The organism is Ktedonobacteraceae bacterium, assembly GCA_035653615.1.
Lineage (GTDB): Bacteria > Chloroflexota > Ktedonobacteria > Ktedonobacterales > Ktedonobacteraceae > DASRBN01.
This window is the reverse complement of record DASRBN010000032.1, coordinates 1-115,343: the sequence shown is the minus strand read 5'-3', so window position 1 is coordinate 115,343 and position 115,343 is coordinate 1. Positions and strand designations below refer to the sequence as shown.

The 115,343-nt window shown below is 56.0% G+C and carries 99 protein-coding genes (1 of these 99 running past the window's edge); 48 read left to right on the top strand and 51 right to left on the bottom strand.

Annotated features, from left to right (window positions below; translation table 11 throughout):
* The 3 genes from VFA09_17960 to cax all read left to right on the top strand — a co-directional run.
* A protein-coding gene (locus VFA09_17960) for an AMP-binding protein (GenBank protein HZU69167.1) crosses the window boundary here: on the top strand, window positions 1–1,596 show its 3' portion. The gene continues 150 nt to the left of window position 1, outside the view; 1,596 of the gene's 1,746 nt are visible here — the last part of the coding sequence; its start codon lies beyond the left edge, outside the window; its stop codon occupies window positions 1,594–1,596.
* A gap of 97 nt (window positions 1,597–1,693) precedes the next feature.
* Complete coding sequence (locus VFA09_17955; protein HZU69166.1) at window positions 1,694–3,061, top strand: glycoside hydrolase family 3 protein; 1,368 nt, start codon at window positions 1,694–1,696, stop codon at window positions 3,059–3,061.
* Window positions 3,062–3,334: 273 nt separating this feature from the next.
* On the top strand, window positions 3,335–4,429 hold the full coding sequence (gene cax / locus VFA09_17950; GenBank protein ID HZU69165.1) for a calcium/proton exchanger: 1,095 nt from the start codon (window positions 3,335–3,337) through the stop codon (window positions 4,427–4,429).
* Here cax and VFA09_17945 read toward each other — a convergent pair whose 3' ends face one another.
* The 4 genes from VFA09_17945 to VFA09_17930 all read right to left on the bottom strand — a co-directional run bounded on the left by VFA09_17945 (window position 4,430) and on the right by VFA09_17930 (window position 9,008).
* The gene (locus tag VFA09_17945; GenBank protein HZU69164.1) at window positions 4,430–5,884 is read right to left on the bottom strand and encodes a glycoside hydrolase family 57 protein; all 1,455 of its coding nucleotides are present in this window, start codon (window positions 5,882–5,884) and stop codon (window positions 4,430–4,432) included.
* A gap of 208 nt (window positions 5,885–6,092) precedes the next feature.
* Window positions 6,093–7,406 carry a glycosyltransferase gene (locus VFA09_17940; protein HZU69163.1) on the bottom strand — a complete coding sequence of 438 codons (1,314 nt, stop codon included), beginning with the start codon at window positions 7,404–7,406 and terminating at the stop codon, window positions 6,093–6,095.
* 599 nt (window positions 7,407–8,005) lie between these two features.
* Window positions 8,006–8,251: a tyrosine-type recombinase/integrase gene (locus tag VFA09_17935; protein ID HZU69162.1), complete on the bottom strand. Its 246-nt coding sequence runs from the start codon at window positions 8,249–8,251 to the stop codon at window positions 8,006–8,008.
* Window positions 8,211–9,008, bottom strand: coding sequence for a tyrosine-type recombinase/integrase (locus tag VFA09_17930; protein HZU69161.1), 798 nt, complete (start codon window positions 9,006–9,008; stop codon window positions 8,211–8,213). The genes VFA09_17935 and VFA09_17930 overlap by 41 nt, the downstream gene beginning before the upstream one ends.
* A gap of 278 nt (window positions 9,009–9,286) precedes the next feature.
* On the opposite strand from VFA09_17930, the gene VFA09_17925 reads away from it, so the two are divergent.
* The 12 genes from VFA09_17925 to VFA09_17870 all read left to right on the top strand — a co-directional run bounded on the left by VFA09_17925 (window position 9,287) and on the right by VFA09_17870 (window position 20,964).
* Complete coding sequence (locus tag VFA09_17925) at window positions 9,287–12,379, top strand: LuxR C-terminal-related transcriptional regulator (protein ID HZU69160.1); 3,093 nt, start codon at window positions 9,287–9,289, stop codon at window positions 12,377–12,379.
* Between the two features lie 158 nt (window positions 12,380–12,537).
* A complete protein-coding gene (locus tag VFA09_17920) occupies window positions 12,538–12,969 on the top strand; it encodes an ester cyclase (GenBank protein HZU69159.1) in 432 nt (143 codons plus the stop codon).
* A gap of 202 nt (window positions 12,970–13,171) precedes the next feature.
* Window positions 13,172–13,399 (top strand): hypothetical protein, encoded by a 228-nt coding sequence (locus VFA09_17915; protein HZU69158.1) that lies wholly within the window; start codon window positions 13,172–13,174, stop codon window positions 13,397–13,399.
* Window positions 13,400–13,524: 125 nt separating this feature from the next.
* Entirely contained in the window at window positions 13,525–14,136 is a 612-nt protein-coding gene (locus VFA09_17910; GenBank protein ID HZU69157.1) for a hypothetical protein, read from the top strand.
* A gap of 240 nt (window positions 14,137–14,376) precedes the next feature.
* Window positions 14,377–15,261, top strand: coding sequence for a hypothetical protein (locus VFA09_17905; GenBank protein ID HZU69156.1), 885 nt, complete (start codon window positions 14,377–14,379; stop codon window positions 15,259–15,261).
* Window positions 15,203–16,342, top strand: a complete 1,140-nt coding sequence (locus tag VFA09_17900) for a Mu transposase C-terminal domain-containing protein (GenBank protein HZU69155.1) — start codon at window positions 15,203–15,205, stop codon at window positions 16,340–16,342. Before VFA09_17905 ends, VFA09_17900 begins: the two co-directional genes overlap by 59 nt.
* On the top strand, window positions 16,332–17,225 hold the full coding sequence (locus VFA09_17895) for an ATP-binding protein (protein ID HZU69154.1): 894 nt from the start codon (window positions 16,332–16,334) through the stop codon (window positions 17,223–17,225). Before VFA09_17900 ends, VFA09_17895 begins: the two co-directional genes overlap by 11 nt.
* Window positions 17,222–18,124, top strand: coding sequence for a hypothetical protein (locus VFA09_17890; GenBank protein HZU69153.1), 903 nt, complete (start codon window positions 17,222–17,224; stop codon window positions 18,122–18,124). The genes VFA09_17895 and VFA09_17890 overlap by 4 nt, the downstream gene beginning before the upstream one ends.
* Before the next feature lie 15 nt (window positions 18,125–18,139).
* The gene (locus VFA09_17885; GenBank protein HZU69152.1) at window positions 18,140–18,448 is read left to right on the top strand and encodes a Mu transposase C-terminal domain-containing protein; all 309 of its coding nucleotides are present in this window, start codon (window positions 18,140–18,142) and stop codon (window positions 18,446–18,448) included.
* A 175-nt stretch (window positions 18,449–18,623) separates the two neighbouring features.
* Window positions 18,624–19,097, top strand: coding sequence for a hypothetical protein (locus tag VFA09_17880; GenBank protein ID HZU69151.1), 474 nt, complete (start codon window positions 18,624–18,626; stop codon window positions 19,095–19,097).
* 156 nt (window positions 19,098–19,253) lie between these two features.
* Window positions 19,254–20,102: an RHS repeat-associated core domain-containing protein gene (locus VFA09_17875; protein ID HZU69150.1), complete on the top strand. Its 849-nt coding sequence runs from the start codon at window positions 19,254–19,256 to the stop codon at window positions 20,100–20,102.
* A 499-nt stretch (window positions 20,103–20,601) separates the two neighbouring features.
* Complete coding sequence (locus VFA09_17870; GenBank protein ID HZU69149.1) at window positions 20,602–20,964, top strand: hypothetical protein; 363 nt, start codon at window positions 20,602–20,604, stop codon at window positions 20,962–20,964.
* 21 nt (window positions 20,965–20,985) lie between these two features.
* Here VFA09_17870 and VFA09_17865 read toward each other — a convergent pair whose 3' ends face one another.
* Window positions 20,986–21,807 carry an SDR family oxidoreductase gene (locus VFA09_17865; GenBank protein ID HZU69148.1) on the bottom strand — a complete coding sequence of 274 codons (822 nt, stop codon included), beginning with the start codon at window positions 21,805–21,807 and terminating at the stop codon, window positions 20,986–20,988.
* 162 nt (window positions 21,808–21,969) lie between these two features.
* Here VFA09_17865 and VFA09_17860 point away from each other — a divergent pair, with 162 nt between their 5' ends.
* Entirely contained in the window at window positions 21,970–22,557 is a 588-nt protein-coding gene (locus VFA09_17860; protein ID HZU69147.1) for a helix-turn-helix domain-containing protein, read from the top strand.
* A 176-nt stretch (window positions 22,558–22,733) separates the two neighbouring features.
* Here VFA09_17860 and VFA09_17855 read toward each other — a convergent pair whose 3' ends face one another.
* Complete coding sequence (locus VFA09_17855; GenBank protein ID HZU69146.1) at window positions 22,734–25,127, bottom strand: protease pro-enzyme activation domain-containing protein; 2,394 nt, start codon at window positions 25,125–25,127, stop codon at window positions 22,734–22,736.
* A 257-nt stretch (window positions 25,128–25,384) separates the two neighbouring features.
* Between VFA09_17855 and VFA09_17850 the strand changes: the two genes are divergently transcribed.
* A complete protein-coding gene (locus VFA09_17850) occupies window positions 25,385–25,516 on the top strand; it encodes a hypothetical protein (GenBank protein ID HZU69145.1) in 132 nt (43 codons plus the stop codon).
* Between the two features lie 80 nt (window positions 25,517–25,596).
* Here the strand turns inward: VFA09_17850 and eno are convergent, their stop codons facing one another.
* The gene (gene eno / locus VFA09_17845; protein ID HZU69144.1) at window positions 25,597–26,898 is read right to left on the bottom strand and encodes a phosphopyruvate hydratase; all 1,302 of its coding nucleotides are present in this window, start codon (window positions 26,896–26,898) and stop codon (window positions 25,597–25,599) included.
* A gap of 464 nt (window positions 26,899–27,362) precedes the next feature.
* Between eno and VFA09_17840 the strand changes: the two genes are divergently transcribed.
* Genes VFA09_17840 through VFA09_17830 form a run of 3 tightly spaced genes read left to right on the top strand, consistent with a single transcriptional unit; the run spans window position 27,363 to window position 32,997 of the window.
* Window positions 27,363–27,716 carry a hypothetical protein gene (locus VFA09_17840; protein ID HZU69143.1) on the top strand — a complete coding sequence of 118 codons (354 nt, stop codon included), beginning with the start codon at window positions 27,363–27,365 and terminating at the stop codon, window positions 27,714–27,716.
* Window positions 27,713–28,111, top strand: coding sequence for a hypothetical protein (locus tag VFA09_17835; protein ID HZU69142.1), 399 nt, complete (start codon window positions 27,713–27,715; stop codon window positions 28,109–28,111). Before VFA09_17840 ends, VFA09_17835 begins: the two co-directional genes overlap by 4 nt.
* A gap of 26 nt (window positions 28,112–28,137) precedes the next feature.
* Window positions 28,138–32,997, top strand: a complete 4,860-nt coding sequence (locus VFA09_17830; protein HZU69141.1) for an HAD-IC family P-type ATPase — start codon at window positions 28,138–28,140, stop codon at window positions 32,995–32,997.
* Between the two features lie 81 nt (window positions 32,998–33,078).
* On the opposite strand, the gene VFA09_17825 is transcribed toward VFA09_17830, so the two are convergent.
* Window positions 33,079–34,224: a hypothetical protein gene (locus VFA09_17825; GenBank protein HZU69140.1), complete on the bottom strand. Its 1,146-nt coding sequence runs from the start codon at window positions 34,222–34,224 to the stop codon at window positions 33,079–33,081.
* A 263-nt stretch (window positions 34,225–34,487) separates the two neighbouring features.
* Window positions 34,488–35,198, bottom strand: a complete 711-nt coding sequence (gene rph, locus VFA09_17820; GenBank protein ID HZU69139.1) for a ribonuclease PH — start codon at window positions 35,196–35,198, stop codon at window positions 34,488–34,490.
* 749 nt (window positions 35,199–35,947) lie between these two features.
* On the opposite strand from rph, the gene VFA09_17815 reads away from it, so the two are divergent.
* Entirely contained in the window at window positions 35,948–37,519 is a 1,572-nt protein-coding gene (locus VFA09_17815; protein ID HZU69138.1) for a trehalose-6-phosphate synthase, read from the top strand.
* A 69-nt stretch (window positions 37,520–37,588) separates the two neighbouring features.
* Here the strand turns inward: VFA09_17815 and otsB are convergent, their stop codons facing one another.
* The gene (otsB, locus tag VFA09_17810; protein ID HZU69137.1) at window positions 37,589–38,380 is read right to left on the bottom strand and encodes a trehalose-phosphatase; all 792 of its coding nucleotides are present in this window, start codon (window positions 38,378–38,380) and stop codon (window positions 37,589–37,591) included.
* A 431-nt stretch (window positions 38,381–38,811) separates the two neighbouring features.
* On the opposite strand from otsB, the gene VFA09_17805 reads away from it, so the two are divergent.
* The 4 genes from VFA09_17805 (at window position 38,812) to VFA09_17790 (ending at window position 43,477) form a co-directional block, all read left to right on the top strand.
* Window positions 38,812–40,563: a hypothetical protein gene (locus VFA09_17805; protein HZU69136.1), complete on the top strand. Its 1,752-nt coding sequence runs from the start codon at window positions 38,812–38,814 to the stop codon at window positions 40,561–40,563.
* 278 nt (window positions 40,564–40,841) lie between these two features.
* Window positions 40,842–41,621: an enoyl-CoA hydratase-related protein gene (locus VFA09_17800; GenBank protein ID HZU69135.1), complete on the top strand. Its 780-nt coding sequence runs from the start codon at window positions 40,842–40,844 to the stop codon at window positions 41,619–41,621.
* A 6-nt stretch (window positions 41,622–41,627) separates the two neighbouring features.
* A complete protein-coding gene (pcaF, locus tag VFA09_17795; GenBank protein HZU69134.1) occupies window positions 41,628–42,842 on the top strand; it encodes a 3-oxoadipyl-CoA thiolase in 1,215 nt (404 codons plus the stop codon).
* 119 nt (window positions 42,843–42,961) lie between these two features.
* Window positions 42,962–43,477 carry a PRC-barrel domain-containing protein gene (locus VFA09_17790; GenBank protein HZU69133.1) on the top strand — a complete coding sequence of 172 codons (516 nt, stop codon included), beginning with the start codon at window positions 42,962–42,964 and terminating at the stop codon, window positions 43,475–43,477.
* 75 nt (window positions 43,478–43,552) lie between these two features.
* On the opposite strand, the gene VFA09_17785 is transcribed toward VFA09_17790, so the two are convergent.
* On the bottom strand, window positions 43,553–44,035 hold the full coding sequence (locus VFA09_17785; protein ID HZU69132.1) for an NUDIX domain-containing protein: 483 nt from the start codon (window positions 44,033–44,035) through the stop codon (window positions 43,553–43,555).
* A 180-nt stretch (window positions 44,036–44,215) separates the two neighbouring features.
* Between VFA09_17785 and rny the strand changes: the two genes are divergently transcribed.
* Both rny and VFA09_17775 read left to right on the top strand, forming a co-directional pair.
* On the top strand, window positions 44,216–45,778 hold the full coding sequence (gene rny, locus VFA09_17780) for a ribonuclease Y (protein ID HZU69131.1): 1,563 nt from the start codon (window positions 44,216–44,218) through the stop codon (window positions 45,776–45,778).
* A 257-nt stretch (window positions 45,779–46,035) separates the two neighbouring features.
* Entirely contained in the window at window positions 46,036–46,920 is an 885-nt protein-coding gene (locus VFA09_17775; GenBank protein ID HZU69130.1) for a PHP domain-containing protein, read from the top strand.
* Window positions 46,921–46,986: 66 nt separating this feature from the next.
* On the opposite strand, the gene VFA09_17770 is transcribed toward VFA09_17775, so the two are convergent.
* Window positions 46,987–47,124, bottom strand: a complete 138-nt coding sequence (locus VFA09_17770; GenBank protein HZU69129.1) for a hypothetical protein — start codon at window positions 47,122–47,124, stop codon at window positions 46,987–46,989.
* Between the two features lie 91 nt (window positions 47,125–47,215).
* On the opposite strand from VFA09_17770, the gene VFA09_17765 reads away from it, so the two are divergent.
* Both VFA09_17765 and lepB read left to right on the top strand, forming a co-directional pair.
* Window positions 47,216–47,926, top strand: a complete 711-nt coding sequence (locus tag VFA09_17765; protein HZU69128.1) for a histidine phosphatase family protein — start codon at window positions 47,216–47,218, stop codon at window positions 47,924–47,926.
* A 93-nt stretch (window positions 47,927–48,019) separates the two neighbouring features.
* Entirely contained in the window at window positions 48,020–48,601 is a 582-nt protein-coding gene (gene lepB / locus VFA09_17760) for a signal peptidase I (protein HZU69127.1), read from the top strand.
* A 153-nt stretch (window positions 48,602–48,754) separates the two neighbouring features.
* Here the strand turns inward: lepB and VFA09_17755 are convergent, their stop codons facing one another.
* Window positions 48,755–50,341, bottom strand: coding sequence for an acetyl-CoA carboxylase biotin carboxylase subunit (locus tag VFA09_17755; protein ID HZU69126.1), 1,587 nt, complete (start codon window positions 50,339–50,341; stop codon window positions 48,755–48,757).
* A 268-nt stretch (window positions 50,342–50,609) separates the two neighbouring features.
* Here VFA09_17755 and VFA09_17750 point away from each other — a divergent pair, with 268 nt between their 5' ends.
* Both VFA09_17750 and VFA09_17745 read left to right on the top strand, forming a co-directional pair.
* A complete protein-coding gene (locus VFA09_17750) occupies window positions 50,610–51,908 on the top strand; it encodes an amino acid ABC transporter substrate-binding protein (protein HZU69125.1) in 1,299 nt (432 codons plus the stop codon).
* 337 nt (window positions 51,909–52,245) lie between these two features.
* Complete coding sequence (locus tag VFA09_17745; GenBank protein HZU69124.1) at window positions 52,246–53,568, top strand: ABC transporter substrate-binding protein; 1,323 nt, start codon at window positions 52,246–52,248, stop codon at window positions 53,566–53,568.
* 99 nt (window positions 53,569–53,667) lie between these two features.
* Here the strand turns inward: VFA09_17745 and VFA09_17740 are convergent, their stop codons facing one another.
* The 15 genes from VFA09_17740 to VFA09_17670 all read right to left on the bottom strand — a co-directional run bounded on the left by VFA09_17740 (window position 53,668) and on the right by VFA09_17670 (window position 70,253).
* Window positions 53,668–55,248, bottom strand: a complete 1,581-nt coding sequence (locus VFA09_17740; GenBank protein ID HZU69123.1) for an NAD(P)/FAD-dependent oxidoreductase — start codon at window positions 55,246–55,248, stop codon at window positions 53,668–53,670.
* Between the two features lie 36 nt (window positions 55,249–55,284).
* Complete coding sequence (locus VFA09_17735) at window positions 55,285–56,268, bottom strand: dihydrodipicolinate synthase family protein (GenBank protein HZU69122.1); 984 nt, start codon at window positions 56,266–56,268, stop codon at window positions 55,285–55,287.
* A 42-nt stretch (window positions 56,269–56,310) separates the two neighbouring features.
* A complete protein-coding gene (locus VFA09_17730; GenBank protein ID HZU69121.1) occupies window positions 56,311–57,378 on the bottom strand; it encodes an alpha/beta fold hydrolase in 1,068 nt (355 codons plus the stop codon).
* 4 nt (window positions 57,379–57,382) lie between these two features.
* A complete protein-coding gene (locus VFA09_17725; GenBank protein HZU69120.1) occupies window positions 57,383–58,453 on the bottom strand; it encodes an alpha/beta fold hydrolase in 1,071 nt (356 codons plus the stop codon).
* A 28-nt stretch (window positions 58,454–58,481) separates the two neighbouring features.
* The gene (locus VFA09_17720; protein HZU69119.1) at window positions 58,482–59,204 is read right to left on the bottom strand and encodes an ABC transporter ATP-binding protein; all 723 of its coding nucleotides are present in this window, start codon (window positions 59,202–59,204) and stop codon (window positions 58,482–58,484) included.
* A 4-nt stretch (window positions 59,205–59,208) separates the two neighbouring features.
* Complete coding sequence (locus tag VFA09_17715; GenBank protein ID HZU69118.1) at window positions 59,209–59,940, bottom strand: ABC transporter ATP-binding protein; 732 nt, start codon at window positions 59,938–59,940, stop codon at window positions 59,209–59,211.
* Window positions 59,937–61,046, bottom strand: coding sequence for a branched-chain amino acid ABC transporter permease (locus tag VFA09_17710; GenBank protein HZU69117.1), 1,110 nt, complete (start codon window positions 61,044–61,046; stop codon window positions 59,937–59,939). The genes VFA09_17715 and VFA09_17710 overlap by 4 nt, the downstream gene beginning before the upstream one ends.
* Window positions 61,043–61,918 carry a branched-chain amino acid ABC transporter permease gene (locus VFA09_17705; protein ID HZU69116.1) on the bottom strand — a complete coding sequence of 292 codons (876 nt, stop codon included), beginning with the start codon at window positions 61,916–61,918 and terminating at the stop codon, window positions 61,043–61,045. The genes VFA09_17710 and VFA09_17705 overlap by 4 nt, the downstream gene beginning before the upstream one ends.
* A 99-nt stretch (window positions 61,919–62,017) precedes the next feature.
* Window positions 62,018–63,277: an amino acid ABC transporter substrate-binding protein gene (locus tag VFA09_17700; GenBank protein ID HZU69115.1), complete on the bottom strand. Its 1,260-nt coding sequence runs from the start codon at window positions 63,275–63,277 to the stop codon at window positions 62,018–62,020.
* Between the two features lie 388 nt (window positions 63,278–63,665).
* Window positions 63,666–65,009, bottom strand: coding sequence for a 2-oxo acid dehydrogenase subunit E2 (locus VFA09_17695; GenBank protein ID HZU69114.1), 1,344 nt, complete (start codon window positions 65,007–65,009; stop codon window positions 63,666–63,668).
* A gap of 69 nt (window positions 65,010–65,078) precedes the next feature.
* A complete protein-coding gene (locus VFA09_17690; GenBank protein HZU69113.1) occupies window positions 65,079–66,413 on the bottom strand; it encodes a Xaa-Pro peptidase family protein in 1,335 nt (444 codons plus the stop codon).
* 46 nt (window positions 66,414–66,459) lie between these two features.
* A complete protein-coding gene (locus tag VFA09_17685; GenBank protein ID HZU69112.1) occupies window positions 66,460–67,584 on the bottom strand; it encodes an alpha-ketoacid dehydrogenase subunit beta in 1,125 nt (374 codons plus the stop codon).
* Window positions 67,571–68,605, bottom strand: coding sequence for a thiamine pyrophosphate-dependent dehydrogenase E1 component subunit alpha (locus VFA09_17680; GenBank protein ID HZU69111.1), 1,035 nt, complete (start codon window positions 68,603–68,605; stop codon window positions 67,571–67,573). The genes VFA09_17685 and VFA09_17680 overlap by 14 nt, the downstream gene beginning before the upstream one ends.
* Before the next feature lie 3 nt (window positions 68,606–68,608).
* Window positions 68,609–69,493, bottom strand: coding sequence for an NAD(P)-dependent oxidoreductase (locus VFA09_17675; GenBank protein HZU69110.1), 885 nt, complete (start codon window positions 69,491–69,493; stop codon window positions 68,609–68,611).
* 28 nt (window positions 69,494–69,521) lie between these two features.
* Window positions 69,522–70,253 carry a FadR/GntR family transcriptional regulator gene (locus VFA09_17670; GenBank protein ID HZU69109.1) on the bottom strand — a complete coding sequence of 244 codons (732 nt, stop codon included), beginning with the start codon at window positions 70,251–70,253 and terminating at the stop codon, window positions 69,522–69,524.
* 380 nt (window positions 70,254–70,633) lie between these two features.
* Between VFA09_17670 and VFA09_17665 the strand changes: the two genes are divergently transcribed.
* Together VFA09_17665 and VFA09_17660 are read left to right on the top strand one after the other, a co-directional pair.
* Window positions 70,634–72,910 carry a methyl-accepting chemotaxis protein gene (locus VFA09_17665; GenBank protein HZU69108.1) on the top strand — a complete coding sequence of 759 codons (2,277 nt, stop codon included), beginning with the start codon at window positions 70,634–70,636 and terminating at the stop codon, window positions 72,908–72,910.
* Between the two features lie 217 nt (window positions 72,911–73,127).
* A complete protein-coding gene (locus tag VFA09_17660; protein ID HZU69107.1) occupies window positions 73,128–73,367 on the top strand; it encodes a hypothetical protein in 240 nt (79 codons plus the stop codon).
* Between the two features lie 119 nt (window positions 73,368–73,486).
* On the opposite strand, the gene VFA09_17655 is transcribed toward VFA09_17660, so the two are convergent.
* On the bottom strand, window positions 73,487–74,455 hold the full coding sequence (locus VFA09_17655; protein ID HZU69106.1) for a VOC family protein: 969 nt from the start codon (window positions 74,453–74,455) through the stop codon (window positions 73,487–73,489).
* 714 nt (window positions 74,456–75,169) lie between these two features.
* Between VFA09_17655 and VFA09_17650 the strand changes: the two genes are divergently transcribed.
* Window positions 75,170–75,412 carry a hypothetical protein gene (locus VFA09_17650; protein HZU69105.1) on the top strand — a complete coding sequence of 81 codons (243 nt, stop codon included), beginning with the start codon at window positions 75,170–75,172 and terminating at the stop codon, window positions 75,410–75,412.
* Window positions 75,413–75,553: 141 nt separating this feature from the next.
* Here the strand turns inward: VFA09_17650 and minE are convergent, their stop codons facing one another.
* The 3 genes from minE to minC form a co-directional block, all read right to left on the bottom strand.
* On the bottom strand, window positions 75,554–75,904 hold the full coding sequence (minE, locus tag VFA09_17645) for a cell division topological specificity factor MinE (GenBank protein ID HZU69104.1): 351 nt from the start codon (window positions 75,902–75,904) through the stop codon (window positions 75,554–75,556).
* Between the two features lie 26 nt (window positions 75,905–75,930).
* Window positions 75,931–76,755: a septum site-determining protein MinD gene (minD, locus tag VFA09_17640; GenBank protein HZU69103.1), complete on the bottom strand. Its 825-nt coding sequence runs from the start codon at window positions 76,753–76,755 to the stop codon at window positions 75,931–75,933.
* Between the two features lie 106 nt (window positions 76,756–76,861).
* Window positions 76,862–77,635, bottom strand: a complete 774-nt coding sequence (gene minC / locus VFA09_17635) for a septum site-determining protein MinC (protein ID HZU69102.1) — start codon at window positions 77,633–77,635, stop codon at window positions 76,862–76,864.
* 228 nt (window positions 77,636–77,863) lie between these two features.
* On the opposite strand from minC, the gene VFA09_17630 reads away from it, so the two are divergent.
* The 3 genes from VFA09_17630 to VFA09_17620 all read left to right on the top strand — a co-directional run bounded on the left by VFA09_17630 (window position 77,864) and on the right by VFA09_17620 (window position 82,302).
* A complete protein-coding gene (locus tag VFA09_17630) occupies window positions 77,864–78,685 on the top strand; it encodes a hypothetical protein (protein ID HZU69101.1) in 822 nt (273 codons plus the stop codon).
* 164 nt (window positions 78,686–78,849) lie between these two features.
* Window positions 78,850–80,931, top strand: a complete 2,082-nt coding sequence (ftsH, locus tag VFA09_17625) for an ATP-dependent zinc metalloprotease FtsH (protein ID HZU69100.1) — start codon at window positions 78,850–78,852, stop codon at window positions 80,929–80,931.
* Between the two features lie 603 nt (window positions 80,932–81,534).
* On the top strand, window positions 81,535–82,302 hold the full coding sequence (locus VFA09_17620) for a hypothetical protein (protein HZU69099.1): 768 nt from the start codon (window positions 81,535–81,537) through the stop codon (window positions 82,300–82,302).
* A 412-nt stretch (window positions 82,303–82,714) separates the two neighbouring features.
* Here VFA09_17620 and VFA09_17615 read toward each other — a convergent pair whose 3' ends face one another.
* Complete coding sequence (locus tag VFA09_17615; protein ID HZU69098.1) at window positions 82,715–83,545, bottom strand: phosphatase PAP2 family protein; 831 nt, start codon at window positions 83,543–83,545, stop codon at window positions 82,715–82,717.
* 152 nt (window positions 83,546–83,697) lie between these two features.
* Between VFA09_17615 and VFA09_17610 the strand changes: the two genes are divergently transcribed.
* Entirely contained in the window at window positions 83,698–84,582 is an 885-nt protein-coding gene (locus tag VFA09_17610; GenBank protein ID HZU69097.1) for a GNAT family N-acetyltransferase, read from the top strand.
* A 32-nt stretch (window positions 84,583–84,614) separates the two neighbouring features.
* Here the strand turns inward: VFA09_17610 and VFA09_17605 are convergent, their stop codons facing one another.
* Together VFA09_17605 and VFA09_17600 are read right to left on the bottom strand one after the other, a co-directional pair.
* Complete coding sequence (locus VFA09_17605) at window positions 84,615–85,952, bottom strand: MFS transporter (protein ID HZU69096.1); 1,338 nt, start codon at window positions 85,950–85,952, stop codon at window positions 84,615–84,617.
* An 18-nt stretch (window positions 85,953–85,970) separates the two neighbouring features.
* Window positions 85,971–86,639, bottom strand: a complete 669-nt coding sequence (locus VFA09_17600) for a winged helix-turn-helix domain-containing protein (protein ID HZU69095.1) — start codon at window positions 86,637–86,639, stop codon at window positions 85,971–85,973.
* A gap of 263 nt (window positions 86,640–86,902) precedes the next feature.
* Here VFA09_17600 and VFA09_17595 point away from each other — a divergent pair, with 263 nt between their 5' ends.
* A complete protein-coding gene (locus tag VFA09_17595; GenBank protein ID HZU69094.1) occupies window positions 86,903–87,502 on the top strand; it encodes an ester cyclase in 600 nt (199 codons plus the stop codon).
* A gap of 164 nt (window positions 87,503–87,666) precedes the next feature.
* On the opposite strand, the gene VFA09_17590 is transcribed toward VFA09_17595, so the two are convergent.
* Both VFA09_17590 and VFA09_17585 read right to left on the bottom strand, forming a co-directional pair.
* Complete coding sequence (locus VFA09_17590; protein HZU69093.1) at window positions 87,667–87,990, bottom strand: hypothetical protein; 324 nt, start codon at window positions 87,988–87,990, stop codon at window positions 87,667–87,669.
* Window positions 87,991–88,181: 191 nt separating this feature from the next.
* Window positions 88,182–89,351, bottom strand: a complete 1,170-nt coding sequence (locus VFA09_17585) for an acyl-CoA dehydrogenase family protein (GenBank protein HZU69092.1) — start codon at window positions 89,349–89,351, stop codon at window positions 88,182–88,184.
* Between the two features lie 110 nt (window positions 89,352–89,461).
* On the opposite strand from VFA09_17585, the gene VFA09_17580 reads away from it, so the two are divergent.
* Window positions 89,462–89,935, top strand: coding sequence for a DUF983 domain-containing protein (locus VFA09_17580; GenBank protein HZU69091.1), 474 nt, complete (start codon window positions 89,462–89,464; stop codon window positions 89,933–89,935).
* A gap of 36 nt (window positions 89,936–89,971) precedes the next feature.
* Here VFA09_17580 and VFA09_17575 read toward each other — a convergent pair whose 3' ends face one another.
* Both VFA09_17575 and VFA09_17570 read right to left on the bottom strand, forming a co-directional pair.
* Window positions 89,972–90,148 carry a helix-turn-helix domain-containing protein gene (locus tag VFA09_17575; protein HZU69090.1) on the bottom strand — a complete coding sequence of 59 codons (177 nt, stop codon included), beginning with the start codon at window positions 90,146–90,148 and terminating at the stop codon, window positions 89,972–89,974.
* A 219-nt stretch (window positions 90,149–90,367) separates the two neighbouring features.
* On the bottom strand, window positions 90,368–91,678 hold the full coding sequence (locus VFA09_17570) for an MFS transporter (GenBank protein ID HZU69089.1): 1,311 nt from the start codon (window positions 91,676–91,678) through the stop codon (window positions 90,368–90,370).
* An 84-nt stretch (window positions 91,679–91,762) separates the two neighbouring features.
* Here VFA09_17570 and VFA09_17565 point away from each other — a divergent pair, with 84 nt between their 5' ends.
* Window positions 91,763–93,040: a pitrilysin family protein gene (locus VFA09_17565; protein ID HZU69088.1), complete on the top strand. Its 1,278-nt coding sequence runs from the start codon at window positions 91,763–91,765 to the stop codon at window positions 93,038–93,040.
* A gap of 121 nt (window positions 93,041–93,161) precedes the next feature.
* Entirely contained in the window at window positions 93,162–94,568 is a 1,407-nt protein-coding gene (gene glnA, locus VFA09_17560) for a type I glutamate--ammonia ligase (protein ID HZU69087.1), read from the top strand.
* 43 nt (window positions 94,569–94,611) lie between these two features.
* Here the strand turns inward: glnA and VFA09_17555 are convergent, their stop codons facing one another.
* The 4 genes from VFA09_17555 to VFA09_17540 form a co-directional block, all read right to left on the bottom strand.
* Complete coding sequence (locus VFA09_17555; GenBank protein ID HZU69086.1) at window positions 94,612–95,235, bottom strand: metalloregulator ArsR/SmtB family transcription factor; 624 nt, start codon at window positions 95,233–95,235, stop codon at window positions 94,612–94,614.
* A gap of 113 nt (window positions 95,236–95,348) precedes the next feature.
* Complete coding sequence (locus tag VFA09_17550; GenBank protein ID HZU69085.1) at window positions 95,349–96,458, bottom strand: glycosyltransferase; 1,110 nt, start codon at window positions 96,456–96,458, stop codon at window positions 95,349–95,351.
* The gene (locus VFA09_17545; protein HZU69084.1) at window positions 96,455–96,865 is read right to left on the bottom strand and encodes a 6-carboxytetrahydropterin synthase; all 411 of its coding nucleotides are present in this window, start codon (window positions 96,863–96,865) and stop codon (window positions 96,455–96,457) included. The genes VFA09_17550 and VFA09_17545 overlap by 4 nt, the downstream gene beginning before the upstream one ends.
* A 29-nt stretch (window positions 96,866–96,894) precedes the next feature.
* Entirely contained in the window at window positions 96,895–97,608 is a 714-nt protein-coding gene (locus VFA09_17540) for an SDR family oxidoreductase (protein ID HZU69083.1), read from the bottom strand.
* Between the two features lie 651 nt (window positions 97,609–98,259).
* Between VFA09_17540 and VFA09_17535 the strand changes: the two genes are divergently transcribed.
* Together VFA09_17535 and VFA09_17530 are read left to right on the top strand one after the other, a co-directional pair.
* Complete coding sequence (locus VFA09_17535) at window positions 98,260–99,534, top strand: DUF4388 domain-containing protein (GenBank protein ID HZU69082.1); 1,275 nt, start codon at window positions 98,260–98,262, stop codon at window positions 99,532–99,534.
* Window positions 99,535–99,609: 75 nt separating this feature from the next.
* On the top strand, window positions 99,610–100,749 hold the full coding sequence (locus tag VFA09_17530; protein ID HZU69081.1) for a hypothetical protein: 1,140 nt from the start codon (window positions 99,610–99,612) through the stop codon (window positions 100,747–100,749).
* 173 nt (window positions 100,750–100,922) lie between these two features.
* Here the strand turns inward: VFA09_17530 and VFA09_17525 are convergent, their stop codons facing one another.
* The 6 genes from VFA09_17525 to uvrC form a co-directional block, all read right to left on the bottom strand.
* Window positions 100,923–102,416 (bottom strand): aldehyde dehydrogenase family protein, encoded by a 1,494-nt coding sequence (locus tag VFA09_17525; GenBank protein ID HZU69080.1) that lies wholly within the window; start codon window positions 102,414–102,416, stop codon window positions 100,923–100,925.
* Between the two features lie 202 nt (window positions 102,417–102,618).
* Window positions 102,619–102,912: a hypothetical protein gene (locus tag VFA09_17520; protein ID HZU69079.1), complete on the bottom strand. Its 294-nt coding sequence runs from the start codon at window positions 102,910–102,912 to the stop codon at window positions 102,619–102,621.
* A 967-nt stretch (window positions 102,913–103,879) separates the two neighbouring features.
* On the bottom strand, window positions 103,880–104,656 hold the full coding sequence (locus VFA09_17515) for a HAMP domain-containing sensor histidine kinase (protein ID HZU69078.1): 777 nt from the start codon (window positions 104,654–104,656) through the stop codon (window positions 103,880–103,882).
* A gap of 257 nt (window positions 104,657–104,913) precedes the next feature.
* Window positions 104,914–105,126 carry a hypothetical protein gene (locus VFA09_17510; protein ID HZU69077.1) on the bottom strand — a complete coding sequence of 71 codons (213 nt, stop codon included), beginning with the start codon at window positions 105,124–105,126 and terminating at the stop codon, window positions 104,914–104,916.
* A gap of 6 nt (window positions 105,127–105,132) precedes the next feature.
* The gene (locus VFA09_17505) at window positions 105,133–105,474 is read right to left on the bottom strand and encodes an FmdB family zinc ribbon protein (GenBank protein ID HZU69076.1); all 342 of its coding nucleotides are present in this window, start codon (window positions 105,472–105,474) and stop codon (window positions 105,133–105,135) included.
* A 386-nt stretch (window positions 105,475–105,860) separates the two neighbouring features.
* Window positions 105,861–107,789 (bottom strand): excinuclease ABC subunit UvrC, encoded by a 1,929-nt coding sequence (gene uvrC, locus VFA09_17500; protein HZU69075.1) that lies wholly within the window; start codon window positions 107,787–107,789, stop codon window positions 105,861–105,863.
* Between the two features lie 421 nt (window positions 107,790–108,210).
* On the opposite strand from uvrC, the gene VFA09_17495 reads away from it, so the two are divergent.
* Window positions 108,211–108,681, top strand: a complete 471-nt coding sequence (locus VFA09_17495; protein HZU69074.1) for a GNAT family N-acetyltransferase — start codon at window positions 108,211–108,213, stop codon at window positions 108,679–108,681.
* A gap of 192 nt (window positions 108,682–108,873) precedes the next feature.
* Here VFA09_17495 and VFA09_17490 read toward each other — a convergent pair whose 3' ends face one another.
* Window positions 108,874–109,146 carry a WXG100 family type VII secretion target gene (locus VFA09_17490; protein HZU69073.1) on the bottom strand — a complete coding sequence of 91 codons (273 nt, stop codon included), beginning with the start codon at window positions 109,144–109,146 and terminating at the stop codon, window positions 108,874–108,876.
* Between the two features lie 278 nt (window positions 109,147–109,424).
* Here VFA09_17490 and selB point away from each other — a divergent pair, with 278 nt between their 5' ends.
* From selB to VFA09_17475, 3 genes are all read left to right on the top strand, one after another.
* Window positions 109,425–111,431, top strand: coding sequence for a selenocysteine-specific translation elongation factor (selB, locus tag VFA09_17485; GenBank protein ID HZU69072.1), 2,007 nt, complete (start codon window positions 109,425–109,427; stop codon window positions 111,429–111,431).
* Between the two features lie 329 nt (window positions 111,432–111,760).
* A complete protein-coding gene (locus tag VFA09_17480) occupies window positions 111,761–113,818 on the top strand; it encodes a protein kinase (protein HZU69071.1) in 2,058 nt (685 codons plus the stop codon).
* 174 nt (window positions 113,819–113,992) lie between these two features.
* A complete protein-coding gene (locus tag VFA09_17475) occupies window positions 113,993–114,874 on the top strand; it encodes an alpha/beta hydrolase (GenBank protein HZU69070.1) in 882 nt (293 codons plus the stop codon).
* A 71-nt stretch (window positions 114,875–114,945) separates the two neighbouring features.
* Here VFA09_17475 and VFA09_17470 read toward each other — a convergent pair whose 3' ends face one another.
* Window positions 114,946–115,176: a hypothetical protein gene (locus VFA09_17470; GenBank protein HZU69069.1), complete on the bottom strand. Its 231-nt coding sequence runs from the start codon at window positions 115,174–115,176 to the stop codon at window positions 114,946–114,948.
* Between the last annotated feature and the right edge of the window lie 167 nt (window positions 115,177–115,343).

The window sequence follows — 115,343 nt, the reverse complement described above, 5'->3', positions numbered from 1 at the left end:
GGTGGCGCGCTCGACATTCGCTGGACCTACCAGGAGTATCGCGAGCAGGCCGACAAAGTAGCGCGCGGCCTGATGGCCCTGGGATTGCAAAAGGGAGATCACGTCGCGGCCTGGGCTATCAATCTGCCCGACTGGATATTGCTGGAAATGGGCGCTGCCAGGGCGGGCCTGGTGCTGGTCACGGTCAATCCCGCCCTGCGTGCTTCCGAAGTCGAATACATCCTGAAGCAGGGCGATGTCGTAGCCCTCTTCTTCATGGCAAAGATACGCGACCATGATTGCATCGCCACCGTCTCCTCATTCGTCACTCCCGGAGTAAAGAACGGCGAAGTGAGCAGCGAGCGTTTCCCCATGCTGCGCTACGTCTCGCTGCTGGGCGCTCCTCCTGCCGGATTGTTAGAGCAGGCGAACTGGCGGCCAACACTGTTTCGCGAAATGGTCGCGGGTGGCTCGGAGATCAGCCAGCAGGCGTTGCGCGAGCGACAGGCTACAGTGCTGCCCTCGGACCCGGCGCAGATGCTCTATACCTCCGGCACCACCGGCTTTCCCAAGGGCGCATTGCAGCCGCATCATGCCATTGTGGACGATGCGCTGGTATTCGCACACCGTTGGGGTATTCGCCAGGACGATCATACCTGTACTTGCATGCCATTCTTTCACGCCGGCGGCTGCGTGCTGGCCATCCTCGCCTCTCTCACCATGGGCGCGACACTGCATCCACTCATGGCTTTCGATCCCTTAAAGGCTCTACAGGTCATCAGCAGCGAACGCTGCACTATGCTTGGCGGCGTGCCTACCATGCTGCTGGCAATCATGCAGCATCCGCGGTTCAAAGAGTATGATCTTTCCTCGCTGCGAACGGTCATCAGCGGCGGTTCGCCGGTGCCGGTCTATTTGATGGAGCAGGTCAAGGAACTCATGGGAGCGGACGTAGCCATCGTCTTCGGCCAGACCGAGGCGAGCGCCGCCATTACGCTGACGCGCTCAGACGACAGCTTCGAATTAAAATCGGCAACGGTTGGCACACCTCTGCCGCATGTCGAGGTCAAGATTATCGACCCGGTTACGAAGCAGGTTGTTTCCTGTGGCGAGCGCGGCGAGCTCTGCTGCCGTGGTTTCCTGGCGATGCAGGGCTACTACAAGATGCCCGAAAAGACTGCCGAAGCGATCGATAGCGAGGGCTGGCTGCATACCGGCGATCTCGCCACCATGAATGCCCAGGGCTATGTCAACATTGTTGGGCGCCTGAAAGATATGGTCATTCGCGGCGGCGAAAACATCTTCCCCGCCGAGATCGAAGAGTTTCTCATCCGGCATCCCAAAGTTGCCGATGTGCAGGTATTCGGCGTCCCCGATAAATTTTTTGGCGAGGAATTGGTAGCCGCGGTGCGCCCGCGCGACGGCGAGGAATTGACCGAGCAGGAATTGCGGGACTTCTGCAAGGGACGCATCAGCCACCAGAAAACGCCCCGCTATTTCCTGTTCGTCGATACATATCCTCTCACCGCCAGTGGCAAGGTGCAGAAGTTTATCCTGCGCGAGAAGGCCATCAAAGACCTGGGCCTGGAGGAACTGGCAAACATTCAAACCGCTTGACGTGCATGGAAAAGATGATGTATTGTTGCTCTTGTAGGGACAGGTACAAGGCGCTGCCCCTACAGGAGCAACGGGCAGGAAAAGGTAGGACGCGACAATGCATCGATTCCACGCTGATAGGTTTTTCCAGGGAGGCCGCACGGGTTCTTTCGTCCTTGCTCTTATTTGCCTGTTGATTACGCTGAGCGGGTGTTCTCCCCTGTTTTCGGGTGTGAGCGGTTCCAACGGGGCAAAGCCAACGGTTGTAATTTTGCAGCCATCCCCGACGCCTACGACCGTTTCCACAACGTCGCCCACGCTGCTATCTGATAGTGGCGTGGCACAAGAACTCGTACAAAACATGAGCCTGGATGAGAAGCTGGGCCAGATGACCATTGTCGAGTTTTATGGCTCCACGCTCACCGCCGATGATATTCAGATGGTGCATGCCGATCACGTTAGCGGCGTTTTAATTGAGAATAAGAACGGCAATGCTCAGACGAGCAACCAGTTGTTCGAGCTTAACCAGGCATTGCAGGGCCAGGCCCAGATTCCACTATTCATCAGCACCGATTTCGAGGGTGGCATCGTCAATGAACTGCGCCAGATCACCGGCGAGCGCCCGTCCGAACAGCAAATTGGCGCGACCGGCAATCCACAGGTTGCTTTTAATGCGGGCCTCGGCGCCGCGCAAGACCTGAAGGCTCTGGGGTTGAATGTCAACTTCATGCCCATCGTCGATGTGCTGACCAATCCCAATAATCCCGGCCTGCCGATGCGTACCTTCGGCTCCAACCCGACGCTGGTCACAAATATGGGCCGTGCCTACCTGCAAGGGTTGACACAGGGCGGCGTAATAGGCTGCCTCAAACACTTCCCCGGCCTGGGCAGCGCTACGGTCGATCCCCATTATTCCTTGCCCTATATGAACCGCAGCCTGGCAACCATGAACGCCGTCGATTTCGTACCCTACCGCACAATGATCAACGAGGGCATTGTGCCGATGGTGATGGTCACGCACATCCTCAATCCACAACTTGATCCGAAGCTGCCCACCTCGCTTTCGCCCAAAGTTGTCACCGGCCTGCTACGTGACCAACTGCACTTCAACGGCGTCATCATTAGCGACACATTATGGATGGGCGGCATCAGCAACACCTACAGCCTGGCCCAGGCAGCAGTGCTGGCGGTGAAGGCCGGTGAAGATCTCATTCTGGGGCCGCGCGGTCTATCGGACACACAATCGATGCTGACCGGTCTGAAACAGGCGGTGGAGAGCGGGCAGATATCCATGAACCAGGTCAACGCCTCGGTGCAGCGCATTCTAGAATTGAAGCTGAAATATAACATACTCTCGCGCGATAGGGCCTCGCAATTGCTCGAGAACGCGGGCGCATTTACTTCGTATCCCAACACTACCGGTACCTGGGAGCGTATCGCGGTAAATGGCACAAGGGTTGGAGATGTGAAGAGACCAGCCGCTTAGCCGGGGCGCGATCAATCGACCTCTACGGCCCGTAGGGGCCGATTGATCGCGCCCACCGCCGATTGATCGGCCCCGGCGGAGTCCTCTCTGGCCGTGTCATTCTGAGCGCAGCGAAGAATCCGGGTGGGATAGGGTGCGGATTCTTCGCTGCGCTCAGAATGACATGGTCGAGGCTGCTCAGAATGACCCGGTCGAGGCCACTTAGCATGACATGGTCGAGGCTGCTCAGAATGACCTGTTAGAAAAATATCCTGGTGAGGAGTTCAAATCCAAATGCTATCTAAAAATAGGGGCGGTTTTGTGAGCCGGAGAGAGCAGCTGACAATCGGCGGCGCGCTTATCCTCAGCATCTTATCCGGTGTTCTGACGGCATTTTCAGTGAATGCCGTACTTATTTTTATTGTCGCAGGGATAGCGCTTGCCCTGCTGGCCGATCTCGTCGGGCAGGCTACCGATCAACTCGGTTCGCGACTCGGTCCGGGGGCAACCGGCGTCTTGCAATCCGCGCTTGGCAACCTGCCCGAACTCTTTGTAGGCATCTTTGCCCTGCGCGCCGGGCTGGTCGATGTAGTGCAGGCGGCGCTGGTCGGCTCGATCCTGGGGAACAGCCTGTTCGTGCTGGGCCTGGCCTTCTTCGTGGGTGGGCTGCGCAATGGCACACAGCGATTTGCATCGCAGGCCCCACGTACTATCGCCGTTCTCACTATGCTGGCCGTTGCTGCGCTGGCCGTGCCAACGCTCGTCAATGGGCTGCATACTCCGGCGGCAGGACATAAGGAAGGACTGAGCATCGCTTGCGCAATTATCCTGCTGGTAGTATTCATCGCCAGCATCCCCGTCTCTTTGCAAGGTGGCCCAACCAGTCTGCCTGAAGACGCGCAGAAGAGAAACACGGCCTCGCTCCATCTATGGCCGCTCTGGTTTACCGTCGCCATGTTAGTAGGCGCGGGCGTCGGCGCGGCCTTCGTCTCGGACTGGTTCGTGGGCGCGTTGACACCGGCGATCACCATCCTGCACATCTCGCCGGCCTTTACCGGCCTGGTCATCGTCGCGCTGGCAGGCAACGCCGTAGAAAATGTGGTCGGCATCCAGTTCGCGCTACGCAATAAGGCGGACTACGCCATCAGCGTGATCCTCAATAGCTCGTTGCAGGTGGCATTGGGCCTGATTCCGGTGCTTGTACTGTTAAGCTTTGTGATAGGCGGCGCGCACCTGACGCTGGTGCTGGCCCCCTTGCTGGTCGTCTCGCTGGCGCTGACAGCCATATTAAGCACGATCATCACCTACGATGGTGAGTCAACCTGGCTCGAGGGCCTGACATTGATCGGATTGTATGGCATTATTGCCGTCTCGTTCTGGTGGGGGTAGTCAGCTCACATTGCGCGCTAACCTGGTTACGTCCGCCGTCGACGGTATGCTTTTCCTGCGTGGTATCTTGTTGCCGTTCTTTTGCCTGGCCCGGCGTATCAGGCGCGGCGGAAGATATGGTTCCATCGCGTACAGCGCGTTCAGGTAGACCCGCTGCTGCTCGGAAATGATGCCGTCGTTGCCCAGAGACCACCATTCCTGCGGCGTGAAATGGGCCGAAACCTCGCTCTCCGAACCGCTACGTCCAAACCACTGGATCATGTGCAGGTTGTCGGACTGTGTTAACCAACCGGCAAGGTCAAGCAGATCGGGATTTTCAGTCAGTTGTGCTACTTCATAGACGTAGCGCATGAGATCGAACAGCGTGCGCTGGGCGCTGTTGCCCAGAAAAAAGTCGAGGCCACCGCTGCCGGCCCACGTACTCGGATACACTGGCAGCGGCAGGTGATAGATCTTCCCGGCATTGCCGTAGCGGTCAATCAATGCGCAGGGCGTCGCAAAGCTCACTCCCCGCTTCAGCAGCTCACGCGGGAGCGCGCGCATGAAATCAAAGATGCCGCTTTCCGCGTGATGATGCTCGCCAAAGGTTTCAAAATCCCAGCCCAGCAAGACGAAGTCGCCCGGCGTGCTGGCAATCCACTGCGCGTATGTGTCGGCGTAGAGCGGGTAGCCTGCCCAGCCGCGATCTGAGAAGCGGAAACCCACATCGTCGCTCAACTCCACGTGACGAGCGAGCAGGTAAGGATCGCTCTCCACTTCGCTGTTATTGTTGGGAGACGTTTTGCCTCGCCTGCGCGGTGTAGCAGGTTGAGGGGCAAATAGTTGTTTCTGTGCGTCCCCATTGCGGCGTTTCGTCTCGATAGGGCGTGGATAGGGTTTTTCGTCGCCGTAACGATAGAGATGCGTACTCTCCCGCCATTGCAGCACCCACGGACGGCCATCCATCAGCGCGCCACGAAAACCCGCGCTATCAAGCGCATCATAGATGGACGCCGACATGCTCATTTCGGTCGTATCGGTAACCACCGGTCGTTTGCCAAAAATACGCTCCAGCTCGTCAGCCATCCAGCGCATACGCGTCACAAAAGCAGGGCAATCGAGCAGGAACTGGAAACTATGATATGGCTCAACGCCGATGATCTCCACATCTTCCTCTGTCACCAGTTCGCGGAACAACTCCAGCAGGCCCTCATCCCACAGCATCGCCTGGCGCAAAAAAGAGAGCGAAAACCCTATCGCCAGCTTCATGCCCTTGCGCACCAGGTCCAGGAACATGCGCCCGGCAGGGTAGTAACTATTTTTCGCCACCTGGTGAAAGTAGCGTTCGTTCAGGCGTTCATCGAAAAGGCAACGCGCAATATCTTCAATCGAAGCTCCCCGTGGAATAGGCTGCGCCGGCAGTTTCAAGCGGCGCGGCTGGTGTACCACGGTATAGATTGCCAGTTCCGCAACCATACAAGCGTCTCCATTTTCATCGGCTCTATCGACTCTCCATCCCCTGGGGAGGTACAGGGGCCAGATAATGTTGTTTAACAAAATAATCAGGTATTGACGCGGAGGCCGATAAATCGGCCCCTACGCCCATTACTAAAGTATTTCGTTAAGGTGCATCATCGCTTCCGGGGTGGGCCATTTCCCAAACCCCATAAGAATGGAGAAAGCTTTATACGAATCGTATATCCTGTTTACGCGCGAGAAATTCCAATTTACTGACAAGGTTCTCGATGACCTTATCCCATAAGAACTGCTCGGCGGTGTTGCGCCCGGCGCAGCGAATGCGCTCCTGCTCCTCTGGATGCCGGCGCAAATAGATCAGGTAACCGACGATTTCTTCGGGGTCATCGGTCTCGGTAACGATGGCATTTTCGAAAGAGATGGCGTAATCCTCGCCCGTGCTGCCTGTAACGGCGATGCCCTGGGCCGCCATCACTTCGAGCGCCACCAGGCCAAACGGCTCGTGCCCGCTATTAGCGAGCGTCGAATCGGCTGCGCGGTAGATCGTGCGCACAAACTCTTCCGGCAGGAAGAAGCGCAGGTTATAAATATCGGCGGGCGCCGCGTTCGCCATTGCATCCAGGCATTGCTCCAACGTCGGGCGCTGTGCTACCACATCGGTAATCGTCAGCCCCAGGTTGTAGGCATAGCGCAGCACATCGGCTCCATGCGGCTCAATGCCCCCGCGTACATAAAACGTCACCGGGTAACCGCTATATTTCAGACGCGCCACGGCCTCGACTGCCATGATCCAGCGCTTATCAGGATCGAAGCGCCCGATCTTGAACAGGAAAAGGCGACGTGGATCGCCCCCGCGCGCGATTTCACGCAACCGCGTCACATCATCCTCGTTCACCGGGTTCAAATGGCGCGTCGGAATACCGTTCGGAATCACCAGCGGGTTCACCCCATAGCTCCACATCCGGTGCTTCATATATTTACTGACCGTGCAGATCGTCGTAACAAAATTGAGGCGGCCCCAATTGATGCGATGCAGCGACATCAGGCTATTGAGATTCCACAGCATCAAAACCCTCTGCCGCACGCCAAACCAGTGCAACAGGTCGGAAGTGCGGCACATCACCTCGGCGGTATGCCAGTCTTCGCCCATAATGACGACCGTCTTGCCCTCGGCCACCGCCTGGCGCACAATCTCGCTATAGACATAATACGGAATGCTCTCATTGAAATCATAGAGCTTGGCCTCTTCGCCGTCATAGACCCCATTCAGATAATACTTGCTCACCCACTGCGACCAGCGTTTGAGGATCAGCCGTCCATCGACGCGCGCTTCCGTCGCCGGCTTGGTTGGATCGCCGATGAAAAAGAGATAGGTCGTATAGCCCTGTATTGCCAGAGCCTCGCTCAACTCCGTCACCCGCGTACCAAGCCCCCCGGCCGTCGAATAGACATCCGGCCCCTCGAAACAGAGCATCACAAAAAGCGTATTAGCAGGCGAAATAGCCCCCTCTGAATCAATCATACTGTGATCATCCTTGTACGAAAATAACATACTGGTTATAGGACAGCGCCTGGTGCCTGCCCTCTAGAACACATCCCGCTGGACAACCTGTAGGGACAGCACCTGGTGCCTGTCCTCTAGAACCTATCCCGCCGGACGTATAGGAAGTCTTCCTGCCTATAGTATAGCACGTTGGATGGCAATGCTATGATTTCCAGGCACCAGACCTTCCAGAGGAGCAATCAGGACAATGCTTGTCATCGTCTACATGCTATCTATTGCCACCCGGTCACTGGCCGGAAAGTTATGCCTGAGGTCAGCTTTAGTAGTGCAGCAACGGGTCAAATAGAGCCGCAAGCAGTTGATCAGGCCGTCGAGATCATAAACAGGGTGAACCAACTCATGGATAATGGGCTAGATTTTACCGTCAAGGTATTAACGCAGTCGAACCTTGAGGCGGTCCGGAAGGATGTGATTTTATGATAAATAATGCTGTTTAGCAGGATTAGCAACTATTGACTGGCTCTGGTGGAAAGCTTTGATCATGTCACTTGTAACTTTCGTCTGCACTGGATTGTGGTTTTCGTCTGCACTGGCAAACGAGTGTCTTCCCTTGCCTCTCATCCCGAATAGGCATTCAGTGAGAGTCGTTCAACGCGAGTCGAAAGGGTCGAGACCGACGGCTCACTATAGAGTCGGGTGGTATCGAGCGAGCGATGCCCCAACAGCGCTGCCAGCCCGACCAGGTCTCCTGGATATTGCGCCAGGTAACTGCGGGCAAAGGTGTGGCGCAGGTGGTGAGCGCTGGTCTCCTCGGGGACCAGTTCACCTGCAGCCTCCACCAGCTCGGCAATCATCTGTCCCATCGGTGAGGGCTCCACCTTTCTGACTGAGCCACACTGACTCAAAGGAGCGTGGCGATAGTGGTTTGGGCCACTTCGCCGCCACCGTCTTGAGTGACACCCTTTCCACCTCCAGGCGTGGCGCCACATAGGCGGCCAGGGCCTCGCGCGCCGAGGCATTGAGCGGCACCGAACGGACCTTATTGCCTTTGCCGGCGCGGATCAGCAGCAGACCACTGCGTTCTCCGAAGGTGATATCACCCAGGGTGAGACCGCTGCACTCGCTCAAGCGGATGCCCGTTTGCAACAAGACCTGCACAATGGCGTAATTGCGTGCCGGGTCGCGGGAGGCCTGCGCCTGGCGAAGCAGCGCATTGACCTGAGACGAGGAAAGTCCTTCGCGCTTGGAGCCGACTGCTCCACTGACCAGCTTGACACGTGCTGCTGGATCAAGCGGCAGATAGCCCTGGTCGACGAGCCAGGCGCACCAGGCGCACAAGGCGCTCACGCGCAGGTTGATGGTGCTGACAGATTTGTGCTGCTCGTGTTGGAGTTCGTTGCGGTAGCCAATCAGTGCGATCGGCGTAAGGGTTGTCAGTTGCAGGGGAATGCGTTCTTCCTGCTCATACCAGGCCAGGAAATGCGCAACGGCCTGGGTATACTTTTTGACCGTCCCTGCTGCATGATCATGCTCCTGTAAAAATCGCCGCCAGTTCTCCAGGAACTCATGAGGCGACTGATCAGAACGATCCGTTTTCAAGGAGGTCACGTGTTGCATCATGTTCTCCAAACTCCGCAAAAATATTTCTCGCTGTAATTTTTCCCGCTTAGCAAGGCTTTCGGGAATCGCTGCTGAGCGTGAAGCCTGCCCCGAGTATATCACACTACAGCGGGAAACTCTGTTCTCGCATGTGGCTATCAGCAGATGTGGGAAATGTTCTATACGAAGTGCTCAACCTTCGCGCAAGTTCCCCCTTCTTGTACTGCTGCTACCCAACAGGTATACTATGACAGAGAACCCTGTTGGGTAGCAGCAGTACAAGAAAGGGGAACCATGCGATGGCGGCGTCCCATCCCCGCCTGCGTTGGCACACTGATCGCCAAGCCTATGAACTGGAGGAAGAGGGTCGTAGCGTCTCCCCTCCTTTCCCATTCGATGATAACGGATGGTTCGCCTGGCTAGAAGGCGTTTCCTCCTTCTCATTTCAAGGGCAACAGGGGCAGTTGACGGTGCGCAAAGAGGCCAGGCCCAGGGGAGCTCAGTATTGGTATGCCTACCGGCGCATTGGCCCGAAGATGGCGAAGAAGTACCTGGGGCGCAGCGCCGATCTCACCCTCGCTCGCTTAGAGGAGGTTGCCGCTGCCTTCCCTTCAGCGGCAGGCTCTACCGCTGAACCTGCTGAACCCTCTCACGCCATACCCATGGATGAGCAGCGCCTGCCGCATGATCCACTGCTTGCGACCAAACTCCACCCACCTCGCCCGCGTAGCCGCCTGGTCTCCCGTGCCCACCTCGTCGAGCGCCTGCAGCAGGGCATGGAGTCTGCCCTGACCCTTATCTCAGCCCCAGCCGGCTTCGGCAAAACCACATTGTTAGCTCAATGGCTGGCCGAAAGTGGGACGCCGGTCGCCTGGCTCTCGCTTGAACCCGGGGAGAACGAGCCAATCCGTTTCTTCTCCTACTTCCTTGCCTCCTTGCAAACCCTGCATCCGCAACTGGGGACGACGGCACGAGCACTGCTCGAAACGTCACCAGGTATTGCCCTGGAGCGCGTCCTCGCCTTGCTTATCAACGACGTGCTTGAGTCGGTGACCGATCCGTTTGCGCTCGTTTTGGACGACTATCATGTGATTGAGACCGAGACCATTCACGGTGGAGTAGCTTTCTTGTTGGAGCATCTGCCACCGCAGATGCACCTGGTCATGGCTACTCGCGCCGACCCGCCACTGCCATTGATGCGACTGCGGGCGCGTGGACAGCTGACCGAGGTCCGGGCCGCCGATCTGCGGTTTGATCTCGATGAGGCGCGTGAGTTTTTACATACCGTGATGCGGCTTGACCTGCCGGCTGAAGCCCTGGCTGCGCTCGACCAGCGGACAGAAGGATGGATTGCCGGACTGCAGCTCGCAGCCCTTTCCTTGTCCGGCAGGAGTGATGTTGCCGCCTTTCTCCGCGCCTTCACCGGCAGTCATCGCTTCATCCTTGATTATCTCACTGCAGAGGTCTTCTCGCGCCAACCACGCGAGGTGCAGTCGTTTCTGCTCGCCACCTCCATCCTCGAGCGGCTCAGTGGCCCTCTCTGCGATGCCGTGACCGGACAACCAGAGAGCCAGTCACGGCTGGCTGCACTCGAGCAGGCCAACCTCTTTGTGGTGGCGCTGGATGATGAGCAGCGCTGGTATCGCTATCACCACCTGTTTGCCGAAGTGCTGCGCACACGCTTGCAGCAGAACGATCCGTCATTGGTCCCTCACCTGCACGTACGCGCCAGCCGCTGGTATGAGCAGCAGAGATTGTTCGCCGAAGCGGTCCAGCACGCCTTCGCTGCTGCAGATATCGAGCGCGCCGCCGATCTGATCGAGCGCATCGATGTGAACAGTTGGGCAGGACTTGGCATGGAGGTGCAGCGCGTGCTTGGTTGGCTTGCTCGCCTGCCTGAATCGTTCGTCTGCACGCGCCCCTTGCTCTGCATCATTCACGCCATCGCCCTGATGTTTACCAATCGGTTAGAGGAGGCCGAGGCACGCCTGCAGATGGCGGAGCGCTGCCTCGACGGGCAGCCACCTTCCGAACAGACGGCTTTTCTTCGGGGCCATATCGCTGCGACGCGCGGGGTGATGGCTCGCTTCTCGGGCGATCTTGCTCGCTCGGTGGCGCAGGCCCAGCAAGCGCTCGTCTTGCTGCCGCATCCAGAGAGGACACCGGGGCCGATTTCCCGCTTGAACGTTGCCCAGGCATTCCTTGCAGATGGGGACGTGACCGCGCCGCAGGAGCGGCTGGCCCTGGAGATGGTGACAGTGCTCAAGACCTCCGAGAATCAGTCCATGACCATGCGAAGCCTTACCAATCTGGCCCAGCTTCAGGCTATGCAGGGGAGGCTGCGCCAGGCAGCAGCGACGTTCGAGCAAGCGGCGCAGGTTGCACCGCGGCCCGAGGACTTGCAGGCTATCACCGGAAGCCTGGTCTACTTCTTCGGGCTGGCTGATATTCTGCGGGAGTGGAACGAGTTGGACCAGGCTGCCCATCTCCTGGAACAGGGTATGGAACTGGTCGAGGGCGGTCTGACGGCGGAAGGCCACGTCCTCATGCTCGGTTACACCACGCTCGCGCGCCTGTATCTGGCACGCGGCCAGTATCCGCAGGCGCTCGCAGCATTGGACACGTTCACGCACCTGGCTGGCGCCCGTCACCTCGCTCCCTCCCTGATGGCGAGCGCGAGCGCCTGGCGTGCCCACATGGAACTGATGCAGGGCAACCTTCTGGCAGCGAAGGGCTGGGCGGAACACTGCGGCCTCACGGTCACAGATGACGATCTCAGGTACCAGAACGAACGAGCCTATCTGACCTTGCTGCGCATAGGCATTGTAGAGGGGCGTGAGAACCCATCTGCTTCCCGCTGGCAGGAGATCTCTCACAGGTTGGAGCGACGGCTGCGGGACGCTGAGGCGAAAGCGCGCAGAAGGAGTGTGCTGGAACTCCTGCTCCTGGAGGCGCTGGCGTGGGCTGCACAACGTGAGCGGAACGCGGCCTGCTCTGCGCTCTCCCGTGCCCTGTCCCTCGCCGAACCGCAGGGGTACGTCCGCCTCTTTGTCGATGAGGGGACACCGGTGCGGGACCTGTTGCGCCACTTGCTCGCACGCGGGGTCAGCCCGCACTCTGCCGCTACACTGCTCGCAGCTTTTGGGGAGCCGGCAGGCGAAGACACGGCTCGTTTCCTCTCTCACCCCGATGGACTCATCGAACCCCTCACGAAGCGCGAACAGGAGGTGTTGCAGTTACTGGCCGAAGGGGCTTCCAATCGCGAAATTGCCCAACGCCTGATCGTGAGTACGGGTACCGTCAAGAAGTACGTGTATAACATCTGCGGCAAGCTAGGGGTACAGAGCCGCACACAGGCCCTCGCTCGTGCGCGATCCCTGCACCTCCTCTAATGTTTTTTTTCTTCTACCCAAAAGTCGCGCAAAAAATAAACCTCCAGTATCCACCTTGGTTCATTGTCTTCCAACCCTCTACTCACATACACTGTGGTCAGAGGCAATGATGAAATACCTCACGACATGCATCATTATTTCGAGAAGGAGAACAACCAATGTCAGCAGAAGAGAACAAAGCGCTTATGCGGCGCTTTGTTGACGAGGTCATGAACAAAGGAAATATAGCGGTTGCTCATGAACTGGTGGCACTCGACTATATCGAGCATGATCCACTTCCCGGGCAACAGCAGGGGCGCCAGGGGCTGATAGATACGCTCACCATGGTGCATACAGCGTTTCCCGACTTTGAATGGACCATTGAAGAACTGGTGGCTGAAGGGGAGAAGGTGGCAAGCTACAATACCTGGCGCGGTACCCACCAGGGGGTGTTTCTGGGTATTCCTCCCACGGGAAAGGGGGTGACGGTCCCTGCGATGGTGTTTGATATCTGGGTTGATGGGAAACTCAAAGAAAGTCGGCTGTTGATGAATGTCATGAGCCTCATGCAACAGTTGGGTGTGGTTCCATTACCCGGGCAGTCCAGCTAGCATCTCTTCATATACGACAATCAACCCCTCAATAGCACTTTGGAGGGATGCATCTCACCCACTGCTGCGGTTACACTTCAGGCAGACACAACGCAAGATCGATGGGACGGCACATGGTTGCTCCGTGAACCGGTTGCTCATCGATCCGTGTCTCTCCAAACGATGGTAAATAGATCTTGCTCAGCAGGAGAAAGTCAGCGCTATGAGTATGTACGAAATTCGTGTGCAAGCACATCTCGATCACCATTGGTCGACCTGGTTCGAGGGGTTGGCGATCACCCATGAGGAAGGCGGCACGACCCTGCTGCGCGGGAAACTGGTCGATGAGGCGGCGTTGCATGGCGTGCTGATGAAGGTGCGCGACCTGTCCATCCCGCTGTTGTCCGTGAATCGCATCTCCGGTTCCACGGAGGAGCAGGAGCATCAATGAGTTCAGAGCAATCGATACTCGCTCTGCCAAAAAAAGGAAGCCAGGATCGTTTATCCGTGGAATGATTTTCACCGCGCGAATGTGAATCATGAGCAACTGGTTATTGACGAAAGGAGCTGAACACTATGGATTGGTATCATCTCGTCCTCTTTGTCCACATTCTCGGCGTCCTGGGCCTCTTTATGGCGTTCGCCGTTGAGGTGGCGATTATGGTGGGGGTCCGCAACGCACATACTGTCGAGACGGTGCGCGCGTGGAGCAGCGCCAGCAAGCTGCTGGATGTGGTGTTGCCCATCACGTCCTTGCTCATCCTCGGTGCAGGGCTGGCGATGACGATTGGCTTCTGGGGATGGAGTCACGCCTGGATCGATCTGTCACTGGGCTTGCTGGTTCTCTTGAGTATTATAGGTGCGGCCTTCAATGGGACACATGCCCGGCGCATCGCCCAGCGGGCGACGGCGCTGGGACAAGGACCGATTCCCCCCGATTTCAGACGCGAGCTGAACCATCCGCTGCACTGGACATCCGTGATCAGCATGACGACGCTGGGGCTGGGTATCGTCTTTCTGATGGTGGAGAAGCCGGATTGGCTCTGGTCCATCATCACCCTGGTCATGGCACTGCTGGTAGGTGTGATCCTGGCGCAGATGCTGGTGCGTTCAGGCCAGGCGCGCGTCTCCTCCCAGGAGGCAGGGTACACAGAAGAGCAGGCGCCTGGCCTGTCTACCAGGACGTAGCCAGCAATCGTTCCTTGTGTTGGCGGCCTAAGCCTCGCTCAGGCCGCGGCCTCGCCAGCTTGTGGATTGAGCACTCCTCTGGGAGGCGCAACGCGATGGTGAACTGAGGAAGAGGCACAGAACACCTCCGCCGGGGTGCCAGGCCTTTTGGGTGAGACGCTTCTTGCGACTTGCTGTTCCAACCGTGAGCAATCCTCTCTACACCATCGGCGAGGAGAGCTCTTCTCAGGAGGGATAGAGATGCTACCGCTGGCACAGCTCAAGGCGGCGGAAGCCCGTCGCCGCTCGCAGCTGCTCGGAACGACGGTCGAGGACCTCAGCGGGACGAGGCTCGCCGCGCGAGCTCGCCAGGTAGGCGTCCCGGTGGCTCTGCTGCGCAGGTGGCACACCTGCTATTTGCGTGGAGGACTGGACGCGCTGGTCCCGACTGAGTGGCCTGAACTTCCTGAAGCGACCTTGGCGCTCATCGAGAGGCGCTACGCAGTCTTAGGGGAGCTTGCAGAAGCGGAAACCATCACCGGTGAGGATCTCCGCGCTCTGGCTGAAAGGGCTGGCTGGACCATCCTTCAGGCACGGCGGTGGCTCCGTCGCTATCGTCTGGGTGGGATGGTAGGTCTCGCTCCTGCCAGACGTGTGGTTGTGCCCCGCGTACCGTCTGATCTAGGCGCGCTTACAGAAGCACAACGTGACGGACTCTTCCGCCGCCGCGCCTTGCTTGGGGAGTTGGCCGAGCAGGCACACGTCTCCAATACCGTTCTGGCGCAACGCGCGGAGATGGTCGGGGTCAGCTTGCGTACCTTGCGGGACTACCACACGCGCTTCCGGCGTGACGGATTGGTCGGGCTGGCACCACGTGGACGCGGGGACAAGGGCAAGCATCATGGCGTGAGTCCGCAGATGGTGCAGATCGTCGAAGACCTGCGCCTCACGCACCTGGATGCTCCCGTGCGCTTTGTGTATGAGCTGGCCTGCCAGCACGCGACCTCGACGGGGGAAGCAGCCCCCAGCCTCTGGCAGGTGCGCTCCATCTGCGCGCAGATCCCAGCCCCGGTGCGTCTGCTGGCCGATGGACGGGAGGAGGAGTTCCGCAATCGCTATCGCCTTGACGTACCCCATTCCGCATGATGCCCACCGCATCGTCTGGCAGATTGATCACAAGGCTCCCTTGCATGTGCTGGTCCGCGATCTCCGCGCGCCTTCCCATCGCACGCTTTCGGGGGAAGTGCGCCCGTATTTGACCCTGGTGATCGACAGCGTCTCGCGCCTGGTGATGGCTGGACGCTTCAGCTATGATCCCCCGGATCGCTTCATGGTGGCGGCTGCGATCCGCGACGCCATACGGACGTCCGAACAGAAGCCGTTTGGGGGCGTTCCCGATGAAATCTGGGTGGACAACGGAAAAGACCTGATTGCCCATCATGTGCAGCAATTAGCGCACGGGTTGGGCATCACACTCTTTCCCGGACCTCCACATGAGCCACAAATACGCGGGATCGTCGAACGCTTTCATGAGACGCTGGACACGCGTCTGTGGGCCACACTTCCCGGCTATGTGGGCAGAAACGTCGTGGAGCGCAACCCCGCTGCCAAGGCCGAACTCTCCCTCGCTGACCTGGAGCAGCGCTTTCGGACCTTCATCGACCAGTATCACCAGGAGATGCACAGCGCGACCGGACAGACGCCCTTCGCCTTCTGGCAGGAGCACGCCACACCGCTACCGGTTGATGAGCGCCTCCTGGATATGCTGCTCAAAGAACTGACCCACCGGCACGTCCTCAAGGAGGGCATCAAGTATGCCGGGGAGCGGTATTGGCATCCCGAACTGGCGGTGCTGGTGGGCGAGGAGGTGCTGGTGCGCGCAGCCCCCTGCTATACCGCTCCCGACGAACTGGAGGTCTTCTTCGGGGAGCAGTGGCGTTGCACCGCCTTCGCGCTGTCCTCGCCGAAAGGGCAGGCGGTCCAGCGAAAGGAGGTCGTCGAGGCACAACGTCGCCAGCGAGGACAGGCATGCCGCCGCATCAACGCCGCGCGGGAGGCCCTCGAAACGCCTCATCCATTGACAACAGAGCAACGCAAGGGACGACAGGCCACGCCACCACACGAGGTCCTGGTTGCTCCTCTTTCCTCCCCTCGCGCCCCAGACCTCTTTGATTTTTTGGTGGCCCGCGCTGCGCAGGCCAGAAAGGACGCCCCCCATGATTCCTGAATACGCCGATGACCTCGATTTTGAAAATCGCTTGCCAACCGGCCAGGTACCCATCATGACGCAGAGTGTCAAACGCTTTCATGCTTGTATGCAGTTTATGATGCAGTCGCGTGAAGAGACTGGCTACGCCACGATGGGTGTGGTCACGGGAGATGCAGGAGTGGGCAAGACCATTGCCGTGCAGACCTATCTGCAAGCGCTGACCCCTCGGGCCTACAGCGGCTTTCCAGCCTGTGTGAGCATCAAAGTCAGCCCACGTTCGACGGCCAAAGCCGTGGCGAAAACGTTGATTACTACGCTCAATGGAGAACACGCGAGTCACAATGTCTATGATATGGAAGCGGTCGCCACCGAAGCCATTCGGCGCACCGATCTTGACCTGGTGCTGGTCGATGAAGGGGACTGGCTGAACATTGAAAGCTTTGAACTGTTGCGTCATATCTTCGACCGCACCGGCTGCCCCATCGTGATCGTGGGACTTCCTCGCATCCTGCGGGTGATCACCCGCCATGAGAAGTTTGTCAGCCGGGTTGGCCTGCATATGGAATTTCTGACGCTCACCCAGGAGGAGGTGTTGACGACGGTGCTGCCTGCTCTGACGTTGCCCTACTGGCAGTATCAGTCCGAAGATGCAGCCGATCGCGAGATGGGCTTCCAACTCTGGCAGCGCGTGTGTCCCTCCTTTCGCAAGCTGCGGGTGGTGCTGCAATATGCCAGCCAGATTGCACATGCCCGTCAGGTCGAACGCATCACGCCGACTATTCTCGCCGAGACGCTGCGCTTAACGCTGATTCCGCAGGTTCCGACCCCGCGCCACCCGCCGCCTCCCTCACCTGCCGGGTCCCATGAGGCTGCCTCAGAACAACGGCCCCCTCGCTCATGAGGCCGAATCCGTTTTGCCAGCCCGAGGCGCCCGCCTGGCTCGCCGAAGATCCGGTCCACCAGATTCCGCGCCTCCTTGAGCAATTAGTAGAAGTGGCAGCCTATGTACCCCAGGTGTACGAGATTCTTCCCTGGATCAAGGGGATGGATACGTGGGGGCTGATCCAGGAGCGGATGTCGCATGTCTTCTTGCCAGATGCATCCCCGTCGACACAAGAAGCGACCCTGACCACCTTTTTCTCCAATGTGACGCAGCCGATGGTGGAGTTGATCGAGGCCCTCTATGTCTCACCCCTCTTCCGGCGCGTTGCAACGGTGGAGGAAATCTTACGCCGCATGGCGCTCAACGTTGGAACTTGCGCGTTACCGTTCGATGTGGTGACTGGGGTTTGCTGTTTCTTCGGGCGTCGCCGCGCCTCCATGCTGTCGAGTGACCCGGTTCAAAGACAAGCGACCACCTGGCGCATTGGCTGGCAACAGACCGCTGTTCGGATGCGGACAGCGCACAGCACGATGATGCCTTTTCTGATCTTGGTGATCGACGAACCCACGCAAAAAGTCCTGGCCTTTCGGAGGACACACGAGCCGCCAGGTGACGCCGATGTGCTCTTCGCGCTCTATGATGCGCTGGTATTTTTCCGCCAGGATCGCTGGTGCTTACATCCGCCAGTCCGCTTACGCGTACAACAGCCATTGCCAGTCGAGATGATCCAGGCTGCCAAAGTCTGGGGAACCGAGGTAGAAGCAGTGACGCCATACGAATTCGCCTTCGTACAGCAATGGGAGCAGGAACTGACCGGTCGGGTGCTTGATCCCGTCCAGTATCTGCGTCTGTTTGATCGAGCGTGTGAGCGTACTTTTGGCTATGCTCCGTTTCTCGCGAAGCAACGGGCGGCCTGACAAGCTGGATGGCGGATGCGTCTGGATGATGATCCCTGCCGGTTTCTCCCCAGTTTGCGAGAAGTGCTGCCAGCCTATGAAGCCTCAGTGGGGAGTGATGGAACGTTGGAGTGGCACGGCTGGCATTATCGTGACGAGCGGGACGATGTACTCCATTACTGGCCAAATGAAGCGGTGACCGTTCGTCCATCACCCATGAGTGAAGCGGTGATCTGGGTCTATTGGGACCAGGATATTCTCTGCCAGGCCACAGCCTCAGAATTATGTCACAAAGATGGCAGCTATCGCCCCTATTGGTTTCCCTACCCACGTCTTGGGGAATGATTCTCCTCCAAGCCCTTCATTTGGTGCTGACCCCTTGTTGTGGAATTCGCCTGCACTGACCGAGTGCAGACGAATTCCACATCAGTGCAGACGAAAGTTGAAAGTGACAGATCAATAGGCATGATCACTGATGACAGAGGAGCCAGTAGGTTGAGAAAAAGCAAGGAGCCACTAGATGGACAACAATGAATCTACGATTAGCTGGCCTGACCATATAGATTATGCCCTCAAAGAATTAGGAGAGGCATATCCCGAAAGAACTGTGAAGATTTTTCTTGATCGTTGGGGAAGCTTCAACCTGGAGACGTTGGTACACATCTTGAGGGAGGCCCAGAACCAAAACGATACCCTGCTTGCTATCTTTGCTCTAGGTTATTGGGATACACCGTGGACCAGAGAATTGCTCTTGCCCTTTATGGTTCATGATGGCTATCGTGGAAAGTTGATGGATACAATTGGCCTGGGATCAACGGTTGCCGATGTCGAAAGGCAAATTGGTCCGGTGGAAGAAGATGAGGAAGATAATCTCGTGATACGAGATCTTCCAGGCCTGTGTTTTGCAATTGAGGGATATTTTCCTGATGTGAAGGACCCGGCATTTCGTCATGCTGCAATTAAAGGGATATGTGTCTTCAAAGCGAACGCGTAGGATGACAACAGTTCGACTCAGTGGCTTCAACCCGAGTTCTAAACGAGTGTGGAATGGGCGGCGCGCTGCTAGCTAGCAGGCCGCTTACTGCGATCATACAGCCGTTATCTCAACGCCGTCGCCTACACGCACCTGGGCCAACTCTGGCAAGGTCCCTTGAATGGCGGCAGCACGCCGTACCAGTATCTCTACTGCAACAGCAGCGCGCCACATCAATTGACCGGCCTCTACAGCCTGGGCGCCACCTGTAGCAATCAAACGGGGCAGGGCTACACCACGAGCTACGACCAGTGGGGCAACGTCACCGGTCGCACCTACAGCAGCACCACCGGCACGCTGACCTATGACATTTTGGATCACCTGACGCAATGGTACGCCAGCAGCAGCAACCAGGAGCAATACCTCTACGACGCCACCGGCAACCGGGTGCTGCGCCGTTCGACCAGCAGCACCGGTACCACCCTCATCGTCTACCCCTTCGGGCTGGAAGAACACCAGTACAGCGGCAGTGGCAGCAACCAGTCCAACACGTATTACTACGTCCTGGGCAGCCGTCTGATCGGAGACGTGGACGCCAACAATACCCCCTTTTTGCTGACCGACGCGCTGGGCAGCATCCTCTCGGAGATCAGTTGGTCGGCAGGCGGCGCCTCGGTGCAGGGCAATCAACTCTTCGGCCCCTATGGCAACGGGCGCTACTCTTCCGGCAGCATCAACACGGCGAAGGGCTTCATTGGACAGTACAATGATAGCTTGACCGGCCTGGACTACTTCCACGCGCGCTATTATGACCCAGTATCCGGGGTGTTTTTGTCGGCGGACAAGGTGCAGGGGAACTGGCAGGGGATGAACCCCTATATGTATGTCGGCGGGAATCCGGAGACCAGGAGTGACCCGTCGGGGCAGATGATTGAGGGACAAAATAATGAGTATGGCAATATTGATTCGCAGGGCAATTTGCATATCTGGGTGCAGTATCCTTCCTATATCTGTCTCTCGTGGTGAGCGAGAATGGTTTCATAGTCACTGCTATGCCATATTCACCCTAAACTAGCAGCTACAACAAGGAGGATCAATGGGAGATTTTATTAAAGGAGTGTTGATTGAGAATGAGGAAGGGGCAACCTACAACGGGAAGGTATACGATCGCTTTTTAAAGCTACGTCTCAGCAATGGCCGGGTACTATCGATTTTTGACCCGTTTGGCCCACTAAGCACTGGATTAGCTAAAGGGGAAGTATATGAAATGATAGTGATACCCCTGGCAACAGCAGTCCAATACTTCGCTACCTCTTCGTCTCCTCCTGTAGAGAATGACGAGTGGCAAGCCACAATTATAGAAACTCATTGGAGAGCAGTTCGGAACCACTATCGATACGCGTGTGAAGCATTATATGCTCATGATTGCCGGCTTCCTTTTTGCTCTTTTCCTACTTGTTGCTCGTTTTGTAAATGACCGGATAACGAGTCCGACTCCTGGGATGAAAGCCCTTGGTCCGTCCTGATGCTTTTCCGCGTGGTTTCGGTGGGCGAGCAGGTGTGTCTAAATGGCACAAAAGGGAGGGCATGGCCCATCGCACCTGTGCCAGCGTTAGGAACTCACGCCGGTTTTCCCATGGACCGTAGCAGCTTTCCACCGGGGGACGAACCAGGACCAGCAGATTGCGCGCACAGGCCACCACTTAAGTCCAGCGTACGGCCCGGCTGTATCGGCCTCTGGGCGATACAGGTTACTGGCGTCCACGCCCAGAAACACGAACTCGCCTGCTTAAGGCAGGGGCGCGAAGCCCACAAACACCTCGCGCAGCCGGGCTGCATCGATCTGACTGTCTTCCAGGTCGTTCCTACTCAAAACCTGTCGTCGTGAGGAGTGACCCTGAGCCTCACATCAGTTGGTGAAGTAGTGCTGTTCGAGGTCCGGGAGAAGTCGCAAATGCACAGGCTGCCATCCCAAGAGTTCCTGGGTCTGTACACTCGATCTCGGGATGTCGAGCGCTGCCAGGGCGCCGAGGAAGCCGAAGTGGGCATCTGCCTCTTCACGGGAAATGCTGACTACCGGTAGGTTCAGGTAGCGACCGATGACGCTGGCAATGTCGCGGAATGGCACACCCTCGTCGCCAACTCCTTGAAGCAGTGACCCCGCCGGGGCGCTTTCCAGTGCCAGACGGTACAGGCGCGCCGCATCGAGGCGATGGACGGCAGGCCAGCGATTGGATCCATCGCCGATATAGGCAGAGACGCCCTTCGCGCGAGCGATGGTGATCAGCATCGGCACGAAGCCCTTGTCGCCCTGGTCATGCACGGATGGACAGAGAGAGACGACCGATGATCGCACTCCAGTCAGTGCGAGTACCGCGTTATCAGATGCCTCTCCGTTGAGGTGAGCGGTGGTCACGAATGGCTTGCCCGTGCCTTCCAGCGCCGCCCCCATCGTCTTGACGGCACGCAGATCGGTGGTGAGCGAGGCTGCGAAGTCCGAGAAGTTATGCTCAAACGCCAGGTGAATAACGCCATCCACTGCAGCCGCAGCGGTGCGAAGGCTGTCGAGGTCGTCAAGGGTACCGCGATGCACCTCGGCCCCAACTTCCTTCAGTGCCTCGGCACCCTTGTCTGAACGGGTAAGACCGACGACCTGATGACCGGCACCGATGAGTTCATGGACGACAGCGGTACCGATGTAACCTGTTGCTCCTGTGACGAAAACATGCATAAGAAAGTTCTCCTTCTCCTGGTAATATCGATCGTGAATATGATAAAATGAGGCACCTCCCTCTATTAAACGGAGGAACCCTCATGTTACTTCTCATATAGTAACGGAGGCATCCTCACTTTGTCAAGGACCACTAGCTCAAGGAGAAAGGAGGAGCATGAAATGCACAAGTCAACACCAGCCAACCGCCCAATGCGAGCTGATGCCCAGCGCAACTATGCCAGTTTGCTGAAGACAGCGCGAGTCGCGGTTTCAGAGCGCGGCGCTGACATTGTCCTGGAGGACATTGCTAAATCAGCTGGGGTCGCCATTGGAACGCTGTACCGCCACTTCCCCACGCGTCAGGATCTCCTTGAGGCCGTGTTCCTGGATGAGACCAATGAACTGAGGGCGCGTGCAGAAGAACTTGCCAGCGCTCCGGTTCCTTTCGATGCCCTGGTCAGCTGGCTTCGCCTGCAGATGGACTTCGCGGCTCGAGGGCGGAGTATGGGAGCAGCCATCATGGCTGCCAAGCACGTTCCAGGAACGAGAATCTATGAGGCGAACAAAGCGATGCACGAGGCGGGAGAAGTTCTCTTGCTCCGCGCCCAGGCCGCAGACCAAATCCGAACGGATGTCCATATTCTCGACGTGATACGACTCGTCTACGGAATCGCCCTGGTGAATGAACATGCGTCCGACCCTGATGGGGCTAACCGCATGCTCGATCTCGTCATCGCCGGCATCAGAACGAAGCCGAGTCGGGACTAAAAGATGGCGTGTCACCACTCGGCCAGGAGTCGATCCTCATTCCAACTCAGCAATCCTCTCTCAAGGATTACTGAGTTTATTTTAGTGTACCTAAGTTTCGCCCAAAATGACGACAGTTTAAACATCAATTAGAAAGTGAGATAGGAAAAGCTGAGTCTCTTCATCCTCCACAGCGCCTACTGCACACTAATAACCACATCATCTACGAAGAAATCAGTTGGCTGGTACTGGTTCGGCATGTTGGTGCCGCGGAAGAAGAGCATCACCTGCTTGCCCTTATATGCCGCGAGAGCTGATGAGAGATCGTAGGTTTTCGCTACCCAGTAGTTCGTCACCTGCGTATTGCAACTCGTCTGCATATTCGCAATCGTGGCTCCGCTGGTCGTATGCACCTGGCTATAGAAGTAATCAAAACATTGATTGCCCGTCTTATTCGTATCCGAATACCACCAGTAGGTGATGGTGATCTTTGTATAGCTGGTCGGTACGGTGAAGATCTGCCAGATGCGATCATCGCAACCTGGATAACCACACAGGTAAGCGCTGTTCTGTCCCGTGTGCGCGTTAAAATTACTGACGAGCTGGTAGCCGCCGGATGAGGATTGCTGCCAGGGAGGCAATCCGCTCTCGAATCCGCCGTTCTGGATCAATGGCGGTGGGGGTGTCGGAGACGGCGAAGGGGATGGCGTCGGTGAGGGCGTGCTGGTTGGTGATGGCGAAGGAGATGGAGATGGCGAAGGGGTACTGGTCGGCGAGGGTGTAGGAGTGGGTGTGCCGCCACCATTGAGCAAGGCAAGATCGTGGGCGATATTGTTGATGTCGGGCGACCCTATGCCGCTTCCCATGTCGTAGCCACTTGTTGCCGGATAATAGAGATTGTTGCCGCTGGTAATATCATGGAACGCCGGCAATTGCTGTTGCGCGTTAAACAGGCTATAAAGCGTAGGGTTGGCGTTGCCGATAGGCGGCTTGCCCTGTGCCTGCAAATACTGGTTGATTAAGGCCGCGCTGCCCGCCCATAACGGGGCTGCGCCGCTCGTACCACCAACCGTTAACCAGCCACCGGAAGGACAGCCCGCGTTCACCACCGTGCAGTACATGGCATAGCCCGTCGCCGGATCGCCGTCCGCCGTGATATCCGGCACCTCGCGGCAATACTGGCCATTTGGAGCATGGCAGGGCGTGCCGCTACTGTAACTGCTGATGATACCCGCTCCTGTTTGCCACGAAGGCATCTGGAAGGTATTGCTGACGCCGCCGCCGCTGCCCGCGCCCTTGGGACTGCGATGCGTATCGTTCGGATTTGACCACACCGACTCGCCGCCATACGCGCCCCCATTGACCTGCAAAGTAGTGCCCCCCACACCGGTCACATAGGGATCATCGGCGGGCGAGTCCACAGCCAGGTTACTATCGGCGCAATCGTACGCGCCCGAATCGCCAGAGGCCGCGAAGAACGCCATGCCTTCTGCCGCTCCCTGCTTAAATATGTTGTCCAGCGTCTGCAACTCTGCCGGGCCGGTGCTGGTCTCGCACAATCCCCAGCTGATGCTCACAATCTGCGCCTTGTCGTCATGCACGATCTGGTTATATGTATCGTTCAGTCCCTGTGTCGTATTGGGACCTTCGTAGACAATCTGACTGGCATGCGGTGCCATGGCCGCCGCGACCTCGATATCTAGTTCAACCTCAATCGCGCCCTGTCCCGGGTTGCCACTGAAATTATCGACCAGCACGTTGCTGAGATTCGGCGTGCCGAGATTGTAATACTGGAAATACTGTGCAACGTCGCTGGCCTGGTAGCCATCGAGTTCGAAGAGCGCGATGGTCTGATGATCGCCCAGCATTCCGGCGCTCTGCAAGGGTGCCGCATCATAAGCGTTGGACAAATCCTGCGGACCGTAACCACTTGTAGGTCCGGCTAATAGCGACGTATGAATGCGGCTTTGCCCGGTATGCACACTGGAAGAGGCCAGGCGTGAATAAAGCGGCGAATATTGCACGCTATCGTCAAGACCGCCGATGGAGGCGATGTACTGGCTAATTGAAGAGGGCACGCTGGGTGGAGTCGCATTGGCATAGAAAATCTGGCCGCCCAGCTGGTAATTATTGATCTGCGTATTGAAGGCCTGCTGCACGGCGCTAACCGTGCCTGTGGCATCGATGAGCAGATTGTTGGGCGCGACGCTGTTGACCGTCAAACCCTGGCTCTGTAAATAGGCAACGACCTGCTGCACCTGGTCTGACGTTGGGGCAAATAACTGTTCGAACTCGCCAGGCGTCAGGTAGTGGTGATATTGCGAAGATTGAGGGTTATAAATAGCGCTTAAAAGGGTATCCAGATCTGATGCATCGCGTAATTGCAGACCGATAGAGAGCTTCAACTGCTGATTGGGATCGCTGGCCTGTAAGTATTGAGCCTGCGCAATCATGGGCACGAAATTCCCATTCAAAGACGATGGTGAATTCTGATCTGCGCGTGCTGCCAGGCGCATCGCCAGCAGACCGGCGCAAATGAGTACAACACTGGTAGCGATAAATAGCACATTGCGTACAAGATTACGTTGCATACGATTCTCCAATGGCAGGACAATCGGAAGATCGCCCCCACAATATACAGGACTTTTGGTCTATCCGGCGAGCTACAGGGCAGTATTTCCACTGCCAGTACCCGGCAAAAACAAGATTTCCGCCCGGTTTTACGCTCAAAACGCACGCTTAAAACATTTCATACATCTTTTGCATACCAGATGCGTAGCATGAGAAATCCTGCTGAAATAAACGTAGTCAGGGGAAGAGTTTGTGGAGAGTGGGCAGATGAGGGAATGTGACGAACGAATTAATCAATCGGCCCCTACGGCTGCGGGGCCGATTGATCGTGCCCAGCGCCGATTTATCGGTCCCCACATCCAATAATGAAATTGAACAACTTATTCCGGCAATGGACGCGAGCCGATAAATCGGCGGTGTGTACGGTGAACCGGCCCCTACGGATTCGGCGTGGCGCTCATGAATCGGCTCGCGTCCATCAGCTATTTCCTATCGTCCATACAACGCGGGCACATTATAAAACGCGCTCCAGCCGGCGTAGCGGGCCGTCTTCTCGCCAAGCTCGTCCTCGATGACCAGCAGGCGATTGTACTTGGCGACGCGTTCGCTGCGGGCGGGCGCGCCCGTCTTAATCTGCCCGGCATTCGTCGCCACCACCAGGTCGGCAATCGTCGTATCCTCGGTCTCTCCCGAACGATGCGAGACAACCGCCGTGAAAGAGGCGCGCTTCGCCATCTCGATGGCCGCGAGTGTCTCCGTCAGCGTGCCGATCTGATTGAGCTTGATCAGGATCGAGTTGGCCGAATGCTCCTCAATACCGCGTTTGAGGCGCGCCGTATTCGTCACGAACAGGTCATCGCCCACCAGTTGAACGCGATTTCCCAGCCGCTGGCGCAGCAGCGACCAGCCGTCCCAGTCATCCTGGGCCAGGCCATCTTCAATCGTGATAATCGGGTATTCGCCGATCCATTGCTCATAGAGGTTCACCATCTCACCGGAATTGAGCGTCCGTCCTTCGCGCGCCAGCACATATTTGCCATTGTCGTAGAACTCGCTGGCCGCCGGGTCCATACCCAGGCAAATGTCTATACCGGGCTTATAACCTGCCGACTCAATGGCGGCAACAATTAACTCCAACGCCTCGCGGTTGGAGCCGAGCGATGGCGCAAAGCCCCCTTCATCGCCCACATTGGTATTGTACTTTTTGCCATGCAATACCTTTTTCAGCGACTGGTAGACTTCGGCACCCATGCGCAGCGCCTCGCGGAATGTTGGAGCGCCGACCGGCAAAATCATATACTCCTGCATATCAGTCGAATTATCGGCATGCTTCCCGCCGTTCAAAATATTCATCATCGGCACCGGTAGTGTGCGTGCCCCGACACCGCCCAGATAGCGATATAGCGGCTCTTGCAGCGCATTTGCCGCCGCCTTCGCCACCGCCAGGGAGACTCCAAGGATGGCATTGGCCCCCAGAGCGCCCTTGTTGGGAGTACCATCCAGTTCGATCATCAACTCATCAATCAATACCTGATCCATCGCATCCAGCCCAATAATCGCCTCGCGAATGGTTCCATTGACATTATGTACCGCTTTCAGAACCCCCTTGCCACCGTAGCGACTCCTGTCCCCGTCGCGCAGCTCGACGGCCTCATGTACTCCCGTCGAAGCGCCGGAAGGAACAGCCGCCACGCCTCTCTCGCCACCCATCAGTAGCACCTCAACCTCAATCGTCGGATTTCCGCGCGAGTCAAGGATTTCCCACGCTGCTATATCTTCGATTGTAGTAATCCCATTAACATCAACTGGCATAATAAAACCTCCATTGCTATAGTTCTTCGTGCGAAACCATCGTTCTACTGGCCTCATCTTCGCTACTCTACTTTGCATCCATCTTTCCTGCTTACCTATTATATCTTATCTCCGATGCCTCATCCTGTCACAAGCGTTTTCCCTGCCGGCCAGAGATTCTTCGCTGCGCTCAGAATGACATGCCCTGCGCTCACAATGACATGCCCCGCGCTCAGAATGACATGCCTGGTGGTATGCCATGAAACGAAAGAGGTCTTTTACCCGTATTCCTAAAGGAATAGCAAGGCTTTCATACCTGACCGGGGCTATTGTACTTCACTGCGCTACTTGCATAACTCTACCTGTACATCAATACATGCTTGTACTGTTGCACGCGTTTGCCATAGCTCAGGGGATAGGTAAGCCGTTCATTCACTTGAACACACGTGAAAAGGAGAGCAAGTATGGCACTGGAAGACTTTACCGATCCTGAAGTAGCAATCGTAGCCGCCGTCGCTGCCGCGGTCTTCTCACCTACAGTGAGAGGATGGATACGGCGCGGAGCAGTGTATGCCACGGCAGGCGTTCTTGTCGCCGGCGACGCCATCACTTCAGTGGCGCGTGGTATTGGTCAAAACGTTCAGCAGGCAGGAGCTACCGCATCAAATGCCGCGCAGAACGCCATGAACCAGGCAAAAGCCAGCGCCTCGTCAGCTGAGACCTCAGCTGCCAGCACGGGTCAGAGCAAAACGACAGGGAAGACTACGGCACATCATACAAAATCTTCTACAGAGGATCAGGGGGGAACAGCTTCATGAGCCAGGCGCCGGGCCAAGCTCCCAAACAACCGGCGACGGAGCGGGCCGAGGCCTTGTTAGATAATCTAGGCCAGCGCCTTAACCTGTTCGCTGCCCTTACCACGCAACGCATTCAGCAGGCTGCTTCCTCCATACGCGAAGAGGCAGATCGCTTAGATCAACCCAGCACATCGCCTGGAAAAAAGTCTGAACAGCCGGCTATTGCCCGCGCTGAAGAAGGTGGCAAACTGGCAACGCAGCGAGCCGAGGAAGTGGTGGATCAGCTGGCGCAACGCATCGGTCACTTCACAGCTATCACCAGCCTGCAAGTAAGGCGCATGGCTGCTCGCGCGCGTGAAGAGGTCGAAGATATGTGGGCCGAGGCACAAAACATACGACAAGAGCGGAAAAGATAGGCGACCTCTAGAAAGAAACTGGGCATATGATGAGTGCAGCGGTTGCAGAGGAACCTCGTGTTCTCCACACCATCCCGGGCCGCATTCGCGTACACGTGCCCGCGTGGTCAGGGCAGGGAAATCGGAGCCTTGAAACACAGCTCCGGCAGGTACATGGCGTCAAGAACGTACAGGCAAATTCCATCACCGGCAATATTCTTATCCAATTCGACCCGGCTCTCATAGATGAGCAAACGCTCGTTAAAGAGGTATACTCGCTCGATCTGGATATGATTCATGCCCAGAAGGAGCAATCTTCTCCCCCGCCTGCCGTGCGCGAAAAACATGGGGGGGGCGTGCGCGCTCGTATAGCCGTGCGTGGCATGGACCGCGACCCCCACATGGCAAAGCGCGTGGTTGAGCGACTCGAGCGACATCCCGGCGTGCGCGCGAAAGCCAATCCGCTCACAGGGCGTGTCCTCGTAGAATTCGATGAACATGAGGCGGATTTAGAGGACCTGATTTCCGAGATATCCGGCATGGAATTGCCCGACCTTCCAGGTGAGGATCGTCCCGCGTACCCACTTGATCCAGGCCCGCTGATTCAGAGCAGCGCTCGTACCATTGGCGTCGCCCTTGGACTTGGACTGCTTGCCGGGCGCCGGCTCTTTTCCGTAACAGAACCGCTTCCAGGCTCCGGGGCCGCGCTGCAAGTCGCCAGTCTGATCTCCATTTTGCAAGGTATTCCCCCTATTCGCTTTGGATTGCGCAGGCTGCTGGGACGCACAGGCGCAGATTTACTCGTCAGCGTCCCTGCCATCATCACCCTCACGCTTGCCGGCAGTCCCTTTGGTCTCGCCCTGACCGGCGCGGAAGCTCTGCGGCTGCTTACGGAAACATGGGCTCGCAGGACCGCATGGAAACAGCACGAGAAGAGGATAGCCGAGGCACCCTCAGCGCAGCCGGATGCCGTTATTCACCTGGAAACCGGCGAGCGAACGCCTCTGGCGGCGACAGTCATAGAGGGAACCGGAACCGCTATTGGACGCGACGGCATGCCAACTCCGGTCGCTCCGAGTGGAACCGTCCAACCCGGCGCGCGGCTGTATGGTGGCCCATTCGTCTTGAAACTGGATCATGAAAATTCTTTCGAAGCGTTTATCCCGCAACCGCGCCCGGCCCCTGTTGCCCCGTCGCTCCTCGACCGCTACCAGCGCGTGGTAGGGCCGCTTTCCCTCGCCTACGCCGGGCTCACCGCCCTCTTCACGCGCTCATTCAACCGCACGCTGGCCGCGCTGCTACTGGCCAATCCGCGTACCGCGTTGATCGGCCTGGATAGCGCCGAACTCAGCGCATCGGCAAGGATCATCCGCGCGGGCGTGACAATCGTCGGTACGCGCACAAACCGGCCCATTCGCCTTCCCGGTCTCCTGCTGCTGGATGGTACTCGCCTGCTCACCGACCGGCTCGAACTCAATACGGCCCTATCGCTCAACAAACAGTACGACATGGCCGAAATCCTCAGCTATGCCGCGGGAGTATCAGCCGCCGCCGGTTCGCCATGGGGGGGAATCTTCAGGCCGGCCGGCAGCGCGCCCGCGACTGATGGCGCATTTGACGGCAAAACTGCCACCGCTCAGATCGCGGGAAAAAAGTATTCGCTGGGCTCCATCGAGGATTGGGCTTCAATACCGGAAGCCGCGCGCCTGCGCCAGCGCGGCAATTATGTGTTGGTGCTGCGCTCTGAAGGTGAGGAAAAGCCGCTTGGTATTCTCGCCATACGCCCGCGCCTCGCGCCTGGAATTCAGAACCTCGTCCAGATATGTCGCGTGTACGGAGTAGAACTTGGTGTCCTTGCCAGTGGCGACCAGCTTGCGGCCCAGGCGCTTGCCCATCGCGCCAACATCACCCTGCTCGAAAGCGACGACGCGGTCAGCGCCATTCGTGCCAGGCAGCAGCAAGGCGTTCGAGTCGCCTTTGTCTCGGATAATGCGGGTGCCGCGGCGGGATTTGCCGAGTGCGACCTGGCAATAGGAATGACAGATGATCGTTATCGCCTGCCTGCTCGCGCGGATCTACTCGCGCCCGACCTTGATGCCCTTGCCGCGATCATCGATGCAGGTGCCCGTCGTGAAGCCGCGGTACGTGATTCCGTTGCCCTTTCGACGGTATCCAATATCGTTGGCGCGGTATGGGGATTCCGGGGCGCTCCCGGCATAGAACTGGCCGGACGCGCAACCTATATTACCGCGCTGAGCGCAGTTGGAGATGCCTGGATGCGATTGCGTGGGGGTGAACGTCCCAGGTCAAGTATCTCGCGCCTCGTAGACCCCAGGCCCGAACGCTGGGGAAGACGCAGTGTCGAAGATGTCCTGCGTACCCTGCGCACTTCCGAACAGGGCCTCAGCAGTTCCGAGGCCCAGCAGCGATGGCACCCGGTGCGGACGCAATCTGGCCGCAATCAATTCCTGGCCGCCCTGCTCGAACAGGTTCGCTCTCCACTCATCGGCATTATGGCCGCGGGCGCCGTCCTCTCGCTCTTCCTGGGAGCCACCGGGGATGTCGTCATTATCACCGGCACCATCGCCGCCAACATCGCCGTAGGCGTCTGGCAAGAGCATAAGGCCAACCAGGTCGCCGAAGCCCTCAAGCAAATTGGCACCTCGAATGCCCGTGTCCTGCGCGATAATGCCCCACGGGTTATTCCCGCCAGCCAGGTCGTACCCGGCGACATTCTGCTGCTTGCCCCCGGAGACCGCGTAGCCGCCGATGCTCGCGTCATCAGCGCCCAGGGCCTCGAAGTGGACGAAGCATCTTTGACCGGCGAATCGCTGCCCGTGCAGAAAGTTGCTGAGGGCGATACAGACGCCAGCCATATCGTCCTTGAAGGCACAGATGTGACCACCGGCACCGGGCGTGCCGTGGTAGTAGCCGTTGGGCAGCAGACGCGCATGGGAGCCACCACCGCCGCGCTTTCCCAGGATGAAACAGAGGTCAGTCCCCTTGGCGTGCGTTTGAGCCGCATCTTGCAACTTATCCTCCCGCTCTCTGTCGCGGGTGGTGCCGCGGTTGTCGTCTCCGGCTTCCTGTGGGGGCAACCACTTGCTGCTCTGCTGGCAACAGGCGCCACCATCGCCCTGGCTGGAGTTCCCGAGGGTTTACCGCTCCTTGCCCGTGTTGGTGAAGCAGGGGTCGCGCGCCGCCTGGCCGCCCGCGATGCCGTCGTGCGCCGTCTATCGTCGGTCGAGGCGCTTGGCCGCGTCGATGTAGCCTGCACCGACAAGACGGGCACCATGACCAGGGGCCGCCTGGAGCTAAGTCTGGTAGCCAGCCTGGACCGGGAAGCCCGGCTATCGCATAACCTGTCTCCCGAATTGCAGCACGTTCTGCTCACTGCCGCCGTTGCCAGCCCGCATCCCGACGCGCCAGATGCCGGGTCGCATCCCACCGACATCGCCGTCGTTCATGGAGCCATCAATGCCGGTCTCAATGGCAGATTGTACGTCAGGCACGAGGCCGAACTATCGTTCGACCCGGTGCGCGCATTCCATGCCACGATTGCCGGTGGTCGCCTCTGCATCAAAGGCGCACCCGAAGCCCTCATCTCCAGGTGCAGTTATATTGTTGAGCATGGCGAGAAACGTCCCCTGGACGAAGAGCGGCGAAAAATGTTGCTCAATCGCTCCCAGCAACTCGCCGAGCGCGGCCTGCGCGTCCTTATGGTCGCTGAAGGGCCACCGGATGTAGAGCTTGAGAATCCTCAGAAGCTGACTGCCCTCGGCTTTGTAGGTATCAGCGATCCCCTGCGAGACACTGTACGTGCGGCTGTCAGGCGCTGCCAGGAAGCTGGAGTTCGCGTGATCATGATTACCGGCGATCATCCCTCTACCGCACGCGCCATCGCCCACGAGGCTGGTTTGCTCAATGGCTCCGGCGTCGTGCTTACCGCCGCTGAGATAGCCGAGTTGCAGAATGGAGAACTGGATGAACGCCTTGAACACGCCGTTGTCATAGCCCGCGCCACGCCGCTCGATAAGCTGCGAATCATCGAGAGCCTGCAAAGGCATGGTCACGCTGTAGCCATGACAGGTGACGGCGTCAATGATGCCCCCGCTTTGCGCCTGGCCGATGTCGGCGTCGCCATGGGCCAGGGTGGTACAGAGGTCGCTCGCCAGACCGCCGACATTGTGATTGCCGACGACGATTTTTCCACGCTCGTCGAAGCCTTCGTCGAGGGGCGCAGCTTCTGGCGCAACATCCGTCGTGCCCTAGGACTCTTGCTCGGTGGTAATATTGGTGAGCTTGGTCTCGTCGTCGGCGCCAGTCTACTCGGTACCGGCACGCCGCTCACGGCAACGCAGATTCTGGCCGTCAACGCCATCACCGATATCCTACCCGCGCTGGCCGTAGCCCTGCAGCGGCCCGAAGATCGCAATCTGGCCGGGTTAAGAAGAGAAGGCGCAACGGCCCTTGATGTACCCTTGCGCAATGAGGTTCTACGTCGTGGCATCTCCACCGCCCTGCCTTCTTTGGGAGCTTATCTCATCATGCTCGGAGCGGGTGGATTGCAGCAGGCACGTTCCGTCGCCTTCGGCACCATCATCGCCAACCAGCTGGCCCAGACACTTGACGCGGGTCGATCAGAAGGCACACTCACGCGACCCGTCGCCGCAGCGGTGACAGGCTCCCTGGCGGTCCTGACCGCCTCCTTTGCCATACCGCCTCTGCGTACTTTCCTGCACCTCGTCCTGCCATCTCCCCTGGGCTGGCTGCTCATTGGAACAGGTTCGCTGCTGGCCGTACTGCTGAGTCGCGTACTCGCATCAACAAAACTGGTTGAATCCGCCATGGCCCGGCTGCCCGCGCCTGAACCATCGGCAGCTCAACCAGCTGTTGTTCAGGTCTAGCTTTGAAGGAGAATAGGATAGGACCTGACGAGGTGGGGCCACAAGTGCAAATGAAGCAAGGGCGACCACCAGAGTGCGCCCCTACTTGTTGGCGTCGGCGTCCACGTAAATTGGCGATGGGCGGCGAATGAGCGAGCCACGAGGCGAACCGGCTCGTCCTCCTTTTAGAGGACCGGTATTGCCGGAGAATTGTAGTGGGGGTTGCACTGCCGGCTGTATGCTCGGCGTTTCCGAAGCATTCTCCGGGTTCGTCTGCAATATCTCTAATCCCTGCCGCAGCGTCATCATATCGCGCAAGAAGCAGGCCACGGCGGAAGCCGCAGACCCTTTCTCTTTGGAAAATTCAAAGCGCCTCGCGGTTGCCTCGCCTGCCACCTGCGCCGCCTGCGCCATAGGATCAGATGTTTTGGCGGCATAGACATCCTGGAAAATATCTTCCCAATTGCTCCACCTGCCGCGCAACGGCTTCCAACCGAGCTGGCTATCGCTCACCGTGCGCCACTTCTCCTCGGTAAATTGTATCCAGTCATCCATCAGGCGCGAAAAGAGCGCTAATTGCTCGCGCAGGCGCTCTTCCTCTTCCGAAGGACGCTGTGGAAAAGCCTGCGGCAAGCCGTCGGGAGTCTGTCCATTGGCATAGCCGTTATAACCCGTCCCATTCATCGTCGGAAAGCCCATCTGCGGCGAATTATTCATTCCCGCCAGCGCGCCCGTGGTAGAAGAGGGGAAAATACCAGAACCGGCCAGAGCCGCCAGGTTGGGAGCGAGCTGGCCGTTGGGCATGCTCAGCATGGGTATCTCCGTCCCCGCCGGTATCTCACCAATCACATGCATGCCACTGGTAGCGAACGAGGGACTTAAGCTCAAAATAGTCGAGCCATCCGGCAGCACCATGCCTTCGGATAGCGCGGGTAGACCGCCGATCACAATTTCCTCATGCCCAATCGCATCCAGGATACGCCAGGCCAGGCGGGGGTGTTTGATAGCCCACCACAAACGGCGCGTAATAAACGTACTGGCAAATGTAAAGTGTACTACCAGCCAGACCACGCCGCGCACTGCCAGCCAGTTCAGCAGCCCGACAAGGATAATCCAGTACCAGGCGTCGTGTTGCCCTGCTTCCTCAATGAATGTCAATACAGCTGCTACAGTTAGACTTGGGTCGCGCAAAGGATTGATAAAATCGACAATGCGCCAGAACCATTTCCGGCCTGTATTCGCGTTCAATTTGCGCTCCTCTCGACCCTACCTCTGATCCAGCAGGTAGATCGCCAGGCGACTACGTGATCGCCCCTACCCAATACTACTCTGATGAGGAATTCTAACATGCCTTCACAGGTGACTACAAGCTTTCAAGCTTGCAATAAGTAGTAATGGGCTATGCTGATACATCTACAATCTCCGCCAATCTTCACCTGTCATATTGCCAAAAACGTATGCCTGCCATTGAATAGGCGAAGGACGGTACTTTGGTACCAGCCTGTCCAGAATCACAAGTACTGCTTCTGCAACTCGAGCAACTGGTCAATCCCCTGTTCGGCCAGCGAGATGAGCTTATCCATGGAGCCACGGTCGAAAACGCCGCCCTCGCCGGTTCCCTGCACCTCCACGAACTGGTGTTGTGCTGTCATCACCACGTTGAAGTCAACGTCGGCGCGTGAATCCTCTTCATAGCACAGGTCCAGCATAATCTCGCCGCCTACGATGCCCACACTCACCGCCGCTACAGCTGTGCGTACCGGGTGCGCTGCCAGCAGGCCTCGCGTCACTAATAGCGAGCAGGCGCGGTACAATGCCACGTACGCGCCGGTAATCGAAGCCGTGCGCGTGCCTCCATCGGCCTGCAATACATCACAATCCAGCGTAATCGTGCGTGCTCCCAACTGTTGCATATCTACGACCGCGCGCAATGAGCGCCCGATCAGTCGCTGAATTTCCTGCGTGCGGCCGCTCACCCTACCCTCACGCTCGCGAGAACTGCGCGTATGCGTTGCGCGCGGCAGCATCGCATATTCCGCCGTAACCCAGCCCTTACCGGTTCCCTCCAGAAATGGTGGTACCTTTTCTTCCACGCTGGCCGCGCACAACACGCGCGTCTTTCCGGCTTCAATCAGAACAGAGCCTTCGGCGTAATCCAAATAATCGACGGTGAGTTTTACCGGGCGAAGTTGTATCTGAGAGCGCCCATCAATCCGTGTCATAAACAGAACCCTTTCGATGCTGAAGATTGGGACGTAGGGGCGTTCATCGCGTCCCGCCGGTGCCGTTCCCAATTCCAGGTGTTTTCTTGAGAGAGTATAGCATATTCGGTTCGTACAGGCGCAGGCTTAGAGCCGTATGGGTGTCCGTCAAATTTTTGCCAGTGGCGTGTCATTCTGAGCGAAAGCGAAGGATGACACGGCTTGCGGCGGACGCGGGCGCTCCTGCTCGTGCGGATAGAGATTGAGTATGCGCTTGTGGAGAGTGCAGGAAGGCCAGGGAGCAATGAAAGCACGAGCAATTTGCAACTCAAATGGCCTTTCAGGCGTATATTAGTCGGTTAGTCGGAAATAAGAGAAGAGAATGCCGGGATATTTTCCTCAAATGCGTCCCCTGTCTGGTACAGGAATGCGGAAAAGCCCCAGGGGAACATTCATCCTGAAACCTTTTGTAGGTTTGGAAAGTGATACATCTGGACAAAGTGCTGGTAATAGGCCAAAGGTATTTCTTCGTGCTTTTTAAGAAGTCCAACTGAATGAGTAAGACTCGTGTTTGCAATACAGCCGGCTATTTTGATGTTATTTGAACCATAGGCCGGTCGATTCGTAGGGGCAGTTAAGTGGTGCATGCACCTACAGCCTGCCGGGTACAGCTCTCTACTTTGTGGTCGCCTGTACAGTGAATCTGAATGCTGGGTGCAGGATGCTCCAGATCGCAAGACAACGAGTCACTAGCAGAAAGGATTGACCGTATGTCGACGCAGATGGCGCTACAAAAAAGGCCTTCTCGCTTGATACACGCTGATCGTCTTATCATTGCCACCAACCGCGGCCCCGTCGAATTCTTCTTAAGTCAGGGCAAAACGCTCAAATACCGCAGGGGAGCAGGCGGAATGGTCACAGCGCTCGCAGATGCTGGCAACTCCAATAATGTCACCTGGGTAGCCTTGTCGATGACCGAAGGAGATCGTATTGCATTTAAAGAATCCCAGGATGGATTACTGCCCTCCCCATTGCCCGGTCAAAAGATGCAGCTTCGCTACGTCACCATTCCCAGGCTTGTTTACCGCAAACACTATGAGAAGATCAGTAACCAGTTACTCTGGTTTTTACAGCACTACCTCTACGATCTTCATACGGAAAAACTGAGCGATGAGGTGATTCAAGATGCGTGGAAAAATGGCTATAGTAAGGCCAATCAGGCCATCGCGGATGCCGTATGCGAGGAGCTTCAACGCGAGGAAACCCCGGCCGTTGTTATGCTGCATGACTACCACCTGTATCTCGCGCCCGCGATGATTCGCGCCTGCTATCCCTCCGTCGTTTTGCAGCATTTTATTCATATTCCGTGGCCCGAGGGGCGTTACTGGAATTTCTTGCCCAGTAATATTGCGTATGCTATCTTTAGTGGTCTCGTTGGCAATGATATTCTTGGTTTCCAGACCGAGAATGACGCCAGTAATTTCTTGCAGGGTGCGGAGATGTTCCTCGAAGGGGTTGAAGTTGAACACGATACCGTGAAAGGCGGGGGAACCATTTACTGGCGCGGGCGCACTACCCAGGTAAACGCTTATCCCATTTCCATTTCTGTCGTCCAGGAGCGCAAAATTGTACAGAGCGCTGCCGGAAAAAGAGCCGCTGAGAAGATGCGCCCCCTGCTTAATGAGAAGACCATTGTGCGTGTTGATCGTGTTGAGCCGACAAAAAACATCCTGCGCGGCTTCCAGGCATTTGCCCAGATGCTCGATGAGCATCCCGAATTGCAAGGCAAAGTCAATTTTCTGGCCTTTCTCGTCCCATCGCGCCAATCATTGACGGTGTACCAGCGCCACAATGCTGAGATTGTGAAGCTGATAGAAGAGATCAATCAGAAATACGGGACGGATACGTGGACGCCCATTCATGCGTTTTTCCAGAACGATCGCGTAGAAGCCCTTGCCGCTATGCAATTTTATGACGTGCTGCTGGTGAATCCGATTATTGACGGTATGAACCTGGTTGCCAAGGAAGGGCCTGTCGTCAACAAAAAGGATGGTGTCCTGGTACTATCGCGCACAGCCGGAGTTTACCAGCAAATGGCGAAGGCCTGTATTCCTACCTCGCCTACCGATACAGCCGAGACCGCCCACGCCCTCTATAAGGCCCTGATGCTGCCTCCCCAGGAACGCCACAGGTTAGCGACGCTGGCGCGGCAGGAAGTCGAGCAGCATGACCTGAGCCACTGGTTGCGCCGGCAGGTAGAAGATATCAACGCGCTGCTGGATACGGCCACTTCTGCTCCCTTGCCCCTTCCATTGAAGGAGGTGTCTTCGAATGCGGGATAAGGTTCTTCTATGAAAGGGCGCCCCTCGCGGTCGCCCTGGCCTCTCGCTCTGATTCCTGCCCCGCACATTTTACAATTCATCGACTATCTGGCGCAGTAGTGCCACCATACCCTCCACTCCATGCACGATGATATCCGCGCGCTCCAGCAGTGCTGGCAGCGTATCGTTATGCTCAACAACAATCGCCAGGGCCGCTAAGCCATCTTGTCGCAAGCGTGCTACCTCCAGGACGGCATCCAGATCGGTGCGGTCATCTCCGGCATAGATCACGCCCCGCAACTGGTGAAGCTCTACGAAACGTCGCAAAGACACTCCTTTGTCTATTGACAGTGGTGTCCTGATCTCCACTACATATTTGCCCTCGCTCAAACGCATATGCAGCTCCCGCGCAGGCTCTGCCAGCAGCGCCAGTATCTTTTCACGTGCCTCTTCCGGGTCGGGAGAAAGGCGATAGTGTATTGATCCGCCGGTACGCTTGCGTTCTATCAGTACTCCTGGCATTGCGACGAGTTCCAGTTCCGCCAGGTCCAGCAATTGTTTGCCTGGCTCCACGAATGGCAGCGCCTGCGGCACTATTTGTACCTTGTGCGTCGAGGGCAAGCCATCGCACCATTCCAGGCCGTGATTGCCGACATAGGTCAATCCCTCAACATTCACTATTGCCGCGCCGCTTTCTATGCTGCGTCCCGTGACAATAGCAACATGAGCATGCTCCCGCGCGCGCTCCAATAAAGAAGCTACACCGGGATAAAGACGCGCCTCTTCCGGCGTAGGCGCGATAGGACTCAGCGTCCCATCAATGTCCAGAACAAGCCCACGAGGGCGCTGCGAGAGAACTGTGTGTATATCTGTAAGCGGCATATATTCCTACTTTTGTCAAATTTTTCTACTACTGTACGTATTATATGACCTCGTACCTGGGCCCTGCTTGACCGGTCCCAATGAATTCTGACAACCGAATGCAGCAATCAATCTCTAGCCCTGTCATTCTGAGCGCAGCGAAGAATCTGCACCTTGGGACGCTGGGATTCTTCGCTGCGCTCAGAATGACAGGAACGGATTCCCCGCTTCGATTGGAAAAGTCCAGTAGGGACAGCGACTCGTCCCTGTCCTGGTTGGGGTGCGAAGAAAAAATACTATTACCCGAAATGAAACGAGCTTTTTGAGCGTAAGTAATCGTCTTAAATTCATGTAAAGTTTTTGTAGGGGCCTCGTGGTCATTGTAAGGGCGTACTTTGTAGTCGCCCTCTTCCCAACCACCCTTGTGACAGAAGCGAAACAAGAGGAGAGACATGAGAAACAGGATACGAAACCTCTCGAAATATGTACGGATGGGGCCATATGGCATCGCGGCAAGCGTCATTATCGCGCTGTCCGTCATCTTCCGTACCATCCTGGTGCTATTTTATTTTCCCGAGACGAATAGCGACGAGGGGAAGATGGGTATAGCTGGCATGCACATCGCTTTCCAGGGCCAGCATCCCATCTATCATTATGGCCAGGACTACCTGGGCGTACTCGAAGCGTATATTGCCGCGCCTTTTTTCCGACTTTTTGGCGTCTCAATTTTTACGCTGCGTATCGGCATGATCATCATGTTCGCGCTCTTTATGATCGTCATGTACTGGCTAACCAGCCTGCTCTACAGTAAACGCCTGGCGCTATTGACCCTGCTTTTGCTGGCTTTCGCGACGACCGATATGCTGATCCAGCAACTGCGTGCCATTGGCGGCGCTATGGAACTGATCCTCTTCGGCGCGCTAATGATGCTGCTGGCGTATCGACTGGCGGCAACGGCAGGCGAACACAAACGCTGGCGCTACCTGCTTTATTTTGCCTGGGGTTGGACGGCGGGCATCGCGCTCTGGGTGCATATTTTAGTGCTGCCGTTCGTGGTGTGCAGCGGTCTCTTGATCCTTGTTTTCTGTTATCGCGAGTGGCGCACGCTGGCTATTCCTTGCTTGCTGGCCGGCTTCCTGCTCGGTGGGTTTCTTTTGATACCGGGCTATTCCGCTATTCCCCACGCGATATCTTTTCAGAGCGGAGCAAGCATCATGGCGGGTGCCAGTCCGGCGGCGCTGAGCCATCTCTTCAGAAAACAGTTCATCAGTACGTTTATGTGGGGCATTCCGCTCACAACCTGGATTCAACCGATCTGCACGGTCTACGATCTGCCCTATTACGGCCCTCGCACCTCGTTGACCGTATCCTGCAGCGTTCTCCAGGGAAGCTGGGGAGTTGCCTATATTCTTTTGTTAGCGGTAGGCATGGTACTGGCGAGCAGCGCTTTCTGGAAGCTCCGTAGGGACCGATTGATCGCGCCCACCCACGATTCATCGGCCCAACACGCCGCTCAAGGCCAATCGTTTAACCCCGAAATGCAGCGGGAAACAGCGCGCCAGTTTGCGCGTTTGATGCTCTTATTGACTGACGCGCTGATCATCTTCCTCTACCTGCGCAGCCCTCTTTCGGGGTTAAAGCCGTGGAGCACGCGTTACCTGGTCGGCATGCTGGTCGCCACGCCTGCCATTCTCTGGCCCCTCTGGAGGCTCACGGGCCTGGAGAAAGTTTCTCTCACGCCGAGATGGTCTGGATTGACAACAAAATGGCTCAGCTGTACCGCGCTGGTCCTGGTCATTCTGGTTGCCCTGGCCAGCACCGCCTGGACGGTGACTACTGTACCCGCCGCTTACGCGGACGAACAGCAACAGATGCAGCTGGTCAACGACCTGCTAAGGATGAAAATAACGCGCGTGTACCTGGAATATTGGACCTGCTACCGGCTCCTCTTTCAGAGCCAGGAACAAATTCTGTGTGCTAAACCACCTTACCCATCCACTATAGGCAGCGATGCATATCTTCCCGATGCGCGTGCCGTCCAGCCCAATCCCAACGTGATCAACCCAACAGTGCCATTTCTTTTCCCCGCGAACGAGCCATGGGAGATTGCCTCGTTTGAGCAATATAACAAAGAACACGGCAAGCAATTCCGCGAATATACCTTGGATGGCATGGTGCTGTTTATTCCTGTGCCGACTGGGTAAGGGGTTGCTCGTTGTGGAGATTCTTCCCCGTTCGCTCCGCTCAGGACTTTGGCTTACTCGCCCAGAATGGATGGCCCCCGACACTCCAGTTAGGGCACGGCAAGGGGGAAATCCGCTCAGGACTTTGGCTTACTCGCTCAGAATGACATGGCCCCGGAGACATCCAGGTGTGTCCGGGGCCATGTCATTCTGAAGCGTAGCGAAGAATCTCTCCCATTTTCGCGTGATATACTACAAACAGTATCGTCATATACCACCATTATTTCGCGAGGAGAAGTATGCCAGAAAATTACCAATATATTTTAGTTGATCGTGATGAGCGCGTCGGCATCGTCACCCTCAATCGCCCGGAAGTCCTCAATGCCCTCAATCATCATGTTGTGAGCGAGCTTGCCAGCGCGTTGGAAGCATTTGACAACGATGATGATATCAGGTGCATAGTCATTACCGGCGCTGGCGACAGGGCTTTTGCGGCGGGGGCCGATATCAAGGAAATGTCCGATAAATCGCCCATCGACATGATGCTAGGTGGCTTTGAAGCCTGGCAGCGCATCCGGGGGATTCACAAGCCCCTGATCGCGGCTGTCGGTGGCTACGCGCTTGGCGGTGGCTGCGAACTGGCCATGCATTGCGACATGATCGTCGCTTCTGAGAATGCAAAGTTTGGCCAGCCCGAAATTCTGCTCGGCGTCATCCCCGGAGCCGGTGGAACGCAACGCCTGGCGCGCACCATCGGCAAATACCGCACCATGGAAATGGTACTGACCGGCGCGCAGATTCCGGCGCAGGAACTGGCCAATCTGGGCCTGGTAAATCGTGTCGTGCCAAGGGGCGAACACCTGGCGGAAGCGGTTAAACTCGCCAAAACGGTGGCTGCCCAGGCCCCTATCGCCGTGCGCCTGGCAAAAGAAGCAGTCCAGGCCGCGTTTGAAACCTCGCTCACCGAAGGCCTGGAGCTGGAGCGCAGGAACTTCTTCCTGCTCTTCGCCACCGAAGATATGCGCGAAGGCATGCGCGCTTTCCTCGAAAAGCGGAAAGCGAATTTCCAGGGGAGATAAAAATCTATGGAAGAAGCGGTTATCCTCTCAGCGGTACGTACTCCCATCGGACGCTATGCGGGGAGTTTGAAGGATGTGCGCCCGGATGACCTGGCCGCGCTGGTGATAGCGGAAGCGGTACGCCGGGCGGGTATTGATGCCGGTAGTGTTGAAGATGTTATTCTTGGCTGCGCGAACCAGGCCGGCGAGGACAACCGCAACGTTGCCCGTATGGCGTTGTTGCTGGCCGGTCTGCCGGTTCACGTTGCCGGGCAGACCGTTAACCGGCTATGCGGCTCCGGCTTGCAGGCCATTAATAGCGCCGCTCAGGCCATCGCGACCGGCGCGGGTGACACGTTTGTGGCGGGGGGCGTGGAGAGTATGACGCGCGCGCCATTTGTGCTGGGCAAGGCCGATAGCGCCTTCAGTCGCAGCATGAACCTGCAGGATACCACCCTTGGCTGGCGCTTCGTCAATCCTCGCCTCTCCGCCATGCATCATCCCTACAGTATGGGTGAAACGGCGGAGAATGTGGCCGAGCGTTACTCGGTCAGCCGCGCCGATCAGGATGCTTACGCGCTGCGCAGCCACCAGCGAGCGGTAGCCGCGCAGTGGGCAGGCCGTTTCGCGGAAGAAATCGTGCCGGTGACCATCCCGCAGAAAAAGGGGGAGCCGGTTATCGTTGCCCAGGATGAGCAGCCGCGCCCGGATACCACATTGGAGAAGCTGGCCGCGCTCAAGCCCGTCTTTCGCAAAGATGGAAGCGTGACGGCAGGCAACTCTTCGGGAATCAATGATGGCGCGGCTGCCCTGGTGCTGACATCCCTGAGCCGTGCCCGGGAACTCGGCCTGCGCCCTCGCGCGCGCATTGTGGCCACCGCAGTAGCGGGTGTCGATCCGGCGTATATGGGCCTCGGTCCCATTCCTGCCACGCGCAAGGTCTTACAGCGCGCCGGTCTGAGCATCAAGGATATCGATTTGATCGAACTGAACGAGGCTTTTGCCGCCCAGACCCTGCAATGCATAAGAGAACTGGAGATCGACCAGGAAAAGCTCAATGTCAACGGCGGTGCCATCGCGCTTGGTCATCCGCTTGGCTGCAGCGGAGCGCGCCTGGTCGTCACATTATTGCATGAGCTGGAGCGGCGCGGCGGTCGCTATGGCCTGGCAACCATGTGCATAGGCGTGGGCCAGGGGATCGCGACGATCATCGATATTTCAACCCCGGCCGGGGTCGAGTAATCCTGAGCGTTCGCGCCGCTGCCAACGGGGAGAGCATACCTCGCCAGCCCGGAACGGCCAGGTAGAATAGTACTAGAACGTAATAGGTGCAGGATACATTGATCTTCAGGAGCATACCTATGGAAAATCCTCAGGCAGCAAGAAAATGGTCGGACTTGCGCGGAATAGCCGTAGTCAGCCTTGCGAATGGCACTAAAATAGGCTCGGTTGACAATTTTTACTTTGATCCGGCGACCTCTCAGGTCTATGCTTTCCGGGTGAAGGCAGGCCTGTTCAGCCATAAGATACTGCATGTGTCCGATATTCGAGGCATTGGACAGGATGCGATTACCTGCGCTAACGAGGAAGCTATACAAAGCGCATCGGAAGATAGCCAGCTCTCTTCGCTTCCAGACGGTGAGACTCTACCCACCTTCAGGGTCATGAGCGCGAGCGGAACTGTGGTTGGCAGTGTTGGAGAGGTGCTGCTTGATACGAGCAATCCGTCCACCGTACAGATCACCGGGGTCGTGCTCAGTGGTGGTCTGCTCCAGCACCTCGGCATTCACTCTTCGACGATGATTAAGGCGCAGGATATCCATTATGGCCAGCATGTTCTGGTCATTCCCGACGAGGTGGCGCAAACGCTTCAATGAGAAAGAGAAGTTTGTGATGCAAGCGGGCATATTTTTCATCGCGCGATGAAAAATATGCCCGCTTGCATCACAAACCTAGTGAAAGACTTCTTCCCCATTTATTGCCGATTCATACGCTTCCTTTAGTTTGGGAACTGTTTCGTATTGATCGAGTTCCGATGGTTTGATCCAGCGCATTTCTTCGGCCTCCCAATCAGTGTGAATGGCATCGGGAGTCAGCACTTCGAACAGGAAAGGATGAACGAACCAGTGCCTTCCTATTGAGGCATCGACATATTCTACAACCGCGCCTCGCTTAAGCATGCGCACCTGGTCGCGCTGCAAGCTTGTCTCTTCACGGATTTCGGTATAGGCCTGCTCGTCGGGCGTCACGCCCTTCTCGACGAAGCCGCTGATGCCTCCCCAGCGCGCATTATAGCTGCCCACGCGCTGGCTGCGGCGCACAATCAAGATGCGCGGTTCATCATTGTCAGGGCTGTCAGTACGCATCAGAAAATTGGTGACAACGGGAGTATCCCGTAAAGATTCGTGCTCTTTATTCAATGGTTGAGAATCCATATTTCCACTCCTGGAAAAGTTGATGGTTGACTTACGCTTGACAGTACAGATTGGCTCCTATATAGTATGCTTGGCGTAGCATACCTAAATTACATCGCCATCTGGCATTCGTATGCTATCATTATATCTTTTTTTCGCGCCTTTTAAGGCCTGTGTACCTGACTACTGGAGGTAGGCCGAGTGTCATCGCTAACGACGTTGGATATCGTCCTCGTCCTGATTGCCCTGGTTTTGGGAGCGGGGGTTGCTCTCTACGCCGGGTATTTACTCGGGACGACACGAAATAAACAAAAATTTGAAGAACGCCTGCGTCTCGAAAAGGAGGTCAATGAGCAGCGACTGCTCGATCTTCAGGCGCAACAGCGTGAGGCACTGCATGAGGCACGTGACGAAACCGCCCGCTTCCGCGCGGCCCTGGAACGTGACAATGCCGAACGGCGTGCAGAACTGCAGCGCCAGGAACGGCGCTTGCAGCAAAAAGAAGAGGTTCTGGATCGAAAAATCGATGCGCTGGAGCAGCGTGAGCGCAAGCTTAGCGCGCGCGAACGTGCTGCCGAGCAAACCCGTGAAGAGTTGGAGGAGGTAAAGCTCGAACAACTCAACGAGCTTGAGCGCATTTCACGGCTCACCGAAGAGCAAGCGAGAGAAATCTTACTTTCTCGTATTGAAAATCAAGTGCGTGCTGAGGCGGCACGCAGAATTCGCGCAATTGAGGAAGCGGCCCGCGAAGAGGCCGATGCCCGCGCGCGCGAAATCATTACGCTGGCCATCCAGCGCTGCGCCTCCGACCAGGTAGCCGAGGCTGTTGTCTCGGTGGTACCCTTGCCGAATGATGAAATGAAAGGCCGCATCATCGGTCGCGAGGGGCGCAATATCCGGGCGCTTGAAGCTGCCACGGGTGTTGATCTCATCATCGATGATACGCCGGAAGCGGTCATTCTATCGGGTTTCGACCCCGTGCGCCGCGAGGTGGCCCGTCTTGCATTGACGAAGTTGATTATTGACGGGCGCATTCACCCTGCTCGTATTGAGGACGTGGTTGCCAAAGCGAAGCAGGAAGTGGATATCATCGTGCGCGAAGCGGGCGAGCGCGCGGCGATGGAGGCCAATGTCCATGGCCTGCAGCCCGAATTGCTCAAAATCCTGGGCCGCTTACACTTCCGCACCAGTTACGGGCAGAATGTACTCGCGCACTCCGTCGAGGTCTCCATTCTGGCCGCGACCATGGCCTATGAACTGGGCGCGGATGTCAACGTGTGCAAAACGGCGGCTTTGCTGCACGATATGGGCAAAGCCATCGATCAGGAGGTAGAGGGGCCTCACGCCATCATCGGTGGCGAGATCGCGCGTCGTTTTGGCAAATCGCCCAGGATCATTCACGCCATAGTCGCGCACCATGCTACCGAATCCGAGCCGCAGAGCCTGGAAGCCGCCATCGTGCAGGCGGCAGATGCGATCTCCGCCGCGCGTCCCGGCGCGCGCCGGGAAACCATCGACCTGTACATCAAGCGCCTGGAAGCGCTTGAGAATATCGCCAATTCGTTTACCGGCGTGGAAAAATCGTTCGCGATCCAGGCCGGTCGCGAGGTGCGCATCATCGTCAAGCCCGAAGAAATCGACGAATACACCGCGAATCGCCTGGCCAGCGATATTGCCCACAAGATCGAGGAAAGCCTCGATTATCCTGGGCAAATCAAGGTAGTCGTGGTTCGCGAGACGCGCGCAATTGATTACGCCAAATAAACCCGGCAAGCCGCAAGGCTTCGCCGGCTATGCTGTTGTTCATTTTAGTGTAGCTCTAGAATCAGGAGGAAAGGCCGCCTGATGAATTTTGACAATCTAAATTGGCCCTGTCATTCTGAATGTTAACAACCAATTTGGCTCTGTCATTCTGAATGTTAACAACCAATTTGGCCCTGTCATTCTGAGCGCAGCGAAGAATGACAGGCTTGATCGCTTACTGATTGTGGCTGTCAAAATTCATCAGGCTGCTTATTTGTATGACAAATTACATTGATCTTCACACCCATTCGACTGCTTCGGATGGTATTTACTCGCCGACCGAACTGCTGCGCCGCGCCAAAGAGATCGGCCTGCGCGTTCTTGCTTTGACCGATCATGATACGACTGATGGTGTCAATGAGGCATCACAGGCGGCTCGTACGCTGGATATAGACTTTATCCCCGGCATCGAAATCAATACCGATGTCAGCGGCGGAGAAGTACATGTGCTCGGATATTTCATTGAATATGCGCGCCCGGAATTTCAGGCCATCATTAAGGTGCTGCGTGATGCACGCGAGCGGCGCGGGCAGCGTATCGTTGAAAAGCTGAACGAGCAGGGCATCAATGTCTCCTGGGACCGCGTGCGCGAGATAGCGCAGGGAGCGGTAGGCAGGCCGCACGTTGCCAAGGCCCTTCTGGAAGCTGGCTATGTCCAGACCATCGGCGAGGCTTTCGACAAATATATCGGCACAAACTGCTATGCCTATGTCCCTCGCTACCGGCTTACCCCGGAAGATGCTGTGCGCCTCATCGCCAGCGCCAACGGCCTGCCGGTGCTGGCCCATCCTGCCGAACTTCCCGGCCTCGACGAACTGCGCAACTGGCTACCCGGCCTGTGCGAAGCCGGCATGGTCGGCCTTGAGACCTACTACGGCCCCTATACACCTGAAGAAGAGCAGGCCTTGCTCGCCCTTGCCAATGAATACAACCTTATTCCAACGGGCGGCACCGACTTCCATGGCCCTGGCATCCATCCCACGCCGCTTGGCGGTCGCCACGTCCCCTACGAGGCGGTTGAACGCCTGAAGGCCGAGGCAGCTAAACGACGAGGCAAGAAGCCCCCGTCTTTCGAGCTACCCCCTCCTGTGCAGGAGAAGTAATGGGGAGAAGGTAGGGGCCAGATTATGCAGTTTGATGAAATATTCTGGTAGTTGGACGCGGGCCGATCAAACGGCGGTGGGCGCGGTCAATCGTCCCCTACGGCTCGTAGGGGACGATTGACCGCGCCCACCGCCGTTTGATCGGCCCCAGTGTGCAAGTTGAGCGGCAGCGCAGGGATGCTGTTGCCGATTGATCATGCCCATCGCCGATTCATCGGCCCAGGCAGGTTTCCCACAATATTTTGCTAAAACTCATGATCTGGCCCCAATTACTCTAGAGAAAGATACTCAAATTATGACACACCTCTACTTAATCCGTCACGGCCAGGCTGATGGGCTCCAGCCGGGCATCATCGGCTCGATCACTCCCGATTCGGGCCTCTCAGGGCTGGGGATTATGCAGGCCGAACGCCTGCGCGACCGGTTAGCCACCACCGGCGAGATACAGGCCGATGTCTTGATCTCCAGCCCGCTGAAACGTGCCAGAGAAACAGCTGATATCATCGCTCCGGCGCTGGACTTGCCAGTGCTGATCGATGACGAGGTCCAGGAGCTTAATCTGGGCGAGTGCGAGGGCCTGACCTTCGCGCAAATTATTGAGCGTTTTGGCCGGACGGATTGGGATCAGGAACCATTTCGCAAGCTGGCCCCCAACGCTGATAGTTTGATGGAGTTCGTCATGCGCGCCTGCCATGGCATTGATCGCATTACCCGGCAATATGAAGGAAAAACAATCGTGATTGTCTGCCATGGTGGCATTATTCAAGTAACGTTCACCTACTTCTTTCACCTCGGCATATGGCGTCAATTTCCGATCATCGCTCATAACACCTCGATTACCCACTGGCACAAAAGCACCTTTTACGTTAACGGGAAAGCGGAAACGCTCTGGGGATTGGTTCAACTCAATGATCACACGCACCTGCGCGATATCGGCGCGGCAAGACGTATTGACTGGGAAAACATTCCTCCCATGCCCGTTGCATGGCGAGCGCCGGAAGAGTAAATCAGGTACAACGAATGATGTGGAAGCCGCGTATAATAATTAGGGAAGATGCTGAAAGAAGAAATCCTGAGCCAGATAACACGAGGATAACACTTGAAACGAGAAACCACGCGCCAGAACCGGCACCGCTTTGTGCGCGAGCTTTTAGAAATACTGACCCTTACTCTTTTGATGTTTCTTGTGCTGCGTTTCGCCGTCCAGAATTTTCGCATCGATGGACCGAGCATGGAACCAACACTGCACAACCAGGAATATATCCTCGTCGATAAAGCGGCTTACTTCTTTCACGCGCCCGAGCGAGGTGATATCATCGTCTTCGAATACCCGCTCAACCCGCAGGTGGACTACATAAAGCGCATCATCGCTATTCCCGGTGACATCATCAGCGTCGTCGGGCAGCGCGTAACCGTTGATGGGGTGACGCTGAACGAGCCATACATCAATAAGAGCGATCCATTCAATCCTTTCTCCCCCATCGTTAATCGCATTGTAGGGCCGAACGAATATTTTGTGATGGGAGACAATCGCGGCAACAGTTCCGACTCACGCGAATGGGGATTTGTGCCGCGGCAGAACATCATTGGCAAGGCAGATTTCATCTACTGGCCATTCGGTGTCAGCAATTATGGCCTGCTTCCCAATGCCAGCCCGGTTTTCGCCAAAGTTCACCAATGAATGGGGAAGCGCCAGTCCAGGGCCGATCAATCGGCGATGGGTACGGTGAACCGGCCCCTACCCGTAGGCCCCGATTGATCGTGGGCAGCGCCGATTGATCGGCCCCCTCGTCACAAATTTCGAAAATCATCGCTTGATCCCAATGCCGCTGGTCTACAAACTGCGCATGGCCTCGCGCCATCCCCTCTCGCGCCAGCGACTCCTGCCATCACCGGCGCCATCTTCGCCCGCCGGTCGCCGTCGCAATTTCTCCTCTTCCACCTGCTCGTTCATCAAGAGACTCGCCGCGAGAGCTGCCACTTCCTCCAGGCCAGGCTCACCTTCGGGAGCCTCACCCGCAGCCGTTGAAACCGCTGGCGCTTCTACATTTCGCGTATCCCATTCTTCCGCGATAAAATCTGTGGACATATCTCCTGCTTGAAAGCGTGGGTTATCCATCAGCCAGCGCGCGAAAGGCAGCGTCGTGCGCACGCCCATAATGCGGTATTCATAAAGCGCGCGGCGCAAGCGCGCAATGGCCTGCGCGCGATCCTTGCCCCATACAATCAACTTGGAGAGCAGGGGATCATAGAAAAGCGGCACCTGCAAACCCTTATATAAGCCGCTATCGACGCGCACGCCGGGACCTGCCGGCTCCTGCAATTCCAGCACCGTGCCCGTGGCCGGTAAAAAGCGATTTTCGGGGTCTTCCGCCGAAATGCGGCACTCAATCGCCGCTCCATTGAACTGGATATCTGCCTGCGTAAATGAGAGCGGTAGTCCGGCGGCCACGCGAAACTGCTCCTGCACCAGGTCGATGCCGGTGCGCAGCTCCGTCACCGGGTGTTCCACCTGGATTCTGGCGTTGACTTCCAGGAAATAGAAATTGCGGTCGGGGCCGAGCAAAAATTCGGCGGTCCCGGCATTGATGTAGGAAATGGAGCGAATCAGGTTGATGGTCGCGGCCGTCATGCGCTGGCGTAGTTCTTCGTCCAGTACGGGAGAGGGCGATTCCTCGATCAATTTTTGATGGCGGCGCTGGATGCTGCACTCGCGCTCGCCCAGATGCACGACATTGCCATGCGTATCGGCGATGAACTGCACCTCGATATGCCGCGCGGGATGGATGGCCTTTTCCAGGTAGACACGATCATCGCCAAAAGCGCTTTTGGCCTCGCTGCGCGCCGTGCGCAGGGAAGCCGGCAGGTCTTTGGGGTCGCGCACGAAGCGGATGCCCTTGCCGCCACCGCCAGCGGCCGCTTTCAGCAATAGAGGATAGCCGATGCGCGCGGCCGCCTCCGCAATCTGCGCGTCATCCAGTTCATCGGTCATGGCGCCGGGCACAATCGGCACGTCCACTGCCTTCGCCATCTGGCGCGCGGCCGTCTTCTCGCCCACCCCTCGCTGCACTGCCGCGGGTGGCCCGACAAAAATCAACCCCGCCTCGTTACACGCCTCCACGAACGCGGCGTTCTCCGAGAGAAAGCCATAGCCGGGATGGATGGCCTGCGCGCCCGCCCGCTTAGCGGTTTCGATGATGGTAGGAATATGTAAATAGCTCTTTGAAGCCTGTGATGGACCGATATGATATGCCTCGTCGGCCATACGCACGTGCAAGGCGTTGCGATCAACATCACTATACACAGCCACACTTGTCAGGCCAAGCTCGCGGCACGCGCGAATTACACGCACGGCAATTTCGCCGCGATTAGCAATCAATACCTTCGAAAAAGGCCAGTTGGATATGGAGTTTGTAGGCACGGAAACGCTCCTTTCAATGACTGTATTATCGCAGATTCGCGCCGGATTCACAATCTATTTGATCCGGTGATTACCTGCTTAATGCTTATAGGAAAATCAGGTTACCCTTGAGGTCACATCGTATCATTTTTTCATACGAATAAGGTAAACTAATACAAAAGAATCTTTAGTTACCTGGGTTACTTAGAAGGATAAGAGCAGGAAAGAGATGTGTTAGCAGTAAGGACATTACTTGCTGCAACTGGGGGGAGAAAGGAAAAATATGGGAGTGCATCACACTTCAGGGAGCAAAAAATGCTTTTCCATCATTGGCATCCTGGCCATGATGCTGGCAGGATTAAGCGCATGTAGCCAGGGCAGTTCAGCACCTACCTTCGCTAATCCAACACCGATTACCATTGGAGCATCAATCTCGATCAAAGGCGACTTCGCAGCCGATGCGGCGGCAGTTCTTCGGGGGTACCAACTCTGGGCGCAAACCATCAACAATAGCGGCGGATTGTTGGGGCGCCCGGTCAAGCTGGTCATCCTTAACGACGACAGTACACAGGACAAGGTGAAAGCTAACTACGATACCTTGATTACCAAAGATCATGTCGATTTGCTCTTTGGGCCTTTCTCCACGTTTCTGACCAAGCCCGCGTCCACAGAAGCGCACAAGTACCATTACGCGTTTGTGGAAGGCGAGGGTGGTGGCCCTTCACTGTTCGATCCGACGCAGGGGTATGGCTTCGATGATCTCTTCTGCGTGACTCTTCCGGCAGCGAACAACCTGGAGACGTTCGCCGATTACATCCTCTCGCTGCCGCTCACGCTCAATGGCAAACCCTACCGGCCCGTAACCGCCGCCTATGCGACGTCTGACGACCCGTTCACGCAGCCACAACTACAACTGGCCGAAACGATGATGGAGCGGGGCGGAATCAAGACGGTGTACTCGAATGCTGACAATCCTTATTCAGCCGATGATCCCAATTACGTCACGAAGTTTATTCCTGGGGTGGCGCAAAAGATTGTGAACTCAAAAGCCCAGGTGGTGCTCTTGGGCACGCAGTTCCCCGACGTGATCGCCTACCTGAGTGTCTTCAAGAAAGATCACTACAATCCGCAAGCCATCATCGCCACGGCAGGTCCCGACCAGGGCCGGGATTTCATCAAAGGAGTTGGCGGAGTCAAATATACCGAGGGTATGTTCGTGCCCAATGGCTGGTATCCCCAGGCCAATACGTTCGGGAATGCGCAGATGGTGCAGGCTTACCTGGCGCAATATGGCGGCAACGAGAACGATATCAATGCCGACGTGGCCGAGGCCTACTCCACCGGGCAGGTCCTGGAGCAGGCGATTACCAGAATCCATAGCCTCGACAATACGAAATTGATCACTGAACTGCATAACGATGTTTTCAACACGGTGCAGGGTCCGGCAGAATTTCCCACCAATCTCCATGGAATGAATAGCGAGGCGCTGGCCTACCTGTTCCAATGGCAAAATGGAAATTTCATCCCGGTGTATCCCTCTTCGGCGGCCGCGGAGAATCCCGAGTTTCCTAAAGCCACGAATTATTAAGCAACCAGGAGACTGCTGTATTCGTCCGCCGGAGAGTTTTAAATAAAGGGCAAAAGGAACTAACCGTTTTTGAGAAGGAAAAACGGGCGGTTCCTTTTGCCCTTTTTACCGATTCGTATAGGAAATTTTGGTGACTCTTCCCCCCGAAAGTTCCATTTTCCCATAAATTCAGGTAAAGTAAAACTCGTTGATTTACTGAGCAATCCCGATTGAGCTTCGTATAGGGTAGGGGTGTACTCCATGGGCGTTCGCATAGGCCAGTGGAGCGCGTCTTCTCGCAAAAGGCAACCACAAAGGTCCCTGCCCAGGCTATCTCGCAGCAACCGAGGGGAGAGAAATGAAAGACATTCTAACGGGCTTCACTATAAAGTCTAGAGGGGCCATACCGATCGTTTCTATCATGGTCATCATCCTGACCGTGTTGAGCGCCTGTAGTTCCGGCGGCAGCACCGGCTCGACGAACTTTACTGATTCGACACCCATCACCATCGGCGCTTCGTTCTCCAATTCAGGCGATTTCGGCGATGACGGCAAAGCCGTCGAAAAGGGATATCAGCTCTGGGCACAAATGGTCAATAACAGCGGCGGCATACTTGGTCGTCCCGTGCGGCTGGTGATCCTGCACGACAACAGCGACCCGACTCAGGTGACTGCAAACTACAAAACGCTGATTGACAAGGATCACGTAGACCTGCTGGTTGGGCCATTCTCGACACTGCTCACAAGGACGGCAGCAATCGTGGCCGATGGCGGCAATGCCTCGCATGCTGTTTACGCATTCGTTGAGGGTTCGGGTGGAGGTCCCTCGGTATTTGACGCTCATCACACTAATATCTTCAGCACCAGTGTGCCGGCAGCCAATAACCTGGAGACGTTCGCCGATTACATCCTCTCACTGCCGCTCACGCTCAATGGCAAACCCTACCGGCCCACGACTGCCGCCTATGCCACTTCTGATGACCCGTTCACGCAGCCACAGTTGCGCATAGCGGAGGGTATGATGGAGCATGGTGGCATCAAAACGGTCTACTCGAATGTCGATAACCCATACTCGGCTGACGATCCCAATTACGTCACAAAGTTTATTCCTGGGGTGGCACAAAAGATTGTGGACTCACACGCGCAGGTGGTATTGTTAGGTACACAGTTCCCCGATGCAGTTGCCTATCTGAATATCTTCAAGAAAGACCACTATAATCCGCAAGCCATTATCGCTACTGCTGGGCCAGATCAGGGGCAGGATTTCATCAAGGCGGTAGGCGGAGTTCAATACACTCAGGACATCTTTGTGCCCAATAGCTGGTATCCAGATGCCAACACCTTCCAGAATGCGCAGATGGTGCAGGCTTACCTGGCACAATATGGCGGCAGCAAGTATGATATCAATGCCGATGTGGCCGAGGCTTTTTCGGTTGGGCAGGTCTTGCAGCAGGCGATTACAAAGATTCACAGCATCAATAATGCCGCTCTGATCAATGAACTGCACAATGATGTCTTCAATGGCGTCCAGGGGCCAGAAGAATTCCCCAGCAACCTGTATGGACAAAATAGCCTGGCGCTGGCCTACCTGTTCCAATGGCAAAATGGAAATTTTCTTCCAGTGTATCCCTCTTCGGCGGCCGCGGAGAACCCCCAGTTCCCTAAAATTGTGAATTATTGAGAACCAGGGCGACTGCCAGGGTGCGCCCCTACCCTACGCGGGCCTGCTTGCTTCGCATAGGATAGGGGCGCACCCTGGCAGTCGCCCTATAAGGTCTGTTTATGATCCAGCAATCACTTCATTCAAATCCCTGCCCAGGTCCTTCAGCAGCACCATCGCTGCGTTGCGTCCTGGCGCTCCTGTGACTGAGCCGCCCGGATGCGTTGTCGCGCCGGTCTGGTAGAGGCCGGGAATCGGCATGCGATGCTGCGCATAGCCGGGAACGGGCCGCAACGCTTCAGTTTGTGACGGGTCCTGGTCGCCGCCGTGACAGTTGCCGTGCCAGTTGTGCCGGTTATGGCGCTCCAGGTCAAGCGGGCTGCGGATTTCGGTCGCCAGTATCTTGTCATCCGTCAGGTTGGGAGCGTAGCGGCGCAGGTGTTCCAGATTGCTGGCCGCTACCTGCTCCTTGATCTCGTCCCATTTTCCGGCTCCCTCGCGTAACGAGTAGGGCTGCACGTTGATGATCTTCATCGTATGCTTCCCCTCTGGCACGCGCGATGGGTCCTCTACCGAGGGCGTCAGTACCAGCAGCACGGGGTCGTCGCTGTTAACGATGCCGTGATCGAAATCCCAGGCCACGCGTAGCTGCCGCTCATCCGTTTGCGCGATGCCGGCCGCCACCACTGCCAGCGAGCCTTCATCTGTAGCGAACCTGGGCGGCTCGCTCGTCGCGTAGTGGGCCACGAACATCGAGCGTCCCGCTTTGTAGGTTTCCACCCCGTACAGGAATGCATCCCCCCAGGCCCCGGCAGGCGCCATCTCTATCAGATGTTTGACGTGGATGGTCGACACAACGGCATGACGCGCGCGGAACTGCTCCCCGTCCTCCGTTTCGACACCCACACAGCGACCTCCCTCAAGTATCAGGCGGCTCACCGGCCTGTTCGTCAGCACGGTTCCACCGTGATCCTCGATGTAGCGACCGAGCGCGGCGGTCAGTTTGCCGGAGCCGCCTTTGGGGATAGCCCAACCGCTGCGCTGCCGCCCGGCCACGAACGAATAGGCCAGTAGCCCGGTTCCGGGGCGTTCCGCCGGCTGCAGCGTTCCCTCCGCGAACCATAGCATCCACGACTTCACATGCCAGTCTTCAAAGGCCGCGTCGATGATATCCCAGGCCGAAAGCCCCTGGCGCCGCATCCAGATGGCTCCCTGTGGGTGTGAAGCGAGCGCGCCCGAAACCGACGAGTCCCAGCCGATAGGCGTATAGCGGATTTTATTGAAAATGGGAGCCACAGCGCGCCATTCGGTGATCATCTTGCGATATGTATCCGCGTCCTTACGCGAAAACTTCGCGATCTGCTCGCACGTGCGATCAATATCGACCCACTGCGTGATGTAGCTGCCATCGGGGAATATCACGTGCGAAGCCGGATCGACCTGTACATACTCCAGCCCATATTCTACCAGCGGCAGTTCCTGGTTGCGCCAGATCGGGCTTTCCATGAAGATCGCGTGAGCCGTCGAGCAGGTATCATGCAAAAAGCCGGGCAGCGTCAACTCCTCGGTCGTCGCGTTACCGCCAATTACCGAATGCGCCTCCAGCACCACGCAGGAATAACCGGCCTTAGCCAGGTAAGCCGCCGTCACCAGGCTGTTATGCCCGCCACCGGCCACCACGATATCAAATTGTTCTGTCACCGTTCGCGCCTCCTGTTGTATGGGAACAATAGAATATCAAATCAGTCCCGCGTTCGCCACATCTTGCCGCAGTTCCTCGCGCTCTTCCGGCGTAATCTGCATCAATGGCGGGCGTACCGGGCCTCCGACCATCCCCATCAGGTCGCACCACGCCTTCAGGTAGGCAATCGGCATCACCCGGCGCGCAGGCCATGGGTCGCGCAGCCATTTATCGAAGACCTGGCGCGCCGGGTCTAAACGACGCGCAACCGCCGCTGCCTCCTCGATGCGATTCTCGGAAACGAGCGCCGTATAATCCTTGATCAGCGTGTAGCCGGGCTTCTGGATCAAAAATGGCGAGGCCGAGGACATGTACAGCTGGCAACCATGCTCAACCATCAGCCCAAAAAAGTTGCGCTCATCAGGCTGGCTCACCAGAATGCGATCTCCCACCAGCCGCAGCGTCTCCAGCGTATGTGGCATCTTGGGCGAATTCTTCACCGCGATGATATTCTCCAGGTCTGCCAGGCGGCTCACCATCTGTGGACTGAGCGTGATGCCGGTATAACCCGTGTTGGTAATCAGTATTCCCGCCTCAGTGCGATCCGAGATATAGCGGAAATAGCTGTAAATTTGCTCGTCATCGTAGGCCATGAAATACGGATTGCCCACCGCAAGGTAATCGGCTCCGGTGCGCTCGGCATGATGAGCCAGTTCGACGCTTTCCTTAACCGAGGTATGGCCGATATGAATCATGACCGGCACGCGGTCGCGGCACTCGTCAATCACAATTTCGGCGGCTCGCTTGCGTTCCTCTGTCGTCAGCGCCCAGAATTCGCTCATGAAGTGGCCGCAATAGATGCCGTCGAGCAACCTGTTCTCGATGCAATAGCGGATATTGTCGCGCAGTCCCTGCTCATCCAGCTCGTCATCAGCTGTGAAAGGATAGGGGATTGCTCCCCAGACACCCCGCAGATGGGCGCGTGCATACGCTTTGGCCTCGGCGCGGCTATAACGAGGAGATGTGTTGATGAGACCCATCGATGCCCTTCTTTCCTTATTAGATGCTTATCCGCTAGACGTTTAGGCACGCAATTTGTCGCGCATCCAATCGGCCATCTGTGGTCGATGCTTGTATACGATATTGTTGCAGACGTGATTGCCGTCCTCGAACATCCACAGTTCCACCTCTCCACCTGCCTCCGCTGCCATCCTTTCCGCGTCCGAAGGTGGTATGAGCCGGTCCAGGCGTCCCATAATGATCAACAACGGGCAGCGCACCTTTTCCATGACGCCCTCCAAATTGAATGACGCTAGCTTCTCCAGCGCCTCCTGCTCGTTGCTGGAGCCGGAGCGCGCGATGAAGGCATCGCGTGTCAGGCGCGGCAGGCGATCAAAGTGGCCGGTGATGTTATAGCCACCGGCGACAGCAATAGCCGCCTTCACGCGTGGCTCAAACGCTGCGGCGCGGGGCGCGTAGTAGCCTCCCATGCTCACACCCATCAGTCCAACACGGCCCGCATCGACATCGCGGCGCTGCTCGAGATAGTCGATGGCATGACGGATGGCGACCTCGTAATCGTGGCGCATCGGATGCTCAAACTCCATCTCGCCCTGTCCCGGCCCATCGATGGCCAGCACCGCCATACCGCGCTCTAAAAACACATTTCCATAATTGTGCATTTCTTCCTTGACCGAGTCGAGTCCGGGCACCAGGATAACCACTGGCGGTTTTGCCACGTGCCACGGCTTGCGCAGGATGCCATACATGGTGGACCCGCCCTCGTAGGGGATCGCTACCCGCTCGCCGGGAATATCGAAATACGGCAAGGCTCGCTGGTAGGCAGCTACGTTGCGCTCATGCGCGGCGCGCAGTTGATCGGGATGGCTCAGGAACAGAAATTTCCCGAAGTGGTAAGCCATCGCAGCATGCAAATAATGATATGCCGCCGATTCATAGTTCCCTGCTGCCTCGGCCTGCTCGCCCATCTGCTCGTGCATCGCTCCGCACTCGCTCCATTTCTGGCACCACTCGTCCCACGTTTCCACACTGTTGGTGACGCGCTGGAAATCGTTGTAGTCGATGCCGTTGGCAACGAAGCGCGGCGCCCAGTTGTCGATGGCGCTCTGCACTCGTTCATCTCTCGCCATAGGTTTACCTTTCTATCAATTTCTGGCACATCCAGTCCGCCTGTTGCGGCCGGTGCTTGTAGGGGATGTTGTTGCAGACGTGGTTGCCGTCTTCAAAGAGCCAGAGTTCCGCGTTGCTGCCGATCTCCGCCGCGATGCGCTCGCCCTGTTCCGCAGGCACGAGGCGGTCGCGGCGACCCTGAATGACGAGCATGGGGCAACTGACGCGCTCCGCTACGCCTTGCAGGTTGAATTGTTGCAGTTTTTCCTGGGCATCCTCTTCGCTAGCGGCCTTGAGGCGATGCACCATCGTTTCGCGGCTGATGCGCGGGCGGTTGCGAAAGTTGGTAGCCTGGTTGTAGGGGCCGCAGTTTTCGATGGCGGCTTTGATGCGCGGCTCGAAAGCGGCGGCGCGCACGGCGAACTGGCCGCCGAAACTGACACCCATCAGGCCTACGCGCCGGGCGTCTATATCCGGGCGGCTTTCCAGGTAGTCGATGGCGTATCTCACGGGGACTTCGTAATCGTGGCGCAAGGGGAAGTCGAACTCCATCTCACCCTGTCCGGGGCCGTCGATAGCCAGCACTGCCATGCCGCGCCGCAGGAAGTCATCGCCGTAGAGGTGCAATTCTTCTTTGACGGAGTCGAGACCGGGCACGAGGATGACGACAGGAGGCTTGGGCGTATGCCAGGGCTTTCTTAAGACGCCCGGCATAGTGGCTCCGCCCTCGTAGGGAATGATGACGCGCTCGCCAGGGAAATCAAAATAGGGCAGGGCGCGCCGGTAATCGCGCACGACGTGATCATGGGCGGCTCGGAGTTGATCGGGCCACCGCACGAACAAGTATTTGCCGAAATGGTAGCTGATGGCGGCGTGGAAATAATGGTAGGCGGCAGAAATGTAGTTTCCTTGCGCCTCGGCCTGCTCGCCCATTTGCTCGTGCATCGCTCCGCACTCCGACCACGCCTGGCACCAGTCATCCCAGCGTTCGACACTGTTGGTGACGCGCTGGAAATCGTTGTAGTCGATGCCGTTGGCAATGAATCTGGGGGCCCAGTTGTCTATCGCGCTCTGCACCTGTTCGTCTCGCGCCATAGTGTTGTGTGAATCCTTTCCAGAACTGTCAAGCATTGGATAGCGTGCCACCCAGGTAGAGGTGGCCGATCTCCGGGTTGTTCAGGATTTCGGTGTGCGTTCCTTCCAGCCGGATGCGCCCGCTTTCCAGCACGATGCCGTTGTCGGCCAGGCTCAGGCCGGTGCGAGCGTTTTGCTCTACCAGCACAATGGTTCTGCCGCTGCTCTGCATGACCTTGATCTTCTCGATCACCAGTTTGAACGTGCGCGGGTCCAGTCCCATCGATGGCTCATCCAGTAAGATCACACGCGGATCGAGCATCAGGCAGCGCGCGAATTCGACGAGGCGTTGCTGACCACCTGAGAGGCTACCCGCTTTATCGCGTGCGCGTTCCCTGACGATGGGGAATTTTTCTTCGACCTCGCGCAGGCGGCGCTCGACCAACCCCTGGTCGTGTATCGTATAGGCGCCCAACCGCACATTCTGGCGCACCGTCATTGTCGGGAACAGGCTGTGGCTCTGTGGCACCTGCACAATGCCAAGCGCCAGAATCTGGCGCGGCGTCAGGCCCGTAATCGGACGGCCATCAAAGATCACTTTGCCCAGCCGCGGCTTCAGCAGACCGCTCAGCACGCGCAAAACGGTGGATTTGCCCGCCCCATTAGGCCCGACGATGCATGTCGTCGTCCCCTGTTCCACCCCTAAAGAGATGCCCTTGAGTACATCACCGCCATCGTACCCGGCGTAGATATCGTGTAATTCCAGCAGCATGTTGTCAGTCTCCCAGATACGCTTCCAGCACCGCCGGGTTCGCGCGCACCTCTACGGGCGTGCCCTCGGCGATCTTCGTGCCACGGTGCATGACCATGATGCGCGAGCAGAGTCCCATCACAAATTCCATATTATGCTCTACAATTAGAAAGGTCACGCCGCGTTCATTCAGTGCGCGAATGCGGCTCGTCAGGTAGTTGAGCATCGTCGGGTTCACGCCGCCAGCCGGTTCATCGAGCAGGATCACCCGCGGCTCCGCGATCAAGATGAACGCGAACTCCAGCAGTTTTTTCTGCCCATAGGACAGGTTGCCTGCCGGCAGATTTTTGTGTTTGGTCAGCCCCACGAAGTCCAGCAATTCCAGCGCGCGCTGCTGTTCGTGTGTCGAACTCCAGCGGCTGAAGAGTCCTTTCAAATCGTTGCGCTGGGCCGCCACATGCATATTCTCCAACACGGTCAGGCGAGGAAAGACGCGCGTCAATTGAAAGGTGCGTCCCATACCCAGGCGGAAGACTTTGTCAGGCGAAGCGTTGGTGATTGTACGCCCCTCAAAGCGTATCTGCCCGCCGTCGACGCGTTCGTAGCCCGTCATCACGTTGAACAGCGTAGTTTTGCCCGACCCATTCGGCCCAATCAGCCCCGTAATCGAGCCTTGCTCGACGCTGATGGAGCAGCTATTCAAGGCCTGGATACCGCCAAATGCCTTAGTGACGTCCTGCGTTTCCAATAAACTCATACGTTGATGCCCTCCCCCGGTTCATTCTGGTTCGGTGCGATTGCTGTAGGGGCCGATTCATCGCGTCCGGCGGTTGATCGACCCACGCGACCTGGAAGGGCCGTGATGACCATTCCTTCCTCTGCCTGCACGGCCGTGTCTTGCTCGCGCATCGCCCGGTATTTCCTCCACAAGTCTCCTAGTGTAGGTAGTATCCCGCGCGGCAGGATCAGCATCACCAGCAGGAAAATTCCGCCCAGGATGATCAGGTTATAGCCATTCTCACCGTATTGCAGGTTCAGGTATTGCTGCAGAGGCTCCATGATCAATGCGCCCAGGATGGGACCAGAAATCGTTCCCAGGCCGCCCAGGAAGACCATCAGGACAACGGCCACGTCAAAGTTCGGGTCAAAGATGGTGGCCGGGTAGATCGACTCTACGAAGTAAGCATAGATGGCCCCGGCTGCTCCGGCGAAAAACGCGGCAATCGCGAATGCCGCCAGCTTGGATGCGACCGTCTTGACGCCCAGTCCGAGCGCGCGATCCTCGTCGTCGCGTATCGCCAGCAGGCCCAGCCCAAATTTGGAATTGCGTATCCACCATGAGACCAGGACGGCAATTACCAGCAGGATCAGGGCCGCGTAGTAGAACGGATAGTTGAAGAAATAGCCACCCCAATCGGTGGGAATGGGCAGACCCAGTCCTGTCGAGCCATTGGTAAGCCATATCAGGTTATAGGCAAGCAACTGTATGATAAAAAACATCGCAATGGTGATGACGATAAAGGTATGCCGCCGCACGCGCAGGGCAATCCAACCAAGCGGGATCGAGACCACCGCAGCGATCAGCGCCGTCAGCGGCACCAGCAAAAACGGCTCGTACCCTCCCGGAATGTTCCAGTGCAGGCAGAATAACGCCATAGCGTAGGCGCCGATGCCGAAGTAGGCGATGTGCCCCAGCGAAATATAGCCGCTATAGCCACCCAGGATATTCCAGCCCGTCGCGACGGCGGCAAAGATCAGCGTGAACACGGCGATGGTCGTCACCGTCGGATCGGTAAATACCTGCGGAAAAATGATCGCGCATGCTAGCAACACCAGCACTCCGACCATTTTCAAAATCTTCATTGCTTCCTTACCTCCGCCTGGCCCAGCAAACCCTGGGGGCGAACAACCAGGATGATTACCAGCAGGATGAAAAAGACCGTACTGGCCCACACGGGCGACCAGACGACCGACGTAACATCTTCCACAACCAGCATACCGACAGAGGCGATCAACGCGCCCGACAGGCTACCCATGCCACCAAAAATGATAATGGCCAGCACGCGCGAAATCAAGTCATACGAACTGGCAGCATCAAAAGCGTTCGTCGCGCCAAAAGCCATACCGCCAGCAGCTGCCAGCGCGATGCCGATGCCGAAAGTAATCGCCGAGATGCGCTCTACATCGATGCCGATCAGTTCAGCTGCCACGCGATTCTGCATCGATGCGCGCAAGCTAAAGCCAAATTTGGTGCGATAGACCAGCCAGTAGAGACCGGCCAGCAGCACAACTGCCAGCAAGAAGCCAAATACATAGATGTACGAGAGATAAAATCCGCCTACATTAAACGAGGCCGTTGTATACCATCCCTGCAACTGCACCAGGTCAGCTGAGAAAATCAGGTTCAGCACACCTTCAATCACCAGCGCCAGCCCATACATGACCAGCAAAGACAGCATCGTGCGGTCGCGCTTCAGCGGGCGAATAAAGACGAATTCGAGCAGCACCCCGAAGCCGAACATCACCGGCATAGTGATAAGCAACCCTAGAAAGAGGTCGATATGAAAGTGCTGCTGCAACACAAAGCTCAGGTAAGCCCCCAGGATCACCAGGATGCCCTGCGCGATATTGATGATATCCATCACGCCAAATATCAGCGTCAAGCCGGATGACATCAACGCGTAGACGCCCCCGGTCAAAATTCCCGTCACAATCGCTTCAATAATGAGTCCCACGATAGCTCCTCTTGATGGTCGAGGGCCTCCATCCCTCGTCTTCTTAGAGTTGCTTGCCACCCGCGGCAGCAAGCAACTCTAAGAAATGATTATCTGTCCCTACGGCCAGTTGGGTTTGGGAAACTCAGGTGTAGCGCTCGCCTGATCGGGCGGCAGCACTGGCACCACTGAACCCTTTTGCCACTGGAAGATGGCAGTTTCCGCCGAGATGTTTTCGCCCTGATCGTTGAATTTCGCCGGCCCCTGCACGGTCTGGAAGGTGTCGGAATGTAATTCAGCGATCAGTTTTGTGTTATCGATGCTGTGAATTTTGTTCACAGCCTCTTGCAGCACCTGGCCTACCGAGAATGCCTCCGCCGAGTCCGCGCTGATCTGGTCGGCCGTTCCCCCGAACATCGCGATGAAGTCCTGCACCATCTGCTTGTTCTGATATGTGTTCAGGCCAGGATACCAGCCGTTGGGATACATAATTCCCTCGGCCACATTGCTGCCACCAATAGGCCCGGTGAATGATGAACCCTGGTCCGGCCCTGCCGAAGCTGCCAGGGCTTCCGGGTTGAAATGCTGCTGCTGGAATGCCTTGACATAGGCGATGATATCGGGCAGCATCGAACCCAACACCACTATTTGCGCGTGAGAGGCAACTACGCCCTGCGCGATTGGCGTGTAGTCGGTGGTCTCCGCCGGGTACACTTTGTAGAACACCGTTTTGATGCCACCCTGCTCCAGAGCGGCTTTCGCCGTATCAATCATCGGCTGGGTAAACGGATCATCTTCGGTCGCATACGCCGCCGTGGTCGGTCGCTGTGACGCAGGGAGCGAAAGGATATACGAGGTAAAGCCGTTCAACTGGCTCACCACCGGCGGCGATACGGCGAACAGGTTGTGCAATCCCTGCGTGAAGACCGACGGGCCACCGCCCGCGCCCTCGATAAACGCATAGCCGTAGCGGCTGGCAACCACCGATGACGGCTTGGTCAACAGTGTTGAGTATGGCCCCAACACCAGGTCATCATGATCCACAGTGATGAATTTCTGATAGTTCGTTACCACCTGCGTTGTACTGCTGGCATCCGAGGCAAAGTCTAACTTCACCTGGCGACCAAGCAAGCCTCCGCTTTTGTTGACCTCAGACGCCCATAGTTGATACCCCTCCATCAGGGCCTTCCCGTCGGCTGAGAAGTCGCCCGAAAGCGACACAGAAATACCAATTTTAATCGGCGCGGTCGTCTGGCTAGAACCGGTGCCGGTGCCGGTTGTGGTACTACTCCCACACGCACTCAGCGCTACCAGCGCTACAATCAAGACACAAATACTGTTCAGGAATGCTCTTGGACGCAATAGATATCGTCCGATCATGACTCCCTCCTTTTTACGATACATGAGGCGCGCTTATGGCCGGAAATACTATGGCATTCCGGTTCGTCACGCGTCCTCCACGAGGATACCACACCGGTTCCTCGCAAATCCCTCCATGCCCTTTATTTTTACATGGTAAGAATTTCAACTATCAAAATACGTCTATTCTTTACCCAGACCTCTCAATTCATTCAAGGCCCAGCTATACAGTACTAGCTTCGCGCCAATTGTTCAAGTAGGGGCGTACCCTGATGGTCGCCCGCCGCCTATTTCCACTATCACTGGCCAGTGTATGTACCTTTGACCTTATCGGGTTTAGCAGCTATACTGCTCCCCACAGGAAGCGGCGGGGCCAGACCTTTTCTGAACCCGCTTGGGATTGAAAAACCTAGCCCAAAAGTCCTAGTGGCTCCTCAATCAATGTTGCCACGCCGTCCAGAAACTGCGCTGCGCGCGCCCCATCGGTGGCGCGATGATCGCAGGTAAGCGTGAGCGTCATCATGGGCTGCACAGCAGGCTGTCCATGTACGGGCACGACGCGCTCGGCTATGCGACCAACGGCCAGAATTGCCGCCTGGGGCGTATTGATGACCGCGTTGAATGCATCAACGCCATACATGCCAAGATTGCTGATCGTAAAGGTGCCATTGGAGATATCCGGCAAGCGCAGTTTACCCGCCTGTGCCTTCTCCGCCAGCTCCGCCCGCGCCTGGGCAATTTGCTGAATTGTAAGTATGCCCGCATGGTGAATGACCGGCACCACCAGGCCATCTTGCGTGGCTACCGCCAGCCCAATATGGATTTCATGATGCTGGATGATCGTGCCATTCTGCCAGGAGACGTTGAGGCGCGGGTGATCGCGTAAGGAAGCGGCGACAATCTTTACCAGCAGGTCGGTATAGGTGATCCTTGTGGACGAACGCCGCTGGATATGCTCGCGCCAGGCAATCAGGCGGCTCGCGTTGACCTCGCGCACCAGGTAAAAATGCGGTGTGGTCGTCCAGCTTTGTGTCGTGCGCTCGGCCATGATGCGCCAGGTCGTACTGACCGCCGGTCGCTGTTCTTCAACTTCAGGGCCTGTTCCGGCTATATCTGGCGTTGCCGGGATGGTGGCGGCAAGCACATCGGCGGTCAAAACTGCCCCGCCAGGGCCACTCCCCATGATGTTCTTCAGCTTCAAATTTCGCTCGTTTGCCAGCCGCCGCGCTTTTGGCGATGCAGGCAGGAGGCGAGGCTGGATTTCTGCCGTGGGAGCCTGTTGCTGTTGAATATGTGACAGCACATCGGCTTTCGAAATGCGCCTCCCCACTGCCTTCACCTCTGTCAGGTCGAGATGATGTTCCGCTGCGATGCGCGCGGCAAGGGGGCTGGCTAAGACGCTGGTGGAACGAGCGGAGCCTGCCCCGGTTTGCGAATCACTATTGCCATTATCCGCAGGATGGCTATCCGAGGCAGGCTGCAATGCCGGGCTATTTTCACTGTGTGGCAGCTCATCTGCCGCCAGGATAGTGGCGATGACATGCCCAACTGGAACCTCGACACCTTCTTTAGCCAGGATATTGACAAGCCGGCCAGTGGCGGGAGCCTCGAGTTCGACGGTAGCCTTATCGGTCTCGATTTCGGCCACCGGCTCGCCTTTTACGACCTCTTCGCCCTCGGTCTTGAGCCAGCGCACTATTTTGCCCGTATCCTGCGCCATGCCCAGCGCCGGCAATATCACATTCGTCGCCATTATGGGTCTCCTACCCTCATAGGGCCGATAAATCGGCCCCTGCCCATTGCCGGACTATTTGGTTAAAATTCATGATCGGCTCGCGTCCATTGAAGCCGGTTGATGCCCGTTAGCAAGCACATTTAGATTAGACTGCGTTTCGCGCGTCGTTGGCAATGGGCCGCTCGCTGTGTAATAGCGCCCGCCCGCGACCAGCAACTGCTCGGCGGGAAAGCGCGTGATCACTTCACAACCATCCTTTGTCACGACGAGCTGCTCCTCGATACGTGCCGCCGTCCAGCCATCGCTGGCAGGCCAGAACGTTTCGAGCGCGAAGACCATGCCCTCTTGTATCACCTCGGGATGGTCGAGCGAAACAAGGCGGCTGAAGATCGGCTTCTCCCAGATGGAAAGCCCAACGCCGTGTCCATATTGCAAAGCGAAAGCTGCCTCCTCGTTGGGGAAACCAAATTCCTCCGCCCTTGGCCATAGCTTGACAATATCCGCCGTCGTCACCCCTGGCTTGATCGCATTGATCGCCGCGTCCAGGATATCACGGCAGCGCTTATACGCATCGACCATCGCTTGCGATGCGCTGCCGATAGCGAAGGTACGATAGTAGCAGGTGCGATAGCCGTTATAGCTATGCAGGATGTCGAAATAGGCCGGGTCGCCCGGACGCAGCGCGCGGTCGCTAAATACATGCGGGTGCGGGCTGCAGCGCTCGCCGGAAATCGCATTCACGCCCTCCACATGTTCCGAACCCATATCGTAGAGTACCTTGCTGACCAGTCCCACGCATTCATTCTCGCGGATGCCCGGCTTCATCGTGCGATACAGTTCATCGTAGGCCGCGTCAACCATCATGCATGCTGTACTCAGCAGCGTGATTTCGTCCCGCGTTTTAATCAGGCGCGCCTGTTGCATCAGTTGCTGGCCATCTACTACCTTGATGCCCTCGGCCTGGAGCGCGAAGAGAACCGGTAGTTCGATGGCATCGACACCTAGCGGCTCGTGAAGCAGTCCGCGTGCCTCAAGCTCGACGCGAATTTTACGCGCCACGTCCTCGGCTCTACCAGCCTCCGGCAGCATTGCGCCACGTTGGGTAGAGATACCGGCGCGCGAACGCTCACCCAACCAGGGACAATACAGCTGGTGGTGGCGAGCCGCCGAACCAAAATCCCATAGGATTGGTTCATCATCCTGGGGCAGCAAGCTGAATCGGGCCAGCTTATCCATCGCCCAGGTCCCGATATGCGTCGCCGTGATGTAGCGAATATTATTCATATCGAAACACAGCAACGCGCCCAGTTCCGACTCCTTCAGCAATTGCTTGATGCGCGCCAGCCGCTGTATGCGCAGGCGCTCAAAATTTGCCCGTTCCTCCCAATCCACCCCCATTAAGCCATAGGTCTTTATCGCCATGATGTACGTCCTTTCGTATAGGGCCGATTTATCGGCCCCGCGTCCCTTACCTTCCGCACAACGTTTTCGCCAGCCCCGCCACTTTCTCCGGCGTTGGCACCGTCAGATCTTCAAGCACCGGCGAGAACGGTATGGGCACATCCATTGCCCCCATACGCTTGACCGGCGCGTCCAGGTAATAAAAAGCTCCATCGGCGATAATCGAGGCGATCTCCGCTGTGACCCCATAGCGTTCGTAGCCTTCGTCCACCACAATCGCGCGGCTCGTCTTTTTCGCCGAATCAATCAACGTTTGCTTGTCAAGCGGGAACGTCGTGCGCGGGTCAATCACCTCGGCGCTGATTCCCTGCTGCTCCAACAACTCGGCGGCGGCCAGGCATACCTGCACCATGCTGCTCGTCGCTACCAGTGTAATATCCGTCCCTGCGCGTTTGATATCGGCAACACCAAAGGGAATGGTGTACTCTTCCTCCGGCACCGGCCCCTTGAGCTGGTACATCATCTTGTCCTCAAAGAACACCACCGGGTTATTATCGCGAATGGCCGTCTTCAACAAGCCCTTGGCGTCATATGGCGTAGAGGGCAGCACGACCTTCAGGCCTGGAATATGGCTCACCCAGGCGTGCAGGCTCTGGCTATGTTGCGCCGCCGAGCGCCGCGTCGCTCCGAGCGTCGTGCGAATCACCAGCGGCACCCGCAACTTGCCGCCCGACATGTAATGCACCTTCGCCGCCTGGTTCACAATCTGATCCATTGCCAGCCCGATGAAATCGCCAAACATAATATCTACTACCGGACGCATACCCGTCATCGCGCCACCCACTCCCAGGCCCGTAATGCCCGCCTCCGAAATCGGCGAATCGATCACGCGCCCCGGCCCAAATTCCTCCACCAATCCGGCAAGCACCTTAAATGGCGTCCCTGCCTCGGCCACGTCCTCACCGATAATGAATACAGTCGGATCGCGGCGCATCTCCTCGGCCAGCGCCTCGCGTATGGCCTGCGCAAGCGTAATCTCACGCGTCCTGGCCGGTCCATTGGCGGCGGGCGCATGGGCCGATACATCGGCGGTGGGCGCGATCAATCGGCCCCGACCGGCACCGGTCGGGCCTCCCTGGGATCCCGCAACAGGCGCAAAAGCCTCCCCACTCGGATTATTAAGCGTAGACATCTTCGGTCACCTCTCCCGGCTCTGGATATGGCGCATCCAGCGCAAATTGCTCGCCAGCCTCAACTTCGGCAGTTACACGTTGCTCTATTTCTTTAAATACCCCCGCGTCAACCCCCTGTTCTTCCAACAGCCACCTGCTCAGCAAGGTCAGCGGATCGCGATTCGTCCTCCAATCTTGCTCCTCCTCTTTCGAGCGATAATACGAGCGCGAAACATCGCCCACGTGGTGACCATAATAGCGATAGGTATTGCAGGTCAAGAAAGCCGGTCCCTCGCCGCGCCTGGCTCGTTCAACCAGCTTCTTTGCCGCCGCGTAAACCTCCCTCACATCCTGCCCATTCACTTCCACAGTCAAGATGCCGAAAGCCCTTGCCCGCGCGCTAATATCACCCGCCACCATCTCAGAAAAGTGCGTGTATTCCCCATACATGTTGTTCTCGCACACGTAGATCACCGGCAATTTCCATAGCGCTGCCATATTCATCGCCTCGTACAACAGCCCCTGACCAAGCGCTCCATCTCCAAAAAAACACACTGCTACCTGCTCGCTGCCGCGCATCTTGCTCGACATCGCCGCCCCGGTCGCCATCGCCGTGCTACCTCCCACAATGGCATTCGCGCCTAAATTGCCTGTATCCTGGTCGGCGATATGCATCGAACCACCCTTGCCGCGACAGTACCCCGCCTCCTTGCCCAACAACTCCGCGAACATCTTATCCACCGACGCCCCCTTCGCCAGGCAGTGACCATGCCCGCGATGGGTACTCGTGATATAGTCGTCGCGGCGCAGCGCCTCGCACACTCCCACCGCCACCGCCTCCTCACCGCTGTACAGGTGGGCCAGGCCCGGCATCTTCGCGCTTTTGTACAGCTCGTTCACATGCTCCTCAAAAAGACGGATTTTCAGCATCTGCTCGTACATCTGCAGCCAGTGTTCCTGGCTCAATGCCGTTGCCTGCTCATCCCCAACCATTGCCTGAGCCGGCGCGCCGTTCGCACCGGATATGTCAGAATGCGGCATCTCTTATTCCTTGTCTAATCCCGCCAGGCGCGCCAGCGCCCTGTACACAATCGCAAAATCATGCTCTGCCAGTCCCATCGCCCGCGCAGCCGTCAGAAATTCGTTGCTCACGGCCACCGTCGGCAACGGCACATCGAACTCGCGCCCAAGCTCCAGCGCCAGCAGTAAATCCTTCTGCATCATATTCACATTGAACCATGCCTCTTCAGGCATATCGAGGATGAATGGGGCGCGGTACTTCAGCGAAGGCGAGGCAATTACCGAATTGAGCATCACCTCCAGCGCCGTCTCGCGTGGAATGCCGCCTTTTTCCGCCAGCAGCATCCCCTCGCTCAGCGCCAGGAATTGAACCTGCAGGTTCAGGTTCACCGCGATCTTCATCAGCACGGCCTGCCCATTCGCGCCGATATACGTCACCTTCGGCCCAATATCCAGCAGAATCGGCCTCACCCGCTCAAACGTAACAAGATCACCGCCCACCATCAGCGAAAGCTGGCCCTGCTCCAGCGTTATCACGCTGCCCGACACCGGCGCATCCAGCATCGAAGCGCCTTTTGCCGCCACCTGTCCAGCCAGCTCGCGCGATTTGGATGGGCTGACGGTACTCATATCGATATAAATCTTGTCGGGTCCTAAACCGGCCAGGATGCCGTCATCTCCGCCCACCACTGCTTGCAGCGCGGCAGTATTCGTCACCATGGTAAACGTCACATCCGCCATCACCGCCACCATACGCGGCGTATCCGCCCAGCGCATGCCCCTCTCCACCAGCCATTCCGCCCGCTCGCGCGTGCGATTATAACCCGTCACAGTATGCCCGGCATCAAGCAGGCGTTTGACTACACGCCCGCCCATCGCACCAAGCCCTACAAAACCAAGGTTAGCCATAAATAACCTCCAATGTATAACCCTGTCACTATTCCAGGGAATGCGCGGCCCGGGGCGCGATGAACCTGGTCCCGGCCACTACATCGTCTCGTACCTGTTTCAAGTGGGCCTGCATTGCCTTGCGCGCGGCCTCCGGGTCCTTGCGCATAACCGCGGCCAGCAGGAGCTTGTGATGAACCTGCCCGCGCTCAGGACCGCCGGCAACAGCAAATATTTGCTTGCGCTGCGCGCTTAGCAGATCAACGACAGAATCCAGCAGCGCCAGGATAAGCTCGTTCTGTGTGGCCTTTGCCAATGCGCGATGAAAATCGTTATCGGCCGCGATAAAAGCATCGGCATCGTTCAAACTCACATCCATCACCTCTACTGCTGCCTGCATCGTAAGGATTTGTTCCGGTTGCGCCCGCGCCGCTGCCAGCGCCGCGATTTCCGGCTCCAGAATTTCGCGCACTTCAACCAGGTCTACTGTTTTGTTGGGTTGCCCGACCCGCATCATCAAGCCCAGCGAATGCCTCATTGCCTGCGACGTGCCATCAATAACAATGGTTCCACGCCCAGGCCGCATGTCTACCAGCCCCTTCTGCGCCAGTGTTTTCATCGCCTCACGCACAGCAGTGCGGCTGGCCTGGAACTGGTTCGCCAGCTCGCGCTCCGTGGGCAAGCGATCTCCCTCACGCAGTTCACCGCTGAGAATACGCTGCTCTATTTGCATTGCTATTTGCTCATAAATTTTATGAGCATGCACAGGTATATATGTCATGTTGTGCCAGGGGACTCCATTGGTAAGATTATCATACCATTTGCGATTAAGACAAAAGTAGCATATTGTTTTTGCCCTGTCAATGCTTTTAGTTCTGGTGATTACATAGAAGTGTGCGAGAGATTCTAAGATATCTGAACTATTTACAGGGGTTGGAAGTGAGCCCGGGCGTCCGATTGGCCGTGCCATCGCGAGGCCGACTAGGAAAATCAGGTCATTCCCCCGCCCAAAAGTATCATTTCTTGCTCAAGTAATGTACACTACCGTGGGAGTGTTATACGAGCATCTTCACCATTTTCAGATAAGGATAGTCGTCTCCTGCATGGTGTAGGGGCAGAATTCATCGGCTTCTGCGTTTTCAGTAGGGATTGGAGCCCGCTATGTTGAATTTTTTGAGTCGTTTGTCTATCTTCCGCCGCCTCTTCCTGGCATTTGCTCTCTCGGCGGCCATACCAGGCGTCGTCATTATCTTGCTTGGCAGCTACTATCTCGGCGCCTTGAACACACGCAGCCAGGCAGTCAGCACCAGTTTCGACGCCCAAAGTATCGCCTCCGAACAACTGGCCAACCTGGAAACCATGAACGCGCTCCTCAAATCGCGCGAAAATCAGATCTTCGCCACCAAAAGTGGCGTCATCACCGATGCCTCTCTTGGGGCTGCCGGCGCATTGGTAGACAGCGAAATCAACGATCGCCAGTTGCAGTTTGACCAGGCCTTGAAGGATTATCAAAGCAACTATGAACTGGCTACCTCCGACAATATGAGCATTATCCGCAGTATCATCCTTAGTGATCAGCCCAACACCACTATTATTTCAGACCAGCAGCGCGCGCTGAATGCCGTCATACAAAACCAATGGCCGAAGTATGAAAATTTTCAAGAGACTGAAATAAAGTTCCTGGAAAAACTGGATGCCCAGACAACCTTTACTCAGGCTCAACTCAATACCGCATACCAGAAAGCCTATCCTGTGCTGTACCAGGCGAATTTGAGCTTCACCAACCTCAAAAATAGCTGGCAAAGCGTCGTCAATGACGCTGTAGCTATGGGCAAGGCTGTCACCACTGTCGGCCCATCGGAGACGCAACCGGTCATCCTTTCTACCGCCATCGCCTTCCTGATCACCTTGCTCGTCATTCTCACTGCCGGCTTCCTGGTCAACCTCACCATCACGCGACCACTGCGCCAGCTGGCATCCCTTACTCACCGTATCGCCAAAGGAGATACCAGCGCCCGTGCGAATGTCAGCGGTGGTGACGAAATCTACCTCGTCGCTACCTCTATGAATAGCATGCTGGACAACATCGTGCGACTGATCCAGGAGACGCAAACACAGCGCGACCTGTTACAGGCCCAGGTCGAAAAGCTCGTGAGCGAAGTGAGTGGCGTCGGTGAAGGCGACCTGCGCGTTCAGGCCGAAGTCACCGCTGACGCCCTCGGTGTGCTGGCCGACTCCTTCAATTACATGGTTGAAGAGCTCAGCAGCCTGATCATCCGCGTGAAAATGGTCGCGCGCGAGGTACAGAATTCTACGACTATGACCTACGAACGCATGGTGCAACTGGTGGAAACCGACGACATGCAATTGCAGCGTATCACCGATGCCGCCGTAGAAGTGGAGCGCATGGCCGACTCCAGCCGCCAGGTCGCTGAACGCGCACGCGTCCTTTATAATGTCGCCCGTGAAGCACGCCAGACCGCGCAAACTGGCCGCCAATCCGTGCGGCAGACCATCGAAGGCATGGGCCGCATCAACGAAAACGTGCAGGAAACATCCACTAAAGTGCAGGCGCTGGGCGAGAACTCGCGTGAAATCAACAACATCGTAGAAGTCATTTCTAACATCGCGCACCAGACGAACCGCCTGGCCCTGGATGCCGCGATCCAGGCTGCTATGGCAGGCGAAAACGGTAAGGGTTTTGGAGCCGTCGCAGCCGACATCCGGCGACTGGCCGAACGCGCTAAAGACCAGGCCGGCCAGATTGGGCGCATTGTACGCAATGTCGGTGACGATATCGCCGCCGCCGCCATCGCCATGCGCGACACCGAACGCGAAACGTCCACCGGAGCGCGCCTGGCGCAGGAAGCCGGCGCAGCATTGGAGTCGATCTTCAGCGTCGTCGAACGCCAGGCACGTGAAATCGAACTCATCAACCAGATGGCGACGCAGCAGTTGCAATCCTCCGGCGTCGTCGTGCAAATTATGCAGGGCGTCTCCGAATCAACCGAGCAGAGCAGCGCCAGCACACGTATGGCCGCACAGAACATCGAACGACTGGCACGCCTGGCCGAACAGCTCCTCTCCTCGGTAGAAGCCTTCAAGTTGCGTGACAACCAGAACTACTTTGCTCCGGCTTCGAATGTCACCATCACACCCGAAAACGGACGGGATAACCAGTTCTCCCTTAGCGGCGCTTTCCGCACGGTGACCGCCAGCGCTCAACCTGCCGGCCCGGCGCTGGCAGGTGCTCCTGTGTATAATGCTCTGGCGCCGGCGACTCCGCGGCCTATAGCCGCCGCGTCTCAACAGCCTCAGGCATCCCCATTCTCACCATACACCGTCGCACCCTATAGGCAGCAAACAAACGGGCAGGCCCCTGAGCAACAGCCCGCGAATGGGCAGAGGCGTCCCTGGCGCCCCATCCAATCCGAATAGCAGGTATTTCGGTTATACATAAAGAAAAGCCTGGGCGGGCCGGCAATGCTGGCCCGCCCAGGCTTTTCTTTATGTATAACCTTTTAGTTATAGATAGTATTTGTAACGCCTATCCAAATTCATGGACAGGAGCATGAGAGGGCTGGTAGACTTAATTTATACAGACCCAATAGGGACAGCGCCTGGTGCCTGTCCTATAAATAAAGAGGAGACTTCTATGATTGCACAGAGAACAAAAACCAACAATGTCGTTGAAACTGGCGATGACGCGACTGTGCAGGCAGCAGTAAAGTTACTCACCCAGAAACAGAAAATCGCCGCTTACCGCTGGGTATGCGAAGTATGCGGCATGATTCATACGGGTGCCGTGCCTACCACCTGCGATAGCTGCGGGGCCGATGCTACATCGATCGTACACCTGGCAGATTTTCCCCGTGAGATGAACAGCCGGTGGTGATAGTCGACTACGTGGTAGATTTCCCTCGTGAGGAATTGAAATCATACAAGGCGCTACAAAACGCGGCCAGGGTTATGTGACTCTGGCCGCGTTTCTTATTTCTTTTCTGAAAGCGCTTCTCACACACGCACCTCTTCATGTAGCCAGGAGGGCATCACGCCCCACAGGTTGAGCGCGGTCGGACGCGAATGCCAGATGCGCGGTGGAGTCGTTACATCGCGGTCATAATATTGTTGCAGTTCGGCGGAAAGCTCGATGTGAACGCCTTCGGTATCGGCGAAACGCAGGAACAGGTCGTTGCCCGCGCCGTGACGACCAGGCCCCCACAAGATTGGAGTTTGCTGGCGGCTCAGATAGTCGGCCCATACCAATAGATCTGATCCACTGGGTATGCTGTAACCGATATGATCAATATCCGGTTTGCCCTGTAGAAGCACCAGGGTATGGTGATCATTGTTGCAGCGCAGCCAGACGGCTTCTCGCAATAACCAGTCCGAGATATCAAAGCCCAGCGCCTCGGTGTAAAATTCAACCATAGTTTCCATACGGGTCGTGCGGATCGCCAGGTGCTGCAAGGCATATGGATGGAGACGCGCGCGCCTCGCCTCGTTGCTGATGGGAGACAGGGTCAGCGAGTCATCAGGCGTGACCGAAATTTCGACGCGATTGCCATCGGGGTCGTTGAACCATAACGTATCGCCCATTTCCGGGTCGCCATCACGCGCCTGCAACGAGAGTTCGATACCGGACTGTTTGAGGCGAGCAGCGAGAGCGGCCAGTTCAGCATCAGTGTCTACCTCAAAAGCCATGTGATGCAAACGTGATTGCTGGAGCGGTAGCCGCCCATTGCCGCTTGATGCGCGCGTATCACTGAAGAGGGCCAGGCAATGATGTTCGTCGCCCAGGGCCAGGTAAGTATTCGCCTCCTCAATTTCTATGTCCTGCTCCGGCGAAATAACTTCGGTGGCGCGTAGATTGAAACCCAGCACCTGGCGATAAAATCGCGTTTGTGCTGCCACATCGTTTGCCCACAGCCCAATATGGGCCAGTCTTTGTACGCGCACCTTTTGAATCTGCTGCTCACTCATGGTAACCTGCCTCCTGGTCTGTTATGGATACCTCTGCCGGCACGGCATTTGTCTACGCTATTTCAACTTGTATCATACACAGCCCACAGTGAGGGGTCAACGGAATTACCCGAAGGTCATATGCGGGAAAAATTTCCTCTCGCGACACTGAAGTGCTGGCGCATAGAACCAGCTGCACTTCAGTGCATGGCGTGCAACACACGTCCACCACATCCCAACAACGCTACGCAGGTAAGCGAGGCCCTCTACACCACCAGACCACCCCATCCCACGCCCACGCATACGCTGCGCAGCAGCCATGCATCACCGGCATACCACACCGCATCCCAACACCACACCCGGACACAACGCATGGCACACGTTGAGTCCTGCCCGTGTTCGCACACCAGCACTTCACTATCGCGAAAGGAAATATATCAACCGGAAACTTTCGATTGCTGTAGGGACGATGGCCTGTCCTCGTCCTCACTCAAGCAAGACACCTCCTGGAGAAACACTTCCACCACATTACCCACTCCTCATCATTGCGAGGGTTCTAGTTGTATTGTACTGAAAGCGGACACGGTTCTGGTTATGAGATCATGGAGGTTCAGTTGAGAAATGGTGTGTTTTATTGCAGGGTTCTTAACCTATGAATCAATAGATATAGGATTATCTATACTGTAGATCGCTTGGTAACAACAAAGGCTTTGCTAGTCAAAGGAGGAGCTTAGCATGGCAATGGGCATACTTGAGAAAGGACACTTTGCCGTAGTCGAGCCAGACCCGCTCGGCAGTCGCTTCAAAGTAGCTCGTCTTACTGCTAAAGGGCAAAAGGCTCAGGAGGGGTACCATCGGTTGCTCGAAGTTATCGAAGGTCGTTGGGCGGCGAGGCCACTATTCATAATCTACGCGAAGCTCTTGAGCGACTGGTCGGCGATCCCACTGCGCAACAATCGCCCTTGTTCAAGGGATTAGAACCTTATCCTGACGGCTGGCGAGCGTCAATCAGCAAGCCTGAAACACTACCGCACTACCCCATGGTCTTGCATCGTGGTGGGTTTCCTGATGGCAACTGACAGGCCACTATAGGGACGGAACCCTGGGCCTGTCCCCATCTTATTCATCCTCGATGCGTTCGACTTCTACCCGAATCTTGTTGCCACGCAGGGCATTAGAGGCAGGAGTATATGAGGGAGGGTCCCATTCGAAAGAGATTTTCTGGCGCTTGACGGGTATCTCTGCGTGCAGTTTATCCCAGCGATCCTCGCGCGCCATGTTGATCTGTACATGCTGCTCATCTATTTCAAGGCGCCGCGAAATGGCCGTAAGCAGGTCGGCCTTGATCAGTTCGAGCAATTCCGGGTTCACCTTGATACGATCATGCACCAGAACAACCTTCAAGCGCTCCTTGGCTTGCTCGCTTGGAGTCGGCTTCTTGCGACCGGTCATAAAGCCAAACACACCCATAATCTGTCCCCTTTATCGGATGGCTATCAACGTACACGCTTTTCGGCTAATGCAGGACCAAATCCCATCAAACGCCTCAAACGTTCCATAAGGGACGGTGTTTCAACAACTTCATCCAGGGGAACCTCTTCGCCTAGAATGCGTTGTGCCGCGCTGAGGTAGGCACGCCCGGCACGGGAGCGCTTCTCGTAAACGACAGGCTCACCCTTATTCGTTGCGATAATAATCATCTCATCTTCTGGAACGATGCCCAGCAGATCGATGCCCAGGACTTCCAGTACGTCCGCCACGTCCAGCATATCGCCACGCTTGACCATTTCGGGACGCAGGCGGTTGAGAATCAGGCGTGGCTCCGGCTTGCCTGCGGCCTCCACCAGTCCAATAATGCGGTCGGCGTCACGCACCGAGGCCATCTCAGGATTGGCGACAATAATGATCTCGTCCGCGCCCACAATCGCATTGCGAAATCCCTGCTCGATGCCGGCGGGCGAATCGATCACCACGAAGTCGAACTCCGCGCGCAATTGCTGGCAAAGCTGTTCCATCTGCACGCTATTTATGGCATTCTTATCACGTGTCTGGGCGGCAGGAAGGAGATAGAGTTCCGGCACGCGCTTATCTTTAATCAATGCCTGCCGTAAACGGCACTGGCCCTCTACGACATCGACGAGATCATAGACGATGCGGTTCTCCAATCCAAGAACGGCATCAAGGTTACGCAAGCCAATATCGGAATCGACAACAGCGACCTTTTTCCCCTGCAGCGCCAGGGCTGTGCCCAGGTTCGCCGTGGTTGTGGTTTTGCCAACACCGCCCTTCCCCGAAGTGATGGTAATCACCCGACTATCCATACGCACGCTCCATTAGCAACTGTTCAAATAACTGCTTTACGAGTTGTCTATAAAATCGGCAGGGCCAGAAAAGCTTCTACCTTTAGTAATAAGAACTCTTCTCGTGCTATTTTCGTGATGGGCGGCCACTGATCCACGCCTCAACGACGATCTGTCCATCGCGGATAGAGGCAACCTCTGGCCGTGGCTGTACTTCGACCCCGTCTGGTGGCCGCGAGAGCAAATGCGCGATACGCAACTGCACGGGGGCCAGCAAGAGGGAGCAAACGACAGCTTTCGTGTTATCGGGATAGCCTGCATGCACCATGCCGCGCAGAACTCCCCAGACGATGATATCCCCACCGGCTATGATTTCCGCGCCGGGATTGACATCACCGAGGACAACGACATTGCTGCCATGATGAATGGCCTGGCCCGAACGCACCGTGCGGCGTAAGAACAGCGTATCATCCGATTCGCGCGGATCTCGTTGTGCCGGGAGTTGCATCCTGTCGCCTGGTGCCTGGGTCAAGGGAGAGGTATTGGCGGGATGAAGAACCGCCGGTGCGGCATCCTTGCGCTGTGCCGTTGCTGTTTCCAGTGGCATGACCGACATTTGATAATGGGCAAGTAAGGCCTCAAGCTGCGTTCGCTCGCTGCCGTGGAGAGACCGGCGACTGGTATCAAGGGCCAGCGAAGCGCCGCGGAAAAAGCCGGGAGCCTCGGCCAACCGCTCGGCCAGCGCGTTGAGCAATTCGCCAAAAGGAGTTCCAGGTTCCAGGGTCAAAAGCAGGCCATTGCGCGTACCCTTGATTGCGACATTACCTTGCACTGATTGCTGTTCCTCCCTTTCCAGTTCGCCGTGTGTTTCGGATGTCCTCTGCTCCGAAGTGTCCTCCATACCCATAATTTCACCATCTCACACGCATACTGGCTGAGGTGTATGCAACGATTTTCTCTCTCCATGCCATTTAAAGGCACATAGTATCAAGATCAAGTATAAGCGTACAAGCGACAAAACGCAATAGCTGTAGGCATTATGGTTGGGGATCAGGCTTGCAGTTCTTCCCCCACCTCTAATAGAATGCTATCAACAACATATTTTCTTATTAGCTTTATGGAGAAGCGAATGGCCGACTTTATGAATTTCCCAACCCCACGCGAAAAAGTCCTCACGCGTGGCGATACAACCATTGGCGTGATTAGCGATATTTGCCTGGTCTCGCATTTCCAGGTCGGTTCCTGGCAGGTGCTGTATCGACCACAGGAGACCGGCAACGTGAAAAGATGGGGCCTGCCCCTGATGATCCCCAATTTCTCGCGTTTGAAGGATGGTATTTTCAAGGAAAAAGGCACTATGTTGCCCATGCACGGCTTCGGTCGCCTGCTGCCCTGGACGGTTACTTCCATGGACAGCTCGTCCCTTTCAATGCAGTTGAGCAGCAGCGACGCGACCCGGGAGAGCTACCCCTATGAGTTCACCTTTACCGCCACGATCCAGGCCGGCGAGCAGACGCTTACTTACACCGTGACGATGGAGAATCGCGGCGACGAGACTATGCCCATCGCGCCCGGCTTTCATCCGTACTTCGCCATTGAGCAGCAGCAGAAATCACAACTGATCACCGATGGCCCGCCGGGATTTAAGGCCAGCGATTTCGATTGGGTCACAAACGTACCGGATAATCCTTACCCATTTCCACATCATGTCGATATCCAGTTCCCAGGAAAGGGCACTTTGACCATCGCGGAATTGCCGCGGAATGGCAACTATTCGCTGTCCAACATGCAGGTCTGGTCCGAGCCACCGGACAAACCAGATCACGATTTTGTCTGCTTTGAGCCAACCGTTAGCACCGAAGACGCGCTCAATCGTCCCGCCGACCGTTTGTCGATTGACCCGCACAGCGCGCAATCTTTCGTCTTACAATTGACGGCCAGGCCGCTATAACGATATGGTTCAGTATGGCTTTGCTGTGCCGTAACCGTGCATTTCATCCGTGCGTAATATATAATAGAGTATTATTGTTAGATGGTTGTTATCTGCTTATTTTCAGCAACTGCGACCGTCAGCACACGTCAGGGTCCACAAAAAAAGAATAAGGTGTACCTTTTATGAAACAAGAACCGGCCGGTAAATTCTGGCTACAAAATAATAACAATTTGCCGCCGCAGCGACAACAAAATCAGCAACGTCCAAATATGGGTCCTGGCGGGCGTCCCAATTCTAATGGACGGCAACCCGGTAATGGAGGCATGTCTTCCCTCAATCGCTGGTTACTGATCATTGTTGTGCTGATGCTCGGCATCTACCTGTACCAGTTTCTGAGTTCCAATAGCAGCTCAAGCACTCCTACCACGGATGAGCTTACATATAGCGACTTCTATAATCAAATCTCCGCCGGCAACATCAAATCCGCCACTATTATCGGGTCAACCGATATCACAGGAAATTTTTGTACGCCCGTAGCCACTTCTCAAGGCACATTCTCGACCTACCATGTCGTGCAGCTTCCTAACGGAGACCCAAATCTGACACCGACACTACTGAGGCAAAAACCAACGTGTGCCGCCCAGACAACGGTTGTCACGCAGACACCGAGCGATAATGGTTTCTGGTTAAACATATTGATTACGTTCCTGCCGTGGATTTTCTTGATCGGCCTTTTCATCTTCATCAGTCGCCGGGCCACGCAAGGGCAGCAGGGCATATTCAGCTTCGGCAAGAGCCGCGCCAAGCTCATTCTGGAGGATCGCCCCAGCACGACCTTTGCCGATGTTGCCGGAGTAGATGAGGCGAAATACGATTTGCAGGAAGTTGTAGAATTTCTCAAGACGCCCAATAAATTCCAGCGATTAGGTGGCAAGATTCCACGTGGCGTGCTTCTGGTAGGCCCTCCGGGAACCGGTAAGACGTTGCTTGCGCGCGCCGTAGCAGGCGAGGCAGGCGTGCCTTTCTTCTCCATGTCAGGCTCAGAATTTGTAGAGGTGCTGGTCGGTGTCGGCGCAAGTCGCGTGCGTGACCTCTTCGATCAGGCAAAGAAGGCCGCCCCCAGTATCATCTTCATTGACGAGATCGACGCCGTAGGACGGCAGCGCGGCGCAAGCATCAACACCAACGATGAGCGCGAGCAAACCCTCAACCAGTTGCTGGTAGAGATGGACGGTTTCGATACGCGCCAGGCAGTTGTTGTGATAGGCGCGACGAACCGACCGGATGGACTTGACATAGCGCTGCTCCGTCCAGGCCGCTTCGACCGGCGTGTCACGGTTGATCGACCTGATTGGAATGGGCGACTGGCGATCCTGAAAATTCATGCTCGTAGTGTGCCGCTGGCGCCCGATGTTGACCTGGTCAGAATAGCGCGCGCTACACCCGGTATGGTCGGTGCAGACCTGGCAAACCTCGTCAATGAAGCAGCGCTGCTGGCCGCGCGCCGCAACCTTGATCGCGTCACCCAGCGCTGCTTTGATGAAGCTCTTGACAAAATTATTCTTGGCGCTGAACGCCCGCTCGTGCTGAGCGACGAAGATTTGAATGTCATCGCCTATCACGAAGGTGGCCACGCGCTCACCGCTTTGCTTTCAGAAAACGCCGACCCGGTGACGAAGGTGACGATTGTGCCGCGCGGCCAGGCATTGGGCGTCACCATGTCCACGCCGCTCGATGATCGCTACAACTACTCCAAAGAGTACCTGCTGACACAAATAGTGACCGCGTTGGGTGGCCGGGCGGCAGAACAGGTCGCAATCGGTCGTATCACCACGGGAGCGGAGAACGATCTACAAAAGGTCACGCTCATCGCGCGCCAGATGGTCATTCGCTGGGGCATGAGCGAGCGCGTAGGAACCGTTTCCTTCAGCGAGCGGCAAAGCCCATTTTTAGGAGGTGGCGATACCGGCGCGCCCAGCGATTATAGTGAGATGACCGCCGAAATTGTGGATGAAGAGGTCGAGCGCATCGTCAGCTCTTGCTATAAAAAGGCGCTGGATCTCCTGTCAAGCCATCGCCAGACGCTTGATCGCATTGCGCAGGAACTGCGCCGCCACGAAACGATTGACGCCAAACAGCTGCAACAGATCATGCTGGAAACAGGAGCCGTTCCCGTCCCCTCGACCGCAGGTGAGCAGGTCACGCCGCAGGAACTCGCACCGCCACCACCCATCGAGCCGCCCGTATCACCTGAAAACAGATAAAGAGCTAACGAACGAAAAGCGCAAGCCGGATGCGAGTTCTGCATCCGGCTTGCGCTTTTCGTTCTATATCTTGGTGTTCCATTATGCGCCATGCGCCGGATTCATACCCAAAAGTACTTTTTCCAAAAAGTCTATAGACATATTCCAAAAACTATGGTATATTCCTTTTTGGCGGGGGCAACCTACCTACACTCCCTCTGGTTGGATTTGCGAGCAATCAGAGCGCTGCAAACAACAATCACCCCTCGGTTGCTCGGTTGCAGCTCTGGAGACCCCTAATGGCTAATACCAGTGCCCCCGCTCCTTCTCTCTCAACTTCCCAAAAACCTCTTGTTTTGCGTCTTCAAAATTCTGTGGGGCCGATTGATCGGCCCCCGGCTCGTTCCTGTCCTCACGAAAGTCCCTCTGTAGGGACAGCGGGTAGTTCCTGTCCTTGTCCTTTGTGGTATAGTGTTATCTGGCAGCAGACGGCACGTCTGCTCCGCATTGCTGAGACCAGATTCCATGCTAGAACGTGTCTTTATTTGAAACCTATCCTGAATCGTTAGTAGGGACAGCGGCTTGCCCTGTCCTGCTCAGCAAAAAAAGAATTTGAGGTGAAAGATGGCAAAAACAATCAACCAGGATCAAACATCCAGCGATCAGGAGCGTGGGCGGCAAAAAGATCGCAAGAAGCAGGCCAAACGCGAGGCGAAAGTCATGCTGGCCATAGAGAAGGCGAAAGCCAGCATCGAGAAGGCGCAGCGGAAATTAGCCAGAGCGAAGGAACGTCTAGATGCTCGCACTGCCCGGCTACACTCTCTAGAAAACAAATTGTCGGACGTGCGCGCTTCATCGGCACATGATCAAGCACAGGACAGCAGTTCGCAGTATGGGCTAAATGGACAATCAGGGCAAGGTGCCAATGAACAGACAACAACTGCTACTGCCATGCCGGCAACTGCGGCAGACCTTCTGGGCACACAGACCCATGTTATGAGCGAAGGGAGCGCAGGAGGAGCCACCGAGCCTGCCAGCAGCGTCGATACCCCCATTCCAACCGACCAGGAAGTGTCCTTACCCCCAGCGGAAGGACGTGCCGACATCCTCCCTGAAGATCAGGCAACGGGCACACAGCCGTCTGCCAGCGATTCAACGGAATCGTCAAATTCATCTCTTTCTACTGATGGCGAACCAGAAAATTCTTATCCCATGCCGCAGGAGCAGCACGAGGATGAAACTGCATCCTCAACGGAGGAATCAGATACTTCAACCTCTATGGAGAGTGAGTATGAAAGCTCTCCTCCCATGCCCGAGGAGCAGCACGAGGATGAGGCCACATCTGCCTGGGAATCCTCTCAGGGCGAGCCTTCTCAGGAAGAGACATACTAAGTGTAAGTCATAGATGGACCGCTCTCGGCCCATCTATGCACGTGTTCTCTTCGTAGGGGCCGATTGATCGTACACACCGCCGATTGATCGGCCCTATCTCGTTGCCCGCCTTTCACCGCGCGCTGGCCTATACCGCGCCCTATGCCACCATGCCCATGATTGATCGGCCCTGTCTCGTTGCCCGCCTTTCACCGTCACCCCTGTAGGGGCCGATTATGAACTTTCACGACCAGAACCGGGATTAGCTCGTGTCATTCTGAGCGCAGAAGCCGCAAGCCCTGAGCGGAGCGAATGGGGAAGAATCCTGGCACTGGCGGATGGAGATTCTTCGCTGCGCTCAGAATGACACGACTCACTGATTATCGATCTTGCTTGTGAAAACTCATCACCGGCCCGTGGCCAGTTCCAGAAGCTACTTGCTTTGTCGCATATACTTCCGCAAAAATCTACCCCGCTTCTTCGATACCAGTACACCTTTTTCATTTAGCTTAAAGTAGATCAAGAGCGCAATACAGAGCCAGACACCGCCAAATATGTAGGCCCCCAGGACATCCGATGCCCAGTGATCGCCAAGGTAGATGCGCGATGGACCAACCAGCACCACGAACAGCCCCGAAATGATCAGCAACGCAATACGCCACCAGTGATTGCCTTTAAAGAGAATAATCATCAGCGAGAAAAGCAGGCCCCAGAAAGCGACATAGGACATCACATGACCGCTGGGAAAGCTCAGCCCATTCGCGTGCTGGATCACATCAATCAGGTGCGAATTTGGACGCGGACGGTCTACCAGCAACTTGATCGAGAAGTTTAAAATGGCGCTGACCGCTGAGACCACGATCACGGTCACGGCTTCCAGGTACAGGCGTACAAGAGCGAATAAGGCCGCGGCCAGCGCAATCAGGCCGATCTGCAAGGGCAGTGTATTGCCGGGATAGCTTACAGCGATCATCATCGTACTCAGCCAGGGAGATTGATTTTCCTGGAACTCACGCGTAATCGTCACATCGATGGCCAGTATTGGATGTATGTGTACCCACCATGCCAGCAGCGCGAAGAGCGCAAGCAGGATGGCATCAGCGGTAATCAGTATTCGTCCCCACCTGACGCTCTCGTACCAGCTTCTACGCGACCCACTTACCTCTTTTTCCGCTTCGCTGATTACGGATCCTACTTCATTTCCGAGGCGCGTGCCTGCAGGAAGTTCCTCCATAGAGTCTTCTTTTTTCTGTTTTTGTGCCATACTGGTTCCCTGCCTGTTTACTCAACCCTCTTCAGCATATCCTTTTGGATATTATAAACACGTTTTTGTTGAGCATACCGTTTCCATTTGACGAATAACCGATTTCTCGTTAGACTTTTAGGTAGACGAGACTAAGAAGGAGTCAATGCAACATGCCTCAAATTGAAATCCGGCCGGCTCGACCCGAAGATCGTAATGCCATACTCGCGTTTTGTGCTCACACCTGGGAGTGGGGCGACTATATTGAATACGTGTGGGATGAATGGTTACACGATCCCAATGGCATACTGCTTGTCGCGCTCATTGATGGCAAGCCGGTTGGTATAGAACATATGCGTATGCTCACTGCCACGGAAGCATGGCTCGAGGGGATGCGCGTCGACCCGGCATATCGCAGGCAAGGGGTGGCAGCGGCACTCAATACTGAGATAATTGCGGAGGCCATGCGGCGCGGCGCGAAGGTAGCGCGGCTGATTACCGAATCAACCAATACCAACTCCATCCGCCTGCTCGAACGCAGCTACATGCGCCAGGTAGGAGCTTATGCGCCATATAAAGCAATGCCTATTCCGGCATCCGCTAAAAGGCAGTACGAACAGGAGATGCCAACCGTGGCAACCGCTGCCGATCTCAACGACATTATCGACTATCTCAACGTCTCGAATATCTTTCCTGCCGTGGGCGGCCTCTATTACGAAGGCTTCACAGCCTATAGCATCACCCAGGAAATGCTGGAGGCAAAAATAGCCGCGCACAACGTCTATCTTTTGCGTCGCTGGGACCGCCTGGATGGTCTGGCGATTGCCCAGCCACGTGAGGGGCGGCAGGGCAAAAACCTGTTCATCGGCTACATCGACGGCACTACCGAATCGATCAGCCTGATTGCCTATGCCCTACGGGACAGAATTAGTGAAATGAACCTGGATGCCGTCCAGGCCAACGTCCCCGATCTGATCATGGTGCGCGACGCGTTCACCGGCGCGGAGTACGAGTGGGATGGAACAATTTTTTATACATACGAACGAGTACTTGAGTAGAGGCCGGTGAAGAAGAGCGCTCTATCCCGGCCTCATGCAGGAGATGTATCTGATGAATAGGTACCATCTGTTGGTTCGGGAGCGGATGCATTAACAGCAGTCTCCGTTTCTGCCTGAGTCGCGGGGTTGTGCGCAGAAATATAACGTTGGGCATGGCCGAGCGGGGTGAAAGAGAACGAAAAGGGAATAAGGAAGACGAGTATCCCAATGACCGCATAGACCAGCGCTACATTGTTTGTCAAAGTAATCGCGTAGCCTCCGGCAATACTACCCAGTGGGATAGCCGACCAGGCCAGTACGCTGGCAATGCTTATCACGCGCCCCAGCATGTGGTTCGGCACAATAGCCTGCCGCAGGCTACTCGTATTGATATTGAAGAGGATGCCCAGCCCACTCATCAATGCCCATAGTGGCAAGGCGAGCCAGTACCAGCGCATCTGCGAGAACACGATTGTCAGCAACCCCTCGGTCATCAACGCGCCCAACGCAACGGTACTGAACGACCAGCGCTTGCGCAACAATCCCGCCGATAACGAGAGAACCACAACTCCGATGCTCGATGCTGAGTACAACAGGCTTATCTGGACATCACCGGCCTGCAATTGATGCCGGGCGAATAGCACGAGTTGAGCACCGGTTGTTACGCTTACGAAGTTGACCATTGCCATCATCAGCGAGATATTGCGCAAGACGGGATGGCCCAGGACGTAACGCAACCCCTCGATAACGTCGCGGCCAATGCTGGCGGATGCGCGTTTCGCGCCGGTATTGAAGCTGGCACGTATCAATGCCAGCGAAAAGGATGAAACCAGAAACGAGAAGGCATCAACAGCCATGAGCATCGCCAGCGGCATCACCGTCACCAGCAGGCCGGCCAGCAATGGCCCGATTACCTGCGCGGCGGAATAGCTGGCCTGGATGCGCCCGTTCGCCGTCACCAGGTCATCTTGATTGACCAGCCCCGGTATTGCGGCAAATTGCCCGGCCTCGAAGCAGATGGTGAGCGTCGACTGCACAAATCCCACGATGTATATCCACCACACGGTAAGCAGGCCCGCGATGGCCATGGCGGGAATCGATGCGATGATCAGCGCGCGCCCGACATCGACCGCGATCATCATGCGCTTGCGGTCTACGCGGTCCGTCCACGCGCCAAGGATCAGCCCGAAGAGCAGGTAGGGCAAAAATTCGGCGGCGGTCGTAATGCCAAGATTGAGCGCCGAGCCGGTGATTTTGAAGACCAGCAAGGGTAGCGCGAAGAGGGTAACCGAACTACCCAGATTCGAGATCGTCTGCCCCGTCCAGTATTTCCAGAAATCGCTACTCAGGCGCCGGGCGGGCTGGGGAAAGCCGTGATTGTTGGTTGCCATTGAGGTCTCCTTTACAGGTCACTCGTTTTCGTCAGACAACGTAAATTCCGGTGCAGCAGGTGTAAATGTAGCCGGTCCTTGCAGGTAAGGAGGCGCTATAAACATAGCAACGAAGATACTATAAACCTTGCCGTCAGGGTCGGGCTTTTCGTGCAAAATATCCTCGACCAGCGCTTCGAGCCGCTCTTGATAATAGCTTGCGCGTTTGGGCGAGAGCCGGACACGCGGGAATCCATCATAAAGCAAAGGATCTTCCTCGCCGCTATCTATGGCTTCGATCAGCTCGTTACGAACATTGGTGAATATATCGAGGCCAGGGGATTCTCCGGCCATATCCCGTGAGAGGTGAAAGTCAAAGATACGGGCCGTGCGCGTGTAGTAATTCGCGACGATGCCACGTGTGAGCCTCCTGGCAACCACTTTCGCCAATCCTGCTGCCTCAAGCACGTGCAGGTGATGGCCGATAGCGCCGGGTGTCGCTCCCAGCCGCTCGGCGATCTGCTTGGCCGTGGCCGGCGAGTTCTGGATAATACCCAGAATACGCCTGCGCGTGGGGTCGCCGAAAGCCTTGAATTGCTGTACAGTCTCAATCGTCATTCTCGGTGGCAGTTGGGGCATCTCAACAGGTACATCATCAGGCAGAACTGGAATGGCATCGATGTCATCGTTGCTTTTGAATGCGCTCATACATCATCCTCTTTGCTGATTTCCCTGGATGAACAACAATTTCAAAACGAAATGCGAATTCATAACGTACTGGAAATATAGCACAATGTGGACGTTTGTCAAGTCGTTTTGATAGAGTCCGGTTAATAAACCATAACCGATCCTCTAAAATCGTCACATATCCTTAACCTGTCTATGACGAAAGCCTGCCAGAACTATGCTATTGTTCTCCTGAGATGGCAAGAGACGTAAAGTCATATGTAGCCATATTGCAAGGAGAAAATATGCGAGAAGAAGAATACACCATCCCCCAGATGGTAGACGAAGTGCGAGCGGGGAAAATGCCGCGCCGCCAGTTCATGAAGAAGCTGGCGCATATGGGCATCACTGCCGCGGGCATTGGAGCGATAGCCGCGGTCGCGTCTATTCCAACTGCCTCAGGGCCAATCACCAGCGCGCCCGTGATAGAAGATGGAACCGATCACCTGCAGCTGCATGACCAGCACCTTCAAAATCAAACCAGCGGCAATACAGGCGCTTTGCAGAATGACTACCACGAAAATGCTATCGTGGAAGATAGTATGTATCCGCAACCATTTGTCGGTCGCGCCGCCATCATGGCCCGCAAGGGTACCGGCATGGCCGCCATTCCCGATTTACAGATTCAGGTTGTGAACCGCGTTGTGCATGGTAACCAGGTGAGTGTCGAGTGGATCGCGACCGGCACGCACTCAGGCGACTTCCCAGGCCTTCCGGCCTCAGGGCGTTCTTTCTCCATCCAGGGCGTCACAGTTGTCGTTCGAGAGAATGGCAAGATCACACGCGAATCGCTCTATTACGATATGGCGGAAGTTCGCCGCCAGCTCGGCCGGTTTAATCCATAGTTTCAATCCCCAGCAGGAAGTCGGGAAAAGGACCAGTTCCTGCCGCTTCTCTCTGGGAAAGTATGGTGGCCAGACCTGAACATATCAAGGGCAAATGCATGAGAAATAAAGTAAGCAGGGCGATCACGAAAGGATGCCCTGCTTACTTTCTCCCTTCGCATTGCTCACTCTTCCTGGGCGCCCTGATTCCTCAACTCCTGGAAGATCGTGTTCGTTGTCTCCCTCAACCTCTTATTCGCCTCCTCCAGATCAAGCACAGCCTGGACGAATCCTTGATATTCTCGCCGGAAAAGTACAAACATAATAACAAGCGTTGCGATCCACCAGATTGTTTCGATAACGATGGTAACGGCAAAAGGGATGTTGTGACCAAGCGGGGAAAGGGAGAAGAATGATTGCACAATAATCCAACCAACCAGGGCAATGAGCTGAACGGTAACGAAATAACTGATCCTGTATGCGCGCTGGCGCATCGTCACGGCTGCCATCAGATAAACCTCCTTCGCGAACTACCATACCTCACATCAGGTTATTTATGGGAATTGCCACTATCATTTATACACCTTTAGAATAAAACAGGCAAGGGGCACACAAATCAGGATTATTCAAAAATTGCCCAGGCAAGTTCGAGGCCGCCGGCGGCCTCGAACTTGCCTGGGCAATTTTTGAATAATCCTCCCTACTCCCAGGCCCCCAGCTTCACGTATCCCTTGAGCAAATCGCGCGCGATGATGAAATGCTGGATCTCGTCCGTGCCCTCGTAGATACGCGTAACACGCAGGTCGCGGTACCAGCGTTCAATGGGCATCTCGCGGGTATAGCCCATACCGCCGTGAATCTGCATCACGCGATCTACCACGCGGTTCGCCATATTGGAGCCGTACAGTTTTGCCATGCTGGCCTCGTGGCGGTTATCCAGGCCCTGGTCGACTTTCCAGGCCGCGTGCAGCGCCAGCCACCTGGTCGCCTCGATTTCGACGGCGGAATCGGCGATCATCCACTGGATGGCCTGGCGGTCGGCAATCGGCTGGCCGAAGGTCACGCGCTGCCGGGCGTAATCGATTGCCATCTGTAGCAGGCGCTCGGCTGTGCCGACACAGCGCGAGGCAATCAGCCATCGCCCCTGGCCGATCCACTGCATACCCAGTGAGAAACCGTAGCCTACTTCTCCTAACACGTGATCTTCCGGCACGCGCACATCCTCGAAAAACAGTTCCGCCGGCGACCAGCCACCCATGGTCGGTACGGGGCGCGATGTCCAGCCCATTGAGCGATCCACCAGGAAGCAGGTAACGCCACCTTTCTGTGGGGGCTTGTTGCGGTCCGTGACGGCGAAGACCATCGCGAAATCGGCCTCGTTGCCGCCGGTGATAAATACTTTCTGTCCATTGATGACCCAGTGGTTGCCATCCTTAACGGCGGTGGTGCGGATGGCCGAGGGATCGGAACCCGCGCCTGGCTCGGTCAGCGCGAAGCATGACTTGCGTTTCCCCTCGATGGTGGGAATGAGATATTCTTCCTTCTGCTGCGCGTTGCCATGATAAAGGATATTATCGGCGCTGCCCCCAAAGGCGAAAGGAACCAGGGTTTTGCCGGTTTCCATCATGATCAACGCCGTCATGACCGCGCCCAGGTTGGCGCCGCCGTATTCTTCAGGCGTATTGATACCCCAGAAACCCATCTCTTTAGCCTTCATTTGTAGTGAATGATAGCGTCCCGGCTCAATGCCGTTGGGGTATTTTCCTTCATTTTGCAGCACCTCCTTTTCGAGGGGCATCAGTTCGCGCTCAACAAACCGTCGTACTGTTTGCTGTACCATTTTCTGTTCTTCGGTGAGGGAGAAATCCATAGCAACCCCTTTCGTGGTAGCAAAATGCTCAAATTGCTGGCAAAGGACTGACAATACATTCATTGTAACACAGGCAAGGGCAATCTTAACAACGCAATGAGTCCTCGTGTATGCTTCTCGCAGACTTGCGCGTGATATACTTTAGTGCAAGTGAACGAAAGACAACTATTCGCCAGGGAAAAAGCTTGAATTTGACAACGGTTGGGTTCTGGACAATTTTGCAGAGGGCGCTGCTCCTGCGCTGCCCCAGGTGTGGCAAGGGGAAAATATTTAGGCGCTGGTTTGCATCATACGAACGCTGCCAGGTGTGCAACTTTGTGTTTGAACGCGAAGAGGGCTTCTACACGGGCGCAATCGCCATCAACCTGGTCGTCAGCGAGTTGATAGTGACGGCGGTCGTTATTCCCGTCGCGGTATGGGCTGCCCTGACTCCCGGCGTTCCGGCCATACCCATCTTCATTGCTATCTCACCCTTGCCGGTGATCCTGCCGTTCATCTTCTTCCGCCTCACTAAATCATTATGGATAGGCCTCGCGTTCTGGCTCGACCCTCCTCACAGGAATGACAGTGGGAGACTGCGGTAATGCGTTCTAAAAAAGCAGCGAAAGGCCTTTTTCCTATCAAGACCTGGGGCGAGAAGGCTCACGCACTGCAACTTCAAGCTCAAATCCCTCGCCCAATGCTTTCACATAGCGGCGCAAACTGTTGAGGGTATAGGCATCATAGCCTCGCTTCTCCATACGCGCCACCTGCGCTTGCGAAACACCAAGCCGTTTAGCAAGCTCTGCCTGGGTAATGAGCTAACCCCATGTATTTCTGTCAAAGTTTGTATCACTTTTGCATCCCATCGACGTGATGAGAAGAGCAATAATCAGCAGGCAATATCATTAGAGGAGATGTTTGTGAAGAGTGAGTCGCGTGAAAAGGATTTGCCGGCAATAGTATCGGCGGCGTTTCGCTTGTAGCGGCGCTCAACTTCGCCCAGGTCGCCTCGGAGAGCATAGGCGCATGACCTGCTAGCTGTCCTCCGGGAAGCCGATATTCACCTCTTCGGCAAGCGAGCCTGGAATGCGCTGTTCCAGTTCCTCGTATTGCTTCCCCGGACCGGCGACCAGCCCGCGATTCTCGGAGACGCGCATCAAGGTAGCACCGATAAGGACGCAGATGCCGAACGCGGTGCCTATCGCGAAAAGTGGCAGGCGGAAGTTTACTCCATACAGCAGGCTGAACCCGTTGGAGCCAATGAAGCCACCGAACAGCCCGAAGGCGTAATACATCCCCTGTACCCTGCCGCGTGCCTCAGCGCCCGATGAGGCGGCAAGATGCGCATCCACCGCCGGTTGCACCATTGAATAGACGATGCCATGGACGACGAACAGGATCAGGATGATCATAAAGGTATTGGCGAGGCCATAGACAACATAGAGCGGTACCTGGGCCAGCCCGAAGATCAGTACCAGTAGCGAACGGCGCACGCGGTCGGCTACCCGCCCGGTGAAAGGCGTCAAAATAACGTTGGGTATCGACCAGGCCATGTAGGAAAAACCGATGATCGCGACCGACGCGCCCAGGTGGTCGTGCATCCAGAGCGGCACCAGCGTAATATCGAAACCAACGTACAGCCAGTCTCCAAATACCAGGATGTACGCGGCGATCAACGGCAGCGTGAAGAGCTTGCGGAAGGGAATACGTACAGCTTGCCCTTCTGCCGATGACCCACTGCGGGGGCGCACTCGGATCATAGTGATAACAATAACAGCCGCGAGCAGGCGGAAGATGACCGCGCCTATGAAGCTGGTGGCATATCCTGTAGTGGCCAGCAGTCCACCAAGCGCCGGGCCCAGCAGAAAACCGGTATTGAAAAACGCCCCGAATATTCCATACGCCTGGCCGCGCTGCTCAGGCGGAACGCTGTCCGCGACCAGCGCGCGAGCGGATGGCACGACTGCAGCCGCGGCAATGCCTTCGGCAAAGCGCAAGACCACGAACAAAACAGGATCGGTGATGAACAGGTATGCCAGCGAGAGCGCGGCCTGTGCCACGAGACTGATCAGCATCATTGGCTTGCGCCCGAAACGATCGGCGAGCCAGCCCGAGGGATACTGGAAGAGAAAGTTCGAGATCAGGTAAGCCGACGACATCGTTCCGATGATGGTGAGAGAAGCCCCGCGCGATTGCGCGTAAAGCACGCGCACAGGACCTATCATGCCAATACCTGTATAGGCGGCGCAGACAACCAGTGAAACAGCCAGCAGTGTTCGATTCCGCAGCATTCCCCCTCCTGAGTTTCTATATCGGATTATATACTGCTTACTATGATACACCATAGCTTGTGATATACTGAACGTGTTTTCGGCGATGCTCAAGCAACTCCATTGCTATCACTGTTCAGAAAGGAACATACCATATACATGAGTACACAGCAAAATCTGCCCCCAAACTATTTTTATCATCAAATGCCCAATGGAATCGAAATGATTGGCCAGTACATGCCCAGCCTCAGTTCGATTACTTTTGGCTTCCAGCTCGATGCCGCGGTCATCAACGAGCCGGAAGATAAACAGGGCCTTGCGCACCTTTTTGAATATATGCTGTTCCAGGGTACGAAGCAGAAGGATGCGCGCGCTTTGAACGAGGCTTTCGAGTCCCTGGGGGCGCGTAAAGGCGCCAGTACGGGCCTGGAGACATCGCAGGTATGGGCGCAGATCGTCAATACCAAATTTGATGCCACCCTGCAACTGATCAATGAGCTCCTGCTGACCTCTACATTCCCACGTGAAGAATTAGAGCAGATGCGCAACATTGTGCTGCAAGAGATTCGTCGCCGCGACGATGAGCCGATGAGCCGTATCTTTGAACTTGTGCGCGCTCATTTCTATCGCGGTACAGCCCTGAGCCGTCCATTGCTTGGTTCCTCAGAAAGCGTGCAATCCTTGCAGCGGCAGGATTTACGCGATTTTTGGAAAGCTCGCTACCAGCCCAACAACACGCTTTTCGCTATCGCCGGAAAGTTTGATTGGGATTCCGTCGTTCAGCAGATGCAGGAGTTGTTCGGCGGCTGGAGTGGAACAGCTTCCCCATCGCCGGAGCAACGGCCGCAACCGGCCCCCAGTATCGCTATGGAACACCAGGAAGGGCAGCAGGAGCACCTGGCCTTGATGTTCCCATTCCCCAACTATACCGATCCCGATTACTATGCCGGCCTGGTAGTGAGCGAGGTGCTTGGTGGAAACATGGCATCGCGCCTCTTTGTCGAAGTGCGTGAGAAACGCGGCCTCGTCTACGGAATCTCGGCAGGGCTGGCAAGCAATAAACATATCGGTGCCATGCGCATTTATGCCGGAACCACACCAGAGCAGGGGCATGAATGTCTCCAGGTCATCGTGGACGAACTGCGCAAATTGGAGCAGGAGGGCATCACCGCCGATGAACTTGAGCGTGCCAAAGTGCAGTTGAAGAGCGAGAACGTGATGCGCAGCGAAGGCTCCGCCGCGCGTATGGGAGCCATTGCCCGTTCCTGGTGGTACGAGCGCAAGATACATACCATCCAGGAGGTCAAAGAAGCCATAGATGCCGTAACCCAGGAGCAGGTGCTACAGGTGCTGCGCCGTTTCTCCCCATTGCATCCCTTAACGGTGGCCGCCATTGGCCCGCTCGCGCAGGAAGAACTGGTTGGGGATATACTCTAAAGAGACAATGCGCAATGCTGCCATATCGTTTCTCAGGGCAATCTGCTATAATGTGCCTTACCTGGCGCGGGTAAGGTAAAGCGATTCTACTGAATGAGATGCTGTGAGGAGAGCAAGTAAGATGGCGGAGCAGCAGGATGCAAGCGCACGCGGACGTATCCTGGCAACGATTGATGTCGAAAGGGTGCGCTTCGTAAACCTGGAATTTACCGATGTGGTTGGTATGGCAAAATGCGTGACGATTCCCGTTGAGCAGTTTCCTGATTGCCTCGAACAGGGAAAATGGTTCGATGGCTCTGCACTGGAAGGCTTTGCGCGCGTCGCCGAAAGCGATATGTACCTGGTTCCTGATCTGAGTACTTTTGCTATCTTGCCCAGGCAGGTACGACCGCAATCGTCTATGCCTTTCTTACCCCAGCAATCCTTTAACCTGTTCTCAGATGAGGATGTCGTAGCACGCGTGATCTGCCACGTGCGTACTCCTGACGGCGAATATTTTGATGGCGACCCACGGGCTACACTCTTACGCGCGCTAGATGTAGCTGCCGCGATGGGCTACGATTTCCGCGCGGCCCCCGAACTTGAGTTTTTTCTGCTGCAACTCGAGGGTAAAACTCCCAGGCCACTGCCTCATGATCGCGGAGGATACTTCGACCTGTCCACCGACCTGGCATCCACCGTCCGGCGGCAGATGGTGCAGGCGTTGCAGCAGATGGATATTCTTATTGATGCCAGCCATCACGAGGTAGCGGCAGGCCAGCACGAACTGGATTTTGAGATGAATGGCGCGCTACATATCGCCGATAGCCTGGTGACGGCAAAATATGTCTTAAAAGCTATTGCCGCGCAGCATAACCTGTATGCCACCTTCCTCCCCAAACCGTTCTACGGCGTGAATGGCTCAGGTATGCACACGCACCAGCAATTGATCCAGCGCGCGACGGGGGGTAATGCTTTTGTCGATGAGCATGGTGAGCTTGGACTTTCAGACATTGGGCGTTACTTCATCGCCGGCCAGCTGGCGCATGCGCGCGGATTGTGTGCGATACTTGCCCCCCTGGTAAATTCATACAAACGCCTCGTATCCGGCTATGAAGCCCCCGTATATATCAACTGGGGCAGGGTGAACCGCGAGGCGCTGATTCGCGTACCACGCCCTGATGCTGACCCACAATCTTCCACGCGCATCGAACTGCGCTGCTGCGATCCCAGTTGTAATCCCTACCTCGCACTCGCCGTCATGCTGCGTGCCGGCCTGGATGGCATACAGCACAAGTTGCCCTTACCTCCAGCTATGAATGAAAGCCTGTTCCTGCGCGACGAAAGCGAGCGGCAGCGCCATCGCTCCAAACTGCTGCCCGCCACCCTTGGCGAGGCGCTCGAAGGGTTGCGAGAAGACACTCTCCTGCGCGAGGCACTTGGCGATTCCATCTACGAAGGTTTCATCGAGGCCAAAACCATGGAATGGAGCGATTACCGCAAACAGGTTCACGAATGGGAACTGGATCGCTATCTTTCGGTCTTTTAAGGCTTCTCAGGCCCATTTCATTGAAATGGGCCTGAGAAAGCGTTCAATCATGCGGGCGCACAAGCCAGTAGCGACCGTTTTCGCGCATCATAATGCGTTGATCGATCATCTCGCGGCGCAGGCTCGCGACATCCTCGTGAAATGTCTTGAGGATGGCATTTACCTCTTTTTCGTCATAGAGATGTCCCCACTCGAATGAACGCGCCAGTTCTTCCATCACGTAGCGCCGCTTCTTGTACTGTGAGGGAATGCTCACCAGGCGGCCATTCTGAATAAAGGTAGCCACCACACGGGCACGCTCATCGCTGCGTGGAGGCAGCGGGTTATGTGGAAACACTCTGCTCGCGATACGCTGCGTACTCTCGGCCAGTTGCTCAAGCCCCTCACTGGACAGTTCATAGTAGTGATAATTGTTCTCGCGCCTGACCTGCACCAGTCCGGCCATAACCAGCGGCGTAAGATGGTGAGAAACCGTCGGCGGCGTGACATCCAGCGCCTTCGCCAGTTCCTGCCCATACATCGGGTGTTCCGCCAGCAGACCCAGAATGCGTATGCGTGTCGGGTCCGACAGCGCGCGCCCAATCACCACCAGCCGCTTCATCTCCTCGGAGGAGAGATTCAGTTCGTTTTGCTCCTGCTCTCGCGGTTGATCTTTTTTGTCTTCCATAATTCACCTCTTTCTCTTATCATACAATTAGAAAATTTTCTAATTGTATGATAACCAGAAACTAGCCGGAAGTCAAGAGGTTTGCAACAAAAAAAAGCCTGTATTCTCACCAGTCAAATCTCGTGGTTCGTTATGGCCTCTCTATACACCCGTTCATACGCGTCGATCATCTCATCCAGGGCGAAGTTTGCTTCGACGTGGGCGCGACAGCGTGCGCGCGGGATGTCGAACAGGTCATCGACCAGGGCGGCGGCGTGCGCTCGTTCGCCCTCTTCGACGAGGAAGCCGGTTTCGCCGTGACGAATGATCTCCTCGGCCGCGCCACGCCGGTAGGCGATAACGGGCGTGCCGGTAGCCATCGATTCAACGGCGGTCAAGCCAAACGGCTCGTCCCATTCGATAGGGAAAAGCAGGCCCAGCGATTGTCCCATGATCTTCCACAGTGCCAGGCGTTCCAGCTGGCCCAGGTAGGTTACGCGCTCTCCGGCCTCTTGCAGGCGCGGGGCAACGCTTTCATTATAGTAGCGCCGGTCATAGATGCCGCCGGCGATCAACAGGCGGTATCCGGCCATTTCCGCGATTTCAATGGCGGCCTCAACCCCTTTTTCGGGCGCGATGCGGCCCGCGAACAACAGCGGCGCTTCCTTCGAGGGCCTGGGAGAGAAAGGGATGGCATCCAGGTCCAGCCCATTATAAATCACGTGGTCGATAGGGGTGAATTCTTCGTAGGTATGCGCGCAGGCATGCGATACGGTTATCAAGGTCACGGGATGCCCCTGCTGATCCAGCACATGTAGAGCGGTATTGATCTCAGGCGAGACCGCCGGAAGGTGCAGCGTGTGAAGGACAGGGATATCGTGAATCAACGTGCTGCATGCATACGCGGGCCAATCGAAAGCGTGTACGTGTACCAGGTCAAATTCGGCGCTGCGCCGCTGCAATTGGAGAAAAAGGTCAAGGAAAAGATTTGCCTGCGTGAAGAAGCTGGTATCCGCCGGTCGTTCCTGCGCCGGCCCAGAAAAGTCGGCAGGCTCGACATCATCCGGCACGGCCACCGGCTCGATCTCGATTCCAGGGACGAAGGACTCATTGCGTGCGAACAAGGTGACACTGTGCCCACGACGCATCAATCCCTGCGCAAGGTCGGCCAGCAGCGCCTGCGCTCCTCCCAGGTAGGGCTGCGCAATAGTGGAAACAAGCGGTGCAACCAAAGCGACTCTCATGGTTCTCCTCGATAACTGGCGCTATTGTTCTCAGTCTCATACAGCTTCACTTCATATAAAAGACCTTTGGGAAAGGCTGGAGCCAGCCGTTCCCAGAACTTCATAGCCAGCACCTCGGTAGTGGGAATGCAGCCCTCCAGCCAGGGTACATCGTAATTGAGGTGTTTATGGTCAACCCATTGTATCACCTGTTCAGAAATTGCCTGCTTCAGGTCCGTCAAATTCAATACCATGCCGGTGTGTGGGTCTGGTGTGCCGCGAACCGTGACCTCCAGGATATAGTTATGTCCATGCCCATTGGGATTCGCGCACTTCTCGTAGATGGCATAATTCTCTTCTTCCGCCAGGTGCTCGCTCCACAAGCGATGTGATGCGCTGAAACTGGTGCGCCTTGTCAGGTAAACCATGTTTTGTATCCTTATGTCTCCATGTATCTTCAAGCATTGCTGAATATCTCAAGGTTGGTGCCGCTGAGCTTGCGACCCGAATCGCCGGCCAGGAAGAGCAATATTTCGGCCATATCCTCGGGAGTCATACCGGCCTTTAGATGCGGCGCGGCCTGGCGGAGCATGGTAGTATCTACTGCTCCAGGACTGACGGCGCAGACACGAATATTGTATGGCTTGCCCTCGACCGCCAGAATTTCGGTCAAACTGGCGACACCAGCTTTCGAGACATTATATGCGCTCAAACCCGGAAATTTCTCCACGCCTCTCACGCCCGAAAGCGATGACAGGTTGATAATGACGCCGGAATGCTGGCCGGCCATAATGCGAAATGCCTCGCGGCAGCACAGAAATGTGCCGCGCAGATTGACAGCCAGCACATTATCCCAGGTAGCCACGTCCATCTCAGCAAAAGGGCGTACAGCGACTATGCCGGCGCAATTGACGAGGATATCGACTCTCCCATACGCATCCATAGCTTTCTGGAAGAGGTGCTGCACATCCTCTTCGCGAGCGGCATCACCGGCAATAACCAGTGCGCTCTGCCCCTCGCGCGCAATCTCAGCCTCAACTTCATCTAAAGTTGAGGCTGTGCGGCTGAAGAGGACGACCTGCGCGCCCTCGCGGGCAAAACGCAGCGCGGTGGCACGACCGATGCCACGCCCGGCTCCGGTTATGATGGCGATACGATCTTGAATGCTCATAATGATCATTATAGCACGTGGGTTTTTGGTAGCGTCTTTTACTTGCTACGTCCCAAAGGCATAGAGCTTACCATCTTCATTTCCTTGATAGAGAACGCCATTAGAGATGCTGGCAGGACACCAAAAGTTGGACGTTTGATGCGTATCTTTTGAATAGATGGATTTTGAATGTCGAGCAGGATGTGGTTAGGTAGTGAAACAGGACAAGTCGATATACTTTCAATAATCCCTGGGTTTCAGGCGAGCATCGTGCTTGAAAAATACGTGTGGGTAGCACATTAGGAGATGTTATCAATTCAAACACAGACGGACGATAGGAGGAGTGCCACCCACGTATAAGAATATAACATATTTCTTGGAAAAAGTTCAAAGAATTATGGAAAAAGTACTATCTTCTAATAAACGCTGAGAAAATCAGGTTTTTGATGAGAATTTGATTAGAAACAAGCGAAGGGTAATTTTTTAGCCTGAACGATTGCTTTCCTGGCTTGTTGAACCATTGTGATATCTGTTATAATGCCAAAAACACGTATTTCTGCAAGGGAAAGAGGAGTGCCTGGCGCTTCTGCAGGGATAGCGCCTGGTGCCTGTCCCCGCCAGGATAGCAGGCCGTCTTTTACCTTGTTTACATATTGGTTTATCGGGGGGCGCATGACTATTAATACGAGGTTGCAAGGATCGCTGCGGGAATTTGGCCTCGTAGAAGTCCTGCAAATGATGGGACTGAGTGGGATGACCGGTGCCATTCACCTCAAGCAGGAGTCGGGACGCATCGGTATTATCTACTTTCAGGATGGCAAGCTGGCCGGTTGCTCTGAACTCGATTCGGGCGCGCTGACGCTGGGTGATGTTCTTCAACAACTGGCTATGGCGAACAGCATGCAGATAGAGCTGGCTTTTTCCCGGCAGCTCCAGGACCCTTTCGGCAAGCGCATCGGCGAGCGCCTCATCGAAATGCGGGTGATTAACGAGAAGCAATTGAGAGAGGCGCTGCGTACCAAGGCATTGTGGACGGCCCGCGAACTGGCGCTGTGGAAAAATGGCACCTATGATTTCGTTGCCAGTCCTGAGGGGCAAACGATTTTACCTTACGGCGAAGAATCGCTTGATCTCGAAGTTGTGGGTGTAACGATGGAGATGATACGTTACGAGGACGAGTGGAAGCAGCTGTATAAATATTTGCCCCAGGGGATGCACACAACGCTCCAGCTCGTTCCGGCCATCCCTTATCCCATGAGCTTTGATAGCCGCACCATTGAATTGCTCGGCAAGGTGAATTTGAATCGCAGCGTGCGTCGCATTGCCAGCACCATCCGGCGTCCAGAGTTAGAGGTGGCGCGCGACCTGGCACAGCTGGTGTATCACCGGCTTATTGTTCCCGTCTTCCAGGAAGCAACTCCGCACCACAACGGAAACGGCAACAGGCGCAGTGGCGTGCGCCTCCCCGACCCTGCCGAAAAATTCCGCATGGAAAGCTTTGAACTGCTCAACCTCATCAGTCGTATGGAGCAAGAATGGCTGCGCCGGCGCACACCGATGGAGCAATTATCCGCGCTGGCCGAATTCGTCAACTGGATGATGGACGCCCTTTCCGAGGCCTGCCGTATCAACGGTACTGAGTTGGACCCCAACACGCTGGAAGTCTTGCTTACGCGCAATAACCTGCGCTACATGGGCAACTACCGGTTTGTGATTGAGCAGAATATGATCAACGTCCAGAATTTTACCTCGCTCTGTCACGAGGTGCTGCAAGGGGACATTCAGAAAGCCACCGACTTCTTTGAAGAGGGCTGTATTGTCCTGCAAAAAATTCTCACCTGCATCTTCGACTCGATCAATGCCCGTGTCGCCTCCCTTTACGAGCGCCTGGAGAACCAGGAGGTGTGGGAGGCGATGTTTACACAGTTTGGGCTGCCGCGAGGGTAGGAACAGGGTTCCCGCGCGATAGCTAATCCTGGCTTGAGGTTGATGTATTGTCACTTGTAAAAAGGGGAGGACAATATGCAGAGAAACGTGTATCGCCTCAGGAGGAGTCCATTCCTGTACGTTTTCATCATTGTAATGGTTACTTTCGTTTTGCGTACTGGAGCAGTTCACGCTCTTTCACGCAGTGCAGGCACATGGAATATCGTCCCAAGCCCCAATGCTGGTGACGGCCCAAATAATCTTTATGGGATAACCAGTATTGCCCCGAATGATATCTGGGCGGTAGGCTCCTATCAGAAACATAGTTCTGGCCTGTTATACACCCTTATCGAGCATTGGGATGGCACGAAATGGAGCATCGTACATAGTCCCAATCAGCAGCATGGGGGCAACCTGCTTCGTGCAGTAGCAGCGGTATCCACAAACGATGTCTGGGCAGTCGGAAATAATTACAGGCGCCACGGTGGGCGGCTATTGATAGAACATTGGGACGGCTCCCAATGGAGTATCGTAAAAACCCCAGATGTTGGTGGCAATCCCGTGCTAGACGCAATAACCGTTATTTCCACTGATGATGTCTGGGCGGTGGGGTCTTATGGTAGGAGTCAAACTCTTATTCTGCATTGGGACGGCTCCCAATGGCGCGTTGTGAAAAGCCCTAATAAGGGGTTATTTGACTTTCTCAACGGAATAGCAGCAGTATCGGCAAATGATATCTGGGCTACCGGAGAATATGAACAAGGGCCTAATAGTAACGACCGCACGCTATTCGAACACTGGGATGGATCCCAATGGAGCATTGTTCAAGGCGCGAATCACAAGGGTTATAACAATGATCTTAACGGGATAGCAGCTGTGTCTTCCACGCAGGTCTGGGCGGTAGGGGATTATTTCGTCAACTCTTCTCCTTCACAAACATTGGTTGAACAATGGAATGGGCAACAATGGCAGATTGTCAAGAGTCCCAATACCGGATCAAATGATTTTCTGAATGCGGTTACGGCGGTATCCAGCACTGACATCTGGGCAGTGGGTTCTTATGATGCCTACACGCTGATTGAACAATGGGATGGGCAGCAATGGCAGATTGTCAGCAGCCCCAACGCTGGATCAAGTAATGTCTTGAGGGCAATTACGGCGATATCCAGCACTGATATCTGGGCAGCAGGTACCTATGATGGTCACACACTGATTGAACAATGGAGTGGCGCATAGTGAAAGGTGTCTTCTTACCAAAGGTTGCCAGCAACACACAATTTATGCTTAAGGAACACGGTTCCTGTTCGTAGAAGACTTGTGTGCAGCAGTAAAAGAGGTTGATAGGCGCTGCGCCCCATCAACCTCTTTTACTGTATTCACAGGTATGGAAAACCGAGCCACGGAAATCATTATTTCTTAACAGGATATGATACGAATACTGTCTTAACCTCGCTGAATTCCTCTACCGCGCTCGCGCCAAGCTCGCGATGCCCATTGCCGCTCGCCTTCATACCGCCAAACGGCAGCTGAATCTCGGCGCCAGTCGTGGGCGCGTTGAAGTAGATCAGGCCCGATTCGATCTCGCGCATGGCACGGAAAGTCAGGCGGCTGCTCTCGGTGAAGATGGCCGTCGAAAGCCCGTATTCGGTCGAATTCGCGACCCGCATGGCCTCTTCAAACGTATCGACAGGAATAATGGAGACGAACGGGCCGAATACTTCCTCTTTTGCGATGCGCATCTGCGGCGTGACATTGGTGAAGATGGTCGGCTTGTAGAATGCGCCATCGCGGTGGCTCTCATCGTTCAATGGGAAGCCGCCCAGCACAAGCTTCGCGCCCTCCTGTTTGCCGATCTCGGCATATTCCTGAACCGCCTTGACACGCCCCATATTCACCAATGGCCCCATATCAATATCCGGGTCCAGGCCATCGCCGACACGCAACTTCTCAGCGGCGGTTACGAGCCGGTCGGTGAATGCCTGCTGCACCGATTTTTGTACGATGACGCGGCTGGTCGCGGTGCAACGCTGCCCGGTAGTGCCGAAAGCTCCCCAGGTCACGCTCTCCACGGCCAGGTCAAGGTCGGCATCTTCCAGCACGACCACCGCATTCTTGCCACCCAGTTCGAGCGTGCAGCGGCGCAGGTCCCGCCCGCATATTTCGGCCACACGCCGTCCCACCTCGGTTGAACCTGTCAGTGAGATCATATTCACGCGCTTATTGCTTGCCAGCGCATCTCCCAATGTGCCGCCGGGGCCGGTCACGACATTTAATACACCGGCGGGCAGTCCAGCTTCGGCCAGTATCTCGGCGAGCCGCAGCGCCAGCAGGGGCGTATCGCTGGCAGGTTTGAGAATGACAGCGTTGCCCGCCTGCAGTGCTGGAAAGGTCTTCCAGGCAGGGATGGCCATGGGAAAGTTCCAGGGTGTGATAATGCCTACTATGCCGACCGGGTGACGAATGGTCATGCAGAATTTATTGCGCAGTCCCGATGGAATGGTTTCGCCTTCAGCGCGCCGTCCCTCACCGGCCACATATTTGGCGACATCGATGGCCGTCTGTACATCGCCAAGCGTCTCCCGCAGAATTTTGCCCATCTCGCGCGTCATGGACTCGGCCAGTTCCTGTTTGTATTGTTCCAGCAGCAGCGCGGCACGCAGCATGATCTCGCCGCGTTCCGGCGCCGGAGTAGTGGCCCAGCCCGGGTGCGCCTTTACAGCCGCGTCGATGGCATCCTCAAGGTCGGCGGGCGTAGATTTCTGGTAATGCCCGATGATTTCGGAAGTGTGTGCCGGATTCGTGCTGGTAAACGTCTCTCCACTGCGCGAGTTGCGCCACTCGCCCCCAATAAAATTCTGATACATCTGACCCTGGCCCGCCTGGGCAGGGAATGAAATTGACATGATACATCTCCTCGTTGAGTTGCGGAATCTTCTCTGAACCACGTGGTTGTTCAATCTACAGCCATTATATCAGGCAAAATGAGGAGGCGTCTAATGTTGTGCTAAGGCTGAGATGAGTGAGATTGTGGCATGGAGAAAATAATAGTAAGGGCAAGCAGGACCTTGCTTGCCCCTATATGGAGATGACCAGAACGAAACTACTTCAAGCGGTTTCGATGTTTGGACCGCCGGTAGGGGTTGTTTGCTCGCCTGCCGCTGGCGGAGTCTCCTGCGCGAAATCGCCCTCCTGCGCGGGGCGTTTGAAAATGTAGTAGGCCGAGTTAGCGGTCAGCGGTTGAATGCCAACCAGTTCCCAACCTTCCTGCCCAAGCGTGTTGAGGTAGCGACGAGCAAAGGCGCTGCGCCGCTCGTTGCCGATGAGCGTCTCAAGGCCCTCGCTGGAAATGCGCCCGCGATAATCAATATACGCAACTTTATAAGCCCATTGTTGTGCCATGTGTGATCTTTCCTCCTTTTCATGCATGCGTGCATTCCCTCGCGTGACATGCACACAGGTAGGGTATGTACGTGTTCCTGATGCCGGTTTCCCGTGAACGAAATGGTGCTATGTCTGGTCCCTGCCGGCACAACCCTCGACGCCATATCCGATGGCGCCTCCATAAGAAAACATCCGGGGCTTTTTCCTGGCGCTACCTTTTTTAGTTTATCAGGTACGCCAGGAAGTTTTCCCACTGTTCCGCCTCGCACGCAGATGTACAACGCTCTCCATGAACGATCGGTGCCGCGCCGGGTTCCACAATCAGCGCCTCACCAATCGTAGGATTGTGCCGGCAGATTCCTCTGCACGATGTAAGTATAGCCGCGATTCCGGCGAAGCGCACCGCTATTTTCGACGGTTTTTGGGCAGGTAAAATGAACGGGACCAACCTGTAGATTTTGACAGTTGCGGGTGGAAAACCCACTCCCTTCCTATTGTTCAACTTGCAATCGCGAAGCGATTGTATTACAATATAGACACCAGGGATGCAAATAGACCCCTGGCTCTACTAGGGCGAAGGTCCTGAATAGGGAAGCCGAAAGGAGGCTTGATGCAACCTATGAAGACACCGGTTCGCTTACTAGGAATGGTGTTTCAGATCGATTAGCAGTGCCCGTGAAGGCGGGCAAACAGATCGACTGAACGTCAGAAACCTGGATTACAGCGAAAGGTTTGAGTAGGGAAGCCGAAAGGAGGCTTAACGAACCTATGAAGATACCGGTTCGCTTACTAGGAATGGTCTTTCAGGTTACTTAGGAGTGCCCGTAGAGGCGGGCATTTGAAGAACCTGGGCCTTTCAGCAACATCTTCATCCTGCGTTGAGCTCTTAAAAATGTATTGCCTGGATGAACATGTGAGCTGTGGGTAAGAAAAGAATGAGGGCTGGATGCTCGCAATGTCCAGCCCTCATTCCTATGTTTTGCAGCTATTTTTCCATTGGCAGGTCAAAAACGAAGGTCGTGCCATTTTCGTTACTATTGCTCAGCTCCAGGCGCAGTTCGCCGCCATGTGCCTCAACGATTGATTTAGTGATATAGAGGCCAAGCCCGCTGCCGCGCTGGGTACTGCTTCCGGGCAAGCGCGTATAGGGATGGAAGAGCTGGCTCCTCTGGCTTGCGGGGATGCTGACGCCCACGTTGTGGACGCTGATGTGAGCGGTATGTTCTGTTTTCCAGGCGCGTACAGTAATCGTTGTTTCCTCGTCAGAATATTTGATGGCGTTATCCAGCAGATTCCCCACTGCCTGCTCCAATCGTCCGGCATCCCAGTGCCCAACCACAGGCTCTTCGGGAGCCTCTATGGCAAATGTATGATATGGAGCGACGGGGCGTACCTGCTCCACAACATCTTTGATGAGCTTTACAGCATCGCATGCATGACATGAGAGCGTAAAGCGGCCAGAAGATAAATGTGAGGCATCCAGTAAATCTTTGGCAAGCCGTGTCAGGCGCCAGGCCTGGCTGATGATGATATTGGTAGCACGCACGATGCTTTCACGGCGCTGATTGGGGCGCGCCGCGATCTGGGCGTAATTAATGATGGGGGTCAAAGGGCCACGTAACTCATGAGCAATCATCGCCGCAAACTGTTCTTTGCGCGCCAGTTGCTCTTTCAATAAAAGATTCTCTGCCGTCAGTTGGTCCACCTGCTGTTGCAAAGCCTGAATGGACTCTTCCTGTGAGCGCTCGTCCTGTACCTGCATACTTACATCTCCCGCTATTTGTCTGAGGGGGTTGTGTAAAGTATACCTTTATGCATGATGATATGCCAATGTTGATGCCCTGATTAGGAATATTGGGTATGTTTATTGCGTACTATTTAGGCAACAAGAGGGCAAATCTCTTGAATAAGGGGAATAATTCGAAGCGGAATGAAAAAAGTAGGGAAACACGAATTTTTCAGGCAATGAACCTCGCCCGCCGGTTCATTGCCTGAAAAATTCGTGTTTCCCTACTTCAATTACCTTGCAGGCAGCAGGTCATGTTCCTGCAATTCTTCTCGCGCTACCTCGCTCAGTTGATTCAGATCCATCGAGGGATCGGCATGCGAGATGAGATGGCGGAGACGTTCCAGAATCTCCAGGCGCATATAATGATCGGATGTGAGCAGTAACTCACCTACCGTTATTTCGATTTGCCGCCGCTGCATGACGGCCAGCACTGATTCAGCCATAATCGATTATCTTGTCCCAGCCGGGACTCTATCCTCACTGCTTTTCTTCGCGGACTTCTCGGAACTGCCCTCGCCGGATTTGCTCTCGGTTGTGGACTTCGTATCGCCTTCCTTCTTCGTCTCAGCGCCATCGGATGTATGATTATGGCCGTTTTCACCGGCTGAGTTATGAGAAGGGTGGTCGGTCTTATAGAAACCCGAACCCTTGAAGACGATACCGGCGGGGAAGAATAGTTTGTGAATGGGGCCGCCGCATTGCGGGCAAACGGTCAAGGGCAGATCGGTCATTTTCTGCCAGATTTCAAAGCGATAATTACAAGATCGACACTGGTACTCGTAGGTTGGCATACGCTGTTTCACCCCTTAGTTGTACGAACTACGCTCTATCAACAGGGAAATAGAGAGCGTTCGCACTATCGAACGCCTCTACCATTACTACTATACTAGCTTGCTCTTCGGTTTTTGTCAATCATATGACAAGACTGCTAGCACTCTTCTCATTACTACAACGTTTTGTGAAGGCAAAAGTATTCCCGGCGACGTAAGGGCCGATCAATCGGCGGTGTCCGCGATCAATCGGTACCTACGGGAATCCGAATAGCAACGCACGAATGGGACATCCCACGGCGAAGCCGTAGGGGCCGGGCAGTCCTGTCTGGGGGACAGGCATACCGTACCCATCGCCGATTGATCGGCCTTTGCCGGATGACCGAAGTAATTCGATAACCTGGCCCCTACTCCCCGCGCCCGATGTACTCCTTGACCTTTTCGGCGGCGTCCCGGGTCATGCCATCGAGCGCCGCAAGCTCTTCCAGGCTGGCATTGCTGATAGCGCGAACGGAGCCGAAATGCTTCATCAGCGCCTGTTTGCGTTTGGGGCCGATACCAGGAATCTCGTCCAGCACCGATTTGAAGGTGCGGTCGGAGCGCAGTTTGCGGTGATAGGTGATGCCGAAGCGGTGCGCCTCGTCACGAATGCGCTGCACCAGGTACAGCCCCTGCGAGGAGCGCGGCAGGATGATTGGATCCGGCGAGCCGGGAATAAAAATCTCCTCGTTCTCCTTTGCCAATCCGACCGTGGGCACATCGATATGTAGTTCCTGCAAAACTTCAAGCGCCGCACTGAGCTGGCCCTTGCCGCCATCGATAATAATCAGGTCGGGCATCGCCCACTCATGTTGCAGCGGCGTTTCCGGTTCGGCTGCTGTCTCGCCATCCTGGTTCTCTTCGCTTTTTTCGTGTTGCGCGGCCCTGCGGAAGCGCCGGCGCAGCATCTCCTGGTGGCTGGCGAAATCGTTTGGCCCCTCGACCGTCTTGATTTTGAAGCGCCGGTATTCGCTGTTCTTAGGGCGACCAGCCTCGAACACGACCATTGCGCCCACCGAATTGGTTCCCTGCGTATTCGAGATATCATAGCATTCGATGCGCATGGGTGGAGCGGCCAGGTTCAAGGCCTCCTGCAGTTCCTCCAACGCCATCTGCGTCTTCTGGCTATCGGTCAACCACTTGATGCGCTGCTGCTCCAGTACCTCGCTCGCGTTTTGTTTGACCATCTCGATCAGGCCCACTTTTTCGCCGCGTTTGGGGACGGTAATCGCGACCGCGCCCTTACGTTTCTCTTTGAGCCAGGCCTGGATCATAGCGCGATCTTCCGGTTCGGCCTCGACGATTACTTCAGCCGGGACGTGCGGCGAACTCTCGTAGAACTGCATCAGGAAGGAGCCCATTACCTCACCGGGACTGCTGTCCCTGGTGCCTTGCAGGATGAAGTACTCTCTGCCGACCAGCTTGCCGCCGCGGAAGAAGAACACCAGCGCGCAGGTCTCATCCTCTTCGCTGGCAAGCGCGATCACATCCTGATCGTCCTGTCCTTCCGTAGAAATGATGCGCTGCTTCTCCAGGATGCGCTCAACCGCTTTGATGCGGTCGCGAATGCGCGCCGCCTCCTCAAAATTGAGGTTTTCGGCGGCCTCCTCCATTTTCTCTTGCAGATTCTTCACCACCTCGTCGTGCTTGCCCTCCAGAAAGAGGATCACCTGCCGGATGACGGCATCGTATTCTTCGCGCGTGGCATAGGCGACGCAGGGAGCGATGCAGCGGTGAATGTAGTATTGCGTGCAGGGACGCGGCAGCAGCTTCTGTTTCCAGCCCGCCGGTGGTTCGCCGTTGCGCGGTGGCGCCCAGGTGCTGGCATCATAGCGGCAGGTGCGAAAGGCGAAGAGCTTGTTCAGCAGATCGAGCGTCGAGTCTACCGCGCCCGAATTGGTGTACGGCCCGAAGTAGCGATTGCCATCGCGCTGGAAGCTGCGCACGCGATAGACGCGCGGAAAATCCTCCGCCAGCGAAACCTTGATGTAGGGATAGTTTTTATCGTCGCGCAGCAGCACATTATACTTGGGACGATACTGCTTGATATAATTGCTCTCCAGCACCAGCGCCTCGACCTCGTTCTTGACGACGAGAAATTCGATATCGTCAACCTTCGCCACCATGCTGCGATTCTTGGGGCTGAGATCGGTGGACTCCTGAAAGTAGGAGCGCACGCGGTTATACAGCGAGATGGCTTTGCCGACATACAGAATAGTGCCCTGGGCATCCTTCATCAAATAAATGCCCGGTTTATGTGGCAGTGAGTTCAGTACTGATTGGATTTTTTCGTTCATGGCCCTGTTTCAGGCGGCTGCAATGGCGCGCCCTACCCTGCTGCTTTATTTGGAGTGTGATGTATGGCTTTAGTATAGCACATGGGGTAAAGGAGAGCTTAGGGCGTAAATTGCTACGAATGGCTTGCCCTGAAAAAGACCCTCTCGCATGTCATTCTGAGCAAAGCGAAGAATCCGCAGCACGCACCTGATCGATCTGGTTCACAAGAGATTCTTCGCTTTGCTCAGAATGACATGCCCTGATCACTTTTTCATAGCTTGCCGGGAGAATAATCACAGTGTAAGATGCAGGCAAGTAGGAAATTCCATAGCTCTCAAGCAGGCAAAGGAGGGAAACGTTGAGCATTGTGCTTCGGGCTCCTATAGCCTGCAAATCCCGCCGAGCGGCTTCTTTGGGCAAAGGAGGGAAACGTTGAGCATTGTGCTTCGGGCAGCTAAATACGAGGACTATGAGGGCGCATGCGCATTGTATGAGCAATTAGATCGTATACACGCTCAGGCTCTTCCAAATTTTTTCCATCCTGTAGAGGGACCCGCCCGCTCACCTGAGAGATTTGCAGAGCTTCTCGCTAACGAGAATGCGGCCCTCTTTGTGGCGGAACAGCAAGAAACTCTCGTTGGCTTGATCTTTGGTTATGTGCGCTTGACGCCTCCTGTGCCTATGGTTGTGCCGCGCCACTTTGTCCAGGTTGATGACCTGGTAGTAAGCGAACACGTCCGGCATCAAGGCGTTGGACGGTTGCTGATGGAGCGGATTCAACAGTGGGCGCGCGAGCAAGGGGTTACAGAAATTGAACTGGATGTATGGGAGTTTCCTGGCTCTGCTCTGACTTTTTATGAAAAGCTGGGATATCAGACAACAAGGCGACATATGAGAAAGCCATTATCCTGACCCTTTCACCTGCTTTTCCTCTTTAAAGATGTACTGCCAATAGAGCAAATACTGATGATTCCCCAAAGGTTGGCGGGGGATTCTTCGCTGCGCTCAGAATGACAGGCCTCGGACGTGTCTGGACAGGCCCCGGGGCCTGTCATTCTGAGCGCAGCGAAGAATCCCCCGCTCCAGGTCGTCCAGCCGCCCCGGTTACGACTGGTCGGCGCTCTCGAAGCGCTGAGCCGTATCCTGCAGGTGGCGGCCAATATCTTCGCCGTTCTGAACAACCTGGTCTACAGCGGTGCGCCATTCCTGAAACAGTTGCTCGAAACGCTGGCGGCTCACACCCTGCCAATCGCCCTCCAACTCATTAATATGACTCTGGATTTGCGGGCGAATCTGATTGGCAATCTGATCGTCGAGCTGGACGAAGATCTGCCCCAGCTGGCGCATCAGGTCGGTATTTACATGAATGGTGGTCATAAGATCTTACTCCTTCTTTATATGTTCAATCTCGTTTAGCCGAGCATTGTAGCAGGGAACCGGGTACAATACGTTTTTGATTCCACATGCTTGCTTGCTCAAATTCAATATAAATACCTGCCTCAAGCGCCACGTATAAATATGCCTATATGCCTGCTTTCACACGTGGAATCAGGCCATTTTGTGAAAAATTACCATTTTGGAAGATAGGCAGAAAGCGGGTTGATGTTGTATACTGAAGCCGTCATAATTAACTCTTATTCCCCTGGTTCAATAAAATGAGTTGTATTGGTACAGCAGGACATATAGACCATGGCAAGTCAACCCTGGTAAAGGCGCTCACGGGCATTGATCCTGATCGATTGGCGGAAGAAAAAGAACGCGGCATGACGATAGACCTCGGCTTCGCGTGGTTGACGCTGCCTAATGGCCGCGAGGTTAGTATCGTCGATGTGCCGGGTCACGAAGGGTTCATCAAGAATATGCTGGCCGGTGTAGGGGGAATCGATGCCGCGCTGCTGGTAATTGCCGCCGACGAAGGAATCATGCCGCAGACACGCGAACACCTGGCAATCCTCGATCTGCTGCGCGTGCGGCGCGGCGTCGTTGCCCTCACCAAGGCCGACCTGGTCGATGAAGAATGGCTCGAGCTGGTGCGAGAAGAAGTTATTGAGCAGTTGAAACCGACCACGCTGGCGAATGCCGCCATTATTCCCGTTTCGGCCTATAGCGGTCAGGGATTGCCGGAATTGCTGGCCGAATTAGAACGTATCCTTGATGAAGAGCAGGAGCGGCAAGACATCGCGCGCCCGCGCCTGCCGGTTGATCGCGTGTTCACGATGACCGGTTTTGGCACCGTCGTGACGGGGACGCTGCTGGATGGCGCTTTCAAGCCGGGTCAGGAGGTCGAGATTTTGCCACAGGGCCTGAAGACACGCATCCGCACCCTCCAGACGCACAGGCACCAGGTCGAGGTGGCGCAGCCTGGCAGTCGCGTGGCCATCAACCTGGCGAGCGTGCCGCGCAGCGAAATTGAACGCGGCAATGTAGTCGCGCTTCCCGGTCAGATGCAGCCAACCATGCTCATCGATGCTCGTATTCAACTGCTGGCGGATGCCGCGAGATCGCTTGAGCATAACACGCTGGTCGATTTCTATAGCGGTTCGCAGGAAGTGCCCGCGAAGGTGAGGCTGCTCGATGCAGACGAAGTGGAGCCTGGGCAAAGCGCCTGGGTGCAGCTGCGCCTGAGCCGTCCGGCTGTGGTGGCGCGGCGAGATCGCTTCATCCTGCGCATTCCCTCGCCCAGTATGACCATCGGTGGCGGTGAAGTGATCGATGTGCATCCCCGCTACCACCGGCGCTTCCAGCAAACGGTGCTGAATGTCCTGGAAACCCTTGAGCGTGGATCGCCGGATGAGCTTGTTCTGGCTGCTCTTGATCGAAGGCGTGAAACGTCCAGGCAAAATGCGGCTGCGAAGGCGACAGGCGGTCGCCCGGCGCGCCCTCATGGTCAGACAGGAGCCAGGACCTTACACGGACTGCAAGGATATGAGCTGGCCGAGATCGCTAAACAGAGCAGTTTGCCAACGGATGTGACGCAGGCGACCCTGGAGACGTTGTTAACTGAGGGACGGGTCTGTAAGGTGGGAGGCTTCTGGTTTGCGCAGCCTGTTTGGGAGGCTTTCAAAGACGAAGCTGTTCGCCTGGTGAGCGAATACCATCGCCAGTATCCTCTACGAGCAGGCCTTTCAAAAGAGGAGTGGCGCGCGCGATTAGGCCTGTCTTCTAAGATGGCGGCAGAGATTTTTGCGGCATTGCAGGAAGAGGAGCAATTGGCGGAAGTTATCGCTGCAACGGGCGCTCCGAGCGGCCTCATTCGCTTGCCCACCTTCGTTCCAACGTTTACCGAAGCTCAACAGCAGCAGATTCGACGGATGTTGCGGCAGTTCAATGAGAACCCCTATACTCCTCCCGGACGAGTGGAGGCCGAGGCGATGGTAGGGGCCGAGGTATTAGCGGCGCTGGTTGAGCAGGGGAGATTGGTGAAGCTGGGAGGGAACACGGATACGGTCTTCTTCCTGCGCGAAACTTATGAAGAGGCGGTAGCGAAGTTGATAGCCTACCTGCACGAGCATGGTAAGATGACGGCTTCCGAAGCGCGCGACGTATTAGGCACCACGCGCAAATACATCCTGCCTCTACTCGAGCATATGGATGAGCGGCGCATCACCCGGCGCGCCGGCGACGAGCGGGTGCTGGGAGTCGCAGCCGGCCAGGGTCCATAGCATGGAGGGACGTAGGGACGAGATTGGTCGCGTCCAGGGTGGGGTCGTTCCCAATCGCTCTGGTCGCCCTGAAGGACGAAACTCCGAATATTAATAGGATTTTAGCAACACAAATAGGTTAAAGTGTTCCATTAAGTTGCAAAATACGTTACAATAGTGGGCGCTAGAAGTAATAAACCGGTCTTTTTCGACTTGATATGCGGGCATAGTGGGTTTAACGGTTCGGCTCTCTACAAATCTGTGGGCTATCCTGGCTAGCCGCGTTATCCGGTCGAAGCAGTAATGTTTTTGGAAATGGGTGAAGCTCCGCTTCACAGGTGCGGAGAACTATGCAAATCGAAATGCTGGGAGAGCGTTACCAGTTACAAGATCCCATAGGCCGTGGGGGGATGGCCACCATCTATCGCGGTCGGGACCTGCATATGGATCGCGAAGTGGCTATCAAGGTGCTGCGGGAAGTCTATAGTACTGATCCCAAGTTCGTGAAGCGCTTCGAGCTTGAGGCGAAAGCGGCCTCGGCCTTACAGCATCCGAATATTGTGCAGGTCTACGACTACGGCCTGACCGATGGCAATTATTTCATCGTCATGGAGTTGGTCGAGGGAACCGACCTGCGCCGCTATTTGAAGTCACGTGGCATCCTCGATGTGGACCGCGCGGTGATTATTGCCCATGATGTCGCGCTTGGATTAGGTGCGGCACATCGTCGCAACATCGTGCATCGCGATGTCAAACCCCAAAATATCCTGGTGGGCCGCAGGGGGACAATTAAACTGACGGACTTTGGCATCGCCAGCGTCTATAAAGATATGAACGCCGAACGGCTCACCACGACCGGTATGACCCTGGGCACGGTGCAATACTACGCGCCGGAGCAGGCGCAGGGCGAGATTGTGACGCCGGCAGCCGATGTCTACGCGCTGGGCATCGTGATGTACGAAATGCTCACCGGTCACCCACCTTTCGATGGCGATACGCCGGTCGCGGTCGCGATGCAGCATATTCAAGATCCACCGACGCCACCCAGCCAGCTCAATCCGAATATTCCCCTGGCACTGGAAGACATTATCCTGCGCTGCCTGGAGAAAGTGCCTGAGATGCGTTACCGCGATGGCTCGCAGCTGGCGCGCGCGCTGGAGATGCTGGGTGAGACCGATAGCGATGATGTCATAGCCAACGCTCCTACCATCACCCCTGGACAGTCGCCTGTTCCTCCTTACAAGCAAACGTTGCCTCGTCCCAATAGCGGCGGGCGAACAATTCCACAGCGACCCACTTCATCGCCGAATAATATGCTAAATGGCGCGGCGGCATCCAATTTCAACGGTGTGGATAGGGTACATAACTCTGGAGCAGACCGGCCCCCGCTTGCCGACCAGCCAGCATACATGCCGCCGTATATTCCGCAAGGGCCGGCGCAGCCTCCCTATCAGCGCCGCACACTGCCTCGCTCCGAAGCATTGCAAAATGACAGGCGCGAGTCGCGTTTAGCCGCGATCGTTACCGCACTCATCATTCTTGCTACCATCGTCTTGCTTGTCTTCAGCATTTACCTGGCATCGGCGCAGTTCCACCTGTTCAATTTGCCTTTCGCGACTGGTGGTTCGACTCCGACAGCCACGACCCAGGCGACGGCATTAGTGCCAGATCTTAAGAATTTGAGTTATTCAGAGGCGTCTGCAAAAGCAGCAAACGCTGGCTTTACATTGTGTCCCGTCGCTAGCACTTCAGGTGTTGTAACAGGGCAGAGACCTGATCCTGGTAGGGCCTATCCTAAAAGTGATTGTATCTTAGTTACGATGGGGCCAATGACCGTAAATGTGCCGCCCGGTCTGACTAATGTCAAACTTTCTACGGCTGAGAACATCCTTACGAATGCAGGTCTCAAGTATATAGTTGTCTCTGACGGGTCAAATCCAAAGGTTGGCCCTGATATTGTAGCGAAGACCAATCCTCCATCTGGCCAGCCCATAGATGTGACGAAGCCGGTTACTCTTTATGTGTGGAATTTGAATGCTACTCCTGTACCTTCTGTGACGCCGTCACCAAATCCGAGTCCATCGCCAAGTCCGAGTCCGTCGCCCACGTCGACCAGGACACCGACGCCTACTCCGACTACAACACCCACTCCTACATCGACTGCTACGTCTACGCCTACGCCTACGCCCACAACTACGCCCGGGCCGACTGCTTCGATTCACCAATCCAGCAATATCACTTCCGTTCCTCCTGGCAAGTCAGGCCCTAATAATATCGCGCTAGAAGTGGCCAGCCTGTGGGTTCTCCTTCTGCTTGGCCTGGCACGCTTCAGACTCAGAAAGCGAATCACGAGAAGACGACGTTGGCAAAATAGGGATGACGCTGATGAAGCGAGCGAAAAAGCTTAGGAGCCGAGCAATCGGCTCCTAATATATCACCGGCGATGCAACTCTCGTGGCGATCATAAGTTCCTATACTTCCTAGCATTCCCGCCCTATTGGTTCGCAGGAACACACAGTGCTATACTATGTAAGAAATAATTTCAGGCTGCTCCGCGATTGGGCGAAGCAAAGAGAGGTAGTATGTTGCAACAAACTTCAAATGAGACAACGGCTGCGCGAGAACGACATACTGCGCGCGTCATTCACTATGATCTGAGCTATATTTTGCAGGGGGCAGAACACGGCACCGATGGCGCGATAGTCCTGCTCCACGACATACCGGCGGGCGCTTTCGAATGGGAGAATGCGCTTCCACAACTGGCCGCCACGAATCGAGCGGTCTATGCCATTGATATGCTTGGTTACGGCCTTTCAGAATTTCCCTGGCCCTCCGATACCTCCATCTGGGGGCATGCCGATGCCCTCTCCTTTTTATTCAACCAGCTCAACTTAACCAATATCGTGCTGGTAGGACATGGCCTGGGTGGGAGCGTGGCCCAGGTGCTGGCGACTCGCCTGAGCCGCAGCCGCGTCGCCGCGCTGGTGCTTATTGACACCTATTGCTACGAGTACGCATTTTCACCGGACTGGCCGCTTGCCGATATGAAGAAGGCTCAGGACCCTGATCTTCCCCAGCACACCAGCGTCGAGGATGTACTGAACGACCTGAAATCAACGCTGCCTGACGCTTCCAGCAATGCCGATCAGCTCAAGCAGGCTATGAACCCCTGGATCGATCAATGGAACAGTCACCTGGGCAAGGAGATGCTTTACCAGCATGTCCGCCTGCTGATACCCAGCTATTCCAACTCCGTGGCATCCGATTTGAAAGTAATGGGAAAGCCAACACTCATAATCTGGGGTGAAAAAGATCAGCAGGTTCCCTTGAAGTACGCCCAGCGCCTGCACCGCGAAATACCTGAGTCGCGGCTGGTAATCATTCCGGGGGCAGGCCATATGGTATTGTTCGATGCTGCCGACCAGGTAGCAAGCGCCCTGGCGGATTTTGTGGGACAATTGTGAGGGTTAGGAATGGAATTTGAGCAAACATGCGACCGGGCGGGGTCGCATGTTTGCTCAAATTCATATCCACATTACGATGCCAGCCTGATATGTTCCTCATTGTGGCGAGATGAGATAGGCCGGGTTACCTTCTTCGTTTTGGGCGCGGAACTCTTCCACGCCAGTCGCTCGCGCTGGTATTCATCGGAGCAGCGATTGTATTCTTCGACGAGCAGGATGTAGGAGTCGTACAGTTGCTCAAGCACCTCTAAAGGCTCGCCCTCCTGCTCCGCTACAATCAGGTCGTACCATTGTCGCTGCATGCGCTTCTCAGCGTTTTCAAGCTCTGCAGGGCTTGTGAATTATTGCAGGCCGACTTTGGAGAAACCAAGCAAGGCCAGAGCTTCGTGAGGACAGGAGGCAAAATGACGACGACTGGCTCGGATGTGGCAAGAGCCAGAGCGATGGATGAGGGTGATGGCCAGATTGC

Excerpts from the sequence above, each read along its gene's own strand:
- VFA09_17525 (HZU69080.1), bottom strand. The coding sequence starts at position 102,416 with ATGTCAATTTCATTCCCTGCCCAGGCGGGCCAGGGTCAGATGTATCAG.
- VFA09_17570 (HZU69089.1), bottom strand. The coding sequence starts at position 91,678 with ATGGTGTATCATAGTAAGCAGTATATAATCCGATATAGAAACTCAGGA.
- VFA09_17510 (HZU69077.1), bottom strand. The coding sequence starts at position 105,126 with ATGGCTGAATCAGTGCTGGCCGTCATGCAGCGGCGGCAAATCGAAATA.
- VFA09_17595 (HZU69094.1), top strand. The coding sequence starts at position 86,903 with ATGCGAGAAGAAGAATACACCATCCCCCAGATGGTAGACGAAGTGCGA.
- VFA09_17930 (HZU69161.1), bottom strand. The coding sequence starts at position 9,008 with ATGATGCAACACGTGACCTCCTTGAAAACGGATCGTTCTGATCAGTCG.
- VFA09_17590 (HZU69093.1), bottom strand. The coding sequence starts at position 87,990 with ATGGCAGCCGTGACGATGCGCCAGCGCGCATACAGGATCAGTTATTTC.
- VFA09_17620 (HZU69099.1), top strand. The coding sequence starts at position 81,535 with ATGGCAAAAACAATCAACCAGGATCAAACATCCAGCGATCAGGAGCGT.
- VFA09_17865 (HZU69148.1), bottom strand. The coding sequence starts at position 21,807 with ATGCATGTTTTCGTCACAGGAGCAACAGGTTACATCGGTACCGCTGTC.
- VFA09_17630 (HZU69101.1), top strand. The coding sequence starts at position 77,864 with ATGGCCGACTTTATGAATTTCCCAACCCCACGCGAAAAAGTCCTCACG.
- uvrC (HZU69075.1), bottom strand. The coding sequence starts at position 107,789 with ATGAACGAAAAAATCCAATCAGTACTGAACTCACTGCCACATAAACCG.
- VFA09_17840 (HZU69143.1), top strand. The coding sequence starts at position 27,363 with ATGGCACTGGAAGACTTTACCGATCCTGAAGTAGCAATCGTAGCCGCC.
- minE (HZU69104.1), bottom strand. The coding sequence starts at position 75,904 with ATGGGTGTGTTTGGCTTTATGACCGGTCGCAAGAAGCCGACTCCAAGC.
- VFA09_17605 (HZU69096.1), bottom strand. The coding sequence starts at position 85,952 with ATGGCAACCAACAATCACGGCTTTCCCCAGCCCGCCCGGCGCCTGAGT.
- VFA09_17920 (HZU69159.1), top strand. The coding sequence starts at position 12,538 with ATGTCAGCAGAAGAGAACAAAGCGCTTATGCGGCGCTTTGTTGACGAG.
- minC (HZU69102.1), bottom strand. The coding sequence starts at position 77,635 with ATGGAGGACACTTCGGAGCAGAGGACATCCGAAACACACGGCGAACTG.
- VFA09_17580 (HZU69091.1), top strand. The coding sequence starts at position 89,462 with ATGCTTCTCGCAGACTTGCGCGTGATATACTTTAGTGCAAGTGAACGA.
- VFA09_17555 (HZU69086.1), bottom strand. The coding sequence starts at position 95,235 with ATGGAAGACAAAAAAGATCAACCGCGAGAGCAGGAGCAAAACGAACTG.
- VFA09_17680 (HZU69111.1), bottom strand. The coding sequence starts at position 68,605 with ATGCCGCATTCTGACATATCCGGTGCGAACGGCGCGCCGGCTCAGGCA.
- VFA09_17565 (HZU69088.1), top strand. The coding sequence starts at position 91,763 with ATGAGTACACAGCAAAATCTGCCCCCAAACTATTTTTATCATCAAATG.
- VFA09_17925 (HZU69160.1), top strand. The coding sequence starts at position 9,287 with ATGGCGGCGTCCCATCCCCGCCTGCGTTGGCACACTGATCGCCAAGCC.
- VFA09_17765 (HZU69128.1), top strand. The coding sequence starts at position 47,216 with ATGACACACCTCTACTTAATCCGTCACGGCCAGGCTGATGGGCTCCAG.
- VFA09_17700 (HZU69115.1), bottom strand. The coding sequence starts at position 63,277 with ATGATCGGACGATATCTATTGCGTCCAAGAGCATTCCTGAACAGTATT.
- VFA09_17675 (HZU69110.1), bottom strand. The coding sequence starts at position 69,493 with ATGGCTAACCTTGGTTTTGTAGGGCTTGGTGCGATGGGCGGGCGTGTA.
- otsB (HZU69137.1), bottom strand. The coding sequence starts at position 38,380 with ATGCCGCTTACAGATATACACACAGTTCTCTCGCAGCGCCCTCGTGGG.
- VFA09_17800 (HZU69135.1), top strand. The coding sequence starts at position 40,842 with ATGCCAGAAAATTACCAATATATTTTAGTTGATCGTGATGAGCGCGTC.
- VFA09_17505 (HZU69076.1), bottom strand. The coding sequence starts at position 105,474 with ATGCCAACCTACGAGTACCAGTGTCGATCTTGTAATTATCGCTTTGAA.
- VFA09_17650 (HZU69105.1), top strand. The coding sequence starts at position 75,170 with ATGGCAATGGGCATACTTGAGAAAGGACACTTTGCCGTAGTCGAGCCA.
- VFA09_17490 (HZU69073.1), bottom strand. The coding sequence starts at position 109,146 with ATGACCACCATTCATGTAAATACCGACCTGATGCGCCAGCTGGGGCAG.
- VFA09_17830 (HZU69141.1), top strand. The coding sequence starts at position 28,138 with ATGATGAGTGCAGCGGTTGCAGAGGAACCTCGTGTTCTCCACACCATC.
- VFA09_17735 (HZU69122.1), bottom strand. The coding sequence starts at position 56,268 with ATGGGTCTCATCAACACATCTCCTCGTTATAGCCGCGCCGAGGCCAAA.
- cax (HZU69165.1), top strand. The coding sequence starts at position 3,335 with ATGCTATCTAAAAATAGGGGCGGTTTTGTGAGCCGGAGAGAGCAGCTG.
- VFA09_17655 (HZU69106.1), bottom strand. The coding sequence starts at position 74,455 with ATGAGTGAGCAGCAGATTCAAAAGGTGCGCGTACAAAGACTGGCCCAT.
- VFA09_17660 (HZU69107.1), top strand. The coding sequence starts at position 73,128 with ATGATTGCACAGAGAACAAAAACCAACAATGTCGTTGAAACTGGCGAT.
- VFA09_17860 (HZU69147.1), top strand. The coding sequence starts at position 21,970 with ATGCACAAGTCAACACCAGCCAACCGCCCAATGCGAGCTGATGCCCAG.
- VFA09_17790 (HZU69133.1), top strand. The coding sequence starts at position 42,962 with ATGGAAAATCCTCAGGCAGCAAGAAAATGGTCGGACTTGCGCGGAATA.
- ftsH (HZU69100.1), top strand. The coding sequence starts at position 78,850 with ATGAAACAAGAACCGGCCGGTAAATTCTGGCTACAAAATAATAACAAT.
- VFA09_17530 (HZU69081.1), top strand. The coding sequence starts at position 99,610 with ATGCAGAGAAACGTGTATCGCCTCAGGAGGAGTCCATTCCTGTACGTT.
- VFA09_17895 (HZU69154.1), top strand. The coding sequence starts at position 16,332 with ATGATTCCTGAATACGCCGATGACCTCGATTTTGAAAATCGCTTGCCA.
- VFA09_17535 (HZU69082.1), top strand. The coding sequence starts at position 98,260 with ATGACTATTAATACGAGGTTGCAAGGATCGCTGCGGGAATTTGGCCTC.
- VFA09_17545 (HZU69084.1), bottom strand. The coding sequence starts at position 96,865 with ATGGTTTACCTGACAAGGCGCACCAGTTTCAGCGCATCACATCGCTTG.
- VFA09_17775 (HZU69130.1), top strand. The coding sequence starts at position 46,036 with ATGACAAATTACATTGATCTTCACACCCATTCGACTGCTTCGGATGGT.
- VFA09_17470 (HZU69069.1), bottom strand. The coding sequence starts at position 115,176 with ATGCAGCGACAATGGTACGACCTGATTGTAGCGGAGCAGGAGGGCGAG.
- VFA09_17690 (HZU69113.1), bottom strand. The coding sequence starts at position 66,413 with ATGGCGATAAAGACCTATGGCTTAATGGGGGTGGATTGGGAGGAACGG.
- VFA09_17715 (HZU69118.1), bottom strand. The coding sequence starts at position 59,940 with ATGAGTTTATTGGAAACGCAGGACGTCACTAAGGCATTTGGCGGTATC.
- VFA09_17870 (HZU69149.1), top strand. The coding sequence starts at position 20,602 with ATGCTTTTCCGCGTGGTTTCGGTGGGCGAGCAGGTGTGTCTAAATGGC.
- VFA09_17915 (HZU69158.1), top strand. The coding sequence starts at position 13,172 with ATGAGTATGTACGAAATTCGTGTGCAAGCACATCTCGATCACCATTGG.
- VFA09_17475 (HZU69070.1), top strand. The coding sequence starts at position 113,993 with ATGTTGCAACAAACTTCAAATGAGACAACGGCTGCGCGAGAACGACAT.
- glnA (HZU69087.1), top strand. The coding sequence starts at position 93,162 with ATGGCGGAGCAGCAGGATGCAAGCGCACGCGGACGTATCCTGGCAACG.
- VFA09_17480 (HZU69071.1), top strand. The coding sequence starts at position 111,761 with ATGCAAATCGAAATGCTGGGAGAGCGTTACCAGTTACAAGATCCCATA.
- VFA09_17745 (HZU69124.1), top strand. The coding sequence starts at position 52,246 with ATGAAAGACATTCTAACGGGCTTCACTATAAAGTCTAGAGGGGCCATA.
- VFA09_17955 (HZU69166.1), top strand. The coding sequence starts at position 1,694 with ATGCATCGATTCCACGCTGATAGGTTTTTCCAGGGAGGCCGCACGGGT.
- VFA09_17710 (HZU69117.1), bottom strand. The coding sequence starts at position 61,046 with ATGAAGATTTTGAAAATGGTCGGAGTGCTGGTGTTGCTAGCATGCGCG.
- VFA09_17695 (HZU69114.1), bottom strand. The coding sequence starts at position 65,009 with ATGGCGACGAATGTGATATTGCCGGCGCTGGGCATGGCGCAGGATACG.
- VFA09_17940 (HZU69163.1), bottom strand. The coding sequence starts at position 7,406 with ATGATTGATTCAGAGGGGGCTATTTCGCCTGCTAATACGCTTTTTGTG.
- VFA09_17905 (HZU69156.1), top strand. The coding sequence starts at position 14,377 with ATGCTACCGCTGGCACAGCTCAAGGCGGCGGAAGCCCGTCGCCGCTCG.
- VFA09_17770 (HZU69129.1), bottom strand. The coding sequence starts at position 47,124 with ATGGGCATGATCAATCGGCAACAGCATCCCTGCGCTGCCGCTCAACTT.
- VFA09_17540 (HZU69083.1), bottom strand. The coding sequence starts at position 97,608 with ATGAGCATTCAAGATCGTATCGCCATCATAACCGGAGCCGGGCGTGGC.
- VFA09_17885 (HZU69152.1), top strand. The coding sequence starts at position 18,140 with ATGCGTCTGGATGATGATCCCTGCCGGTTTCTCCCCAGTTTGCGAGAA.
- VFA09_17815 (HZU69138.1), top strand. The coding sequence starts at position 35,948 with ATGTCGACGCAGATGGCGCTACAAAAAAGGCCTTCTCGCTTGATACAC.
- VFA09_17685 (HZU69112.1), bottom strand. The coding sequence starts at position 67,584 with ATGTCTACGCTTAATAATCCGAGTGGGGAGGCTTTTGCGCCTGTTGCG.
- VFA09_17615 (HZU69098.1), bottom strand. The coding sequence starts at position 83,545 with ATGGCACAAAAACAGAAAAAAGAAGACTCTATGGAGGAACTTCCTGCA.
- VFA09_17670 (HZU69109.1), bottom strand. The coding sequence starts at position 70,253 with ATGACATATATACCTGTGCATGCTCATAAAATTTATGAGCAAATAGCA.
- VFA09_17665 (HZU69108.1), top strand. The coding sequence starts at position 70,634 with ATGTTGAATTTTTTGAGTCGTTTGTCTATCTTCCGCCGCCTCTTCCTG.
- VFA09_17890 (HZU69153.1), top strand. The coding sequence starts at position 17,222 with ATGAGGCCGAATCCGTTTTGCCAGCCCGAGGCGCCCGCCTGGCTCGCC.
- rph (HZU69139.1), bottom strand. The coding sequence starts at position 35,198 with ATGACACGGATTGATGGGCGCTCTCAGATACAACTTCGCCCGGTAAAA.
- VFA09_17725 (HZU69120.1), bottom strand. The coding sequence starts at position 58,453 with ATGGCGCGAGACGAACAGGTGCAGAGCGCGATAGACAACTGGGCCCCC.
- selB (HZU69072.1), top strand. The coding sequence starts at position 109,425 with ATGAGTTGTATTGGTACAGCAGGACATATAGACCATGGCAAGTCAACC.
- VFA09_17730 (HZU69121.1), bottom strand. The coding sequence starts at position 57,378 with ATGGCGAGAGATGAACGAGTGCAGAGCGCCATCGACAACTGGGCGCCG.
- VFA09_17720 (HZU69119.1), bottom strand. The coding sequence starts at position 59,204 with ATGCTGCTGGAATTACACGATATCTACGCCGGGTACGATGGCGGTGAT.
- VFA09_17855 (HZU69146.1), bottom strand. The coding sequence starts at position 25,127 with ATGCAACGTAATCTTGTACGCAATGTGCTATTTATCGCTACCAGTGTT.
- VFA09_17945 (HZU69164.1), bottom strand. The coding sequence starts at position 5,884 with ATGGTTGCGGAACTGGCAATCTATACCGTGGTACACCAGCCGCGCCGC.
- VFA09_17880 (HZU69151.1), top strand. The coding sequence starts at position 18,624 with ATGGACAACAATGAATCTACGATTAGCTGGCCTGACCATATAGATTAT.
- VFA09_17585 (HZU69092.1), bottom strand. The coding sequence starts at position 89,351 with ATGGATTTCTCCCTCACCGAAGAACAGAAAATGGTACAGCAAACAGTA.
- VFA09_17550 (HZU69085.1), bottom strand. The coding sequence starts at position 96,458 with ATGAGAGTCGCTTTGGTTGCACCGCTTGTTTCCACTATTGCGCAGCCC.
- pcaF (HZU69134.1), top strand. The coding sequence starts at position 41,628 with ATGGAAGAAGCGGTTATCCTCTCAGCGGTACGTACTCCCATCGGACGC.
- VFA09_17805 (HZU69136.1), top strand. The coding sequence starts at position 38,812 with ATGAGAAACAGGATACGAAACCTCTCGAAATATGTACGGATGGGGCCA.
- VFA09_17610 (HZU69097.1), top strand. The coding sequence starts at position 83,698 with ATGCCTCAAATTGAAATCCGGCCGGCTCGACCCGAAGATCGTAATGCC.
- VFA09_17515 (HZU69078.1), bottom strand. The coding sequence starts at position 104,656 with ATGCAGGTACAGGACGAGCGCTCACAGGAAGAGTCCATTCAGGCTTTG.
- VFA09_17520 (HZU69079.1), bottom strand. The coding sequence starts at position 102,912 with ATGGCACAACAATGGGCTTATAAAGTTGCGTATATTGATTATCGCGGG.
- VFA09_17900 (HZU69155.1), top strand. The coding sequence starts at position 15,203 with ATGGACGGGAGGAGGAGTTCCGCAATCGCTATCGCCTTGACGTACCCC.
- VFA09_17910 (HZU69157.1), top strand. The coding sequence starts at position 13,525 with ATGGATTGGTATCATCTCGTCCTCTTTGTCCACATTCTCGGCGTCCTG.
- VFA09_17785 (HZU69132.1), bottom strand. The coding sequence starts at position 44,035 with ATGGATTCTCAACCATTGAATAAAGAGCACGAATCTTTACGGGATACT.
- VFA09_17835 (HZU69142.1), top strand. The coding sequence starts at position 27,713 with ATGAGCCAGGCGCCGGGCCAAGCTCCCAAACAACCGGCGACGGAGCGG.
- VFA09_17935 (HZU69162.1), bottom strand. The coding sequence starts at position 8,251 with ATGGGACAGATGATTGCCGAGCTGGTGGAGGCTGCAGGTGAACTGGTC.
- minD (HZU69103.1), bottom strand. The coding sequence starts at position 76,755 with ATGGATAGTCGGGTGATTACCATCACTTCGGGGAAGGGCGGTGTTGGC.
- VFA09_17600 (HZU69095.1), bottom strand. The coding sequence starts at position 86,639 with ATGAGCGCATTCAAAAGCAACGATGACATCGATGCCATTCCAGTTCTG.